Below are 100,475 nucleotides of genomic sequence, written 5' to 3'. Positions count from 1 at the left end.
GGACAACGATCTAAAATAAGTGCCATTCGGCTAGCGCCACGCGGCTCACCCAAAGTGGCGCTGTCCACCTAGGCTGTTTGCGGGACGACAGGAGATTCGTCGCGACCAACTCAGTACCGGTGAGAAGACAACGCCGCCCGGGCTTCTCGAAGTGCACAACGGGGTGCCTGTCGGCGTCGGTCGCTGCCGCCCATCCGAACATCCGCGGCGTGTCGGATAAGATTTGGAGGCACGAGCCGGCGGGGTTCGCGCGCAGGCGGGATAGCTGGCAAAAAAAAAGCCCTTTGCATGTTGTCATGCAAAGGGCTTTATAAAAAATGGCGATACCTACTTTCACGCTGGTGGGCACTATCATCGGCTCGGAAAGCTTGACTTCTGTGTTCGGGATGGAAACAGGTAGGACCTTTCCGATATGGTCGCCAAAAAGACCGTGCGAGGGATGTTTCACCCAGCACACGGCCGGTTGTCTGGTAATCAGCAGTTCTTTGGATCAGCGTCGATCGTAGCAACGCATGACAGGATCATGAGTGCGGGATATCGATGGCCAACCCTTCGCCCGTTAGTACTGGTAAGCTGAACACGTTACCGTGCTTACACATCCAGCCTATCAACCTGGTCGTCTTCCAGGGGGCTTTCGACAGTTGTCTACGAATCCTAATCTTGGGGAGGGCTTCACGCTTAGATGCTTTCAGCGTTTATCCTTTCCGAAGTTAGCTATCCAGCCGTGCCGCTAGCGCGACAACTGGTACACCAGAGCTTCGTCCAACTAAATCCTCTCGTACTAAAGTTGAATCCCCTCAAGATTCGAACGCCCACGGCAGATAGGGACCGACCTGTCTCACGACGGTCTGAACCCAGCTCACGTACCACTTTCATTGGCGAACAGCCAAACCCTTGGGAGCTTCTACACCCCCAGGATGTGATGAGCCGACATCGAGGTGCCAAACCGCATCGCCGCTGTGGACGCTCGGATGCGATAAGCCTGTTATCCCCGGAGTACCTTTTATCTGATGAGCGATAACCCTTCCATTCGGGATTACCGGATCACTAAGGCCAACTTTCGTTCCTGCTCGACTTATGGGTCTCGCAGTCAAGCACACTTCTACCTTTACGCTCTTCGCCTGATTGCCGACCAGGCTGAGTGTACCTTTGCACTCCTCCGTTACTCTTTGGGAGGAGACCGCCCCAGTCAAACTGCCCGACTGACACTGTCCTTTGCCTGGATTCACAGGATCAAAGTTAGAATTAAAATATGACCAGGCTGGTATTTCAACAACGGCTCCTCCGACACTGGCGTGCCGGTCTCAAAGCCTCCCAGCTATCCTACACAGAACATATCTCAACCCAATATCAGCCTACAGTAAAGGTTCACGGGGTCTTTCCGTCTAACCGCGGGTACGTGGCATCTTCACCACGACTACAATTTCACCGGGTCGGTGGTTGAGACAGTGCTGAAATCGTTACGCCTTTCATGCAGGTCGGAACTTACCCGACAAGGAACTTCGCTACCTTAGGACCCTCATAGTTAGGGCCGCCGTTTACTGGGGCTTCGGTCGCGTGCTTCGTATAAACTAACACTCTTCCTTAACCTACCAGCACCGGGCAGGCGTCAGTCTCTATACATCCACTTGCGTGTTAGCAGAGACCTGTGTTTTTGATAAACAGTCGTTACAGCCGATTTTCTGTGGCCTCCAACAGCGTGAACCGCCGGAGGCGCCCCTTATCGCGAACTTACGGGGCCATTTTGCAGAGTTCCTTAACCACCGTTCTCCCGAGCGCCTTAGAATACTCATCTCGCCTACCTGTGTCAGTTTTAGTACGGTCAGTTGCTTAACCTAGCAGCTTTTCTTGGACGTCCTTCCAATGACTTCGAGAACTTAAGTGCTCTCGAGCTATGCCTTGGATTATTCGGGTCATTTAACCCCCGACTCCTTGGCGTTCGCTACGGACATTTCTATTCGTACCGCTCACTTTCTGGACGCCGTCCCTGCATCGAATACACAACCGGCGCAGGAATGTTGACCTGCTGTCCATCGTCTACGCCTTTCGGCCTCGACTAAGGTACCGGCTAACCCTGGGCGGATTTACCTTCCCCAGGAAACCTTAGGCTTTCGGCGAACAGGATTCTCACCTGTTTTATCGTTACTCATTCCGGCATAATCACTCGATGACCCCGACACCACTCGTTACCGTATGGCTCGTATCTGGTCATCGACGCTCTCCTACCGCTCTAGCAAGCTAGAGCCCGCTGCTTCGGTGTAGTACTTACTCCCGTTCATTATCGGCGCAGAAATGCTCGACTGGTAAGCTGTTACGCACTTTTTAAATGGTGGCTGCTTCTAAGCCAACATCCCAGCTGTCACGGCACTTCAACTTCCTTAGTGACTGAGTACTACTTAGGGACCTTAGCAGGCGATCTGGGTTGTTTCCCTCTCGACCCTGGAGCTTATCCCCCAGGGACTGACTGCCGAGATAGTTTTACCGGTATTCGGAGTTTGGTTCGGTGAGGTACCCCGGGAAGGGCCCCCATCCGATTCAGTCTCTCTACCCCCGGTAAATAGTGGCTCGACGCTATCCCTCAAGATATTTCGGAGAGAACGAGCTATCTGCTGGTTTGATTACACTTTCAGTCCTCCCCACAGGTCATCCCCTCAGTTTTCAACCTAAGTGGGTTCGGTCCTCCACGCAGTTTAACCCACGCTTCAACCTGCCCATGGGTAGATCACACAGCTTTCGCGTCTGCAGCATACGACAATTTCGCCCTATTCAGACTCGGTTTCCCTTGGGCTTCGCTCCGAAGGAGCTTAACCAAGCCGCATACCACAACTCGCCGGATCATTATGCAAAAGGCACGCCGTCACCCGTTCAAATCGGGCTCCGACCGCTTGTAGGCACATGGTTTCAGGTTCACTGTCCTCCCCTTGCAGGGGTTCTTCTCACCATTCACTCACGCTACTGGTCTACTATCGGTCGTTGAGGAGTATTTAGCCTTGCGGGATGGTCCCCGCGGATTCAGTCCAGGTTTCACGTGACTGGACCTACTCAGGTGCTCCTACGGTGTGTGCTTATTTTCGTGTACGGGACTGTCACCCTCTGTGGCGGAACTTTCCTGAACCTTCCACTAACAACACACAATCCGATGTTGGAGTCCTACAACCCCGAGAGGGAAACCCTCTCGGTTTGGGCTATTCCGATTTCGCTCGCCGCTACTGACGGAATCGATTTTTCTTTCTCTTCCTCTGGTTACTTAGATGTTTCAGTTCACCAGGTTGGATTGGGAATCCCGGGATCATCGCTTGTTTGTCAACTCCCCCAGGCATTTCGCAGACTTCCACGCCCACACTCTCAACGCCAAGGCATCCCCCATGTGCCCTTGGTAGATTGGCCAACGAAATCCCGAACTCAACGCCTTCAACTGCCGCTGCCGAAGCAACGCCAAACCGAAGGGCCAAGGTCGCGATGCCGTTGTGGCTAATCACCATAACGATATCACATGGCTGGGTTGAACGACCGCTTGCACGGTTCGCTCAATCAGCACTTGCACAGAATCCTGTCAGATTTGCTTCTACTGCCAACTGCAAGCCCGAAGGCCCACCGCTGGCAAACGCTAATTCCGAAGAACTTTGTAGTCGCCAACCGATCCGCCGGAATCGCTCCCGACTTCTCAATTGGCAGATTACTGATGCCAATTACCAAACAACCAAATTGTCAAAAATCAGTTCCTCAAGTCCCGCTCTTGTCGAGCTTCGCTGAGGGACGCTGATGAACAGCCGTCCGACGCAGCCTTGTGCGGCGGGCGGTCGCTCACGAGCGAGGCGGGAAGATAGAGGCGTCTCAGCGAGCCGTCAACCGATCTTCACGAGAAAACCAAAGAAACTTTTTCGGTGGTTCCCGCCGCGGCCTTCCGCGGGTTTTCGCCGCGGTTTCCCGTGGCGAGGGAGCGGAAAGATACAGGCTTCTCCGTGAGGGTCAACCGGTATCGGCCGGGTTTTCCAAAATTACTTTGGCGGGCCCGGTCCGCCCGGTACAGCATTTGCCTAAGGCATCTGCCAACCGGGCTTTCCCCCGTTTCCGAAGTGGAGGTAGACGGACTTGAACCGACGACCTCCTGCGTGCAAAGCAGGCGCTCTCCCAACTGAGCTATACCCCCTTCGGAGTGCATCACTCGGATGCGTTTGCCCGGCCGGCGGATGCCGATCCAGGCGTTGCAGCCGCTTCCCGAGGAAGCGGCATGGGCGTGCCAGAACTCGAATCTGGGACCTCGTCGTTATCAGCGACGCGCTCTAACCAACTGAGCTACACGCCCGTGTCATCCAGCTCTCGCGGGTGGTTTTTCGGTCCAGAATTCAATCGGACCCGGGAAAAACGCCCAGAGCTTGGACTGTCCCACACGGCAAGTTCCGGCAGGCGAGCGAGAAGTGTACGCAAACGAGTTGGCCTGTCAAAGGCACATTGGCCAAGTCTTCGCAAAAACCTCTCGGGATCCTTTTGCCGCTTCTCTCGCGATCGTTTCCGCCCGCGTGGACCAGTTTTTTCGGCACAAAGCCCCATCCACTTAAATCGACATTCCGCTCCGCCGCCAGGTTCAGGCAAAATAGCGTCGTCAATCCATCGATTCGGACGCCGCAGCGGAACTCCCGGACCGGCCCCACGGCTCGCCCCCGACCCTTTCCGCCGCGTCCTTATTCCTTCCACCTTGGACACTTTCCACGATGACGGATCGCTTTCTTTCCTCGCTCTCGGCCCACGCCGCCCCTCTCCGCCACCGCTCCTCCGCCCGGGGCCCGCTGCGAATGCTGGCCGCCGGGGCCCTGGCCCTGGCGGCCCCGTTGGCCGGCACCTCCGCCCACGCCAAAACCCCGTCGCCCGCCGCCGCGCTGTCGCTCAAGCCGGTCCAGCAGGACGCCACCTACGAGACCGTCCCGGAGGAGTTGGTCGACAAGTGCACCGTCGCCGACATCGAACGCGCCGGAATGAATGGCTGGGAAGTGACCGGTCCCGACGGCGTCCTGCTCCGCCGCTTTGCCGACACCAACGGTGACAAACGCATCGACCTGTGGAGCTACTTCAACTACGGCGTGGAGGCTTACCGGGATGTTGACTCGGATTTCAACGGCAAGGCCGACCAGTATCGCTGGCTGGGCAACGCCGGAACCCGCTGGGGAATCGACCAGAACGAGGACGGCCGGATCGATCAATGGAAACGGATTTCGCCCGAGGAGGTTTCCGCGGAAGTCGTCGCCGCGGTGCGGGAAGGCGACACTCGCCGCTTCGTGACGCTGTTGGCGACGCCCGATGAGCTCCGCTCGCTGGAGCTCGGGAAGGCCAAAACAGAGGAGCTTGCCGTGAAAACCAAACGCGCCGCATCCGAATTCGCCGACCTGGCCCAGCGGCAGACCGCCGTCAGCCCGCGTGCGAGCTGGGTCCAGTTCGCCGCGCCCAAACCCGGCCTGGTGCCCGAAGGCACCGACGGCTCCGGCCGCGACGTGGTGGTCTACGAAAACGTCGTGGCAATGTTCGAGGACGAGGGGCAAAGTGGACAGCTGATGGTCGGCACCCTGGTGCAAGTCGGCGACGCCTGGCGGATGATCGATCTGCCAGGCATCAGCAACGATGGAACTGCGATGGCCCAGTCGACCGGGGTGTTCTTCACCTCTGGATCCGCTTCCATGAACGCGCTGGGAGGAAACGTCTCGGACGAACTGCAGACCCTGGTCACACAGTTGGAATCGATCGACAAGCAGCTGGCCGCCGGGAATGACAGCCAGGCTGCGAAGCTGCACGCTGCCCGGGCCGACGTGGTGGAAAAGCTGATCGAGGGGTCGCAAACTGCCGAAGATCGGGCCACCTGGACCCGCCAGCTGATCGATACCGTCAGCGTCGCCGTGCAAAGCCGCGCCTACCCGGACGGCCTGTCACGACTCAAACGCGTCGCCGGACAGTTTGCCGCCGACGATGCCGCCATGGCCGCCTACGCCGACTACCAGACCATCCAGGCCGAGTACGTCGTCCGTCAAACGCCGGATGCCGATTTCGAAAAGGTGCAGAACTGGTACCTGGATTCGCTGGCGGAATTCGTGGACCGTCACCCGGGCACCATTCAGGCCGCGCAGGCGATGTTGCAACTCGCTCTGAGCAAGGAATTTGAAGACAATGAAGACGAAGCGTTGGCCTACTACAAGAAAGTGCGCGACGGCTTCAAAGGCACCGAGCCCGGCGAGAAGGCCGCCGGAGCCGTCCGCCGCTTGGAGTCGGTCGGGCGCCGGATCGAATTGGAAGGCACGACGATCGAAGGAAAGTCGTTTCAGCTTTCTCAGCTTCGCGGCCGACCGGTGATCGTGCACTACTGGGCCACCTGGTGCGAACCCTGCAAACAGGACATGAAGTTGCTCAGTCGCCTGCAGGCACGTTACGGCCGCGCCGGATTGCAGCTGGTCGGCGTCAACGTCGACGCGCGCCGGGCCGACGCCGAAGCCTACTTGCAACAGAACCGCTTGCCCTGGGTCCAGCTGTTTGAAGAAGGCGGCTTGGAATCAAGCCCGCTCTCGAAGGCCTTCGGCGTGCAAACCTTGCCGACGATGATGTTGATCGATCGCGAAGGCAAAGTTGTCCGCCACAACATCCGCAAGGAAGAGTTGGATGCGGAATTGGACGAGCTGTTGAGTGCCAAGTAGTTGGTGATCAAATAGCGGGTTGGCCTGTTCCAGTTTGAGGGTCGACGGTCGCCAACGAAAAACAGCCGCCGGCCTGACGCCGACGGCTGTGTGTGGATCGTGAATTGAGCGTTCGGACTCAGGCTTTGCTGAACTGCAGCCCGCTGTTGTTGGCACCGTCCAACTTGAAGGTGAAGCCGTTTTTGCCCTCGGTCCAGCTGCCCGCCATCTTCTGCAGGTCGTTGCTGCGGACCAACGTCAAGCGACCGTCGGTGATCCGGTACTGTCCGGAGAAGCTCGTGGTCTTTCCATCCTTTTGGACCACCCAGGCGAAGGTGCCACCGGCGGCCAGCTCCAGCGAAACGGTGACGTCGCTGGGAAGTTTGGCCTGCCAACGACCGACGTGCATTGCGGCATCGGCACTGGTCTCGACGGGCGTTGTGACCGGTTGGGCCGACGTCGCTTGCGGTTCCGCCGATTGAGTCGTGCTCGGCTGCGACGCGTTGGACTGCGCCGCGAGCGATGCCAGGGCCGCCAAAGCCGACGTTTCCGCATCGACGCTGGTGTTCGTGGCCAAGCCCGAAGCGGTCGCCGCGGTCTTGGTCGGCCCAGGCTTTGATGCGGGGGCGGTCGTTTGCGACTGAATCTGGGTGGTCGGATTCACGTTGGCGGACCTTGCGATTCCAGCGGCGGCCGGCTGCGGTTGCCGCGTGGGCGCCGGGGCCGATCGGACGACGCCGGGCTGCGTCTGGCTGGGCTGCCCCAATGTCGGTTGGCCGTAGTTCGGTTGAGCGTAGGCGGGCTGGCTGTAGGAAGGCTGGCTGTAGGTCGGTTGCACGTAACGGGCCGGTTGGCTGTAAACCGGGGCTCGATAGCCATACCCGGAGCTGCGGACGACCCGGCCACCACGACCGCAGGCATCGGCTTGGGGGACGGCTTGGACCGAAACTGCGGCGACGGTGGCGAAGGCGACAACGCGTTTGAAGTGGCGGTTCATGATTGGGTTTCCTGACTTGGCAAGTGCGATTGAGTGTTGACGGGTGGCGGACGATTGCGTCCTGTGAACTGCCAAGCGAACGGACCGGACGGATGTTACGCGGCAATTCGAATTTGGCTTCTGGGCGGTTGCCCGGGCGGAAACGTCGGGCGGGAACATCGGACTGACAAAGTCGAATCGGGATCGCCGTTCGGTCGCGGCCGGTGGAAGGAGGTCGTGCCGCATTGCTTCACCCTTCCGGAGGGAGGGTGGATTTCAGAAAAGCACGTCTTTTCCCGTCTCGGACAGCTGCACGACCTCCGTGGTGCGGAGGCGCGCGAGACGCTTTGCAGGTCGAGGGACCTGGCTCTTCGAGGGACCTCGCGGAGGCCTCACTCGGACAGCCAAGCCGCCAGGGTCGCCTGGGCGGTCTTTTCGGTTTCTTTCGGTTTGAGATCCGTTGCCATGGCGGCGGCGAGCCGGGCCACGTAGTCGATCGTGCTCGAAAGCGTCTCGTCGCTGGCGGTCGCGTCGAGCTTGGCGACGAAGAAGACCACATACCCCTCGTCGGTCTTTTCGATCGCCCAGGATCCGATTTTTGTCGCCGTGTTTTGACGGAGCAGCCGCATCATCAGCACGGCATCGGGAGCCTCCGTGGTGGTCTGGACGGTCGACCAGATTCGCCGGATGTCGGCCCGCCCGTGGTACTCGGTGTTCTTAGCGACGAACACGGATTGAGTTTCTTTGCCGACCTGTTGGTCGATCTGGTAATGCCCGCTGGAGTGCTTGGTGTACTTGATCTCGGCTTCGTCCAGCAGCACCTTGCTGGCCAGCGGGGCGCTTCGCCAGGGGCTCTGCAACAGCCGCCGAATCTCCGTGACGTCCACGCAAAAGCTGATCAGGGGACTCTGGGGCGAGAACGATTGCGCCAGGCCGACCAATTTGCCGCTCTCGTCGACGATCGGACCGCCGCTGTCACCGGGTTTGATCGGACTTTGTGTTTCGACGGCCATGAAGTCATGTTCGCCGTGCGTCGATTTGAACTTCTTCTGGTACACCGAGCGGACGGTCCCCGAGGTGTAGACCCACAGGATGTCGCTGTCGCCGGGGTTGCCGATCAGATCGACCTGCGAACCCGGGGTGGTGCTGTCCTCGGCCAATTCGACGGCGGTCACGTCGCCGGGAACTTTGGGCAGCTGGATCAGTGCCAAGTCACGTTTGCGATCGACCGCGACGACGTCTCCCTGGATGCCCAGCTTGAGGATGTTGGTCAGGTAGTGTTTGCGTCGCACCACCAGTTTTCCGTTTTCTCTCGCGGGAAAGAAAATCACGGCCTTGCGGCTGTCGCCGACGACGTGGGCGTTGGTCAGCAGCAGTTTTTTCTCGCTGTCGATGTAGACCCCCGTCCCGGTCGATGTTTCGTTGTCGGCGTTGCTGGTGATCACCCAGGCCGTGCTTTTGAGCGTGGTTTGGTAGGTGGACGAATCCGCATGGACGTCCAGCACTGGCCCGGCCGAAAGCAGGAAGGCGAAAAAAACGGGTAAATACAGGCGTTTCGAGTGGGTGGTCGGCATTGTGGCACCTCAGACAGGTAGCGGGCATCGTGCGAGAAGGCTCGCATTCGTTGGGCAGGTCTGTACCGCCAAGCGACTACCCGGCCGATTTGTTACACGGCGATTCCACCACGCCTTGAGATCGGTCGCCCGCTGCCGTCCGGTCAGGCGGTTGCCGCCGAGGACGTGCCTCGTTTTGCCACCCAGATCAGGCCCACGATTGAGATCCCAAACACGACCAGGCTGACCCATTGGGAAATGGACAGCGTCGTGTTGAATTGACCCGCCTCGTCGACGCGGACGATTTCCAGCACGAATCGCAGGACGGCGTAAGAAGCGAATCCCAGGAACATCAACGCGCCTTCCCGGCGGATGAACAGGGATGCGAAACACAGGGCCAGACACAGGATCAACGAGCTGACGCTGCTGATCGGTTGGGCGGCCCTGACCGGCAGGGCGGCAGCTGGCAACTGTTCAGGCGAGAGGACGTGGGTTTTGCCGGAGACGCGCATGATCCAACCACGCTGGACGTCTTCGGCCGGCACGGTTTCCGGAGCCGTTTCCAGGGGACGCCGATCGAATTCACCGCCCTGGTACAGGTCGCCAGGCTGGATGCCCAGTTCCGCCGCCGTGCTCTCCGGTGCGACCGATTCGATGATTCCTGTCGACGGATCGATCGTCATCCCCAGCAGTTCCCCACTGCTCAGCTGCTCCTGATAGACCTTGGTGATCGGGGGGAATCGCAGCGACGCCCAGTCGGGTTCGCAGCGGCCGCCGTAGCAGCACCCATTGAGCAGGCAGCCGATGCGGCCGAAGAAAACTCCCAGGAACAAGGCCGGCACGATCACATCGCCAAACCGCAGGATCGGCAGATGTCGCCGAACGGTGAACAGGGCAAAGGCAAGGAAACCTCCAATGAAGGATCCGTACACCACCAGTCCGCCTTCGGTGAATGCCAGCATGTTCTTGACCGTTTCCCAGGTCGTCGCGCCGACGAAGTGGTCGTAGTACTGGATGACGTAAAACAGCCGGGCGCCCGCGATTCCACCCACAAACACCCAGGGGGCCAATTCAAAGATCAGGTCCGGATTCATCCCGGCTCGCTTGGCGCGATAGGCTGCCAGAAGGACCGCACTGACGACGCCCAGCAACAGCATCACGCCGTATCCCCGGATCGCCATACCCACCGGCTGGCCGTCGGCGTTCTCCAGTTCCACGCCGGGTAACACGGCCACGATGATCGCCGCGGCGCTGGCCCAAATGAATCCTTCGTGGACAAAAACCTGGGCAACCGTCGGCGGCTGATGCGGGGCAGGCTGTGTTCCCGGCCGGCTTGCCGACGCCGATTCAAAAACGCTGCGCTGGCGGGCAGCCCAGGCTAGCCGCATCACGAACACCAGGCCCAGCAACCCCAACGCGAGGCCAAATCCAAAGACCGGAATGCCAGCGACTTCGTGGGGGATGAAAAAAAGTGTTCGACGCATCGTTGGGCGCGTGAGAGAGGGGGAAGGGGCGGAACGCGAAGGAGGGCTGAAAGCGACTCGATCGCGTGTCGTCCGTGGCGGCTGAACGCCTGGAGTGTCGCTGGCGGCGGGAAAGACAGATTGCACTGGACCGTCCAGATTGCACTGGACCGTCGCAGGGCTCCTTTTCTACGCTCGCCGGCACAAGAAAGTCCAGGCCGCTCGGGTCGGTTCAAGGCTTTCACGCGGTATCGATCGCCAAACCCTTTTGCCCCCCTTCCGCAGCTGACCGATGATCCGACGGAGTTCTCGCGTGTCGAATCGAATCCCCAGCCCCGTGGAGACCCTTGCCGGCTGTTCGTGGTCTTGGCACGCCCCGGCCGCGTGGCTGATGGTCGCGCTGATGGTTGCTGGGAACGCGGCTGCCGCCGAACCGGCGGTCGAATCGGCCGCGGCCTCGAATGCGACCGCGTTTCGCGTGCGGATTCAGATCCTGGATGCCGATACGGACCGGCCGCTCGACCAGCACCTGGTGCTGACCGACGGCGTTCGATTCTATGACTTCGCGCTGAACGATCCGCATGACGTGACCGTGATCGACCCCGCTTCGGGAGTGGTCACGCTGCTGTCACGCGAAAACCAGGTCAAAGCGACGGTTGCGACTCAAGCCATCCTGGCGACGACCGCCCAAGTTCGCGCCCAGGCGACCGAACGGGACCTGGAAAGTCGCTTGGGTATCACCGTCCAGCCGACCAAAAAAGACAACACCTATTCGCTGGCGTTCGCCGGCTACCGGTACGAAGCAACCGCGGCCGTTCCATCCGATCCGATGCTTTCACCGCAATTTGCAGAGTTCACGCAGTGGGCAGCTCGCGTGAATCTGGTTCGCGAACTGGGGCCTCCGCCGTTCGCCAGGATGACCCTGGGGCAGCAAATCGCCGCCGACAGTTTGTTGCCCGAAACGGTGACCCTGAGTTGCACCTCGGAGACGGTGCATCGGAAATTCCTGTCCCGCTACAACTACGAGGTCGGGTTGAGTCAGGCCGATCAAAAGCGGATCGCCGAGGTCGGCGAGATGATCACGCTGTATCGTGAAGTCCCGCTGAAGTCGTTTCCCCGCTGATCTCACCCTCCAGAGCGAAGGTCATGCAGATTCGCTTCACCCTTCCTCCGGGAGGTGCGCGGAGGAGCTTGCGACGACGCGGGGAGGGAGTAGCCAGCGCGTCGGCGGTCCAAATCATTTCTGAAGATGCTCTCGACGGACCAAGCGGTCCTGCTGAAGCAAATTGCAACGATCAGACCGATCAGGCGGCCAAACGTCGGTTCGATGGTTGAACGCCCGCAGCCGAAGGCAGCTTCAGGATCTTGGCATCGGCGTCAAAGGTCGCGACCCGCTCGGCGTCAATTCCGCGTTGCACCCGCGGCAACAGCGATCGGTAGCGGACGCTCCCCAGCACCTCGCCCATCGAACCGTTGCCGACCAAGGCTTCGAACAGCGATTTGCTCAGCCGCAGCGGCGACGTGTCTCCCAGAATGGCTTGCCGCACCGCCGAGAGTGTCTGTCCCCGCAGCCCATCGGACTCGTCTTCCAACAAGGAATTGGCAGTCGCGCCCAACTGACAGGCCTTTACCGGCACCGTGGACCAGCCGGCATGATGCAGCAGGCAGCCAAACGCGTACCCCACCGCGATCGGGTCGTTCATCGCGGGTGCGACGGCGTCCAGCAGACTGCCGAGCACGGAACGACGCAGCAAGCAGGCGTTCAGAAAGCTTCCGTTGACAGCCTGAGGCGATTCCCAGCGAGAATCGGCGACGCTTTCGCACAGCCGACCCGGTGATTCCGTCCAGCCGAGTTGCAGGACGCGTTTGACGCTGCGGTCGATGATTGCCGGCGTGACCGACGCCACATTCGGATTCTCAAACGGTTGCAGCCCCTCGGACAGCCAACCCGGCGATGCCGTCAGCCCGGATCCGATCACGTGCACGAATTGCGCCGAGCACGCCTGGAAACCGTCGCGAATCAGATCGACCAGGTTGGAGGACCGCGCGACGACGAATTTGACTTCGTCCGCCAGATCAAACGGGTCATGGTAGCCGCCGTTGTGGGCAACGATGACCTCGCACCCACCGGGTTGGTTTTCCAAAACGCTGATCAACGTTTCCTCGAACGCGACCTCATCCCGCTGAAACGGTACCAGGATCGAAGCTCGCGGGACGCGTGGAAAATTCGGCACTGGACGACTCCAGGTGGAAGAGGCCGCAATCCGTGCGGCGAACGCGAGAGCCGACGGTTTCCCTCGCACGTGGTGTCACGTCGCGAGGGCCGCCAACCCTCAAAAATACCGTGTCCGTGTAGCTGCTCACCCCGGGGTCCTGTCTTGCGATCCGCGACCCGGATGCGGCGAGAGCCATGCTGGAAAAATCGGAACTCCGATCGGCAATATTCAGTCGATCAGCGCCGAACCGGCAGGGATTCGCCCCGGGTGGTGACGCCCCGCACCGAATCACACGCAAAATCGGAAAAGTCTTTTTGCCAGCAATAGTGCCTCGCCAGGCCCTGACCGAAACCTGTCCTCAACCGTCGCCGCCGTCGCCAGAGTCGAAAACCCCGCACGCTTGCAGGCCCAGTTCGTCTGGGCAGCGGCCGTTTGACTTTGCCAGAGCGTGGAGAATCCGGAGCTGGACGGGAGATAGCTCCGGGCCGATTGAAGGCCGCGACTCAGTCCCCGTGCAGTTGACGCAGGCGACCGGAAAGTCGCAGCATCCACTGGATGCGTTCGAATTCGTCCAGCCAGTCCTGAGTGACGTCCGCCAGCAAACTTTCGTTGACGTCGCCGAACCCCGTCGGGCAGGACGGTCCCAACTGGGTTTCTGCCAGATGCCGGTAGGTGGACAACGTGCGGTCGCCGTAGCGCCCACAGACGTGGTCGTCTTCGCTTAGAAACACCACCGATGGAACCCGCTCGCCGCCACAGGTTGAAATCGCTTGAGCCAGATCCGGGTGCCGATCGCGGTCAAAGAAACGCACCAGCAGACGACCGTTGTGCGACGCAAAATGGTCGAAGATCGGGCATTGATTGACGCAATCGCCACACCAGGCTCCCGCGGAAACCAGTACCTTCATCGTCCGAGAGAATCCGGACAGCAGCGTTCGCTGTGGCGGCGTCAATTCCACCTTGTCGTGGACGGCCTGCCAACGGTTGCGTTGGGACTCGGTGCCGTGGGTCTGCAGGAAATCGTGGTAGGACAGCCCCTGCGGAAACAGGGCGGCATAATCAAAGCTCATCATTCACTCGGCAGGGGAGACAGTTAGCGGCCCCGGGGGGGGATTAGCAGGGAAGGCACGGCGCGAACGGTGTCGTTGGAACACCTGGCTCGACCCACCAAGGACGTCCGGGAGCATCCGAAAGCACGCGACAACGCTGACGGTCGGCAGTGGGCGGGCTTCAGCCGGCGTGCAACGGCGGCCAGACAGCCTGGGGCCGGCGGACTCATGCAGCCGGAGTACCGTGCTGGGCCGTCGTGCTGTGCGGGATCTGAGCCCGGCAATCCGAGTCGCTGCCCGTCGGCAGGCGACGAATCCCTACGCTCTGGCGAGCGTGACTGCAAGATTTCGGACAGCGCCTAACCGCGTTTCTCGATCGGGATCACCTTGCGTTCGGTCGCGCCGGTGTAGATCTGACGCGGGCGATAAATGCGCTTACCCGGATTGGCGTGCAGTTCCTTCCAGTGGGCAATCCATCCTGGCAAACGTCCGATCGCGAACAGCACCGTAAACATCTGCACCGGAATACCGATGGCCCGATAGATCACGCCAGAATAGAAGTCGACGTTGGGATACAGCTTCCGCTCGACGAAGTACTCGTCCTCCAAGGCGACGTCTTGCAGCTTTTGCGCGACTTCGAACAGCGGGTCATCGATATTCATCTTGGCCAGCAGTTTGTCGCAGCAGGCGCGGATGATTTTTGCCCGCGGGTCAAAGTTCTTGTAAACGCGGTGTCCGAAACCCATCAGTCGGAAGCTGCTGTTTTTATCCTTCGCCATGTCGACGTACTTTTTGACGTTTCCGCCATCGGCTGCGATCGTTTCCAGCATGTTGACGCATGCCTCGTTGGCACCGCCGTGCAGCGGTCCCCAAAGCGCGCCGATGCCGGCCGAGATGGATGCAAACAGGTTGGCGTTGCTGCTACCGACCATGCGAACCGTCGACGTGCTGCAGTTCTGCTCGTGGTCGGCGTGGACGATCAACAGCAAGTTGAGCGCTTCAGCAAAATCCGGATCGATGATGTGTTCGTGCGCCGGGGTGGCGAACATCATGTGTAAAAAGTTTTCGCAGTAATCCAAGTCGTTGCTGGGATACATGAACGGCTGGCCCATCGACTTCTTGTAGCTGTAGGCCGCAATCGTCGGCAACTTGGCCAGCAGTCGATAGATCGAGATCTCCACCTGGTCCGGATCGTCGACCTGCATCGAATCCTGGTAGAAGGTCGACAGGGCGCCGACGACACTGCTGAGAATGGCCATCGGGTGGGCGTCACGAGGGAACCCGTTGTAAAACGAGCGCATGTCCTCGTGGATCATGGTGTGATGGCGGATTCCGCTACGAAACTCCGCCGCCTCTTCAGCGGTCGGCAATTCTCCGTTGATCAGCAGGTAGGCGACTTCAACGAAATCGCAATGCGCCGCCAAGTCCTCGATCGGATAGCCGCGATAACGCAGCACACCTTTTTCCCCGTCCAGAAAAGTGATCGCGCTGCGGGTGCTGCCGGTGTTGACGAACCCTTCGTCCAACGTGACCAGGCCGGTCTTCTTCCGCAACGCGGAAATGTCGATGCCCCGTTCCGATTCGCTTCCCTCGACAACTGGAAGTTCGACTTCTTGGTCCCCGTAGATCAATCGCGCCGTGCCGACGTCTTCAACTTCCAGATTTACTTTTGCACTCATGAGGCAGTCCGGGCGAGATTCTTTCTGGGCGAGGCATGTGAGAGCGAGATTCGACCGACTTCGTCGGTCGCGTGCCGCTAGAGGACCCAACATCAAGGATAGGCAGCAGCAACTGCGAAGCGGCTGAGAAAGTCCACGTGGTCCGCTGTGGCGGAACGCTGACCGCCCAGTCCGGCTGGCACGGGTTGCGGCACCCGATCGGCGAAGTTCGGCGTCCGAAGTGTAACGCTACGGTGCCGGTGCGACAATTACGGGGACGCCCGGGAGTGTCAATCTTGGCGTCCGTGCGGCGGCATAATCGGCGCGAGTTTCCCAACATCTTGCCTGCCCGGCGAAGTTCGCAGACGCCGCCGCGGCCGCGCCCCGGATTGCGGTTGTTTGACGCGTCAGTTCCCCAGCGTTTGCGCGGGTGTCAGCAGCTGAACTTCCACGGAAACGATTCGACCGTGAAGATTCCGTTGCACCAACAGCGACGTTGTTGGTGCGACGATTTGATCGACCGCCTCGCGGAGCGAGACCAACCGTTGGCCGACCCAGCCGACCTGGCGGCCGTCGACCGCCAGGATGCGATCGCCGACATCGAGACCCGCGATTTCAGCTCCCGTGCCCGGCACGATCTCCGCGACCAGGCAACCGGTCGAGGTCGCTTCGGCACGAACGCCCAACAGCCGACGTTGCGACAGGGGGTCCGATTCGGGATTAATCCATACCGCAGCGTGCAAATCGTTACCAAGCGGTGCTCGGTCGGCCGATTCGGCAGCGGGCCGGGACGCGGCCACCTGGCGGGGCAACGCTTGGCCAAACACCGTGGCCGACAACATTCCGACGATCAGGGCGACCGCGATGACCACGTAGCCGAGAACGGGGTTTTCCAGCTGTGTTTCGTCCATCGTCGGTTTCTCCGGTTGGCAGTGTCTGGGCGCCCGGTCAGGGTCCTGAGTTGGGCCCTGACTGGGCCGGGGTGAAGGGGGACGCTTCGAATCAGCCAAGCGGAAAACCGACGGCAGTGTTACGCCCGACAGCCGTGGCCGTGGATGCCGAAATCGAAACAGGCCTCACGGAGATTCCGGGCAATCGGTACCATTCGGCGGACGTGCCGTCCCCACCCACGCACGCAATTGCACCCAGTTCGCGCCCCAATCGAGAAGTTCGCACCGCCGATGTCTGGGAAGGAAACCCCCAAAGGAGGAGTCATTCGATTCCTGATTGACAACTCACTGCTGCTGGTGATTGGTGCTTCGGCGGCGTTGATTTGGGCCAACCTCGCCGACCGCAGCGGCAGCTCCAGTTACGAAGATTTCGTCCATTACGACGTTCGCCAGTTGTGGGGCGGCGGTGAAAGTCATCCGGCCGAGAGCCACGGCGGCGCCGAAAACCACGGGGACGAAGCCAGCCCAGCAGAAATCAGCGCTGACGAAACCGGCCCTGACGAACAGGGGCAAGCCGCGTCACCGACGGGCACCCCGCCCGTGTCATCCGAGGGCGGCGAACCTTCGCATGCGGGGCCTGCCGACGCGGCGCACGCCCAGACGGAACATCATTGGTACCAGGTGATGTTTCTGGTCAACGATCTGTTGATGGCGTTTTTCTTCGCGATCGCGGCCAAGGAGGTTTGGGAGTCGCTGTTGCCCGGCGGGCCGCTCTCCAATCCCCGCAAAGCGGCCACGCCCCTGTTGGCGACCCTTGGCGGCATCCTCGGTCCAACGGTGTTCTACCTGGGCGGCGCCTACGTGACGGGAACCTCTGCCGAATTGGGCAGGGGTTGGGCGGTCCCGTGTGCCACCGACATCGCTTTCAGCTACCTGGTGGCCCGTTTTATTTTTGGCCCGGGGCATCCGGCGATTGCGTTCTTGCTGTTGTTGGCCATCGCCGACGACGCTGCCGGTCTGATCATCCTGGCGGTTTTCTATCCGTCTGCGCCGATTGAACCGATTTGGTTTCTGTTGACCGCAGCGGCGATGGCGTTGGCCTATGTGCTGGGCAAGTTTCGCGTGCACTCTCACTGGTTCTACGTGCTCGGGCCCGGGGCACTCTGCTGGTTTTCCTTCTACCAGGCTCACCTCCACCCGGCCCTCGGATTGGTCCCAATCATTCCGTTTCTTCCGAGTGCGACATCCGACCTGGGAATCTTCGCCCGCGAAGAGCTGAATCGACATGACACGCTGAACGAATTCGAGCATTTTTGGAAGACGCCCGTCGAGCTCATTCTCGGCCTGTTCGGACTGGTCAACGCCGGGGTCGTGCTCAGCAGCCTGGGGACGGGTACCTGGTTGGTGCTGGTCGGTTTGCTGGTGGGCAAGCCCCTCGGAATCACGCTGATGACGCTTTTGGCCGAAAAAGGTTTCCGCTTGCAAAAGCCGGTGGGGATGGACTACCGGCATGTATTCACACTTGCCATGATTGCCGGGATCGGCTTCACCGTCGCCCTGTTTGTTTCCGTTGCGGCGTTTCGGTCGCCCGGGGCGGTCCGGGATTCGGTGAAGATGGGAGCTTTGCTGAGCTTCGTGGCCGGACCGGTGGCCTTCTTGATCGCGAAAATGCTGTCGATCAAGCCGGGAGAATTGGCACAACATGACTCGGAGACCGACTCAGATAATTGATCATGGAATCGAAGCAAATGGATCAGGACAAGCTACCCCCGGAAGCGATCGGGGAGAGCGAACTGGAGCGTCCGCAGCCCGCCGACGAACCGATCACTCGGGACCGTGTCGGCGAGAGCGCGGACATCTATGCGGAAATGCAATCGACGATCGAGAAACTGCAGCGGGATGAAACGTCGCGCGGCGATCTGAAGATTCTCTCACGCACCTTGCGTGAACTTCGTTACGCCTTCAAAGTCTTTCGTCCCTATCGCCGGCGCCGCAAAGTCACCATCTTTGGTTCGGCCAGAACGCAGCCAGATCACCCCGACTACAAGTCGGCGGTGCAGTTGGGACAGAAGATGGCGGCCCACGGATGGATGGTCATCACCGGAGCGGGCGGCGGCATCATGGAAGCCGGACACGTCGGCGCCGGACGCGACGCGTCGATGGGGTTGAACATCATGTTGCCCTTCGAACAGGGCGCCAACGATGTCATCGAAGGTGATCCGAAACTGGTCACGATGAAGTACTTCTTCACACGCAAGTTGATGTTCGTGAAGGAATGCAGTGCCGTGGTCTGCGCTCCGGGCGGGTTCGGCACACTGGACGAAGCGTTGGAGACGCTGACGTTGATGCAAACCGGCAAGCAAACCATGTTGCCGCTGGTCCTGCTGGACCATCCCCGCGGCAGTTACTGGTCCGACCTGGGCGAATTTATCCAAAAGCAGTTGTTGGCCGGCGGGATGATCAGCCCCGAGGACGTGGCCCTCTACAAGATCACGAACGACGTGGATGAAGCCGTGCAGGAAATCCTGTCGTTCTATCGGCGCTACCACAGCATGCGTTACGTCCGCGACCAACTCGTGTTTCGACTCACCGAACGCTTGACGGATGAGAAGCTGGATGAGATCCAGAGTTCTTACGCCGACATCCTGGTCGACGGGCGGTTTCGGCAGACGAACGCCTTGGATGATGAATCGGGAGAACCCGATTTGGCGGGGCTGCCCCGATTGGTGTTCCACTTCAATCGTCGCGCCCTGGGGCGACTTCGCTGCTTGATCAACACCATCAACGAAGATTGATCGCTCTCGGGCGACTTTTGAACGGGCAAAAAAAGAGCGGGCCGCCTCCGTCGCCCAAGCGTGGAGGTCGTGCAGCTTTAATATCACCCTCCCTCCGGGAGGGTCGCGGAGGAGCTTGCGACGACGCGGGGAGGGTACGTCCGGCGCGATTGATGTCAGCTGGTTCGTGAATCTCCCCCTCCCCAAAGGCTCGTGCCTCGCCTTTGACCCTTCCGGAGGGAGGGTGGATTCGAAAAAACACCTCATCTCCTGGTTCGGAAACGCGGGGCCGGTTTCGCCGGCCATCTTGACGTCGTCGGCATTCTGTGGCGGCATTTCTCACGCAATGCGGGACAAGCGGGGGGGCGGCAATTAGACTCGCCGTGCCTAAATCATTTGATCCGTCATCTGTGGAGTCTCAACATGTCCCAACACCGTCGCATTTCTCTACTTCTGGTCCTGGCCTTGCTGACATCGGCCTCGCTGCCCAGCCACGCCGTCGCTGGTCCCTTCGGGATCTTCGGTCGCTGTCACAAGAAGACGACCTGCTACGTGCCCGCACGTCCCGCCTGCGGTCCTGCCGCCGTGGTGCCGACCGAGGTGCCCGCTGCACCCCTGCCACCGGCGGCCGCGCCGTCTGAAGCACCCGCCGACGTGCCTTCGATCCAAACGCTCAGTACCACACGCTCGGTGACCGGCGAAGTCTGCTTCATGTACACCGGCTACCCCGGCTACGTCTTCAGCCAGGTGGGAATGGAGAAGGTGAGCGATACAAAGTCTTGCGCCACTTTGTTGCAGGAATCCATTGCTTCGATCACGCTCTCATCCGGTCAGACGAAAGTTGGCGAAGGGTGTCATGGCGCGACGGGATGCGATCCCGGCTTCTGCGTGACCTGCAATGCCAACGCAACCGCCGCGTTGCAGAAGGCCGAAGCGAAGCCGCTGTGGAAGGTGCAGTGGTTCGGCCGGTGCTGCAACGGTCGCTGCATTCAGGGGCCGCAGATCATTGGACCGAACCGTGACGCGGTGATCGATGTCGCCAAGCAACTGTTCTGCGAGCAAGCACGTCGCGAATGCTGCCCGCGTGTCGTCTGCTGCTATTTCACCGTCGATCCGGCGCCCTAGCCAGGGACGTTGGGTCGTCATGTTGACGCCTGGTTGCTGTCGCCGCTTCGCGACTCACTCCGGAGCTTCCAACAGGAATTGCTTTTCCTCTTTTGGCGTCAATTCTCGCGTGGCGAGCCCGCCTTCGTTCTCCGGGTGCAGTGGCAGCGTGAACAACGTTTTGCTTTTGGCGACCAGGATTCGATCGAAGTGGTTCGATACAAAGGGGTCAAATCGGTCCAAGATCATGGCGTCACGCGGATCGGCCGGTGGAGGATCGGGAAGCGGCAACGCCCCCGTGTCGACGTGATACCATTCGCGATTGTCTTCCAGTCGCCAGATCGACATGCTGTTTCCGTGATGCGCCGCCAGCCAGTCGCCGGACGGATCCACCACCGCGGCGAAAGGCTCGCCGTCGGGCAACTTGATTGTGTTCAGGGTGTCACCGCTGGCCAGATCGGTCATCGTGATCGTCCCGTCGCCGGTCAACGTGACGATGCCCTTCCCGTCGGGCAGAAAATGAGACGTCTTGACCGGCGAGGCGAATTGGAACTGGTCGACCGCCTGGTCGCCTTCCAGCGGAGCGATCAGCACGTGGTAGGGATTCTTCTCCGGCGTGTTGTCCGGTTCCTGCCCGCCGCGATCCGACTTGCCGTCGGGAGCCGAGTCACGACGTGCTGCCGCGGGGATCACCAGCAGTCGCGATTGGTTGGGAGAAAATTCCGCCCAGGCCACTTGGGGGTCATTCAGCGGCAGGCTGATCGCTTGGGCAGCTTCAAGATCGTAGCAATGAAGGGTGTTTGTTCGAGAGACCGCGATGACGAACCGATGGCTGACATCCAAATCCAGCTGCTTCAATGGCTGATCGCCCATTGAAAACCGTTGCAACACTTCTCCGGTCGCCAGGGATTGAAGCACACACTTTCCTTTGTCATCGGCCGTCAGCAATCTCTGCTGGTCCAGCAGGGCGGACTGTTCGATCGGACGTTGGTGCTCATTGAACGTTCGCTGCAAGCTGCCATCGGAGACACGCCACACTCGGGCTCGTCCATCACGTCCAGCGCTGATCAGGGTCTGGCCCCCCTCGGCAAAATGGATGGACGTGATCGGCGCCAAATGTCCGTACAAGCGTTGGTGCAGCTTTGTCGTCGCGACGTCTCGAATCTCCAGTCCGTGCTGATGAAAAGCGTTCAACAAAACCTTGCCGTCGCCGCTGAGCACCATTCCGCGGGGAGTGCCGAAGGGCAATTGAATTTCCCAATCGGGCTGGAGCGACTCCCGCGACCACCGCTGCAAGACACACGGAACGTAGTCCAACACTTCGCCGGCCGGCAACGGTTTGCCCCAGGGGATTTCGGAGCAGGTGAAGAAACGTGTCCCGTCCGGCGTGTAGGCCCCATAGACACGAGGATCGCCCGTTAACGGCAGCCGTCGGTTCTCGTCGTACAGCCAGATTGCTGCCCCTTGTTCATTGGAACAGATCAAGACTTCGTTGTTGGCGGGATGCGAGGTGACGTCGCACCGTCCCGGAACGGCGATGCGGCCAACCGCATCGCCGGTTTCGATGTCCCAGGCAACGACTTCCCGACATTCGACACGATCAAAAGAGATCACCCGCGTCCCGTCAAAGTTGAACTTCACGTCGCTAAGCGGTGTGCCCGGCGCGCCGATCTCCACTTTCTTTTCGTAGGTCTGGAAATCCCAAACCACGGCCCGTGACTGGTCGGTCACGGCGGCAAGCCATTTCGCGCCCGGGGAAAATGCCGTTTCGGTGACCCGGGCGTCATGGGCAAGCTTGGCCAGTTCTTCGCCGGAGTCGGCGTCCCAGACTCGAACGACACCGTCTTCGCTGGCGGCGACCACTCGATTGCCGTCCGGACTGAACTCCAACGCGAGCACCGCTGCCTCGCCGGTTTCTAAAGCCAGGCGGCGATCCTGGTCTGGAAACCACAGCGTCACCGCCCCGTCACCGGCGTCAGCCGCTACCCGGTCACCGCTGCCATTGATTGCTGCCAGCTGATAGGGACCGAACAGGCTGGAAATGGATTTCAATGGCTCTCCCGAATCGATGTCGTGCACCGCCAAGCGGTTTCCATCGATCTTGACGAACCGAGTCGAGGATCCTACCGGCATGTTGACTGTGCCCGTCACGCTGGCAATCGGTTGCTCCTGTCCCGGTTCGAAAACCGTTCCGGTGAAGAAGTCTCCAATGATCGGGTACGCGACGTGGTTCTCCTGAGGATCCACCACAGCCGCGGTGTACCTTTCTTCGACCTTGTCCGAGAAGGTTGCACGCTGGCGTCCGTTTTGGATGTGCCACAGTTTGACCGTTCCGTCGTTCGACCCCGTGGCCAAGATTTGAGAGCTTGGATCAAAGCAGTACGAGTTGATGTCGGCCTGATGTCCGGGCAACGATGCCGAAGGGTGGGGCTGGTGAGTTGACCACAAGTTGATGCGATTGGGGCCCAACAACCGCAACGAGAGCCAGGACGCATCGGGGCTGAGTGTCGCGTTGACGATCGGACCGGACGCTTGAAATTCTCTGCGCGGTTGGGCATTGGAACCGAGAAGCACTTGAACATGGTTGCCGTACCGGTTCCAAACCGCCAGGTGCAGGTTGTCGGGCAAGTAGGCGCAATGGGTGCCGGTGAGGTGGTCCGTCGGGATTCGAACGCCTTCGGTCAAATCCCACAGGTGAACTCCGAATTGTTGCGAACCGGTCGCCAAATGTTTTCCGTCGGGCCGAATACTGATGGAGTCGATGACGCAGCGGGTGTCATCGGTCGTCTTTTGTTTCCAGAGATCAAAAACGAACAGGGACTCTCCGGTTTTCGCATCCCAGACGCGCACGGTGTTGTCGTCCGACGCCGTCACGATCCGGTCGCCGGCAGGCACGAAGGCCGTGAATACGACGCGTTCCTGATGGCCGGTGAGGGTCAAGAGGGACTGCCCGCCGACACAATCAAACACCGTGGCGGAATTCCCCATCGTTGGTAACACGACCCGGCGACCGTCGTGGTCAAACAAGGCCGGATGGGTCTCGAAAAGAAAGGCGTCTTCAAAGATCACCAATGGCCGAAAGGCGACATCTTCCCACAACCGTGGCGGACGACTGGTGTGCTGTCCGTCGATGTCATCCTGAGACTGGGCAGCCGGAGGAGACGCGGTGGTCAGGATGCGGGCGTTGTCGGGGCTGTACATCGCCGACGTGATCGGGCCCGTCGTGCGGTCGTCCATGAATTCGTGAATCCGCCGACCCTGAGCAACGTCCCACAGTTGCGCCCCGCGGGGCGGGCCGTCAAAATCTTCTTGGCGGGCGGTGACCAGCAGACGTGTCCCGTCGCCGTTGAATGCGACGTGGCCGACTTCCATGTCGCATTGCAGTGTCTGTTGCTCGTGCAGCGCCGCTAAAGCCGCCAAAATCATGTTGTTCGCGTCGGCACCGGGATGTTTTTCGGCGGAAATCAGTGCCAGACGGAGCGCCAGGGCGGGATCCGTCTGCATGTACAAGGCCGCTTCTTTGGCCAATCGCTGCGAATCGCTGAATCGCAGCAGGGACTCCACATGCTGACGTTCTTTCTGTTCCGACTGCAAGGCGTTCGAGGTCGTCGACCAGGCGCTCCATCCGATCGCCGCAATCACGATGGATCCGATCAGCGCGACGAAGGCGGAGGAGGCGGCGGCAGCCGCCAGGTGACGATTGGCGCGTCCCCACTGGATCAGACGTTGGGACAGTGTCGGCTGCTGCGCTTTGATTGGCCGGTGGTCGCGGAACAAGGCCAGGTCTTCGGCCAGTTCGGCCGCCGTCTGGTAGCGGTCGTCAGGATTCTTGGCCATTGCCGTCATCAGAATCGTTTCCAATGCCGCCGGGATGTGGGGATCCAGCCGACGAGGCGACATGGGATTTTCCAACATCACCTTGCGCAACGTGTCTTCCCGCGTCTCTCCGGAGAAGGCGCGACGGAGCGTCAGCAACTCGTACAACGTCGCTCCCAGGGAGAAAATGTCGGATCGCTGGTCCACGCCCGCGCGATTCTTTCCGATCGCCTGTTCGGGGCTCATGTAGCAGTAGGTGCCGACCAGCGCGCCGGTGATCGTTGCGCCCCGGTCATCGCCGAACTGCGCCAGGCCAAAATCGGCAATGTGTGCGTCGCCATCCAAGTCCAAAAGCAAGTTCGAAGGTTTGATGTCGCGGTGCACGATCCCCACTTCATGGGCGTAGTGCAGCCCTTCGGCGACTTGGATCCCTAGTTTGACGAAAGACTCGATGAATTTGGGATGCGACGTCGTGCCCCGTTGCGCCACCCGACGCAACAATTCGTGCGAAGCCAACGTGTCCTTTTTTGAAATGCCGGACGTTCGGGTGGACGAGTGTCCCGGAAATCCGGATTCTTTGTCTCGTCCCGACTTCTTCTGTGTGGTGTGACCCTCCACGTTGGTTGCCGGCGGATGCTCGCCCGATTCGGCAGCCTCTTTCAACATCTTGATCACATGGGCCAAATCACCGCCTGGGATGTACGGCATCACGTAGTAGTGGATGCCGTTCTCTTCGCCCACTTGTTGGACGGGAACGATGTGCCGGTGATCCAGCTGCGCTGCCGCCCAGGCTTCATTCTGGAACCGGACCAAGGCGCGGTGGTCAAAGGCGCCCGAGAACGGCAGAACCTTCAGGGCGACACGCCGATTGAGCGACCGTTGCGTTGCCTGGAAAACGACTCCCATCCCGCCGCGACCGATTTCTCGCACGATTTCATAGTCGCCGATGCATCGTCCGGCGGCGAAGACCGGGTGGGAAACATCGACGGTGTCGGCAGGCTTGGTTTTCGGTTTGGAAGATGGCGGCCCGCTCGACCGGTTGGCGATCGGCGCCACCTGCGGTGTCCAATCGAAATCGACCGTGGCCGAATCACTGTCACCCTGCGGATTGGAATGGTCGGCCATGGAGGAATCTCACTATCCGAAGGGACGGAACCGATTGCAGGAGAACAGGAATCAGGCCCTATACCATAGGCGGTTTCCGGGGCACCCGTCCAATCCGTTGTCCGCTGCAAGCCGGTCTGGACGCGAATCCCGGCACCGCGCCGGTTGGCTCGAATGCCCCGGCGTCCGCGACGATTCGAGAAATCGAATTCTTTTCGCGAGTGATTCCACGTCGCGATGCGACTTCGTTGTGGGCGGATCTCGGTGTGGCGAACGACCGTGTCTCAATTAGGTCGGCTTTCTTGATCGGGGGGCGCACGGGGCAAGCGTCCGCCCGGTCCAGACAGCTCTTTCCGTCCACCTGTTAGAATCGCCGACGGTCTCTGCCTGTCGCTTGCTTCGGCGTGAGCTGACTGCGGGCGACTTTCACCTACCGACTTCCGGACCGGGGCTCATGGAGCACAGTCGATTCAACCGATTTCAATGGTTCTTCTTGCCGGCGCTTTTGGTAGGGCACGCCCTGGGACAACTTCATGTTCTGGAGCAACCGTCGTACGGCGCCCCGCCGACCAACGCGGAGCCAAAACCCAAGCGCCAAGTCGCGGAATCGACTCGACCGGCGGCGTCGGATTCGGGATCGCTGCAAAGGATTTTTGGCCGACACGTTCTGGCCGAGAACGTCGACCGATTACGGGCGGATTCGGCAGGACTGCCGCCTGCGGAGCGCTATCGGAAGTTGGCGGCATGGGTTCTGCCTGGCGATTCACAGTTGGGGTTTCGGATGACGGGGCGCTTCATCCAAACCGATCCGTCGCCGCTTGCCCTCCAACGGCATCCCGTTCGATTTCAGGGGACCTCTCGTGGCGGTACGCTGGTCTCGCCAGTGTTTGACCTTCTGGACGCGGCCGAAGCGACGGGCAAGTTGGCGGAGTTGCGTGCGACCGTGGCAGATCGTTCCGCCGAAGGATCGTTTCAGCAGCGGTCTCGTTGGGCGCTGTTGTTCATGATCGACTTGAAGCTCGGCGATGAAGAAGCCGCGTCGATTGCCGCCGACAAGCTGTTTCAAAGCTTGAAGGACACTCGCCCGAAAAACCTGGCCGACATGTGGCCGGAAACGCTCGCGGTTTATTGGGCCGATCGGCGATTCCCAAACAATCGACTCAGCACACCACTCATCGAACATTTGTTTCTACAACGAAGAAACGTCAAGGAACTCGGACGTTATCCCGTTTGGCATGAACACTTGGCCGCTTTGGTGGGACACAAGCGGATCCTGATGCTGGCCGGGGAAGATGCCGCGGCGATCGAGGGGATGGAACTTGAGCATTGGATTCCGATTGAGCGAGCGACGGCATGGACACGCGGCGCGGGAACGCCGCCTTCGCAATGGCAATTCGCCGGAAAGGAGTTGTTTCATGTCAGCGGTCACAACGATGACTATCTGGTTTTCCAAAGTCCGCTTCGAGGCGAGTTTGCATTCGAGGGCGAAATCGGTTCTCGGACAACGACTCAGTTTCTCGCGGCCGGACAGTACTTCGGGCCTCGGCAAACGCAGGAAATCGAAGTCGGGACCTTTCGCGACGGATCTTCGGTGCAGTCGATTTCTCAAACACCGTTGACGCGACAGGACGAGACGTTCCATTTTCGGGCCAGCTTCGAAGGCGGCCGGCGAACGATCTCCATCAATGGCCAGGAAGTACATTCGCAGTCGCTTGCGAAGAATCATGATCCGTGGGTCGGATTCCGCTCCTGGGGCCGCAACACGGCGCAGGTCGTTCACGCTCAGGTCAGTGGCGATCCCCAGGTCCCAGACCGAGTGTCGCTGGCAACGTCGCGCGAACTGAGCGGCTGGGTTTCTTATCAGTCCGAACCGGTCGGTGCGGAGGATGCCATCTGGCGGTTGGTTGATTCCGCGGGCGGGACGTCGGAAATTCACGGTCGCCGATGGGTTGAAAATGCAGGAAGTTGGTATGAAAGCCAACTGCGTTATTTCAGACCGTTGGTTGAAGATGGCCGAATCGAATACGAATTCTTCTACCAGCCCGGGCAGGTGGAGGTGCACCCGTCGTTCGATCGGCAAGTGTTCATACTGCGTCCCGACGGTGTGCGTCTTCACTGGATGACCGATGGGAAGCATGACCGCACCGACGTCCGGCCGGATCATTTGCTTGACGCGGTGGGAATGCAACCGGGAGCGACTCCGCTGCCGCTGCTTGCCAACGATTGGAATCGGATGTCGGTCGCCGTATCCAGTGGCTCCCTGACGTTGACGCTTAACGGCCAGCCCGTCTTTCAGTGCGAAGCGCCCCGACCGAGCCGGCGCAGCTTCGGTTTGTTTCACTATGCCGATCAGACCGAAGTCCGTGTCCGAAACGTCACGCTGGAGGCCGACTGGCCCAAGCGGGTGCCCGACGCATCCGGGCAAGCATTGGCCGATCCATTTGTGGCAGCTCTGGACGAACAATCCGAAGAGTTGAAGTCGGTTTTCACTCATGACTTCACCAAGGACGGATTACCAGAGGAGTTCTTTACGACGCGTGATTCCGATGGGGGCGGCGTGATGGCCGCGTCGGGTGATGGGGTTGCGGTCACCCGACCGGGGTCCGGCAGGTGGGCCGGATTCGATTTGATTACAAGGTTTTCGCTCGAAGGTGACTTCGACATTGAGGCCGGGTTTGAAGCTTTGAACGTCCAATCGGATGTCTTCGCCGCAATCCAATTGGTTGCTCGACTGGATGATCAGCGACAGAGCCATTGTCGGCTGACTCGGACCCGTCTTCATGACGTGGGGCATCGGTTGAACGTTTCGGTGTCCCAACTGCATCCAGACGGCAGCCGGACGTACCCGGTCAGCATGCATAAAACCTGTGACGCAGCCGCCGGCCGAATGCGACTGTCGCGCCGTGGCGATGTGGTCCACTATTTATTCGCGGAACAGGATTCCGAGGTGTTTCAGTACTTGGCAAGTGAAACGGTCAGCGATCGACCGACACATTCGGACGGCGTTTTGTTGTCGGCGATGTGCAACGGCAACGGATCGTGCCGCGTCGTCTGGAAATCGTTGACGTTGCGAGCCGAGCAGTTGATGTACCTGGCGCCGAAACCTGAGCAGGAGCAGCAGAAGCTGTGGATCATGAACCACGACGGCAGCGACGTGCGGATGGTGGCTTCCCCCGCACCGGGGTTCACCCATCTCGGGTCGGCGGAGTTCTCGCCGGACGGTCGTCACATCGTGTGCGACATGTCCACCGGCAGCACGAGATCGTCCCACATCTTCCGCATGAATCTGGACGGTAGCGGGCTGCGGGATCTTGGCGAAGGCTGCATGCCAAGCTATTCGCCGGATGGCAAACGGTTGGTGCTGTCGCTTCCCGGCAGCGGTGTGGTCGTGATGGACGCAGATGGTTCCAATCGACGCATCGTGGATCAACGTGCCTGGGGTGCGGAGTGGTCGCCGGTCGACAACCGCATTGTGTACGCAAAGTCAGGCAATCTCATCGTCCTGGATGTCGCAACGGGGCAAACGCATGAGTTGCTGACGGCGAAAGCCACCGGCCGCTTCAGCACGATCTACTGGAATATGGGTTGGTCTCCGGACGGTCAATCCATCGGCTTCAAGGGGCGGAATCGACAGACGGGAGACTTTGAAATCGGTGTCGTCCGTGTCACGCCGCCTCCACATTATCGCAGCCTGTTGTCGCGTCCCGACGGTCCGGGGGCCAATTGCAGTTGGACTCCGGACGGTCGCCACGTCGTGGTTTCGATGTACAGCGCACCGCATGGCGGAGCGAGGCTGTTCCGGTTGGCGCGAGACGAAACGGGGAAGCCCGAACTGCTGCCCGATCAGCCCGTGGGCAAAAAGATTCTCGATTGCGAATGGTCACCCGATGGGACACGGATGCTCTTCTCGGGAGTCGACAACCCGGTTCCGGTCCCATGGACCGGAAAGTGAAAGTCCGAAAGCAGCATGGCTGGAAAGGTGCGCTCGGTCACGCCGGAGATTTTTTCGACGCCGCGATGGATCAGCCCTCCGGGCCTGGATGTTGAGACATTCAGGCTTGTCTGTCGCCCCTTCGGGGCTGGGTGTTTGTGGCATCAGGCATCCGGTGGGCAAGCCCGGGCTTGCCCGCCGGGGTTGGTGGGGAAGTCATGCCAAGTCCCGAAGGGACGACAGACTTCAGCGGATCCTGGACTGCCCACTAGTTTCTCAGTCAGCGTCTAGGGTAGGTGCTTTGAATAAAGATCGCTAAGTTCTCGGTCCCGGGCAGTTCACCGGTTTCCTTGAGTACTTCGGATTTGGCAGTTTCTAGCTTTGCATAGAGCGCTTTCGCCGTAATGATCCTCCCACCATACTCTGGGCGTATATTAAGTCGTTCGCTTAGTCTTTGAGCACACTCAACAAACTGGCCTGCAAAGTCAAATGGAAGAAACGCGAGCAAGTATTTGAGTTGTAGGCAATCCCAAACCCCCTCCGAGTAATCGTAAACTTCATCTTGTTGATCGATTACTGACGTTTCGATGATGGACGGGTGTTGCCATGGAGGAACCTTGTCGGTTCGGTCGACGCAGAATAAATCGTCATGAAGCGTGAAACCTTCGCGCAACAGGCATTGCGCCAAAGACTGACGTGACCGAGGGATCTTTGTTTTGAATTCGATGAATTCAATTTCGTGCAAATAGCTATAATCGATCAACGTATTCCCCGATTGGGCATTATTCCCGGAACTCTTCTGAACGGATCAACCTCTGCGTGCCAGTCACGAGTCAGCTCGCGAAGATTTAAAGGCGAATTGTCTGTCAAATGTCTTCGAGCATTTACGTGATGGAGCTCACGCCGTTCCCAGCGTCCTGTGCGAGGATTGAAATCATAGGGTGCATTCCCCTTTCGCATTTCCGCAAGCTGTGTAGGCGAAAACTCTCCGGTGTTTCTAGATGCTTCGTAGCGGTTTTTCCAGTAACGAGACTGGACCGTCCCCCAATCAGGTGCGGCCCCATCGGGAAGTGGCTTGTCAATCGAATCACCTCGTTTCCAGCGTTTGAATCGAATGCTGCCATCTGCCTGTGTCCCACCCTCCGCCCCGCACTTTGCCACGGCGTTGTGGACCAGCAGGCCGGTTCCGACGTGGTAGGTGTGGGTGCCGGCGACTTCGAGGTTGCAAACTCGCGTGGGTTGCCGTGGCAGTTGCTCAATGCCGACAACACTTGTCTTCCGGCCTCCGAGCAGGCGTAGCTGTTCCCCCACTGACAGGCTGGCCGCCGCCACGAATTCGTCTCGGTCTTCGCTCCAGATCGGGTGCCCGGTGGTGCAGGTGATCGGCTCGTTGGAGCCGGCCACACGCAACCGCACGAGGTCCGCGCAGACGTGCCGAAAGGTTCCGGTGACCAGCCGCCCTGGACCGGATTGGATGTGGGGGCAGGGGCCGATGTCCAGAACCGCCGCCTGGCCGCGGATCCCCAGTTCCTCCAATTGAACCGGGAAGGATCCGTTGGTGACTGCACCGGCACGACGGAGCCATTGCAAGGGACGCAGCAGGGTGACTTCAACCGCTTGTCCGTTTTCCTTGATCAATTCCAGCTTGATCAGCCGCCACGCATCCGGATCCGGCTGCAGTGTCGGTGGACTCACCTCGCTCGCTGGCAATTCCGCCGGGATTCGGTCGCCGCACCGCAGTTGTTCGATGGGACGCGTGATCCACTTCGATCGACGGGCGGGGGTGGTGCTGGCGATCGGGTGTGCCGAGGCGCTTTGCAGGTTTTCGCTGGTGGACAGACCGGTGGGCGGGCTCGGCAGCAGGGCGGCCAGTCGCGGCTGGAAACAGCAGACCGCCAGAATCAGGCAGGCCAAAGTGCCAAGGTTCCGTGCGGCACCGGCGATTCGGTTTTCAACGCCTGGTGTGGATTCAGAGCATGGTTGTCGCATTTGATTGAGCCCCGTCGATATCTTCAGTTCGCTGTCGCCCCTTCGGGGCTTGGTATTTGTGACATCAAGCATCCGGCGGGCGAGCCCACCGGCAGGGAGCTGTCGGCCCTCCGGGCCTGTCGGAGCGTGGGAAGTTGGAATGTCGATCGGTTACTGGCCCGCGACATTGGCCGAGTCTGAAGCGGACATCAACACAGTCCCGAAGGGACGACAGAAAATGAAGCTTTAGAACTACAAGATGAGTTGTTGCATCACTGCTGCCGATGCCCCGCTTCATCGTTGGCTTGGTTCTTCCGGAGTTGCTTGATGTAGTGATTCCAGTAGTTCACTGCTTGAATGTGTTCCTGCCTAGTCAAAGCAGTTTTGTTGTCCGGGTCTGTTGGGCTACCGCCCAGAATTACTGGCTGGATCTCAAATATCTCACGCCCTTTGAGCTGCAGGCGGTTCGCTTTGCGGAATTCACTGAGCATTTGCTAAATGTCTCCGGCCCTTGCATTTTTCAAAAACTCTGAAAAGGACTTCCCACATGTCTCAATCAAAGAATCGTCCATGCCGACGAATGGTACTTTTACTATTGACCATGGTTTCGAAGCGGTGGCGAATCCGATTGCTTCACCGCCACCGTTTGATCCGATAAGCAATAGGTTAGAGCAATATTGGGCAACCTCGTATTCGTAGTTTAGTTCGATTAGTTCTTCCGCTTTCCAGAGGAAAAGATAAGTTTCGCCGATATAGCCTTCTCCACCGTTGAACTGAATCAAGAATTCTCGGTAGTCGTTTGGAAACGTTGAACCGATCGCTGCTTCCACTTCAGCTATTTCTTTGGTTGTAGCACCAGTGTTGTTCTCAAATACCTCGTGGCTCCCTTCGTTCATTCGATTCTCTACTACTGATTGAGTTGTCGAAGCAACCGATTCCACCACGGTGTGACTTCTTTTCTATGAAAGTCTCTCGATATAATGACTTTGTTCTTTGGGTCGGCAGGGTCTCCGCCAAACTTGACAGGCTGTATTTCGTGTATCTCCATTCCCTTTGTACCCGACGGGTCATTTCGCCTGATTCTCTGATTAGCTTTATTCGCCTCTTTTCTTGCCGCGGTGTATTCATCGCCACTGAGTAGTCGCAAAGGGCCGGAGGGTTTCGGTAAACTGTCAGGATATCCCTTTAGGCCTTCCGGTGTGAGCGAGAAACTACCCTCGGTTTGCGTCTCCTGTGTCCCACCCTCCGCCCCGCACTTTGCCACGGCGTTGTGGACCAGCAGGCCGGTTCCGACGTGGTAGGTGTGGGTGCCGGCGACTTCGAGGTTGCAAACTCGCGTGGGTTGCCGTGGCAGTTGCTCAATGCCGACAACACTTGTCTTCCGGCCTCCGAGCAGGCGTAGCTGTTCCCCCACCGACAGCCTAGCCGCCGCCACGAATTCGCCCCGGTCTTCGCTCCAGATCGGGTGCCCTGTGGTGCAGGTGATCGGATCGCTGGAGCCGGCCACACGCAACCGCACGAGGTCCTCGCAGACGTGCCGAAAGGTTCCGGTGACCAGCCGCCCTGGACCGGATTGGATGTGGGGGCAGGGGCCGATGTCCAGAACCGCCGCCTGGCCGCGGATCCCCAGTTCCTCCAATTGAACCGGGAAGGATCCGTTGGTCACTGCACCGGCACGACGGAGCCATTGCAAGGGACGCAGCAGGGTGACTTCAACCGCTTGTCCGTTTTCCTTGATCAATTCCAGCTTGATCAGCCGCCACGCATCCGGATCCGGCTGCAGTGTCGGTGGACTCACCTCGCTCGCTGGCAATTCCGCCGGGATTCGGTCGCCGCACCGCAGTTGTTCGATGGGACGCGTGATCCACTTCGATCGACGGGCGGGGGTGGTGCTGGCGATCGGGTGTGCCGAGGCGCTTTGCAGGTTTTCGCTGGTGGACAGACCGGTGGGCGGGCTCGGCAGCAGGGCGGCCAGTCGCGGCTGGAAAAAGCAGACCGCCAGAATCAGGCAGGCCAAAGTGCCAAGGTTCCGCGCGGCACCGGCGATTCGGTTTTTAACGCCGGGTATGGTTTGAGAGGAAGGTTGTCGCATTTGATTGAGCCCCATCGATCTCAGTTCGCTGTCGCCCCTTCGGGGCTTGGTATTTGTGGCATCAGGCATCCGATGGGCGAGCCCACCGGCAGGGAGCTGTCGGCCCTCCGGGCCTGGGTGTTCAGTTTTTCGAGCTTCGCTGTCGCCCCTTCGGGGCTTGATATTTGTGGCATCTGGCATCCGATGGGCTCGCCCGTCGGGTGAAAGTAGCAGGCCCGCCAAGTCCCGAAGGGACGACAGCCTGCAACGGATCCTGCATTGACATGGCACACCCCTCGCGCGCAATCGTCTCTCGCTCGGGGGCATTGGAGGACTGCTTCGATTGCCGCGTTGTTTCGCTAGCCATTTGTGACTTTCCTCCACTTCCCAAGTTGGGAACGTTCAGCGCGAAGCTTGGCAATGGCGATCTGATGCAACAGGTCGTCGGCGGGAGAAACGTCATTCAACTGCCCGCTACGGCCTGCGTGATCCGACCAACGAGGCGGAATCGGTTCTGCTTTGTGCGGCGCCGTTGGTATTCGATGGTGGATGGCGGGTGCCCGATTTCGGCGTGACTGGCTGCGTGGGCGATAGCGCATCAGCGCGGCACCGCCAAGCATTGCCGCGCCTCCCAAAACGTCCATCACCGTGACGGCACCGTCGACAAGTTTCGTTTGCCGGGAGGGTGCCGACGCAGTTTGGTGGGTGACGTCGGGCGGCAGCGCACTGACAACGATTGGTGTTCCTTCCACGAAGCAGCGGGAGCGTGCGCTGAACACCATCAACGCCATTTGGGCGGTTCCGCAAACAAGTTCTGACCATTGCAACGCGTCCATGCTGCGGGCGTGCGCTTTGGTTGCTTCGATTGCGTCGACAAACGAAGCTGCTGGATCTTTGGCTAGAGCGTAGGCGCCACGAATCCACGTTTCCGCCAAGCCCATGATGGTGAACAGATTTGGATTGGCCAGCGTGGTTGCAAGCGACTGAGCCGTTGTCGCCATCGTCACCGACTGCAGCGTCAGTTGCATTGCCAGCCCCGCCCCGCCGGGTAGCAGCGTCGACGCGACATTCATGAAGTGGGTGGTGCGTTCAATGGACTGCGCCAACATCTCGTCCTGAGTCAGCGGAACCCGTTGACCAAGTTCATTGGTGTGGCTCATCGCGAAGTCTCCACCGAAGAGCGCTTGGGAGGCGGTCAGGCTCCCGGCTTCGGACCAGCTCTTTCCGTCAAACTCTCCCTTGAGGTACATCTGGAGGGCGGGACAAAGTGTGTCCACCGCCAGGGAGGCGCCGCGAACCAAAGCACATTCGGTGACGGCCAGATTGCCGGAGGGATCCACATAATCCAGCGGGTTGTTGCCGACGTACCGATACAGATTCGTATCGCCCGACGAAAACCCGAGAGGATCTTGGCTGAGAAAGCGTCCCGTGGCGGGGTCATAAAAGCGGGCGCGATAGTAGTAGAACCCAAGTTCTTGGTCCCATTCACGGCCGGTGTACCGGAATCGGTCCGCGGCCGCGGGGTTGCTGATGGTCAGGATGCGACCGAAGCTGTCGTAGTCGAATTCATTGATGACGCTTCCCGTCGTATCGATCAAATCGCGAACGGTGCCCAATCGATCAGTCAGGTACCATGCGGTGCCTTCGCCTGGCCGCCAGCGTGCCGCGATTTGGTCGACTCCGTCGCTGTATAGATAACGTGCAAGCGTGTTTCCGGAGCCGTCGTAGTCCGCCCAGGCATGAACGCCGTCGTAGACGGTGTGCCGGACATCGGGTGCTGTCGGTCCCGCGGCGTCGGGGTCGCTGGTCCGGGTGATCATTCGATCGAAGACGTCGTAGACCATTTGCACGGTGGACCGGGGGACGCCATCGGCGCCGGCCCGCTCCGCCAGTACCAACCGGTTGCGATGGTCATACAGGTATCGGGTGGATCCGCTTCCGTCTTTGCGCGTCCGGACGATCAGATTCCCCTCGGCGTCATACGTGTACCGATAGTCGGCGTCTTCTCTCAGCCGGTTGTCGGCGTCCTGAACGGTCTGGATCGAAAGCCGATTGCCGTTCAGATCGTATTGATAGTCTTCGCTGGCCAGGCCGTTGATGCTGGCGGTCAACAACTGGCCCGAGCTGTCCCGGGTGTATTGGTGGACTTGATCGTGGTGGGTTTCTTCCGTCAGTTGGTTGGCCAGGTCGCGTGCGTATTGGTAGTCCGCTTGTAGCGCATGGCCGGAGTCCAAGTGAGTCAGACGAGATAATTGCCCTTTGGCGTCAAAGAGGAATTCCGAAGACGAAACGGGGATTGAATCGCCGAGACCGGAATGACGTTCGATCCGTTGCAGAAGAGCCCGATCGTCATAGAAATATTTCAGCAACGCACCATCCAATTCTCCGCCGAACCATTGTCGCTGCGCCAGCAGGTTTCGCTGGTCGTATTGGTTTTCGATCCAGATGCCCTGGTCGTCGTGAATACCAATTCGGTTGCCTTCGGCGTCAAAGGTTTGCGTCAGCGTGACGTGGGGCACTTCGGGCGTGCCGGCGTTGTCGACTGCGATCAGCCGGTCCAGGTCGTCGTAGGTGTTGGCGTAGACGCTGAACCGATCGGCAGCGGTAAGCACGTTCCCGACGGCATCGTACGAGAACTGAATCGAATTGACCGCTGAACCCTCGGCCCACCAGGTTTCCAGGTTCAATCGGTTCAGTTGGTCGTATTCAAACGTTCTGCGGCGTCCGTTTCGGTCGGTCAGCGAAACCAGATTGCCAACGGCGTCATAGACCGATGTGGAGGAGTGACCCAGTGGTCCGGTGACGCGAGTCACGCGGTCGAAGGCGTCGAACTCAAAAATCGTGCGATTGCCCAGCGGGTCGGTCAGGGCCGTCAGGTTTCCGTTCGCGTCGTACTCGAATCTGGTGGTGGCGCCCGTCGGATCCGTCGTCGATACCCTGCGATTCAACGGGTCGTACTCAGCCGTTGTCGTGCGTTCCAGCGGATCAGTGAAACGCGTGGCATTGCCGTTGGCATCGTAGGTCCAGGCCCAAACACCTCCCAGCGGATCCGTTTGCAAAATCAAACGTCCCAATCCGTCGTATTGAAACTCGGTCGCCGCCCCGCTGGCGTCGATGGCACGGGTCACATGGCCTTTCCCGTCGTATTCCATCTCCGTTTTGGCACCGCTGGGATCTGTCCAGACGACCGGTCGGTTCAGCGCATCGTACTGAACTGTGTTGGTAAAGCCGCGTCGATCCGTCGTGCTCACTCGATTCCCGATCGCGTCGTAGCCGAAGGAGGTGGCGTTCCCCAGCGGATCGGTGGACCGCGCCAATCGGTTCAGGTCATCGTATTCGTAGGTTCGAAGGCGACCCAAAAGATCGGTTTCCGAGATCAGGTTCCCCTGCCAGTCATACTCAAAACGCATTTCATTGCCGGCCGGGTCGATGATCTTGGTCGGCAATTGAAGGGCGCCAAAGACATACTGCGTGACGCGGCCAAACGCATCGGTCTCGCGCACCAGATTGCCCATCGCATCGTATTGGAATTCCGTCCGGTTTCCTTCGGGATCGATCACCGCGGTGGATGATCCGATGGCATTGAACTCCCACCTCCACCGATTGCCATTTGCGTCGGTCACCGCCGTTTGGTTGCCGGCGGCATCGTACTCATAGGTAGTCACCCCACCGAGCGCGTCGGTTTGTGATTGCAAACGGCCATCCGCGCGGTAGCTGTACTCGGTGACGTTTCCGTTCTGATCGGTGACGGTCGAGGTGCGGCCGTTGGCGTCGTATTCAATCTCGATCACGCCACCTTCGGGATCAGTGATCCGAATCGGACGGTGATTGCCGTCGTAGAGATAGCGGGTGCGTTCTCCGACTTGATCGGTGGTCGACTCCAGTTGGGCGCCGTCGAATGTGTAGGTGACCTGTCCTCCCAACGCGTCGGTAAATACCTGGGGTCGGCCCCGACGATCCAATAAAAAGGATCGGGTGTTGCCGTTGGGGTCGGTCTGAGTGGTCAATTTGCCACGAGAGTCGTACGTCATCAGGATGACGCTTCCGTCACGCTCGATGACTCGTGTCGGATAGGGAAGCTCGTCGTATTCCAGTCGTTTGACCCGGCCGTCAATGTCGGTGATGCGAATCAGGCGACCGGCTTCGTCGTACGCCATGCTGGAATCGGTTCCACCGGGCATGCGAATTCGTAGCAGATTGCCTTCGGCATCCATGTCGTAGCGGTGGACGCCGCCGTCCGCCTGGACGAGCGACGTGCGATCGTTGAACTCGTTGTAGGTAAACCCGGTGACATTTCCCAACGCATCGGTGACGCGAGTGATGTTGTTTCGGTCGTCGTAGTCGATGACGGTTGCAAACCCGAGTTCATCGACGATTCGGACCAGATTGTCCTGGTCGTCGTACTGATATCGGGCGATGTTGCCGTTGGGCGATGTTTCTTGTAGCAAGTTGCCGCGATCATCGTAGGTGATCTTTGTCGCTGCCCCCAAAGCGTCGTAGGTAATCCGGGTGTGATCATCCAGTTGGTACTCGTGGCGGTTCGTATTCCCCAAGGCGTCGGTCGCGGTGATCAAGCGACCGGCAACGTCGTACTCAAATCCCAGGGTGATCATTTCCTGTTCTGGGAGATCTTCGGGATTCACCGCTGCCAGATAGTTCTGTGCGGTGTAGCGGTAGGAGTTTGACAACCCGTTGGGGTAGCCGACTTTCGTCAGGTTGCCTTGGTCGTCGTACTCGTAGTCGATTCGATTCCCATCGGGATCCAGGACCGCAACAATTCGTCCCGATTGGTCTCTCTGAAATTGGACGCGCTGACCAGAAGAGCTGAGGATCTGGTCATCGGTGAAAGTCAGCGTGTTCCCGTGCCGGTCGGTCACGTCCGTCAGGCCGCTGTCCTGGTCGTAGTGATATCGGATGCCCTGCTTGTCGACCAATTGATATCCGAGCGGATTGTAGGACGCGAACACGGCTGCCAGGATGTATTCGCCGTCGGCGGTCCTTGTCAGCGGCAAGGGCAGGCCATTGAGGTCAAACTCGCCGCTGGACAGACTGGTGATCGACGTCCAGTCGGATTCACCATAAAGCCTCCAGTTGACTCCCGGGTCGGGAATCCAGCGGGGGTCGTAGTAGTCGTCACCGAGTGTTGTCCACAGTCCCGTGTGGGGAACGGGGCGGAACGTGAATCCCACGCGTTGGCAGTCCGGCGTCGTCAAGTACACCTTGTCGCCGTCGTGAAAGGCAAGCGAAGCAAACTGCCCAAGTTCGTCTTCGTAGGGCGTGCGAGCGACGGACTCGCGGAGGTTCGGTTCGGCGGCGCAGAACTGCCACCCGTTTCCAAAGTCGCCACCCTGATCCGCCGTCAATTGGCTGTGCTGGCGGTGAATCGTGATGGCGGGACCGCCGGCGACGGGAATTTTCAAATCGACGACGGATTGCCGATTGATACCGATTTTGGCTCGCCCTTCGACCGACACGGTGACGATGTCCGTGGCAACGTTGCCGGAGACGTCCCTGGCCGTCAGCCGCAGGTCGTACTGGTTCTGCAACCGCATTGTGGGATCAAAGACGGCCAAAGTTTCGCGGTCCTTGTCAATTCGACCTGCGGCGTCGATCACGCTGGCCGAAGCGAGCAGTTCCCACTGGTTGGTCTGATGCGGCGAAACTTCCAGACGGTAAGAAGCCAACGAAGCGTCGGTCACCGTGCCCAGCACCTGGGTCAGGTATTCGACCGCTTGCCCGCTGACGGGAGAATGAATGACGGCAACCGGAGGCGTCGTGTCATCGGGGCTCGACACGAGAAGGCCATCGACTGCCTGCGACGAATTCTCACTGGTGTCGGTGCCGACAGCGACCAGGCGGACCAGCCCGGACGATTGCGGCGTCAAGATCGCTTGGCCGCTGGCGTCCAGCGGCGTGGGGATGCCGTCGACGAACAGCTCGACCGTTTGGACCCCGACGTCGTCGGATGCGAAGACTTGAACCACGACGCTGGCACCCACGTCGATCGAAGAATCGGAGATTGCGATCGACACCTCCGGTGGTTGGACATCCGGGAGTACCGACAGCACATAGCTCTGCTGCGTCGAAAGGCCCCGGCTATCCAGCGCGGTGATTTCGATTTGATGATCACCAACGACCACGTCTGGGCCAGGCCAGGTGACGTGCCCGGAGAATGGATCGATTGAGACTCCTTCGGGTCCGACGACCGAGTAGGTCACGTCGTCGTCCGCATCGGTGGCTAGCGACGCGTAGTCGTAACGCCGCCCAAGTTGCGTTTGACGTTTCGGTTCGGTAACGAACTCCGGGGAAGAATTGACGGGAAGGACAATCACCGGAAACGTCTGCCGTCCGACTCCGCCGTCCGCGTCAGAAGCCAGCACCGTGACCAAATGTTCGCCCAATTGATCGAATCCGGGAGTCCAGCGAAGTTGTTGGCCTGCGATTGTCGAACCCTCGGGAGCCGAATCGGCAAGCGATAGACGAACCTGGTCATTCTCCGGATCCGCAGTGACCAGATCGTACCGAAAGTCTTCGCCAACGGTTGCGAATCGGTCAGGCGAACTCAAGATCAGCGGCGGAAGGTTTTCCAGCCCCGTCGGGACCAGCAGCGTGAAGCGTTGGGTCGCCGTTCCACCGCGTCCATCCTCCAAGCCGATGACGATTTGGTGCGTTCCCACGTCCGCTGTCGTTGGCGTCCAGCGGATTGCACCATCGATGCACGACATCGAGCGTGGTCCTTCGATCAATTCCCATGACAACGGATCGCCATCAATGTCCACTCCACCGGCCTGGTAGCTGTAGGTTTGGTCGATGCGAGCTTCCAGCAGCGGCACGCCGGTGAATGCGGGCGCGGAGTTCCGTGGGATCTCGAAAAGTGTTTCGAATTCGAATCGAGTCCGTAGAGGATTGTCGAAAAAGATCTCGGTTGACGGGCCAGTCCGGTTCGGCGGGAGCGGTTCTGCAAAAGTGAATTGCACCGAATTAGGAAGTTGGTCAATGGTCGTGGGGTGGGGCGACTCGCCGGTCGACGTGATGACCACCGATGGGGAAGTGAAATCTGGGAAGGATGCCCACAACGGCGATGGGATTGGCGATGTCGAACCGTTGTGCGGTGCGACCGCGGCATGCAAGCGATTGGTCGTCCGGTTGAAGGTGGTCCCGGTGAAGCTGGCTTTCAGGCCGGTCGGCGCGGGGACGGTGTCGGCGAACAATTCGGCGTCTTCTCCTGAAATGCCGTGAAGCGTGATGGTTCGTTGTGTCGTCCGTCCGGCTGCCGTGGTCGCGGCGACCGTCAACGGGTTGGCGCCTTCGGCGACAGTGATCTCGGTGAAAAAGCGTCCGGTGGGATCCAGGGCATCGACCTGTTGACCATTGACCGTGACGGACTGAACCTGCACCGTTGTCAGCAGGGACGCGGCAAGTTGTTCGGGATTGGCGACCGAGAGGGCGAGCCCGCTGGAAGTCGGGTCCGCGTCGATCGACGTGGCCAACTCATCCAATTGCGGAGTGACGGATTCACTGCCGATTTGGAACGCGTAGAACTCAATCGCGGCGTCGGCGACACCTTGCACGTCCACCGGCATTTCGTCGAATGCTTCTCCATCGGTCAGCAGGTACACAAGCGTCCGATCCGCGGGTGGGGCCGAGGCGAGAAGGTGCTGCAGGTCTCGAATGGGCGGTTCAAAGTTCGTCCCTTGCGCGACCTCGATTGGCCGGAAACTTTCCGCGCCTTGGTAGCCCAGAAAGCCGAGGTCCTGGTTCCACAGCGAACGGATCGCCGTCTCGAAATCAGACCGGTCCTCTCGGTAGGTGCTGTCGACCGTGGGATCGACGAAGAATTGGTTGAAAAGCTCTGGAGCGGCGTCCAGTGGTTGGCTGTCACCGGCAAAAAGAACGGAAGCCACGCGGACATCATTTGATTGCGACAACAACTGGTCGGTCAGCCGCAGCGCGGCCGCAATTTCCGCGTCCAAGACGTCGCCGACGTTGTCAAAGCGGTTGAAGTCGTCGTCCGAGTTCACCACGCCGTCGCCATTGAGGTCCAGCCCGCTGGGTTCCAAAGTGCTGGTCGAGACATCCACCAGGAAGACCGCGTTCACCGATCGGTCCCCGGCGTTCACGCTGCCGCCGAGCGCCAGGGTGGTGTCGGTCGCGTACCGACTTCCATCTGTCGGCGAAAGCGCGATCGTCGGAGCATTCCCGGAATCACGTTGCCCGCGATAGACCGTCGAGAAAGGTTCGCTGCGGGCGACGCGCCCGGGTGCCGACCCCGTCTGAAAGACGTGGTTCAAACGATCCGTCGCGACCTCCACCCAAAACGCGCCCTCGAAGCCGGCGGGAAGTGGCACGGGCACGGTCCGCCGGTAAGACTGTCCCGGAGCAAGTTCGAGGGGAGAATCCACTTCGACCATTGCACGTTCATGCAATTCGGACTCGGTTTCGCTTGCGGAGAAAAGGACCTGGTCCGCCCAGGGCGAAGCCTTCCAGGATCGTGCCGTTGCGTTCCCCGTGTTGGTGACGGTCCAAGACACCGTCACCGAGGCCGGATCACCGACGTGAACCAAATCGGCATGGACGTCCGAAACGACCAGTGCGGCCGCAGGTAAAAGTGGCGTCTCGGGATCAACCAGCAGACGAAAGCTGTAGCGACCGCGGAGGTCGGATTCACGTGCGAAGCCTCGGTCATCGACCCGCAACTGATACTCGCCCGTTTCCGGAATCGTGAACGTGGCGTCGGCATCGGTGTTGTTTAGAAGGGAGACGCCGTCGGATGTCCGAACCGTGAAGCCGGCGGTGGCGCGGCCCAGCGGATCCAACACTTCGTTGAACAACACGTCCAGTTGCACTTCATCGCCGGCGGTCGCCATAAAGCGGTAATCGTGGGTGCGTCCGCCAATCTCGATCGCGTCGGAGATCACCTGTCCGATTGAGATGGTTGAAGGCGGCGCCGGCGTCACGTCGTCGACACGCAGTTGATATCCCGGTATGTCATCCCCGACTCCGGCCAGACGCAGCGAATAGGTGCCGGATTGCGACAGTTGCAGCGGTCCCAGGTCGTGAGCCTGGTGTAAGAAATCGCGTCGGGAACAGAGTCGAGTTCCGTCTGGAGCGAACAGTTCGACATTCAACTGGTCCTGCGCGTCGCGGTAAGGCTGCCAGATTTGCTGCATGTCCAAGAAGATCGCTGAGCCTGCTTGGGCATCAAACTCCAGCGTGTCCGTGCTGCCCGGAGTCTCGATTTCACCACGCACGACCTGGCCCAGTGGTAGCGACGTCGTTTGGTGGGGCGCGACTTGCCAAACGCGGAACGCGTATTCGGGTGTCCCGCCGGCAGGATCAAAGAACTGCAAGGAATAGGTGCCAGCCTCGGGAACCACATAGGGACCGAAGTCCAGTTGTGACGCGACGTGATTGTTGCGTTGAAAGGCCACACTGCCATCCGGCGCGATCAGTTGCACGGTCAACGTGCCGCTGGATTTTGAAATCATGTCAAAATACAGCTCTTGTCCGGCGACGGCCTCGAACGTCCAGTGATCTTCCGCGCCGACCGCATCGATTCGTCCTGCGTCAGGTTGATCGATGGTCAGCGGGGCGACATCAGGCGGAGGCACTTCGAGAACCCGAAACGAATAGCTTGGGGTGCCCGACTGGATTCCTTGCCAAACAAAGGTGTACGTACCTGATTGGTCCAAACGGATGGGACCATGGTCCGCACCCAACGGAGACGAATGGGTCGTTGAGAACACGGAGGTGCCATCGGGAGCGGTGAAAGTCGTCCGCACCCATCCGCCGCTGAACGACAGCACGTCCACAAAGACGATCGTTCCCGCTTCGACATCAATCGTGTACCGGTCCTCGGCACCCGGAGTGGAGATGTCACCGGTGACGACGGTTTCGAACGAAAGACTCGCGGTTTCGGGTGGATCGACGTCCCACACGGTGAAGGCGTAGTCGGGCGTATTGGTGGCACCACCTTCCAGCCGGTACGTGTAGGTTCCACTCTGTTCCAACAGCAAAGGCCCCCGGTCAAGATTGCTGGCGGCATAGCCTGTGGCGGAAACGATCGGCTGACCGTCGGGGGCGATCAGCGTGCCGGTCAGCGGGCCGCCGGAAAGCTGCCAAACGTCGACGTACAACTGCTGGTCGGTCGTCGCGTCAAACAGGTATTCATCGACTTCTCCGGGCGAATCAATCTGGTCGTCGACTGATTCTCGCAGCAGGATGGAACGAAACGGATCGGCGATGCCTTCGGGATGATCGTTTTCAGGTGCCAGTGCGATCGTCGTGTCGGCACGTTGTCGACCCTGGTGATTCAGCGTCCGCTTGGAATATTGGTAGATCGCATCGTCTTTGGCATCGACCACCCAGATGCCGTCATCGCCGGACGGGTTGATTGTGATCCCTGTCGGGTCCGAGTTCTCCGAATCGAGATCCCACCAGTTGATCGACCGTCCCCAGCGATCGTAGACGTAGACTCGATCGCCCCGGCCATCGACGATCCACAGGAAGTTGCCGTCCGTCGTGATTCCGCTCGGGTCCGTATTGCCGTAGGCCAGTCGGAAAGTGTCGTCGGGGGCCAAGGTCCCGTCTCGTTGGGCCGCCGCACCCGCGTAGCGGTAGACCTGATCGTGGGCGGGATCGACAATCCAAACGTCGTCGCCATCGGTTGCAATGCCCTGGGGGTTTTGCGGCCCGTCGGCCAGCCAGCTTGCCGGCGTGGTTTCCCCGTCGGAATCGTAGACGTGAATGCGAGCGTTGGAGCCGACGACCCACACCGGGTTTCCTTCGGCAACGGTTGCCACACCTCGCGGGCTGCTGTCATTTGCGGTGTCGAAAGGATCCATCACCTGTCCCGCCGATCCGTAACGGTAGACCAATTTGTCACTGCGGTCGGCCACAAAGAATCGGGCGTTGCCGCCCTTGGCGCCGCCGTCGCCGTTGCCGATTTGGACGGTGATCGGAAGAGACGTCGTCGCCGAAGCACCGTCGTCATCGGACAACGTTATTTGAACTTCATATTCTCCGGCCGATTGGTAGACGTGTTCCCCGGCAACGTTGCCGGTGGTTGCCACGCCAGCGGCGCCATTGGTGACCTCGCTCACCGCGTCGGTTTGGATCGGTGTTCCGTCTCCCCAGTCAATCCAGGCCCAGAACGTTTCTTGGGTGTTGGCGGCCGCGCTGGTGAACCCGCGGTCTTCAAAGGTGGCCAGGATGTAGCGGAATGATTCGCCGACCGACAAGGTCAGTGGTTCGGACGGTTTCAGAATCGGCGTCGCATTGGCAATCGTCACCGGCACCGCGGTCGAAAGGCTCTCGCCCCGGGCATCGGTCAACGTCATTGCGGCGAGATAGGTCCCGTCGTCGGCGTACACATGGTTTCCGCGAATCGCCCCCGGGTTTCCGTTCTGACCGGGAACCACGGTCAGAGTGTCCCGCGAGCCGTCGCCCCAATGCACTTCGGCGACGTAAGGGCCGGCGCTTCCAGGATCCAGAAAGTTTGCCAACAACTCGACGCTGTCTCCCTCGTGGGCCGCTAATTCTGTTGGCGGAATCCACGAAAGCGGCGCATCAAGTGTCACTTCGAAAGTCAGGTCGCTGCCTCCTCCGAGAACATTGCCGGAGAGATCTCGGATCGCAAGGGTCGAATCTGATCCGATCAGGGTCAACGCATATCGATCATCGGCAAGCGGCAATTGCAAGGGATCCAGGATCACCAAGGCCGACTGGCTTGTTGAATCGTACGAAATGCTTTTGATCGAAACCTCCGTGTCATCGGCCGATCCAATGATCCCATCAGCTCCGAGTCCGACGAATCGGTAGGCTTCCAGGTTCGACGCCGATCCCGAACCGGAGTCTCGGACAGGCTCGGTGAATTGCAAGCGAACCGTGCCATCGAAGTCGGTGACAATTTCGCCCGGCGCCGGTTGGATCAGCCTGGCCGACGGTGGAGTTTGATCCGCGGCAATCGACGACAACGCATTGCTGGTTTCGAAGAAAGTAAGGATCGCATCATCGACCGCATCGCCGCCGGTCAGCGGGGCGACCGCAAGGCTTGTTGCGACGGTGCCGAATGCCGAAAGTTCACGATCTTCACGACCGAAGGACCGCGTGCCTCCGCTGGTGAAGACGGTCAGCGTGTTTTCCGTGACGTCGGTGACCAAGATTTCCTGTCGACCGTCTCCGTCAACGTCGCCGATCTCCGTGTCTGCGGCAGCGGCGAAACCGCCCGGGAGATCGACCCGCTCCCATCGATCCGAAAACAACCTTGCCGGAGCGATGGAAACATTGTCGATGCGTGCGGTTGATCCTTGTCCCGGAGGATTGCCGATCAAATCGAACGTCAGTGTTGCCGCTGTCTGGAGATCGATCCCGGAAAGGTCCAGCGTGACACGCTGCCCGTCGAACGTGACGTCGGGCGACAGCGAGACTTCGGAACCCGAAGAAAGATTGAAGAACGCGGTTGATTCGGAATGGTGGGTGGCAACCAACGACCGTTGTTGCGCGTCCAGCAACGAAACTTCAAAAGCATCGGGCAATCCGCCTTCGACCGCATCCAACGACGCTGAAACCAGATCAAACTGCAGCGTTTGAGCGTCCAGCGGTACATCAAACGTTTGTTGCAAGCTGGTCAGGAAAGACGCATGTTCCTCCAGACGGACCATGCCGCCGGAAGCGAGGACACGGCCCGCCAACGCTGTTCGATCGTGTCCGCGAACGTCGACGTCCCAGCCCGTCAACGCATCGGAAAAGTCTCCGTTTGCGAGGGGCGCATCCGGCCGAGGATCCGATGTTCCGAAGAGCAGAAACGAAGAAGTGTTCGTGGTCACGACCAGGTCGTCGTTTCCATCCAAATCCAGGTCCGATGACTCCAGGTCCCGGATCGGGGCTGATTCATGCAGCGTCAAATCGTCTCGGCGGACGAACGGGATCGTGTCGGGCACGCCTTGAAAGAATACCAGCGATCCGTCGTCATGTCCGACAGCCAGGTCCAGGTGATTGTCACCGATGATGTCCGTCACGACGATGCTGGTTGGTCGCGAGGCACCCGTCGGCAATCGTCTGGGCGATCCGAAGGTGCCCCCGGCCAGTCCCGCAAAGATTCGTACCGCATCGTCCGCCGAAGCGACGATCAAATCTCGATAACGATCCGAATCCAGAAACGCGGTGACAACCGGCTCGGAGTATTCCGGCGGAAGGAAGCTCGAGACGGGTGAGGGAAAGGATTGGGCCAGCGAAAACCCGCGTTGACCGTCGCTGTGCCAAACCGTGATCGTGTCGTTGGACGCCAACACCAGGTCGGTCAACGGATCGTCGTCAAGCCGTTCGGCGATCAGTGTTTGCTGTTGCCCCAGATCGGTTTCGAAGGTCTCGATCGTTTCCCAGCGATCCTCCGCGGCGCGTGTTGCCAACGTCAGATCGCCGCCGCGTCCCAGGATGACCGTATCGGGAGTTCCATTGAGATCGAATGTCCCGATGGCCACCGCCACGGGATCGCTGACGGTCGGAAAGATCTCGGTCAAAGGAGGGGAAGCGGCAAGCAACCGCCGATCCTCCAAACGCTGAAACCGGGCGGTGCGTTTTCGCCGCCGCCGACGCGCGACCGGACCGCTGTTGGAAACGGCATGCCGCTTCCGCGTGATGCGGTTCATCATGTGCCCCAATCAATGCTGCCGATTCTGTTATGCCCATTCAGAGATCGACTGCCCGGCCTGCCCATCGGTTCGATCACCGTGGCTGGCCGGACAGTTCGATTCGGTTGCATGCCCGTCGACCGACGCTGCCGCAAGCGAATCAACCACGAAGGCTACGGTCGCTGTGGTGCGGAAACAACACCCCCAAAGCGAAGGAGTGAGTGAAAAAGTCAAATTTGCATTCCGGCCGCTCCGAGTTCACGTGTGCGGGAACGCCGTGAGGACCATTTTTGCGAGCCACAAACCGTCGCCGGGAAAAGGAGATAGAATGTCTTCCGGTCTCGCCGGCACTCCACCGCTCCGCCCCCATCATCGGTCACTGGTCACTGTTTGCTGGCCACTAATCTTGAATCGATGCGTGGCAACGGTTGATGATCACCGCGGCGGGCCAGCGGCCTTGAAAGACCGCTTCCAATTTTTCGCCTCCCTGATTCTTGCCTCCCACCCCAGCACACAGATGAGTCAATACACACGTCGAAAGTTTCTCGGGACGACCGCAGCCGCGATGGCTGTCACGAGCGCCCTGCCAGGACGATCCCTGCGAGCGGCCAACGCCAACGAGGAAATCAATCTTGGGTTCATCAGCTGCGGCGGTCGCGCCGGCGGATTGATGGGCCAGTTCAGCAAGATCGATGGCGTGAACATCGCCGGACTTTGCGACGTGGACGAACAACGTTTGGGGGCGGCCAAGAAGCGATATCCCAAGGCGCAGGGCTGGACCGATTTGCGCGAGTTGATTTCCGCTCCCGGCATCGACGCGGTCGTGATTGCGACCTGCAACCACTGGCACTGCCTGGCAGCGATTTGGGCGATGGAAGCCGGTAAAGATGTGTACGTCGAAAAGCCGCTCTCGCACAGCCAGTGGGAAGGCCGACAGACCGTGGCCGCCGCTCGCAAGTACGACCGGATCTGCCAATTGGGAACCCAGCAACGTTCCGATCCGATGCAGGCCGAGATCAAAGAATTCCTTCATGGTGAAAAAGGGCTCGGCGAAATCAAAGCCGCCCGCGTCAATCGTTACGGCGTGCGTCCGCCGATCGGACGTCGCGAAACTCCGTTGGAGATCGACAAGAACGTGGCCTACGACCTGTGGTTGGGGCCGGCCGCCGACGAGCCGATTTATCGCGAGAAGTTGCATTACGACTGGCACTGGGACTGGAACACCGGCAGCGGCGAAATGGGCAACTGGGGCGTTCACGTTCTGGACGACTGCCGAAACAACGTCTTCCAAGACCAGGTCGCGCTGCCCCGGCGGGTGCTGGGCGGTGGAGGACGCGTGGTATTCAACGACGCCGGCGAAACTCCCAACGTGCACTTCGCTTATTTCGATACCGGATCCATTCCCGTCGTGATCGGATTGAGCAATCTGCCCGCGCAGCCGGGCGGAAAACGCAGTCCCGCCCACCCCGGTCCCAGCAGCGGCTACATCGCTTACTGCGAGGGAGGCCATTTTGAAGGCCAGCGGGGACGTGCGGCCGCCTTCGATTCGGACGGGAAAAAGATCAAAGAGTTCAGGGGCAACGGTGACGTCAAGCACCAGGCCAACTTCATCGATGCGGTCCGGGCTCACGACCGATCGATCTTGAATGCCGAGGTTGAGGTCGGCAACGACAGCACCGGTTGGTGCAACCTGGCCAATGTCGCGTTTCAAGCCGGCGAAGCGTTTTCGCGCGACACCGTGCACGAGGTCAAGCTGGATCAATGGGAGACGTTGATCGACGAAATGGATCAGCATCTGGCCGCGCACGACCTCAAATTGGACGATCAACAAATCAAGCTGAGTCCGATGTTGCAGCTGGATTCCGAGACCGAGCAGTTTGTAGGCGAAGGATCGGCGAAAGCCAACTCGTTGCTCAAACGCGAATACCGAAAGGGATACGAGGTCCCCGAAATCGCTTGATCCGTCCGCCGCGACGGAATCGCATTGTCCATCGCCGCCCTGCCGCCAGGGCGCGCGGGGACTTATCCCAGTTGCTCTTCCAGAACCCGCGTCGGCGTGGCGATCCGACGCGGCCGGGTGGTGCGCCACGCGGCGAACAGTCCGATCAGGGACAAACCGATGGCCGCGCCCACCACGTTCTTCACCGGCCCCGGCGGCAAATCATTCTGCAACGCCGTCGTCAACGTGAAGGCCCAATTGCTGACTTGCCAGTTGGGATCGTATTCCAACGTCTGGTAATCGTTGTAATGCAATTGCATCGAGTACGGAACCAATGCGGCCATCAGGGCCACGACGATTAGCGCGGCCAATCCCACCTCGACGCGAGGATTGTTGCGCAGCCGGACCACCGCCATGATCAATCGAACCACGGTCAGGAAACAGATCAGGTAAGCGGGGAATAAGATCCCCGGCACGCTGCAAATGTTGCGTAGCAATCCGCGGGTGGGGCCGTTGCCGAATCCCGATTGAATGATCCAAGCCAGTCCGAACTGTTGGATGACCGCCAACGTGGCGATGCAGATGATTCCGAACACCAGCCCCGTGCTGGGGCCCGGCGTCAACCAGGTCAGCATCAGGCGACTGAGGAAGCTGCTGGGCAGTTCGCGGCGGATCCGCGGCGTGATCGTCGGGTTTTCGCCAACCATCAGAGCCGCGCAGACCGTCCACAGGGTTGCCAACAGCACGACGCCGCACAAATACACCACGGTTCCGGTCGGGCCGTTCAGGATGCGAACCGCCAGAGCCAACGTGACGACCGCCACGGTCGTCAGCATCAGCAGGGAAAGCCGAATTCCCGTCGATCGGTTTTCGGTCTCCGGGGTCAACTGCGCGGCCGCGGCGGTCAACAGCAGATGACCGAACGTGAAGGCAATCGCCAGGGAGGCCAGGACGGTGAATAGCAGTTCGGGACCCGACAACGGATTGCCGTACCAGATCAGGCTGACGACCATCATCGCCAACCCGTATTCCGCCAAAACGAGCAGCAAGATCAAACTCAACATCGTCATGATGCGTCCCCCGCGTCCCCGGGCCAGGGGAGCGAAAAACAACGCGACCACGGTCAGCAAGGTTCCGGAGACGGCCAGGGCGGCGACGATCAGCAACGTGGTCGGCAGGTCGACCCCGCGCAACGTGTAGGCGAAGGCCAGGCAGGGGCAAAGCGTCACGAAGTACAGCAGCATCTGAAGCGACGCACTGGCCAGCTTTCCCAGGATGATCTGCCACGGCGACAGCGTGGTGATCGTCAACATCTCCAATGTTCCGTCGTCGATCTCCCCTTCGAGCGATCGGTAGGCCGCCAGCGGAACGACCAGCAACATCGGCAGGGCCAGCACCGCGTAGTAACCGATCATCATCCTGGGCGCGGACGGTGACGTGTAGATTCGCGGCATCATCGACAAGCTGCCCGCGACCGTCCAAGCCAACGCGGCGAACAGCAACAGCGAAAAGGTGACAACGAATTGTCGGCTCTTGAGAGCCTGACGCATCTCTTTGACCAGGATCGGATTGATGGCGTCGCCAAACCGTTCACACCAGTCATCCAGCCGATCCAGCCAGCCGCCGCTCAGCGGTGAAGTACCGGTGGTCGCTTCGCCGGTTGATTGAATGGTGGTTGCCATGTGGTTCTTCAAACGAGTCGTCGCCGGGGCGAGCTGTTGGAGGGGCGGATTACTGGACCAGCCCCTCGGTGATTTGCAGGAAGACGTCTTCCAGACTCTTCTTCCGCGCCGAAACTTCCGCCACCTCGAATCCTGCGTGCACCAGACTGCTGACAACGCCGGCCTGGGCTTTGGCGTCGCCGCTGAATCCGAAACGGACCAGTTGGCCGTCGACGACGACTTGATCGATCTTGGCGGCCTGGGGGACTTGCTGCAGTGCCTCGGCGACCTCGTCGTTCCGATTCAGAATGCGGAGACAGAGTTCCAACTGATTCTGTTTGCTGGCCTGGATGTCTTCGACGCTGCCGGTTGCCAACAGTTGCCCCTGTTCGATGATGCCCACGGCGTCGCACATCTCATCCAGTTCCGTCAGGATATGGCTGCTGATCAGAATCGTCTTGCCGCGATCGGCCAGTTCTCGAATCATCCGTCGCAATTCAATCCGGGCTCGCGGGTCCAATCCTGCGGCGGGTTCGTCCAGGATCAGCACCGACGGATCGTGGATCAACGCCCTGCCCAAACACAGCCGCTGCTTCATTCCTTTGCTGAGTCCACGGATCGGTTTGAAGGCCATTCCTTCCGTGCCGGTGAAGCCCAGGACCCAGTTCAGACGCTGGCGCCGTTGCGCCCCGGTCAGACCGTAGGCGCGGGCGAAGAAGTCCAGGTACTCTCGGCAGTTCACGTCGCGATACGTCCCGAAGGCATCCGGCATGAAACCCAATCGGCGGCGCACCAATTCGGGGTCGTTGACGGCGGAAAACCCGTCGACCAACGCATCGCCATAGGTCGGCAGATCCAGGGTGGCCAGGATCCGCATGGACGTCGTCTTGCCGGCACCGTTGGGACCGATGTATCCGAACACATGCCCCCGTTGGACCGAGAACGTGATGTCGCTGACGGCACGCGTTTCGCCGAAAAAACGGTGCAGCCGACGGAGCTCGATGCAGTCGTCGACCCCCGAGTGGACGGCGGGAGTGACGGTGGGGGCGAATGCGGGGCCGTTCGGCTCCGTCGGGACGGTGGCGCTGAAAGGGGCCACGGCGGGCTGCTCTTCGGAACTCGGTTCACTGGTTGTCATGGCAGAGTCCCAATCACGTACCGCACGCTTTCGACCACGTCGGCGTCGCCGATCGCCAGCACGTCCTGGCTGGGCGTTGCGATCCCGACATAAGTTCCCTCGGGCAACTCGCCACGCACGAACAGGTACTCGTTCAGCCAGTCCTCCAGCGTCCCCGTCAGCACTGGAGGACGCGATCGACTGATCCGGCGGTTGTGGAACAGAATCAGGTCCCTGACTTCACTGCTGTTGCCCGAGTTTCTGGATTCGTAAACGGCCCCGATCGGACGAAATCGGTTGTAGAGTGAACCAAGCTGTTTGGAGGCCAACCGGCGGTCGGCGACCCATCGCGCGCTCGTCGTGCCCTCTGCGGGGATCGAATCGGCAATCCAGTAGCGTCCGTCGGACGACCTCGCAATCAAGTCGCGAACGGGAAACGGAAGTGAACTGACGAACGTCACCTCCGCATTGCTGGGAATCTTTGACTCGGCGTCCGTGGCATCACTGTCGGTGAGATCGGTCTCAAGTTCATTTGGTGGGGCTTCGGCGCCCGGCGAGTCCACTGGGACGTCGGCCTGAGAATCGACTTTCTCGGGCAACGGCTCCGGAGCCTTGCCCCAGGCGATGCGTCCTAGTTGATGCCGCAGCCGATGGGCCACGAATTGAGTCTGCGTGCGGGACGGCAACAGCGATCGATCGAATGACTGCCGTTGGTCATCGACCCGCACCCTCGCACGCACCTCGGAAACGGCGTTGGGCAAGTTCCCCCAGTGGCGACGGGGATCGTCCGGATACGACATGACCTCAGCAGCGGCATCAAAGGAAACGCCTTCGTTGGGGCTGATCCCGGCGAACAGTGTCGATCGTGTCCGTTCAAACGCGTCGCCGCTGGCACCGTCGATCCACGTCAATTGTCGGATGCGGGCGGTGGTGCGGAAGCCGTCGGCGACGATGCTGTAGGTGAACATCGCGACGGTGGTCAGCAACGCCAGGATGGGGGCGATCAAAAACATCAGGTGCGATCGATGACCGCGTGTCGTCCAGCGGTAGCTGACCGGTCCGACCAGCAACACGAACAAGGTCAGAATTCCGATGAAGGTGTAGACCGGAGGTTCCGCCACGCCAGGGATCAGCCAGCGCTGGGTGCGCCGGTCGCCCAGGATCGGGTCGACGCCGCGCTTGAGCATCGCCGAGCGGCGGTACCCGGCCAGTTCCCCCAACAGTTCCAAGTCGAAATCAGAATTCATTCCCGTCTCACCCAGCCCCACGACGGAGCCGGCTCCCACGGTGCACCAGAATCCTTGACCCCAGCTGTTGGCAAAATCAACGTTCTCTTGATCCATGACCGCGACCAGCTTTTTCGCCTGCCTGATTTGCTGCGTCGATGGCGTCAGCCCGTACAGCCCGACCGACCGGCCGGACATCGACGTTCCGCTCATGTTCGCCATCGCGTTTCCCTCCAGTTGACCCGCGATCGATCGGGGAAGCCCCGAGTTGGTCGCGTTCGAGCTCATTTGTCGTTCGGCCGACCGAATCCAGTCTCGATATCGCGTCAAGCGTTCGTCGGTCTGGTCATGCTTTGCTTGGATAATGTTTTGCAGTGACACCTCGGTGGACACGGCGGTGGTCAGCGAGAATTGAAGCGTTTCGCCCAACTGGTCGGCGTTTTCAACGCCGACGACCACCAAGGTTCCCCCGGAAAGCACCCAATCGCGGAGCGTCGATCGCAACCGGCTTCGTTCACCCTCGGAACCGGTTTGGGGGGACACGGGGTTGGCGGAGGCGGTTTGCTCCGACGAGTCCGGGGCCGAGTCGTCGCGCCGCGCGGTTTCCGAGACCAGGTCCGCGTGGTTGATCACGATGGAGTCGATTTCACGAAGGAGCCGCCAATCGGTCGGCAGCGCTTCGGGGCGAACTTGGCTCCAAAACCGCTGCTGGGGTTCACCCAAAAACGCCTCCTCCAGCGGATCGGAACGCATTTGCGGTGCGGTCCCGACGTACAGAACTTTGTGGATCACCTCCTGGGCCAACAGGGAGACGGGCGACTGCGTGGCAAATGCCGGCAGCGGCGTGCCGATTTCCGTTTCGTAACCCGCCAACGGGCTGCCGTTCTCCAAGATCTCGATCCGGTAGGTATCGCCGACCGTCCATTTTGGAAATTGACGTTCCAAGAGGGCGCGGGTTTGTCCTTGATGAAAAACGATAGGCAGCGTCGCGACCATGCAGCGGTCCGCCGGAATGTGCCTTTCGGTCGGAGTGAATCGGATCACCAGGGGGCGTTCGGCAGCCAGGGGCCCCGTGGTTGAATCCAGCTGGATCCGCACGCCGACGTATCCCACGTTGAACGGGCAGGTGACGTTCAACGTGGCGCGAAAACCGGCGTTGATTGGCCGCGCGTTGCCACCGAGGGTTTCTGGCAGGCGGACTTGCTGAGTCTCAAGCGGCTGGGGTGGCACGAATCGAGCGGCACAGGCGGTGGGCCAGGTGGTCGGCCAGGCAGTGGGAGCGAGCAGCAGCAGCATCGCCAGCCCTGCGGCGGCAGCCAGGCTTCGGCGCTGACGAGCTTGTTCCACTGCTGCGCCCGCCTTGAATGCGTTCCGTCGATCGGTCTGCCTTCGCATCACTCCACCGGTTCTCGCGGGGCCAGGATCTGGGGCGGCAACTGGCCTTCGGCAAAGGGGTTTTCGCCCTTTGGTTCGGTCGGGCTGCCGATCGGCGCCCACAGCAAGAAGAAGCCGATCAGTTCGAAGTTCAGCAACGCGATTGGTTCGGTCAAGAACGACAGGGTACCCAGAGGAATCCCGATCAGGCCGGCAAGCAGCATCACGACGCCCAAGCCGATCAAGAAAACGCCCGACATCCGGGGCAGCAGGGACACCGACCAGCAGAGCAGAAACAGCAATGCCGAAACCACGGCGATCGTCAGCAAGAATCCCAGGCCGATCGTTGCCCCGGCCGCGTAAATCCCACCCTGTTCGGCCGCGTAGGTGACCGCGATGGCGATCGCCGAGACGGCCGTCAGCAGCAACAGCGACCGAAACGTGACGCGGGGGAGCAGTCGGCTCTCCACGACCGATTCGACGTCGTCCGCGCGGGTCGCAGCAGAAATCTGGCTGACCATCGGAGAAAACCACCGTGGGGACGGAATGGACGGATCGAACAATCAAGGCGACGGCCGCCACTGGGAATCCGGTCGGCACCGCAAATTCGTCGCCTCCGCGGGACCGCCGCTGGGCACGGTCGCCGGGAAAGGACGGGCTGGCTGTGGTTGCAGTTTAGCCGTTGTCGAACCCGGTTCGCCCGCCTCCCAACGGCCAGGGCCGATTGGAATTGCAAAATTCGGACCGGTTTTCTTTGCCCTCGACGAACTGGACCCTCGCTAGCTAAACTTTCCGGCTTCGACAAATATTCCCCGACCGCCCCCGTTCCTACTTCCACCCGTCTGCCGTGATTCTGATCCTGAAAAGCGGTGCGACCGACGACCAAATCGACCACGTGATCGAGCGTGTCGAAGCCCTCGGTTTGCAAGCTCATCTAAGCCGCGGAACTTTTCGAACCATTTTGGGGATCATCGGCGACGAGTCAAAGATCGACGCCGAGGCGATTCGCGCGATTCCCGGTGTGGCCAGCGTCGTTCCCGTTCTTCCCCCCTACAAGCTGGCTTCCCGCGAGGCGCACCCCGATTTCAGCATCGTCGATGTCGGCGGCGTCAAAATCGGCGGCGGCAACCTGGCGATGATCGCCGGCCCCTGCAGTGTCGAGGAGGAAGATCGGATGTATCGGATCGCCGAACAGGTTTCGGCAGCCGGTGCCAATATCTTCCGCGGAGGGGCGTTCAAGCCACGCACCAGCCCCTATGCGTTTCAGGGCCTGGGCGAAGAGGGATTGAAGCGTTTGCGTGACGCCGGTCACGCCCACGGGATGCCGGTGGTGACCGAGGTCACCGACCCGCGATTGGTCGAGGTTGTCTGCAAGTACGCCGACATGCTTCAGATCGGCGCCCGCAACATGCAGAACTTCGCCCTGTTGAATGAAGTCGGCGCCTGCAATCACCCGGTGTTGCTCAAACGTGGCATGTCAGCAACCGTCAACGATCTGCTGATGTGTGCCGAGTACATCCTGTCGCAAGGTAACGCCAACGTCGTGTTGTGCGAGCGGGGAATCAAGGGATTCGACACCGCGACGCGAAACCTGTTCGACGTGTCCGCGGTTCCGTTGGTGCACCAGCTGAGTCACCTGCCGATCATCGTCGATCCGTCGCACGCCACCGGAAAACCGGAATTGATCCCCGCCTGTGCGATGGCCGGAATCGCCGCCGGGGCGGACGGTGTGCACATTGAAGTTCATGACTGTCCCGAGGTCGCCAAGAGTGACGGCCCGCAGGCCTTGCTGCCAGAACAGTACGCCGAAGTGGCCAGCCAAATGAAAGCGCTGGCTGAATTGCTTGGAAAAACCATTTCACCGACACCGGAGAAGACTGCGTGACGCGCCGAACGATCATTGCCGGAAACTGGAAGATGAACACGCGAGCCGGTGAGGCCGCGGAACTGGCCAAGGGCGTCGCCGGTGCGGTCGGGGAAAACCCGGCTGTGGAGGTCGCAGTCTGTCCGCCCGCCGTCTATCTGAGCGTGGTTGCGGATGTGCTGGCCGGATCCGCCGTGGGACTGGGAGCGCAGAATCTGTATCCCGCCGAAGACGGCGCCTTCACCGGGGAAGTCAACGCGTCGATGCTCCGCGACGTCGGTTGCCGCTACGTCATCCTGGGGCACAGTGAACGACGGGCCCTGTTGGGGGAAACCGACGCGGAAGTGAGCGAGAAACTGTCCGCCGCACTGGCCGGCAACCTGGTCCCGATCGTCTGCGTCGGAGAAACCCTGGACGACCGCGAGGGTGGCAAGACCGAGTCGGTGGTTGAAACCCAACTGAAAGGTTCCTTGAAGGGTTTGGACGAGGCTCGCGCTGCGGGCGTCGTGATCGCCTACGAACCGGTTTGGGCGATCGGCACCGGAAAGACCGCCAGCCCCGAACAAGCCGAAGAAGTTCACGCCTTCATCCGCAAACTGCTCGGCGAACTGTTCGGCAGCGAGGTCGCCGAACAAATTCGCATCCAGTACGGTGGCAGTGTGAAACCCGGCAACGCAAAGGATTTGTTGGGGCAACCGAATATTGATGGTGCCCTGGTCGGCGGTGCGAGCCTGAAGGTCGATGATTTCGTCGCGATCATTCAAGCCGGCTGTTAACCACCACCCCCACCTGATTGCGGCATCCCGCACCAAAACACAATCAAACGGAGTTTGTCATGACCCTTCTCGTATTCGCCACGCTGGGCAGTGCCGTCCTGGGATGGCTGATGTTTCTGCTGTCCGTGTTTCTGATCCTGTTGATCCTGGTTCAACGCGGCAAGGGCGGCGGCTTGACGGGAGCCCTCGGCGGTCCCGGCGGCCAGAGTGCGTTCGGCAGCAAGGCCGGCGACACGTTCACGCTGATCACGGCCGTCTCGGCCATCATCTGGGGTCTGGTCTGCGGCATCGCGATGTACTCGTTGGGTGTGCCGCCGATGACGGCTGCCGAGGTGGACTTCCAAGCCGATGAGCCGCCGCCGACGGTCGAGTCGCTTCCGGGCGAGGACTCGCAGATGAGCGGTTTGAGCGGATTGTTGTCGGACGATTTGGACGCCGAAGGCGATGAGTCCGCCGTCGAGTCTGACAATGCCGATCAGGGGACGACCGGGACGCCTTCGGCCGAACTGACTCCCGCCGAGCCGGCGGAGACCACGGACGAGTCGGCGACGGAAGATTCGGCAAGCGATGAAGAGATGAGCTTGGAACCGGCCCAGTCGTCCGAGACGGAAACGGACCAACCCGTCGCCAGCGACGAGCCGGCCGCGACCGATGCCGACTCGGACGCTTCGGAATCCGATCCTTCGAATGCTGATACCGACACCGATCAGTAGTCGGTGCGCACGATGTCGACCATGACCAAGCCCAGCGTTTCCAACGTCCGCAGCATGACCGGCCAGGGCCATGCGGTGGGGCCGTGTGAGCTGGGGCAGGTGCATGTGGAACTGCGAACGGTCAATCACCGCGGCTTCAAGTGTTCGATCCGTTGTTCGGACGCCTTGGGCGGCAAAGAGGCGGCGATCGAATCGGTCGTCAAGGCGTCGGTGCGGCGCGGCTCGGTGCACGTGTCGGTCAGTCTGGAACGCTCCGACGACGACCCACCGGCACGGATCAACTCCGGCGTGTTGGCCAGTTACGTGCGGCAATGCCAGGACATCATCGCTTCCGTCCAGGAACAGGGACGCGACGCCGGGCCGACGTTGTCGTTGGAAATCTCGGGTTTGACGTCGTTGCCGGGGGTGCTCTCCAGCACCACTGCCACCGTCTCGGATCCCGACCGATGGTGGCCGGACGTACGCAACGTGCTGTCCGTGGCCCTGGAGAAGCTTGTCTCCATGCGTCAGCAGGAAGGCGCCAACATGGCGCAGACGCTGCAGGCCGAGTGCGACTTGATCGCCGCCGAGTTGCAGACGGTTCGCACCCTCGCTCCGCGTGCCAACGAAAACTACCGGGCGCGATTGCAGGGCAAGGTCCAACGGACCCTGGCGGAACATGATCTGAAGGTCGACAGGGTCGATCTGTTACGCGAAGTCCAAATCTACGCCGACCGATCCGATGTCAGCGAGGAGATCACTCGTCTGGAGAGTCATCTGCAGCTGTTCGCGTCGGTATTGACGTCGCCCGGAGGCGATTCGGGTGACGAGCCCACCGGACGCAAATTGGATTTCATCACGCAAGAAATGTTCCGCGAAACCAACACGATCGGCTCCAAAGCCGGTGACCCGGAGGTCTCCGCTCGGGTGGTCGAGATCAAATGTGCGATTGAACGAATGCGTGAGCTGGTCCAGAATCTAGAGTGAGCCCAGGAAGTGAGCCTGGCAAGTGCGCTCTGAGGCCCGACAGGGGGCTTCGAGAGTGAACTCAGGGCGAGCAGCACGCCGAATCGAAAATGAATTCATCTCCCCAGCCACGACTGATCATCTTGTCCGGCCCCAGCGGTGCCGGAAAGTCGACGGTGGTGCGCCGGCTGCTGTCCGAGTGTTCGTTACCTTTGCGATTGAGCGTGTCGGCGACGACGCGTCCGGCACGCCCGGGCGAACGCGACGGCCGTGAGTATCATTTTCTGTCGGCCGAACGATTCAACCAGTTGCGAAGCGAGAACGCTTTTTTGGAATGCAAAGAGGTGTTCGGTCGAGGGCATTGGTACGGAACGCTTCGCAGCGAAGTGCGGCAAGGACTGGAAGCTGGTGATTGGGTGATTCTGGAAATCGACGTGCAGGGCGCCATCGACGTGATGGATGATTTGGATTTGGACGCGATCTCCTTGTTCATCCATCCGGGCGGCATGGACGAATTGGAGCGACGTCTGCGTGCCCGAGGGACGGAAACCGAAGACGGAATCACTCGCCGTTTGGAAACGGCCGCCGACGAGATGCGTTTTCTGCATCGATATCAATACGAAATCATCAACGGCTCGGTCGACCGTGCCGTTGGGCAAATCTGCCAAATCTTGAACGACCAAATGGAGAGCCAAGCATGCTCGAAGAACTGAAAGATGAAGAAACGGTCAACAAAGTTGGCGGCCGATTCAAGCTCAGCACTCTGATTCAAAAACGTCTGGTGCAGCTGAACCAGGGCTCGCGCGCGCTGGTCAACGTGGACACCCACGACAAGATGTCGATCGTTCTGCAAGAAATCATGCAGGACAAGATCATCTTGAACATGGACAACGAAGTCGAACAGGTGCAGGAAATGGACCTGGACGCGACGATCGCCGCGGCGGAATCGGAAACCCCCGACTTGGACGCCTCCGACCTGTAACGCGTCGCGATGCGGATTCGTTCGGTCGCGACGTTGTGATCGGGCACAGGCAGTTTCTCACGGCGGTGACGTTGTGGTTCGCCCAGCAGCGTCGCCGGTGCTGCCTTTTCGCTGATTCTCTGTGACGGCAAGTTCATGGCCCATTCCAAACCTGCACGCCGCATCCTGCTCGCGGTCGGCGGCGGGATCGCAGCGTACAAATCGGCGACCGTGTGCAGCCGACTGGCGCAGGCCGGTCACGATGTTCAAACGGTGATGACCCGTTCGGCGACGGAGTTTTTGGGGTCGGCGACGTTGGCGGCGCTGTCCGGCAAGCCGGTCGCCATGGATTCTTTCGACGCCGCCGCCCACCCCCTGGGATCTCACATCGAGCTGGCGCTCCGGCTGGACCTGATGATCATCGCCCCGGCGACGGCAAACCTGTTGGCCAAACTGGCCGTGGGCATCGCCGACGATCTGCTCAGCACGCTCTACTTGCAGACCGAAGCTCCCGTCTTGCTAGCGCCCGCGATGAGTGATCCGATGTGGCGCAAAGCCGCGGTCCAACGCAACCTGGACCAGCTCCGCAGCGACGGTTGTCACATTGTGGGACCGGAATCGGGATGGCTGTCCTGTCGCGTTCGCGGGATGGGAAGGATGAGCGAACCAGAAACGATTCTGGAGTCGGCGATGCGGATCCTGGATGCATCCGATGAAGACTAGTGGTTTCTTGAGCCGTATGATGGTGCATCATCGGAATCAACACGGGACATTCGGTGCGCCCCTCGACATTCAGCGCCGTTTGGCGGGGGGGCCCACAATGATTCGTGATCCAGACGTTTTCCGCTTCCAAGTCATGTTTCCATCCAAGCAAGTGTTGACCCGGCAGGCGGGAGCCTGCCCAGCGGTGGGTTGCGAGGCGGAGCCCCGCGATCAGCGTGTTTTTCGTTTCCCTCGTTCCCAGGCTCCCGCCTGGGATCGCACTGTCTTCGCGGCTCCGCCGCGCGTGATCTCGTCCAGGCCGCCGACGCAACGCATTGCGATCCACCCAGTCAGTTGATTCAAACGGAATTCTCCCATGCCCCTGCTGGTTTTTGGTCACCGAAATCCCGACACGGACGCGATTTGCGCGGCGATCGCCTACGCCAATTTCCTTCGCCAAACCACGCGGCCCGATGCCATCGCCGCCTGCTGTGGGGCACCGAACCAACGGACCGAGTACGCATTGCGAGTCGCCGGGCTGGCGCCCCCGCGAATCGTGATGGATGTCCGCCCCGTGGTCGAGGACGTCTGTGAAACGGATGTCACTTTGGCTACCTGTGACGAGGTGTTTTACGAAGTCTACGAGCGGATGGACGACCGCGGGCTGCGAAGCATTCCTGTGGTCGACGGCGACGGAAAGCTGGCGGGAATCGTCTCGCTGCTTCCGCTGTTGGAATTGGTACTCAACAGCGGTGTCAATCCGTTGCAGTCGCGTCAGGTCCGCACGAACCTGGCCAAGATCGTCGCGGTGCTGGGCGGCGAATTTCAACACGAGGTGCATCCGCAGCGAGACGAGGACTTGATTCTGAGCGTCGGTGCGATGAGCGCCGCAGGGTTCACCGAGCATATCCAGCAGTTTCCTGCCGAGAAATTGATCGTGGTCAGCGGGGACCGTCCAACGATTCAACTGCCCGCCTTGGAACTTGGCGTGCGTGCTTTGGTGGTGACCGGAGGGTTCGCGCTCTCGGAGGGATTGCTGCAACTTGCCAAAGCGCGGGGAATTGCGGTCCTGCGAAGTCCCTTCGATACCGCAACGACCACCATGCGGATCAAGGCCGCCCAATTGATTTCCAACGTGGTTGATCGCGAGTTCATCTCGTTGCAAGCACGCATGACGGTCGCCGACGCGAGGAAGGAGATCTTTCGGTCACCCCAAACGGTGTTCCCCGTCATCGAAGACGGCGAATTGGTTGGCGTGCTCAGCAAGAGCGATCTGGTCAATCCGCCCAAAACCGAGCTGGTTCTGGTCGACCACAACGAATTGGCCCAGGCCGTCCCGGGGGCCGATGAGGCCACCATCGTTGAAGTCCTGGATCACCACCGGCTGGGAGGTTCGCTGAAATCGACCGAACCGATCCGACTGACGATGGAGCCGGTGGGATCGACTTGCACGCTGGTGGCCAAGATGTTCCGGTCGCACAACATCGCTCCCTCACCGGGGATCGCCCTGTGCATGGCGTCCGGGATGATTAGCGACACGCTGTACCTGCGGTCGCCAACGACCACGGATACCGATCGAGAAATGTTGTCCTGGCTGCAGCAGTTCTGCGAGGTTCGCCTGGAGCAGTTTGCCGAGGACTTTTTCCAAGTCGGGTCGGCGTTGCGGACTTGCACGCCCGAACAAGTGGTGCGTGAAGACTGCAAGGAATTCGAAGAGTCCGGTCAAAGATTCTCCATCTCGCAGATTGAAGAGATCGGGTTCGATCTGTTCTGGCAGCGTAAGAAAGAATTATTCCAGGCCTTGGAAGGTTTGGCCGCCGAGCACGGGCTGGAATTCAGTGCCCTGCTGGTCACGGACATCGTCAGCAACGGCAGCTTGCTGATGATGAGCAGCGAACCGGAAGGATGGGAAGACATCAACTATCCGGAACTGGAAGATCGCCTGTACCAGTTGGACGGTGTGGTCAGCCGGAAGAAGCAGCTGTTGCCCTTGATCACCAGCCTGTTGGACATGACCGTCCGGTAGCGTCCGCGCTTCCCTGGCTCCAGTCGCGAAGCAGCGAAAGCTCCCTGCCGTCGGCACAAGCCGACGGAATGGGCGCGCGGTGTTCGTCGGGGCGTTACAATTCTTCCACCCCCGACAGAATTTTTCCACTCTCCCGCCGGTGTCAATGACCAGGCGTCGCTGGAAGCCCGGATGGCGCCTGCCGCTGGAGAGTCAATTGTCGGCACACCGGATCCCCCCTCTGAAAGGCCTGGGCACATGAAATTCATCCCACTTCTGGCAACCCTGACACTCTCACTCGTGGCGGTTCCCGCCGCCGCGCCGCTCGGGGCTGCGGAGACCTCCAATCACGTTGGTGTCGGTGCCGAACCGGTCGAAGGGGCTGAAGTCATCCTGGACGGCACGCGGGACATGTTGGATGAGAAATGGACGTATTGGGAAGGGCCCCGGTTCGGATCGTCCTTGCCCATCAAGTGGAAAATCGTTCCCGACCCGGTGGACGGCGGGACCTGTTTGATGACCGATGACCGCGCCGCCGATGGTGGCAAGTACGGGGCCGCGGACATCGTGACCAAGAAACCGTACCGCGATTTCAGACTTCACATCGAATTCCTGATTTCGAAACCCGGCGGCAACAGTGGCGTGTACCTGCAGAATCGGTACGAGATTCAGGTGCTCGATGGCGACAAGACCAAGCACGGCATGGCCGCCGTCATTAACGAGACCGAGTCACCGTACGATGCCTACAACGGTGTCGGAAAATGGAATGCCTACGACCTGGTCTTCCGTGCCGCGCGGTTCAAGGATGGTGAATTGGTTGAAAAGCCGGAGGTGACGATGTACTTCAATGGTCAGAAAGTGCATGTGCGTCAAAAAATCAACAAGGTCTGGGGTGGACCGAACTCCGGCGTCGACGGCGGCAACGACAACGGCTTCGGCATTACCGATACGCCCCAAGGGCTGAAGCTGCAATGCGAAGGCCACGACGTGCGCTACCGCAACGCCTGGATCAAAGAGCTGGACCTGGACGACGGCAACACCAACTTTTGATGTTTGCATGGTCCGGCATGCAAACGAAAGGCGTCAGCGTCGGACCCGCCCGGTCGCATCACCATTCATCAGCGACTCGATCTCCGCGCGGGATCCGAAATGGAAGTCGCCTTCGACGGAATGCGACAGGCAGCCGGCCGCGGTGGCAAACCGGATGGCGGTTTGCGGCGTCTCCAGGCCGGGCGTTGTGAGCGCGAACAGCAGTCCCGCCGCAAACGCATCGCCGGTCCCGATGCGATCGACAATGTGCGATATCAGATAGCCTTCGTGCTGTTCCGGGGCTTCATACAGTTGGTCGCAGTTCTGGTCATAGAGCAGGCCGCCAAATCGGTTCTGGGACGCAGAACTGTCCTCTCGACGCGTCATCGCGACGCGACGAATCTGAGGGTACTTGGACGTCAGTTCCCGGGCGAGTTCAATCGGACCGAGCGAGTCTTCGGTTCCCAAAATGGATGCCGCGTCTTGGTGTCCCCCGATGAACAGTTGGACCATCGGCATCAATTGACGCATGACGCGGTTGGCAAGTTGCCTGGGTTCGGTGGACGGCTCCCAACGCCAGAGTTTGCCGCGATAGTTCGCGTCGCAGGCGATGCGGACGTTTCGCGAAGCCGCTTCGCTTGCCGCACGCATCGTGACCTCCATCGCATTGCGCGAGAGGGCCGGTGTGATACCGGAAAGCACCAACCACTCGGCATCCTGCAGGATCGCATCCCAATCGTAGGCGTCGGGCGGTGTGATCGCGATCGACGAATTCTCACGATCGTAAATGATGTTCGATGGACGCTGGTTGGCACCCTGTTCCAGAAAGTACAGCCCCAACCGTCCCTGCGGCGTGCGGAGAATCTGACTTGTGTCCAGTCCCAGCGAACGCAAATCAGCGATGCAGGCATCGGCAATCGGATGGGGCGGCAGGGCGGTCACGAAAATCGCATCGCCTCCCAGGTAGGCGATCGATGCCGCAATCGAAGCTTCGGCACCGGCGAAGGTCACATTCAAAGTTCCTGGCATGGCTTGCTGGAACCGTTTGTATCCTGGACAAGCCATCCTCGCCATGATTTCCCCAAACGTGACGACACGAGTCATCGGTTCGCCTCGACGTGGTCGCGAAGATCGTTGCGAACGCGTTGGACAATGGTCGATGCTCGGGCGGCCAATCGCGAGATCGACTTCCAATCCTGCTCCGCGAGGCAACTGGGTGGCGTCACCCAGGACCCACCGACCGCGTGCACGAGCGGGTGCCGCAAATAGGCTTCCATGTTTTCCGCATCAATGCCTCCCAGCGGAATGAAGCGAATCCCCAAATGACGCAGTGGGGCCGCAATGCTTTTTAGATAATGAAGTCCGCCGATGGGCTCGGCGGGAAAAAACTTCAGCGTCTGGCAGCCTTGTTCGTAGGCCAGCTCCAATTCGCTGGGAGTGCAGATGCCGGGAGCGAACGGCAGAGACGCTTCGGCAGCGGCGGCGACGACGCGAGGATTCATTCCCGGTGCCACTGCGAACTCGGCTCCCGCCGCGCGGACTTGCCGGATCTGATCCGGCGTCAAAACGGTCCCGGCGCCAGCGATCATTTCCGGAACCTGATCGCGGATCGCTTCAAGGGCCTGGACGGCAACGGGCGTCCGCAATGTCAGTTCCATCGCATGCACGCCGCCGTCCATCAATGCTTCGGCCAGCGGGACGGCGTCCGCGAGGTTCTCGATGGTCAGCACGGCGACGAAACCGGCGTCGTACAGACGTTGTAGCAGCGCGGCGGGAAACATTTCGGTCCTTCGTGATTAGTCGACCACGTGGTCGGTCCCGTTCAGTTCGTTCAAAGCCCGGTTGATCACTCGCACGCGATACTTGCCGTCCGAGTTGAAACCGGGTTGGTACTGTAGCCCGGCCGCCATCTGTTTGGCCACCGGGGCGGCCTGCTGGTCCATTTCATCCAGCACGATTGCCGCGTGAAGTCGTTCCCATTGGGCCCCCGTCGTCAGTTCGTCAATCAACACCGGCAAAGCGGCCTCGGGAAGTCCCATCCGTCCGAGTGCCCGGGCCGCGGCGGTCCGTACGGCCGACGATTCGTCCTGCAACATCGACGTCATCAACGCTGAGGCTTCTGATCGGGCCGCCGGTCCGATGTTGCCGATTCCGACCGCGGCCCAATAGCGAATCGCGTTGTCGTGGTCCGCGGCTGCCTGGATCAATTCCGGCAGCACGCTCGGACCGGACGAGGCCAATTCGGCGGTGCGGCCCAGATCCGCGGCGGCCGTGTCCTGATCGGAGTGATGCAAGATGGCGTACTCGGATCCCGCTTCTCCAACGCGTTCGGCAAGGATCGGTTCGGGGATCAGGCCCAGGTCAGCGGTTTGACGGACCCAGTCGCGGTGGGCCGATCGCATCCGTTGCAGGACGTCCGCATAGGCCTGGTCGTCGGCCAGGTTGTTGATTTCATGCGGGTCGGCGTCACAGTCGTAAAGTTCTTCGACGGGTTTTGAGGGAGCAAAGTAGGCATCGGCGACTTCGGTCAGCTTACCCGCCTCATGGCCGCGTCGAAGCTCTTGCATCGTCGCTCCTTTCTCGGCCGTATTGATGTACTGGTAGTAGCTCTTCAGCGGTTCATAGTTACGGAGGTACTTGAAACGTTTGTCGCGAACCATCCGGATGATGTCGTAACGTTCGTCCATCCGATCGCGAGCACCGTAGACGTAGTCCCTCGGCTCCGCGGCGTCGGTGCCCAGGAATGGCCGACCCTGCATGATTTCGGGGACATCGACACCGGCCAGATTCAAAACCGTGGGACCAAAATCGATGGAGCTGACAAGGCGGTCGCTGACCGTTCCCGGCGTGCCCTGATCGTCGACGCGAAATCGCTCCGGGATACGAACGATCAGCGGAATGTGCGTCCCCGAGTCGTACAACCAACGCTTGGCTCGGGGTAACCCGACACCGTGGTCGGACCAGAACATGATGATGGTCTGTTCGTAAAGCCCGTCATCGATCAACTGTTGGACCAATTCTCCGGCCCAATGATCCATGGCTGTGATCAACTCGTAATTGCGTTTCCAGTCCTCGCGAACAACCGGAGTGTCCGGGTAATAGGGCGGCAAATCGAGCGTCAAAGGATCCTGACGCTGATCGTCGGACAATACCTCGGTCACCTTTTCATACTTCGCTTTGTTGGCAATCCCGGATTCGTGGCAACCGGTGAAATTAAAAACCGCAAAGAAGGGAGTTTGGGCGTTGGGGCGGTTTCGCCAGTGAGCGTTCTTGGAGGATGCGTCCCACGTGCCCGAGGGCGTCTTGAACTGGTAATCCTGCTTCGATTGGTTCGTGCAGTAGTAACCTGCTTCGCGCAGCAGCATCGGGAAAGGGCGAATCTGGTCGGGCAACGTCGCCGTGCACCGCATGTGATGGGTGCCCAAGGTGGTTTGATACATGCCGGTGATGATTCCACTGCGACACGGGGCACAAACCCCGGCCGTCGTGAACGCGTGCGAATAGCGAACCCCTTCACCGGCCAACTGATCCAGGTTCGGCGTGATCGCGTGTGGATCCCCGTAGCAACCCAGGTGCGGACTGATGTCTTCGCAGGAAATCCACAGGATGTTGGGGAGCCGTTGTTCGGCCACGGCGAATGTTGCCAGCGGCCACAGGGTGATCAGCCAAGCCACGACATGGAGACGGAACGGAAGCATGGGAATTGCCGAGAGGGGTTGTGGTGACGGGGCAAACGAGGCAGATCGGGCGCGGCCGCCGAAGGTCACGCCGAGGGCAGGACACGCTTAGCGCAGGCCAAGCGGAGGACGGGGCGGCCAAGGCGGGGAATCATACAGGATGGCGTCGGACGGCGGGACATCCGCAGCCGGCGTGGCGTCGGTTCCGACGGTTGGACCGTCGTGTTGGTACCTGCGCCGAGTCGTGGCAGCGACCTCTCACCCTCAGAAGTTGATGGGCTCTCCACCCGCGCGTGTCAGCATCGCTTTGAATAAAGCCGGATCGATCGAATCGGCAATGAATCGGACGGCGCCGTCCCCCATCAACACGTGAAAGCCACCGGGATGCGAGCCGCCCATTTCGGCCATCGGCTGTTGCATGTCGATGGACAGGTCTTCCGGCTTGGTCCAGGGGACCGCGGCGTCGGCGGAAGATTCCACCGCCATGATGGTCATTGACGTGCCATCGGTGATGTCTCTGATGGTCCGCTCCCCCGGTTGCTCTTCGAACATCAGTCCCGGACCGATCGGCAATTGGAACACCGTCTGACCGGCGGGCACGACTGCGCTCGGGTCTTGGTAGACGGTCGGCATCTTTTCGATCAGCGCGCGGTTGTGGGGACTGTCCCAAGGTTCATCCAGATGAAACTGTTCGTACAAAGCCTGCTGGTCCAAGAAGGGAAGCAACTTGACCCTCCAACTCAGCAGCGGCTTCCCCTCTTCATCGCGGATGGCCCGGTCCGGAAAGTGCTTGTACGCGGAGTGGTGATTGTGCATGGCCAGGCCGATTTGTTTCAAACCGTTGCTGGCGGTCATCCGTCGGGCCGCTTCCCGAGCGGCTTGAACGGCTGGGAGCAACAGTCCGACCATCACCCCGGTCATCGCGACGTTGCTCTTCCCCGTATCCACATCGATCCGCACCACACGGTCGTTTCGTTGCGGACGCACAAACTCACTGAGTTTTTTGCTGATGCGATCGACGTATTGAACGGTTGCGTCGAAGACGGGGCCCTCGTCATTGGCGTTTTGGATCAGTTGGTCTTTGAACGATTGGACCCCATAGTCGATGGCGGCATTCAAGTCGGCTTCCAAGTTTTCTGCGGCGCCGGCATCGCGTGCGAGGGCGGAAACGGAAATGGCCCCCGTCATCATGCCGTAGTTCACGTTGACCATCAGGGCGTCGGTCATTTCGGCAATTTCGGTCAGCGGTTGAATCGGAGGCGGGATCCGCGGGGCCAGTTGTCGCAATCCGCCGGTCACCATTGGGCGGATCTGGTCCATGGCGACAACCACGGTCAAACCTGAGCGGCGTGAGATTTGGGGAACCAGGGTTACGAGTTGTCCCTGGCCGGTCCCGTCGGCATTCAGCACGGGAAGCAGGTAGTCACCACCGGCGATCAGCAGGCTGCGCGGATTGGGCTGATGGATCTGGATCAGCGGCGGGGAAGGGCTTTGATAAACCGACAGGCCGTCCACGTCCTGACGCTGGAATTCCTTCAACAACTCCGGATTCAGTTGGTCGATCGGATAGTCCTGCGTGAAGGAAAGTAACGCACCGAATTGGGGGCCGCCCGGGCCCGGCAGTCCCACAACGACTTTGACATCCTGGATGTGCAGGGGGTCGATGCCGACAGATTCTTTGGCCGCGGCTTGCAGGATTTCCACCGGCATCAACTCCCATTCGGGCGACGTCAGCACTTCGCGGGGCGAAAGGTAGGCCGCCGCGACGGCGCTGTCGGGAATATGCTTTGCCGACAGCTTGACGCTCTCCTGCGCGTCGGCGGCGGAACCGACAAGTCCGAGAACGACAATCGGAAGGATCAGATAGCGGGGAATCATCGGCGTCTCCGGTGGGTGGCGAGCGGGGCCCTCGTTCAGTTCACCTCGTCAGTTTATCCAATGGGGCGGTTGCGTGCCCGCGACGGGCGTCAATTCGGAGAAGGCTCTGCTTGTCTTTCGTTGAAGATCGATCATCCCGTGCATGAGATTGATCGATAGACGGGCCAGCAGGACGGGCCGTGGCTGACGACGGATCTACGGCAGATTGATCCGCATCCACTCTTCGGCGGACTCGGCGGGAGTGTTACCGACCGCTTGGGCCGTGATTTTCTTTTGGGCGTCGCGAATTCTCCGCCCGACCATTCGGCTTTCAATCGCTTCGTCTTCCCGCATGCCCATCGATCGCAGCAGATCGATGATGGATTGTCCGGAGAAACGCTGCATCAGCGGATCTTCCAACGACTGGTGGACGTGCACACGGCATCGGCAATTCAATTGTTTTCCAAAGTCTTCCATCAACCGGTCATCGACAGAGACCAACGGATGGCGTTCGGCAGCGATCACGTCGATGATTGCGTCGGGGCCGATCTGCAAGTCTCGGGCGATACGCGACGTCAATTCGTTCGCCAGAACCGCCATCACGGGAACCTCTCCGGCGGATTGCTTCGCCAATTTGGCCAACTCAGATTGCGTGTCCGGAAAGTGGGCCATCAAGAGGATTGCCAGGGGAGGCGGACTGGCCGGATGCTGCAGTTGCCGAGCGATGCCAGCGAATTTTGCCTCGCGCGTCAGCCAGAGCGATTCTTTCTCAAGCTGGATATTCTCCGGCGTTCGACGTCCGAACAGGAGTTTGAAGAGCGACATGGTCGGTCTCATTGATTGGGACGGGGCACCCGGCTCTCAAATCGTCTTGTCGACGTCATCAACACACTACTTGGATGCCTTGATCTCAGCTGCTTCCGCCTCGAGCTTCGCGATCTGGTTCTCCAAGTCTTTCAACTCATCAAGATCGTCCGCCTGTTCGCGCGAACCGGCAAGCTGTTGACGGAGGCTTCCGAGTTTTTTGTTGATCACATCCAAACGTTTTTTTTGCTTTTTGTCCACGTGAATCCTTTGAAGCATCAAGAGAAGAAGCATCGGCGACAATCGGTTCTTCGTCCGTGGTCGCAGAATCGCCGTTGATCGTTCGGCGCCATCCACTTGCAACGGTCAATCAACATTGGCGCGCCGCATGGCGTCGGGGACCGCCGGACCTCGATCCGACGGCTGGCAACACAATAGAACGGCGACTGTTGGCTGGTGGCAAGTGTGCCAACAAAAAAGCCGCGAGAACCTGGTTCCCGCGGCGTCGCACCGCATTGATTCGACCGAGCGCGTGGCCGCCGGTCGAATCGCGTTGAGTTCGGATGCAGCAGATCCGATTGAAGGACGGAACTAGAATCCGATACCGATCGAAATCCCGCTGCCGCGATACGGACCGAATCCGCTGTAGCCGTAGCCGGGATAACCGAATCCGTAACGCCCGGATCCGTAGCCGTAACGGTAGGACGAATAGGGACGGTAGGACGGTCGGTACACCGAGATGGGTGCCCGACGCATGCTGTACGCGTACGGCGAAACCGAAACCGGAGCCCGATAGGCATACCCGTAGGAGCCGTAGGAAGACCCGTAGCGGTGCCCGTAGTGGCACCCGCCGGCTTCGCTGCTGGTGGCGGTCAACGCGGTTGCACCAAGGCAAACCACCGCCGCGAGCACGAGTTTCTTCAACATTTGACCTTTCCTTGCTTGGGAGGCGCTGGAAGGAATTCGCCCGCCGAACCATTCGTCGAACGAGGCCTTCTGGAGAACACCGATTCAATCTGCATGCGGTGCGCCAATCGAGCGTTTTCCCGTCAATTTCCTGGCTGCACGACCATTCTTTTGACCGTCGTCTGCTCGCGCAGGAAAAGCCGTCTTCCGCTGCACGAAAAATCGGGATTCAAGCATGGTTCGGAACGCTGACCGGACGTTCGGACCAGCAATTCGTTGCAGGTCGCTGTCGGCAGTTGGAAGCGGTGTCGTCAATTCGACTTCGCGGCGCGTCTAAAAATGAGGCCGGGAGAGATGGCTTCACCAACCTTTGGCGTCGCCTTCCTTGATGATCTCGTAGATGTCTTCTTCCGTGATGTGGTGGATGAGCGCCAGCCCCGTGATCTCCCGCTGCACGGTTTTGCCCAACATGTCTCGCAAGGCGGTCCCGGCTTGCCCGCTGGCAGGGATGCGTTTGGCTTTTCCGAACGACGAATCGATCATTCGCTGGTAGTCCTGGTAGATCTTTTTGCGAGTGGAATCGGGCAGATCCACCACGCGGTAGGAAGCCGTCTCGGGATCGTCATCCGAGGGGGAGGGATCGCCGTCCGTCGTCGCGACGGGGGCCGCGGGGGCAGCCGGGGAATCGTCGGCACCGGGCGCGGCCGGCGCTTGGTTGGCGGTGGCGAAGTAGTAGCCGACCGGAGCGGCCACGAGCAAAACGACGGCGGCCACGACGGTGCCGATCAGCCACAGCGGTGGGCTCGAGTTCGCTTTGGGAGCTGACGTCGCCCCACCGGGCGGAGTCGCCGTGGCGGGCTGTTCGCCCGGTTTGAAGACGCCCGAACAGTGCTGGCATTTGACCGACGCCATGGACGCAGCCACGTTCATCGACGTGCGGCAATACGGACAGGTCACTCGTTTGACAGACATCAATGCCTCAAAGGGTCAGGATGATTCTTGCTGGCGCGCATGGGCTTGGTGATACAACTGGCGGATTTCGTCCAGGTCGACATCGACCGGCGGCAGTTGAGGCGCCATGTCACGCAGTGTTTTGGCGACGATCGAAGAAACGACCGCGTTGCGATACCATTTGCGGTCGGCCGGTACCACGTACCAGGGAGCGTCTTCCGTACTGCACTTCTGAAAAACCTCCTCGTAGGCTCGGTGAAAAGCGTCCCAGTGTCGTCGGGACTCGTAGTCACCCGCATTCAACTTCCAGTGCTTGTCCGGATTGTCCAGTCGTTCTTTGAAACGTTCCAGCTGTTCCTCGGGACTGATGTGCAGGTAGAACTTCAGCACGCGAGTTCCGTTGGCAGTCAGAATCCGTTCGAAGTCGTTGATCAGCTCGAATCGCTTGCTCCACACGGACTTTGGCACCAGGTTCTCCACTCGCACGACCAGTACGTCTTCGTAGTGCGAACGATTGAAGATCGCGACCTTTCCCTTGCTGGGAGTGCAGTGGTGAATCCTCCACAGGAAATCGTGAGCGAGTTCGGTTTCGTTGGGGACCTTGAAGGGATACGTCCGACAACCCTGGGGATTCATTTTGCCAAGCACTTTTCGAATCAGCCCGTCTTTACCGGCGGCGTCGGGAGCCTGAAGCACGATCAACAAAGACTGCTCGCGTTCGACAAACATCCGATACTGCAAGTCCCGAATCACTTTGACATTCTCTTCGGTGACGGCTTTTCCGTCAGACTTGCGTTCGAAGGGACCTCGCGTGCGGGTTTCGATGGTGTCCAGCGACACCTGCTGGTTGGGCCGGATTCGGTATTCACTTTCAAAATTCATCGCTGCTTCTCTTGGTCGTGTCGCTTGTCGTCCGCCGCTCGCCGCAGCACGCAGTGCTTAGCGTTCCGTGCTCAGCCTTCAGTCCGCGGTGGCATTGCTGAGTGTTCAGTGCGCTGTGTTCAGCACACTGTATTCAGCACCCGATGTTCAGCACGCAGTGCGGCAGGCGGGAAAACGGCAGGCCGGCCCCGTATGAGTCCCGGGCCGCCGTTCCCATTCACGCGTTCCATTGGTCGCGGTGGTCGGCTCCAGTCTAACAGACCGTCGGAACTTCCAATGGCGTCGCACCCTTCAGGCGGGGCTGCGTCGGTCCTGGCTGACTGCGGTCTCACGAAACAGCCCGGCGATGACGTCCTCCAGCGGAGGATCTTCCACGACCACGTCCTCAATGGGGTGTTCCGTCAGGACGCGTGAAAGGATCCGGGGGACGTCCGCGCGGGCAACCTTCAGTCGCACTTTTGGCCAGGTTTCCGAAAGCACTTCACCCAGCGATGCCAGGTTCGGCTCGTGCCCTTCGGCCAATTGCAACGTGATGATTTTGTCACCGGAAAACTTATCGATGATGCCGGAAAGGGATCCGTCATATTCGATCCTTCCACCGGCGATCACGACGACCCGTTTGCACAGCGCCGCGACATCCTTCATGTAGTGGCTTGTCAGCAGGATCGTGATCTTTCGTTTCTCTTGGTAGTAGCGGAGGAACTGCTGGATGTTGTGTTGGGCGATGACATCCAGGCCGATCGTCGGTTCATCGAGAAACAGGACGTCGGGGCTGTGCAGCAGGGCGGCGATCAACTCCATCTTCATCCGCTCACCCAGGGATAGCTCTCGGACCGGCTGGCCGAGCAGCGGACGAACCTCCAGCAGCTCCGTCAATTCATCCAATGTCGACCGGAACTGGTCTTGGGGGACCGCATAAATCTGTTGTTGAAGCCGATAGGATTCTTGCGCCGGAAGGTCCCACCAGAGCTGGTTCTTTTGGCCCATGACCAGCGCGAAACGTCGCCGGTAAGCATCTTTGCGTTCCCAGGGCACGTAGCCCATCACGGTCGCTTGACCGCTGGTCGGATCGATCACGCCGGAGAGCAATTTCAGCGTGGTCGTTTTGCCGGCGCCGTTGGGCCCCAGGAATGCGACAAATTCGCCGGCCTCCACCTGCAGGTCGATCCCGCGCACCGCGTGGACTTCGCTGTATTCGCGGCGAAACAATCCACGAACGCTTTCCTTCAGACCTTCGCCCTTGCGATAGACCCGATATGACTTCGTCAGATTTCGAACTTCGATGATCGACATGAATCCGCAGGACGGCTAGGGAAAGGACGCGGCGGCGGCTATTGTAGTGGTCGCGGTCGCCAGCCAAAGGCCACATCCGTCGACCGCCTGGCGACCACCGGCGCTGCCGACCCGGTGGCCTGCTTGTGTCGTTCCTCCCGGCTACGCGTCATGTCGAGCTCCTCCTCTTTATCCGGCCCCGCCTTCCGAGTCGGTTTGGGATACGATTCGCACCGCTTGGGGCCCGGGGGGCCCTTGAGAATCGGTGGGGTCGATGTGCCATCGGACTTTCACGCCATCGGTCACAGCGACGCTGACGTGTTGCTGCACGCGATCACGGACGCGCTGCTCGGCGCTGTTTGCGCGAAGGACATTGGACGCCTGTTTCCCGACGATGCTGCCGAAAACGCCGGTCGAGACAGCGGCGAATTCCTTTCCGCCGCTGTCGACGCGGTGCGCCAGGCCGGGATGCAGGTGGGGAATCTTGATTGCGTCATCCTGGCCCAACGACCGAAAATGGCGCCGCACATCGACTTGATGCGGGAACGCATCGCGTCACAGTTGGGCGTGCCCACGACGGACGTCAGCATCAAGGCCAAGACGGGTGAAGGAGTGGGGGAAATCGGAACCAGCCAGGCAATCGCCGCGCGCGTGGTCGTGCTGGTGATCAGCGAAGGCACGGGGACGCCGCCCACGCCGCGGCAGGCGGACGAATCATAGTCCGTTGGCGTCATCGTCGGTCCGGGCGACCCTTGCGCCACAGCCGCATTTCATTCGGGCCGATGAACATCAAGAGCAACGCGCCCGGGGCGGCGTAGGCGTCGAACACGTCTTCGTGGAATTCGTCTTCCCCCGGCCAGGGATACGAATACACCAACGCAAAGTCATCCAGGTCCAGGTCCCAGGCTTCGTACGGCGATGGGCCGCCGTGGCCCAACGACGGCAGCGTCGGGTCGGCCGCCAGCGACTCCGCCTGGTGGGGCAGAAAGTTGCCGGCGAACAGCTCGACCCGAGCCGGCCACTGGCGAATCGTTTTCTCCGCTTGAGGGACCAGGTCCGGATGAGCTTCGACCGCGTGGGCATTCCAACCCAACTGGTCGGCCAGACAGGAGACGACGGCGAAGCCACATCCCCATTCCAGGAATCGGCGACCGATCATCGGTTGGCATTCACCCAGCCAACGCAACGCCTGAAAAACCAATTCGTAATCGGCCGCAACGAACTGTTCGGCGCGGTGCTGGTCCCAGCAATCCTGAAAGTGTTCGATCCGCAGACGTAGCGACGCGAGACGCTCGGCAATCTCGGCGGGAAGCCGTTCGCTATTGACCAGCGAAGGCAATTCGATCGCTTGCAACATGGTTTTCGCGATTCACCGAAAGGACGGTGATCTCAAGACCCCGTGGCGGTTTGATCCAGGTCTGGATTCACCGCCTGGGACCATCCCAACGATTGGATCTGTTGATTGTCGGCCCAGACACTGTTGCCCCATAAATCCCCATGGCAGATCGGACACTCCGGTGATTCGGACGAAGGATAGTGGTGCGCCGTCGTCACGTCCGGGGACATCCAGATCGCTTCACACTCGTCACACAGCAGGAACCCGCCTCGAGGAGCCGGCACCAGCGGGTCGTCACCGGTGCAGATTCGGATGCCGCACAATCCGGCCTGGCAAATCGGACACATCGCGACCGAATGCATCGGGCCGCGAACGGAAATTGGGCCGCTGGAGGAACGTCGATCCGAATTCATGAGTTGTCTTTGATGGGAGAGGCGGGCGGTGGCCCTGCCGATATCGGTCCATTGAAATCTCGATGACACGCGAGGTCACAGCGGATAGGCGGTGATCACACGCGCATCCTCCAAGACCAGTCGCACGCGGCGGGCCATCGGATGTCGTCTCCGCTGACCCTCGCGTCCGCCGACGAATCCGACACGGTGTCCAAGGTCGACGGTGTAAATGGTGCGTCCTTGATCGGTCCGCTTGGTCGTTTGAATCCCGCGTTTGCTCTTGGCATACGCTGAGTCGATCGTTTGCAGGGCACCCAGCATGCCGCCGTCGAACACTCCGTGCGGCCCGGGGCGTTCCGGCTGGTCGATGGTGTGACGCCGCAGATGCTCCAGCCGATGACCTTCAGCACTGCCGGGTGTGTACAGCAAACCTTCGGGCGATCGGTAGCGATCCGCACCGATGGACTTCAGGTAGTCCTGCCAGCGATCGGGATCCGACGTGGTGGGGCCGCTCCCCGGATCGGAACGCGGATTGTTCCGTTGATTTCGAACGTCACCCGGTGGGTTCTTGGCGGAATTCCCAGAGTCCGCTTCCACCGCATCCGCGTCGTGTCCGTCGGGACGGACGGTTGCCTTGGCAGTTGGCTGGTTCGCGGCCGGCTGGTTGTTTCGGGCACGTGGTGCGAGGACGCCGCCGTTATCCGGTGACCGGGACCCCGGTTCCACCTGGGAGGTTCCGTCGGGCAAGCCGGGAAGGTTCCAACCGAAGCGGGAATTCAATTCCGGTTGCAGCAGGGCGTAGGCGGCCAGCAGGCACACCAGCACCAGCGAGGCCAGGCTTTTTCCGCGGTGCCGGCCGCCGCCGGAGCCACGCACGCCGCTGCGCCGACTTTGGTTCCCGGGAGATTCCGATGCGCTATTCATTCGTTTCAATGTTCGGTAATTTAGCCGCGGAGGACATCCCCGAAGGGCGACGGCTCGGCCCGATCGGACGCGGCCTGGTGAGGATAGGTGACCGACGAGGCTTCAAAAAGTCACTCCACGTCTCTCTCTCGACGCTTTTTTGGGTTATTTTTTCTCTCAAGCGACCGCCGGAGGAGCGTCCATGCGGCCCGCAACCGGTGGCCGACCCGACCCCCGACGGTCCCAATGAACCCCCTTTCGACAGCACCGCCACCTGAGATTTACGGCATGACGGACGATTCTGGCGTCCCGGTTCGCGATCCATCGATGACCTTGCCGCGCTGGATTGAGTTGCGGGCTCAATTGCATCCGCAGCGACCGGCGGTGACGTTCCTGTCCGACGAGTATTTTGCCGAGGACGACCGTCCGGTGTCCCTGACGTACCGACAGTTGTGGCAGCGAGCGGTGCAGGCGGCCGGTCAGGTGCAGAGATTCGCATTGGAGCATGGCCTGTCGGCCGACGCGTCTGAACCGGACGCGGCGCCCCGGGCTCTGCTGCTGTATCCGCCCGGCCTGGATTTTCTGATCGGATTTCTGGGCGCGCAGTTGGCGGGGTTTGCGCCGGTGCCGACTTGTTACCCCAAGCCGCATCGTTTCGTCGAACGGCTGAATTCGGCAGCGGCCGATTGTGCCCCCTCGGTGTTATTGGCCGATCACGACACGTTGCAAACCTTTGCCGCGGAAAAGCAGCTTCCCTGCGTCCAGTCGATTCCCGCGTTGGCCATTGACCATGATCGTTCGCCCGAGGACGGGGCCGGTCCGGCGACCTTTCAGTCGTCAGAGTTGGCCGGTTCGCCCGAGGCGATCGCGTTTCTGCAATACACCAGCGGCAGTACCAGCGAGCCGAAAGGGGTGGTCGTTCGGCACCGCAACGTGATGGCGAACTTGGAATCGATCCGACAGGGGTTTGGTATTTCCTGGCCTGCGTCAGAGCAGGGGACGGATCCGGCGGAAATCGACACGGCCGTTTTCTGGTTGCCGTTTTATCATGACATGGGGTTGATCGGCGGGATCTTGGCGCCGTTGTACATCGGCGGTCATACCGTCTTGCTCAGTCCGCGGGCCTTCCTGCAGCGTCCACTGCGCTGGCTGCAAGTGATCAGCGACTACCAAGCATCGATCACGGGAGCTCCCAACTTTGCGTACCAGTTGTGCGTGGATCGTATTCCGCCGGATCAGACCGACGGCATTTCGCTGAAACAGTTGCAAATCACTTTTTGTGGCGCCGAACCGATTGCGGCGCGCACGCTACGCGACTTCCAACGCCGGTTCTCAACCAACGGATTGGGAAGTGAGACCTTTTATCCGTGTTATGGTCTGGCCGAAGCGACGTTGTTGGTGGCCGGCGGCGATGGCCCCGGGGCGCCGCGATCATTGTCGATTGATCGGTCGGCGTTCGAGTGTGGCCGGATTCAGGTGCTGGATCCCAACGAAGCCAAGCGGATCGGCAAGCGACACAAACAGGAATTGGTCTCCTGCGGCAAAGCGGTCAACGACACGGAGATCGAAATCGTTGATCCCGCCACCGGTCAGCCGCTGGGCGAGGGAGCCATTGGCGAGATCTGGATCCGTGGCGGAGGCGTTGCGACCGGGTATTGGAGCCAGACCGATGCGGAAGAATCGGACGAGGAAAGCGAAGGTCCACTGGCCAAGCGACAATTTGATGCCACCCTGTCGGATGGCCGGTCGGGGTTTTTCCGTAGCGGTGATCTGGGCTTTTTCCATGAAGGCGAATTGTTCATCAGTGGCCGATTGAAGGACATCATCATCCTTCGCGGACGCAACTTGTTTCCGCAGGACATCGAATCAACGGTGGTGGACTTCGTCCGGACGGTCACGCAGGCGGGCAGCGGTGACGGGCAAACCGCACGTCACTCTGGAATCGCTGCCGCATTCTCCGTTGCCGGAGGACGCTCCGAAGCGTTGGCGATCATCGCCGAATTACCTCGCTCCCGCGAACATTTGGATTTGCCCGACCTGGCACGCCAGATTCGCCGCAACGTGATTGAAGTTCACGAGGTGGACCCGCAGCATATCTGGCTGGTCCGTGCCGCATCGATTCCTGTCACCACCAGTGGCAAGGTCCGCCGATCCAGCTGTCGCGACCAGTTTCTAAACGATTCCGTGCGGACGTCGTATCGGTACGATCGATCCAGTTTTTCCGAACAGGCTCCCATCGCCTTTCCCGGCCTGCCCGAACGTCCGCGGGAGAGCGATCGGTCGGAAGTGCGGCAAGCGGTGGAAAATTGGATGAGCAACTGGCTGATCGCGCGGGGTGGTGTGGCCCCGACCGAATTGAGCCTGGAGAAGCCGTTTACCGATTACGGCCTGGACAGCATGGCGGCGGTCGAACTGAGCGGAGAAGCGGAGGATTGGACCGGCGTCGCGTTGACCCCCGAGGTGGCCTGGAACAATCCGACGGTGGCTTCGCTCAGCGAGTACATCGCGTCGACGTACATCTCCGACCGTGCGTGCGGAGCGTAGTTCGTTCCCGCTGCAGCTGCACGGCGGAAGCAACTTCAAACCGTCGCCAGCCCGTGGTTCAGACCCCTCATGCACGCCCCGGCGAGCTGGCGGAACGTCGTGCCGTCCAGTTAGTGGTGGGTGGGCGTCGAATGACGCTCGGTCAGCACCGGTGGTGCCAACGGGGCTGGTCCCCGTGATGCTTGAACGGGATCACCGGCGACGGTGGAGGCGACCGGTTTTCCATTCCGGGCGGGACGCCGAACCTCCGCCGGTTCCGACGCAACCTTGCCCTTCACCACGTAGGTGTCCTGGACCTTTGCCTCCTGTTGGTATCGGCGTCGGTACTTGTCGCCGTATCCGTATCCGATCGACTGGTAGCTGCCACTGGCGCTGCTCTTGTAGGAGGCACCACCGCTGATCTCGTCCATCTTGTTGACGACGACACCCATCACCCGGGCGCCGGCCGAACGCAACATCGCGACGGCTTCCTTGGCGTTCGGTTTGCACCGGCGCCGAATCCGAAGAACCAGCATCGCGGCGTCGACGTAGCTCGTCACGACCGCAGGGTCACTGACCATCAGCAACGGCGGTGTGTCCACAATCACAAAGTCGTAGTGCTTTCGCGCCCAGGCGAGCACTTCACCCAGTTCGGCCAGAGTCAGCGCTTCGGCCGGGTTGGCCGGCAGCGGGCCACAGGGGAGGATGTCCAGGTTTTCGATCGGCGTGGTGTGGATCGCTTCGGTCACGTCCATTTCGCCGTTCAGGACGTTTGTCAATCCTTTGCCGGATTCCAGGTTGAATCGCAGCGACATCCGGGGACTTCGCAAATCCAGGTCCAGCAGCAATGTCTTCTTACCGGACTGAGCGATCGAGCATCCCACGTTCGCGGCGAGCGTGCTCTTTCCGTCGCCCGGAAGTGGGCTGGTGACCTGGAATACGCGGCTGTCGTATTGCCGGTGATCGAACAGCATCGCGGTCCGCACCGCCCGAACAGCCTCCGACGCCGGCGAGTACGGCCGGTGCACCACCGAAAGTTGCGGATCCAATTCGGCGATCTCCGGTGCAACGGTTCCCGCAGCCGGACGAACTGGGCCTTCGTCCAGCGGGATGTGCGTCAAAACGGGAAGTCGGAGTTCACGCTGGATCTCTTCGGCGCTGCGGAACATTTTCGCGCTCGCTTCGAACAGCAACGCCAGCAAGCCGCTGGCACCGAGTCCGAGCATGCCGTAAAGAATCAGGTCCCGCTTCAGGTCCGGTCCGGTGACATAGGCTTGGCCGGTGCTGAGCAACGGTTCGACAATGATTCCGCCGTTGACATCGACCAACTTCAGCGCCGACATCTGCTGTTCCAACTGAATGGTCATCCCCCGGATGCTCTCGATCCGACGGCGATACGAGGCGTCGTTTTGCTCCTGTTCCTTCAACTCGTCAGCGGCTCGCTTTTCAACGGCAATTTGATCGTCCAACTGGCTTAAATCGTCCTGCATCACCAGCAACCGTTCTTGCAGACCACGGATGTGAGCCTCCACGATTTCACGGGCGTGTTCGGTGCGTGCCTTTTGCGCTTCGGCACCCAGGTCCGTCCGGCTACTCTGTGCGTTCAATTCCGCCCGCCGCTGCGAAATCCGCTCGGAAAGTTCGTTCAGCTTTTTTTGCGAGCTGTCGATCTGCATCGTGATCGATTTGACTTCCGGGTGGGATTCGCCGTACGCGAGTTCCAATTGCTCGCGTTTGATTTCCAGCGGGATCAGTGATCGTTCGATTTCGATCTTCTGCAGTTCCAAGTCGCCCGGCACGGGATTGGGGGATTGGTCGACGCGGCTGACGAAGTCAAACCCGTCGTTGTCGCTTCCCATCTGACCAATGATTTGCGCGACCAGCACGGGGTCGTCATGTCGTTTGAACGTGCTGGTTGCGAATCGCAACTCGCTATTGATTTGCCGCATCCGTTGCTGCAGCTCGGTCCGATGCGCCTGCAGTCGGAATTGTTGTTCGCGATGGGGATTGATGGCCTGGCCTTCCAGGTTCCACTCCAAGCGGGCATTTTCGCGGAACGACTTGTATTCTTCCTCGAGCATGCGTTGTTGCGGCAGCAGCTTTTGCTGCGCGTCATCGATCAGACGCGAGAACTCATTGATGGTGGATTCCCGTTCGGCTTCGAAGTGTTCTCCGATGGCTTCGCTGGCAGCATTCACCACGGCCACGCAAACTTGCGGGTCGGGGCCGTCGAAATGCAGGGCCGCAATCATCCGGTCACGCGAATCGGAGACGTCCGTCAGCGTTTGGAACTTGATTCCCTTGCGGATCATTGACGCAACCGACTTTGCATCCTTGCCTTGCATGGAAGGAATTGATTTCAGTTCGTGATGCGACGCAACCCGGCTGACGATCCCATCGGAGGTGATCAGTGATTGCATCAGGTTACCACTGGGGATGCCGCCACGGATGGAGCCGGATGCGGCGTCCAGCGTCAGCGGCGTATCGCTCTTGAACATCAGTTGGGTCGTGGCCCGATACGTGGTCGGCTTCTGTTTGTAGATCCAATAGCCGACGCCGGTTCCGGCCGCCAGGAACACACCCAGCAGCCATTTGAATCGCCACAGCACGGTCAGAATCGATTCGCCCTGGACATCTTGGACCGAGTCAATCGCACCGCTGATTTCGTGCGTCTGTTGCGAGGGGGAGGTCTGGTCGAGCATCGACAGTTTCACGTGCAAAAAGAATGGGCTTGGACAATCAATGATTGTGGTGAAGCGAACACGGATCGGAGCCAACGAACGGGTTGACGTGGGGACTCCACAAGAAACCTACAGGCATCAATTGGATCGCGCCCGAACTGTCTCTCTTTACCGCAGTCAAAAAACTGACCCGAGACACTAGAACCGCGACAATGGTTACCGAACGTTCAATGCGATCGTCGCAAAGTCGTCAGATTCGTTATCAACACCGTTTCGGCGAAAAAATTAAAGGTCCCGGCGGGATCAAGATTTGCCCGATCGGAAAACCTTTGGTTTGGCCACCCGGCCAACGCAGAGGATCTCAACCGCTCCTCGCCGGGCCCCAGTCGCAAAGCGCCGACAGCGCCCTGCCGTCGGCGTCAGCCGACGGGATGTGTGCTTGGCCGCTGAACCAGCCGCGAAGCACCACAGGGCAGCGGCGCTTTAATCAAAAACACCGTGATTTGCCGTGCAATGAGCGGCAAGACGCTAGCCGCCGGTGGATGCGAGAAAACCCGCGGATAGCGGCGGCTCGCGCAAGGTGGCGCTGTCCAATTAGAGGGCGGGCGAGCCGCCGTAGCGTTTGGCCAAGATTTGATTGCGTCGGGCCAGTTCCTTGTTGCCAAGCGCCCCGTACGCTTCGGCCAGCCCGGCGTGGGCCGTCGGTCGCATCGCCGGATTGGCAAGCGTCTTTTCCAAATCGACGATTGCTTCTTCGTAGCGTTGCAGACGCAATAAAATTTGCCCTCTCGTTTCCAGCAGCGAGGGATGCCCCGGCAATTGTCGCAACGCTTCGTTGGACAGATCCAGGGCCTGCGGAAGGAATCGCTTGTCGGAAAGACTGAGCGCGACGGCCAGGTTGTTGAGCAATCCCGGCATTTCGCTGCCTTCGCTGGCGGCCAGTTCCAGGGTTTCCTGCGCGGCATCGGTTTTCCCGGCCATCAAAAGTGCCGTTCCTTCGACGAAGTAGGCAACGGCGGGCGTCACCTGCGACAGCAACGATTCTCGGACTCGGCGGATGCCGTCTTCGTCCGCCCCGGCACAGTCGATCGCGAACTGAACGATCGACTCCATCACCAGCGGGCTTTCCGGAGCCAGTTCCAACGCTTCACTTAGCAGGTTGGCCCGCAATCCCAAGGTTTCGGTTTCGCCAACGTTCCGTTTCAGGCGTTCGGATTTGAAAATCAACGCTTCGCCGGCCGCCTGGGTTAGCGTCGGGTCGGGGGTCAAGGCAAGGCCATCGAGCAGCAGGTTGTAGGCGTCGTCGTCACGTTCGGTCAGCACGAGCGCTTGAGCAAGTTGGAGTCGAGCCGGCACCGACGTGGGATTGGCCATCATCTTCGGTTCCAGATGACGGACGGCGATCTGAGCAAAGCGATCGGCGGAGGAGTAGTCACCCGTCTTCGCGGCCAATTGCGCCGCGATCAGGGCCACACCGGGATCGGATTCCGCCACCATGCGATATTGGCGTAGGGCGCTGCCGGTGAACCCGTTGGCGGACAGGAAGCCGGCGTACATCTTTCGTGCAAAGGCTGCCCGTTCCGATGGCAGCTTCTCCATCGCGACGGCCGCCGACCGGTGACAAAGTTCCACTTCCTGATCGGACCAAGAATCACGGCGGACAAGTTGTTCCGCTGCAAGTTGTGAATCGCTGTCGGAAGACTGGTAGATCAGCGACTTCAGCATCCACAGTGCCGCCGGGCCATATTCATTTTGCATGGCCAATCGAAAAATGGCCGATCGGGCTGATTCGGTGTGCCCGAGTTCGTGATCCAGAATCGCCACCTGGTATTGATGTTCCAGGTTGTCGGGATCAATCTCCAGCAGACGCTGCGCCGCCACGGAAGCAACTTGGGTGTTGTCCGATGCCAGCGCGGTTTTCAGCGTATCCAGATAGATGGTTTGCGTCTGGGTGGGGTCGCGGCGAAGGACCGCGATCACCGTTCCGGTCAGAGCGATCGCGAATAGCACCGCGGGGACGGCCGGTGCCAGGGTCATGTACGGACGCGTGGTGATCCAGCGGTAGGCAAACCGCGACAGCCAGGCGATCCAGTAGATCGGATTGATCCATTGCGTCCAACTGACGGGAACGTCGTCTTGGGAAACATCGCGCCGGAGCCGTCGTGCCCATTCGTGTTGTGGGAACGAAAAAGCGTGAATCACCAGATCCATCAGGTTAAGTCGGGACGGCAACGTCACCAAAAAGCGAACGGTTGCGATCAGGCGTCTTTGCCAGCGACGCAGCAGGTTCATCGGGTTCACGGCGTCGACCTCCGTGCGCCATCGTGGGCGGAGACTGCGGTCAGGTGGGTGTCCAGGTCGGACGGCGATGTGTTGGGTCCGGCATTCACGGGAAGCCGGTCATGCACGGTGAGTCGAAACGCTTCGAACAGTTGACGCAATCTGGTCATTTGCTCCGGGACGATGGGTGTTTGCGTCTCGGTCCAAAGTTGCAACATGATGACGTTCGGCCGCAGCGACGATCGGTCCTTGACGCGATTTCCGAACATCGAAAGCAAGCCGGCCATCGGCGGGGAAAGCAATTCGCGGTCGTAGGTCAACCCGCAAAACATCAGGGTCCCGTAGTCGCCGCTCTCGCGGACCAGTTCCGCGTGCGAAACCGGCCAGCCGTCAGTCGGGGTCTCGGCGATCGCCGATGGATCTTTTGAATTCGTTTCCGGCGGCGGCAAAACGGCGTTCCAGTCATTGATTTGCCATCCGTTTCCCGTGTAGCAGCGACGCATGTCGTGCCACTCCGGATAGGGCTGGCTGATCGCGATCCGAACCGGCAGGCCGTCCATCATGACCGTCCAGACATCGGCATGATTTCCCAGTTGTTTGCTATCGGCTTCGCGAAGTGATTGATGGTCGGTAATCAAGGACGCGTAGGAGGTCGTGTTCAGAAGCGCGGCGTCGGGATCCCACAGCAACGGTCGTTGGTCCGGCCGAACGACTTGGGCAATCCGCGATTCCATCATCCGCGCCCCGAATGCGATGCTGGTCAGGAAGAACAACACGGATGCGACGAGTAGCGAACGCGTCATCCAGGGGATTGGCCGAGACGGTTGCGGGGCAGGACGCGACGACCGGAATTCGTCGTCGGTCGGCTCCGGCATTCCCAACAGCAAAGCTGCGTTCCAAATTCTCGCGACCGGGTTGCCAAGGTTCCCGGACTCATCCGGCGGCACCGGATAGAACGCGACGCGAAGCAGTCGATCGGTGGACAGCATCATCAACGCGGCGACGAGCAAGCAGACCCATCCCAGGATCTCGTGGGCGGTACCGGTCGACCAGTTATAACCGTACCATTCTTGCGCCAGCGCAATCGACGTGATCCGAACCACGTTCATGACCATCGCCCAAATCACACCCGCGAGAAGATAAGCAGGTGTGGCGATCAACGGACGACGAACAAGCACCATCCACAAACAAACCAAGAACAGGATGGTGAACAACGATTGCACCCCACTGCAAGCTTCTTCAACAAACAGCGTGCCGCCCGGAAGTTCAAGGACGTTGCCTCGCAGGTAATGCGTCACCGCGGCGGCATCCAGCAGATGGCTGCTCACTTTTGAAGTGAATGTTTGCAACGCGGACGAGAGTTGCAAGTCCAAATTCAGCGGCAACCGGATCAGCATCACCAGCAGCAACGCCAGATACGTCAGGCGGTGCCCACCGTCGTCGGCACTCCGGTGCACGCGAAGCCAGGCGGCGGCAGCCAAAGCAAAACCGATCGCGGAGAACCACGGAGAGTTTCGGTAGGCGCCCACAACGGTCACCGTCGTGGACAGGCCCACCAGAGCCAGCGAGGAAGCGTCGCCTGGCATCCGGATTACATGATCCCAGCGGAACAGGATCAGTGCGATCAAAGCCAGAAACAGCGGTAGCAGATAGCCGTACTGCTCCAGTTCACTGATCCACGCCAGGTACACCGACAGGCCCGGCAAGGGGGCCAGCAGGATCAAAGCCCAGAAACCCCAGGCCGTGTAAGTCGATTGCGATGATCGTCCATTCATCCGGAAAAGAAATCCCCCGTGGTCCCGTTTGCCAAACCGTGCTTGTTGGCTTGCTACAACCGAACCAAGTCCGAAGAACTTCGCAGGACGCAAGGTCGGTTGCTCAATCGTGGCACACGGAGAACCTTGTCGACGCCGGCGACCCCAACAATTGCCAATAAAAAACGGCAGGAATCTCGCATTGCGAGAATCCTGCCGTTGATTCGTATTTGAGGGACCGGTAGCGGAGCGATTATTCGCTGATCGCTTCGGAATCTTCGCTGCGAGATTGTTTGCGACGGCGGTAACCGATGCCGCATCCGCCAACCACCAATCCGGTCAACGCGATCATCGTGCTTGGTTCCGGCGCGCCACGAATGACACCCTGCCCGCTGAAGCCGCCGGTACCGCCCGAGAACGCAACGGAGGTTTGACCGCTGACGAGCGTTGCAATTGCTTCCGGTGTCAGCTCGTTGGAGTCCAGCGTGTCACCGGGCTTGGTGAAGGTGAAAGAGAAATTCACCTGGTTCGGCCCGAGCATCCCCGTGGGGACGTTGCCGTTAAAGCTGAAAAAGTCGGTGCCGCCAGCACCCGTGTTGTTGCCAATTGCGACCTGACCGATGGTCATGACCGACACGGCCGGATTGGGATCGGTGTTCGAGGTGTTCGAATTGGGCGTTGCCGGAAAACTCAACGTCCCCGTGGTGTTGCTGGATCCGCCCGGGCTGGGCGTGTAATCCAAAACCAGGACAAAGTTTCGCGGCAGGGATCCGAGCACGGGCCCGGGTCGTCCCGAATCGACGGAGCCGAGAAACGAGACAACTGCAGCCTGAGCTTGGCAGCAAGTCATCAGAGCCGCCATCGTTGCGGCGCAAATCACACGTTTATTATTCATCATGAACAGTCCAATATCGCTGTTGTTCCGCAGGGGGGAATACTGTCTGCCACACACTAGTGCCCATTCGAACAGATTCAACGACGATCTAGCTAAATTGGGCTGGCTGAGTTTCATGCGAGTGTCGGTGGTGATAACCCTGATGGGTGGGGGCTTGTTTCGGAGGCCCTTCCTGCCCGATGGGCAAGGGGTGATCGGCCGTTGGCGGTCTCGTCACGGTCGCGGCGGCCGATCGGCTGACCGGACGTTCCGAAAGGGCCAGAGTTCCGATAAAGATCCCGCAAAACAACAGCACCCACAGCGCGTTGGCCGGATCGCCGCTGAAGTGTTGGTGCGAAGCGACGAACGAGGCCAGGTTCGCCATGATCAGCGCGAACGCGAACGCTTGGATCTCGATCAGCGGCAGGTAGCGTTGCCGCCGTACTTCGGTTCGGCAGTTTCGTAACATCAGCAGACCGCTAACTGCAATCAGCATGACCCCCGGAACGCCAAGCTCTTTGAACAGGCGACTGACTCCGTCTTCCTGCCACACGCCGTGTCGCGCCTCGACCGCAAAGTGCTGGGCACCCTGCGTTGCCACGCCCAGACCGGATCCCATCAGTCCCGACTGCCGGAGTGTCCCGACGACGCCACCGGCGACGTTGTCTTTCAACCGCGGCGCCACGTCGCTCAGCGTGGTTGCGTAATAGGCTTGGTGATCCTCAAAACTCGCCTCGTCACGGTAGACGGCCAGGGGAACTGCGCCGATCGCAATGATCAGGACCAGGTAGCCGATCACGCGTGTTGCGCTCTGTTTGGCGGCCAATTGGATGTAAAGCAGATAGGCTGCAATGAAAATGATCGGCATGATCAGCATTTTGCGGCGGCCACACAGCATCAAAGGCACCGCGCTCCAAATCGCCGTGCTCAGCCAGAGGGGATGGATCTTGCGCCGCAGTCCGGGTTGGTCACCTCGGTTGAGCAACAAGATCACGGAGACCATCATCGCATTGGCCGCATGGAATCCGGCGATGTCCGGGCTTCGGAAGAACCCGGAGATCAGCCGTACGATCACACCCGGCATGTGGCGAATCCACTCGAATCCCTTCAGTCCACCCAAACCGGGCCAGTCCCACATCTGCCATTCGGCGATCGCACCGATGAAGGCGATGCTGTTGATCAGCACGTACGCTTGCAGAATTCGCTTGAGGTATTTGAGTTCGAAGGCGAAGGCGGCACCGAGGGCAATTCCCAGCAGGGGCGCCGCGTAGGAAGCGAAGCCCAATCCCGCCAGCACGACGCCGTTCTGGTAGAGCGCCAGCGAAAGCACTGCTCCGGGAATCAGCCCCAGCACGTACCACGTCAGCGATTTCTCCAGCCAAGGAAAGCGGGCGCGCACCTTCCGCAGGCCCGGGTTCCCACCGAAGAACAGATTGACGAAGGCGGCACCCCAGACGGCGCACACGCAGTAGGTGACCAGAGTCGGCTCACCCTCGGAAACCTTGCGAATCGGATCGCGAAAGCAGTCCAGAATGATGGCAATCATCACACCGGCTCGCCAATCGGTGATGGCGAAAAGTGCTCCGACCGCCACGGTGATGTAAAAGAAGGATTCCACCGACGCCTCTACTTTGCTTCGACCAAACGTGGCGGCCTGGCAGGTCGATCCAGCTTGCGAATCGAAATCATCGATTCGTAGCAAGCCATCATCCGGCAGAACAAGAACCCTTGTCGGCCGTCCAAAAAGCCGCCGCGCAGCACATATTGGTAAATGAATCGCAGCGGACCCCGGCCAGGAATCTGCCTCGCGATCGCGCGCAGTCCCCGCCGCCGTTCTCCGGCGTCCAAGCTCAGGAAGGCCAAGGGAGATGCATCCCGAAGCCGATCCCCTTCTCGTTCCGCCTCTCGTGCGGCATAGCGGACATGCCGCATCCACCAATCGTCCATGCCACGGCTGAAGGCATGATGGATGAACGGCGACCGAATGGTACCGACGGTTCCCTTCACCTTCGGCAGCGGAATTTCACCGTGTCCACTGTTTTCAAACCAGGCATGACCTCGACGGACCAAACGCATGATCCAGACCGGAAAACCGTCGGAATAGCGCAACCAGACTCCGTTGAGGATCGTTTTCCGGCAGGTACGAAACGCGACGACGCTGTCATCGGCCGAGGCCACCTTTTCGCGGATCTCTCGGGCGAATTCTTCGGTCGACACTTCGTCCGCGTCAAGCATCAACACCCAGGGGTGGCTCACTCCGGCATGTTGGAGTGCCCAATTTCGCTGCTCGGCAAAGGACCGAAATGAATGATTCACAACGCGCGCGCCGTTGGCACGCGCCAGCGCGGCGGTCTCGTCGGTCGATGAATCGTCGACGACGACCACTTCATCCGCCCAGGACAGAGCCTGGACGCACCGCACGATGTTGTCTTGCTCGTTCTTGGCAAGCACAACGACGCAGATTCCCGCAACGTCGCGGTTCAGTTGCGAACTGGATTCAGGTGTCTGACTCATGCTTGGATCTCCCGCTCGCGAATGAACCGCGCCGGATTGCCGGCCACAACCGTCCAGGCGGAGACGTCTTTCACCGCGACGCCGCAAGCGCCAACTACGGAGCCAGTCGCGACATGCACGCCGGGACCGACGAAGGCGCGGGCGCAGATCCAGGCCGACGCATCCAAGCGGATCGGGGCGGCCGTCAATCGCATCGTCGGGTCCGCGATGTCGTGGGACGCGGAACACAGGTAGCTGTACTGGGATACGGTGCACCGATCGCCGATCAGAATTGGTGCCACGTTGTACACGTCGACGTGGTGACCGATCGAACTGTCCGAACCGATGGTCAGGTTCCAGGGCGCCCAGATGCGAACGGTCGGGTCCACCCGCGACTTCGATGTGACCTTGGCACCGAACAGGCGTAACAGCAGTGCGCGCCATCGGAAGCAGATCCTCGGCGAGGGGCGAAACAGCGTCCACCAACAGACGCCCCACAGCACGCGGGCAACCTTGTTGAGTGTCGAATGAGGCGACGGGCACTCCCTGCGTGACGTCCGCACGAGCGGCTGTTGGGGCGCGACTTCCATCGGCAGCGGCTCAAGCTGAATCATGGCTGGCTGCCTCCACCGTTTCCTTGTAGATCTGCAACATCCGTTCGGCCAGTCGCAGACGGCTGAATTGTTTCGCCCGCTCTGTACCCGCGGCGACATAACGTTGTCGGTAATTCTGGTCGGTCAGTAGTCGTTCGCAGGCGCGGGCCATCGCATCGTAGTCGCCCGCCGGCGTGACGATTCCCGCCTGGCCGACCACTTCCGGAAGAGACCCCGCGTCGCTGCTGACGACCGGGCACCCCACGCACATGGCTTCCAGCGGTGGCCAACCGAAGCCTTCGTAAACACTAGGGAAGATAAAGGCACCCGCCTCGCGATACATTTCGGACAATTTCGCCTGATCGGGGTCGACCACGAATGAGATGCGGTCGGCGACTCCGCTTTGTGTGTGGACGTTCCGAACCGTTTGGTCAGGTTCCGGGCCGGCCATCAACAGCTCAATCTGCAACCGGGGGTCAATCCGCCGGAACACTTCGATCGCGCCGACGCGATTCTTGTAAAAACCGTTGTTCCCCAGGTGGAAGAGCTTTTGGGTCGAAGATCCCTTCGCAGGATGCGATCCGCCGGCCTGGGGAAATAACTCCGGCTCAATTGCCATCGGGACGACGTCGATGTCGCTGGCGGGTTCGCAACCGTAGCGCCGCATGTCCTTTGCCGTGCTTTGGCTTACGGCACAAACGCGATCGGCTTTGCGGATCCCGGCCAGGGATCGCTGGATCAGCCAGCGGGCGGCACGACCGACCGCGGGGGCTCCGGGGAAGTTGCCGTCCATCTGCAACCGTGGGATCAAATCGTGAACCGTCACAACGATCCGGCAGGCTGGGAGCGCGGACACCAGATACGCAAAACTTCCGTCCAACACGTGCAGCACATCGTAACGAGACACGTCCAGACGTCGCGCCGCGTTCCAGATATGAAAGTGCTGGCGGTACATTCGCAACCGGGGCGGAGTGCGACTGAGCGACTCCCGTTCGCAGCCCAGGAATTCGACGGTCGCCTGGACCGATTCGGGGGCCGATTCCCGAAGTGACGTGAGCAGCTGGTCGCGATAGCGCGCCATGCTTCCCGGAGCACCCCGAACCGTCGTGTCCAGCAATCCGATCCTAAGCATGGCTGGCTCCCCGGCTGGTGGCGAAACGTGCTGCCTCCAGAATCCCTTCGGCGGCAGCGCGTGGGCTGTAACGTTGCACCAGATCGTTCGCATTCCGGCCCATCGTTGCCAAACGAGAGCGGTCGCTGGCGGCAACGCACAGCTGTTCGGCCAATGCTTGCCATCGACCAAAGGGGTGCACCCAGCCGGTGACGCCTTCCTGGATCAGGTCGGGGTGGCAGCCGACCTGGTCACTGACCAAGGCCGGCAAGCCTGCCGCAAAAGCCTCGTTGACGACCAGGCCCCAGGTCTCGCCGGTGTCCGACGGGAGGACCAACGCGTCACTGGCGCTGTAGGCGGCACCAATTTCCGATTGATTCAGAAACCCTGCGAACTTGACATCCAGCGACCGCTCGGCCGCGATGCGCTCGCATGCTTCCCGCTGGGCGCCGTCGCCAACGATCAGAACTTCGAAGTCGGCTCCGAGCGCCCGTGCCCGGCCCACGGCTTCCAGCAGTCCGATCGGCTGCTTCTTTTCAATCAGCTTTCCGCAAAACAAGAAGCAGGTCTTTTCCGGCGCGATTCCGAAACGCTGGCGTGCTTTCCGCACCGATTCCGCATCGCGAGGGCTGGTCGAAGCGATCCGTTCGTTCTCAATGCAATACGGGGCCAGGAACATGCGTCGGTCGTCGATTCCCAATTGGCGGTAGAAAGCGGCGCTGGCTTTACCGATCGGGCAGAAAGCGTCGTACAGCCGCATCAATCGACGATGGATCATCCTTTTCCACCAGGCACGCCGGCGCAAGTTGTTCGCTTCGCCACGAACAATGCAAGGAATGCCAAGCCGCTTGCACGCGCGTGCCGTTTGGAGACAGCTCTTAACCACCCAACCGTTGATCACCACGGCGTCAAACGCCTGGGTCCGCAGATAGTCTGCCACACCGGGCGTATCGCATCCACGAAAGTGCATCAGCCCGGGGTTGGAAGAGACGTTTTCCAGAACGTGGTGATCGTACCCTTCCAACAAAGGAATGTCCCATTGGAACTTGATGCCAAATTCCGCGCCCTGCTGTTCCGGCGTCGGCAGCGAACAGAACAGGGCCTTGAAATCCATCTGGTCGGATTCTGCCAGATGCCGGAAGACCGGGACCTGGTACTGAATCGGGTGAGTCGTGAGGAAGGCAAGCTTCATCATTGGCAACCATTTCCTCCCAAGGTCTGCAACGGATGTTCGGGAGCGTGGTCCAATTTGGCCGTCCCGGAGAGAATGCGGTCGGGGATCCGTGCGTCACCGGAAAAGCGGTTTCGCACCAGCAATTTCGCCAAACGATAGGCGCGGATTTCCCCAACCAACTTGACGGGGATCCACCAGGGATGCGTCAGGTGAAAGCGGGTGCGAACTTCGCGAACGATTCGCCGAAAACAGTAGGAACGGGCTTCGGAACGCGTTGCGGCATGTAGCATCGCGTAGTAGTGATCCCCCACGCCGTGCAATGGGGACGCGCTGGTCAGATGACTCCCGGCGGTGCGGGTTCCTCCCTTGGCGACGCGGAGATGATCGATCCCGGCATCACCAAGGAACCGAATCTCGCCTCCGGCTTTTTCGAGCCGTCGGGCAAACTCGGTTTCAAACCGAAAGGCCGCACCCTGAAACTGTTCGTCGAAGCCGCCAAGGGCCAGTGCACGGTCGCGATTGACGCAAAGATTACCCGCCATCACGTTGTGCACAGGCATTTCTCGCGTGGAATGAAACGGGAAGTCTTCATCCAATCGTAAACCCGTCCGTTTGCGCGGCGGATCAAGACACTCAGCACGCTGCCAAGGCTGGATGACCTGTCCCACCGTCGCCCACAACTGCCGTGATTGGCAGTGGGCACGCCGGTGCGACGCCACCAGGTTCGGGTGCGGGCGGATGTCGTCGTCCAGAAACAGGACCAACGGCGACCTGGCTTGTCGTAAGCCATGGTTCATCGCACGCGTGATTGAAGGCGGCGTCAATCGAATCCAGCGGATGCTGCCCGACGCGTGCCACGCCGACAGCCGTTCATCCGTCTCCGCATCATGAGCTGCGGACTGATCGATCACCAGCAGTTCGTCGGCAGCGGAGGCCAACCGCAGCAGACTTTGCAGCGTTTCGACCAGAACGCGTTCGCGACCCAACGTTGGAATCACAATCGACACGTCGACTTGTGATTCACGCTCACACCGCACTGTCGATGCAACGGCGGAAGGATCCATGCAGTTGGTTGCGGAGGTATCGGTCATCGTGGCGAAAGCCCCGCCGGTGCAAGAGAACCGTTGTCTTTCGGACGGGGCTTCAGAAAAGACAGGCAGTATTTCGCCCAGGGCCGCAACCACAGCGGGCGATGGCCAATCGCGCGGCGGAGATACTCGCGGCAACGCTGGTCGCCCAGAGCGTACAGCTGGCTTCCGATGAAGAATTCCGCATTGGCGCGCGCCATCCGCGGCGTGATACCGGGTGCATCGGGGACATCGCCCCAACTCACTTGCCCCGCCTGCTTCAGCACCGACGCGTCTGATCCAGATCGTTCCGACGCGAGGTAGCAATCTTTGGCCAGCTGCGCCAACCGAAACTGTCGGTCCCGGTTGGTGGGAGAGATCCCATCCACGTCGATTCGCATGTCAAGCAGCGGCTCCGGAACCTCACCGAGCATTCCGATCCGGGAAAGTCGGTACCACAGGTCCGCGTCTTGGGCGAAGCGGAATTCGGCGCGGTAGCCACCAACCTGCTGGTAGGCTTGTCGCCGGAACATTGCCAGCGGATGCGGGATGCAGATTCCCTGTCGGAGCAGCGCCTCGGTGACCGACTCAGGCGAGCCTTCGCGAAGGCTTTCTCCCAGGAACTCCCCTTCCGGTCCGACTCGGTGAAAACCCGCGCCGACGGCGACCACCCGATCATGGCGTTTTAGATAGTCGACCTGACGTTCAAGCCGTCGCGGCCACGCGCGGTCTCCGACGTCCTGGCGGGCGATGAACGTTCCCCGTGCTTGGGCGCAGCCGGCGATCAGAGCTCGGGTAAGTCCCTCGTTGGATTGTTGCAAAACTCGCACGCGAGAATCTTGGTTCGCGTAACGCCACAGCACTTGCGCGGACGGATCCGTCGATCCGTCATCGACAAGGATCAATTCGAATGCTTCAAACGATTGCGCCAGCAGGCTTTCAATCGTTGTTGCGAGCTTATCGCTGCCGTTGTAGACCGCCATCACCACCGAAACGATGGGTTGTGGTCGCGCTCCGATCGACGAGTTCACGTTGCGCACCCCGCCAGCAGGTCGGTGCGCTGCCTTTCGATCACATCAAACATTTTCAACAGGGGCCGACTGCACATGTCCCAGCGATATTTTTGGGAGTTTGCCGCTGCCCGACGGCTCAGTTGCTGCCACAAGGCGTCGTCGGTCATGACATTCACCAGGTGATCCGCTGCGGATTGCGGATCGTCGACTGGGCCGTAAAGCCCGCCATCACCGCCGATCTCGGGAATCGCGCACGCGTCCGTGCCAACCGTCGGCGTCCCAAAGCTTTGCGCCTCGACGGCGGGGATGCCAAATGATTCGCATCGGCTCAGGAGACAAAAGACGTGACATCGGGAGTACAGTTCATGAAGCTCCTCGTCGGAGATCCAGCCGCAGAATGTCACCGCTTCACGCAAGCCCAGTTGATCAACCAGCGATTCGACGCGGCGTCGATACTCCGCGTCCGGCCATCCTCCCGCGAAGGTCAGCTTGGCGTCCACGCCCCGATCGCGGACACACCGAAGGGCTTGGACAAGGATGTCGGCTCCCTTGTGGGGTGCCATGGCGGAGACGCTGAGGATGTGGTTGCGTTCCATCGCACGTTTGCCCATGCGTTCCGCCGCGCGCCAGGTGCTATCGCTGATTGCCTGATAGACGACCATCGAGTCTGACTCGCGATTTCCGGCGTTCTTCCGGTAGGCTTCACGCATGTAGCGGCTGTTGAAGACCATCAGTGTCGCGTCACGAACGGTACGCCGATATTCCTTTCGTTGCAGGGCAGCTTTGGCGCGGTCCTTGAGATTCTGGTGCAGTTCGGGGACCAGGCACCACGGGTTCTGGCAGAAGACGACCTGCGGCGCACGGATTCCTGGGACGCTGACGCCGGCGGGCGTGAACAGGAAATCGGATTCGGTTTCGTCCACAATCCGATTCAAGTTTCGGAACTCCCAAAAGGCTCGCCCTGACCAGTTGGCCGTGGATTCGGGGCATTCCAGCCACTCGTATTCGTCCGCCTTGACGACGATGTCGCGATTCCCTCGGTGGTGAAGGATCACAAACTGATGGAGGCCTTGGGTCAATTCCCGCAATTGATTCAAGTGTCCCATCAGCACGTGACGTCCGCTCTGATTGGTCACCGACAAAGCGTTGATCAGGACTTTCATACCGATGCTCATTCACCAGCGGTGCGGTTCAGGGAGTGGATTCAAACGACTGTTGCATCGTGGCGGATCCGGGACGCTTGCGAATGGCTCCGGCCATCTTTTCGACGCGAGCCGTTGCGGTTGGGCCGAGGGTGCGTAGCAGCAGTCGGTAAGTCGCAATTCCCTTTCGCCCCTGGCCGAACTGTCCTGCCGAAGCGTCGGCAAGTTGGAAACATTGATCCGCGTCGGACACCATTCCTTGAGCGGCACATTGTCTGCCGATCATGAACGACCACCGGGCGAAGTGCTGACGCTCGGGTGCGGATTCATTGACGCCGGCTTGGATCGCCGCATTCCAAAGTTTTTGCAGCAGCTCAACTCGGTTGGCCAGGCGGATCGGATCGGTCGTCCAGGCGGCCGAAGAGGTTTGTCGCACGCCGTCGTGGTGCACATGGTCGCTGACATGGGTTCCGCACGACACTAGGTTGACGTTCAACGCGCCGATCCTGGAATCGTATTCCCAGTCCTGGCTCCATCGCATTTTGCACCAGGGCCCAATCCGATCGGTCACACGGCGACGGTACAGGGGCGTGTGGGTGCACCACCAGCGGTCGACCAACAGCCCCGGGAAAAGGTTGTTGATCGAACGGCCTGTCCATTTGAACGGGTCGGCAAGGATGTCGCCGCGTTCATTCACCAGCCGCGTGATTCCATAGGCGATGTCGCAGTCGGGGGCTTTTCGAAGCGAGGCAACCTGATCGGTGAACTTGTTCCTCGTCAATCGGTCATCGCTGTCCAGGTACTGCAAGAATTCGCCCCGAGCCAGTTGGCGACCGGCTTCGCGCGCCGGTCCCGGGCCCGAATTGGACTGTCGCGTGAACCGAACAACGCCTTCGTGCCGACGTTGAAGGTCTTCTGCGACCGAAGGCGTCTCGTCGGTGGATCCGTCATCAACGATGATGATTTCGATCGGCCGATACGTTTGCTGCAGGACGCTCTGGACGGCGCCGCGAAGCATTTCAGGCCGGTTGAAGACCGGGATGATCGTGCTGACCAGGCCCGGTTCGAGACTCATCGATTCGCCCCGGTGGACGATGTTGTTCATTGGTATCCCAGTTGTCGTGCAAGGTCTCCGGCAACGCTGTCGTAATAGCGCATTCTGCGGGGAGACCAATCCGACCAGCGGCGCGTCGGATCAAAACCGTCAGCCGGCTTTTCGATTCCGCACGCAAAGTCATGTCCGCCATCTCGGGAGCGTAGAAACGATGATCCACGAACCGGCATGCTGGAAAAGCCTTCCCAATCAAACCGATCGGCATCCAGCGACAACCACTCCATGATCTTCGGGATCCATTGCTGGGGGTCACGGAGCAAGTCCTCGTATTTCACGAGTAAGTAGCGCGACCGGAATGTCCGTCCCTCGTCGCTCCCCAGGAACTGCATCAAATTCTCGGCCGCATCGCGGTAGCGACGGCAGTGAATCCGAAAGGCTTCGTCGGGAAGCATGCGTCGCCAGTGCGACCGCTTCCACCACTGGAATTGCGGCAATCCGAATTCGGCTTTCAGGGCACTGGAGACGATGTCGCGTCCGTCACGCTGGATGATCAGCGCTCGCGAACCGGAAAACATCTGGAACATTGACGACAGCCGATCAATCGACGGTTCTTTGTAAACGGCCCATTGGTCCGCCTGGATCCGACCGGCCAGATAGCTCAGCCAAGCATCACCCAGGTGCGGTAAGAAGGACTCGGCAGAGAACTGATCGGCGTGTTTTGATCTTTCGATGCAATGCAGATAGTTGTCCAGCTGTTCTTGAAACCGAAACGGTGCGAACTCCCAGAATCGGCCCGGCGACCGGACGATCTGGGGATGATGATTGAGCGCATCAGCCAAAAAGTTCGTACCGCTGCGCGGCAGGATGCCCCGGATGAACAGCACTTGCCCCGTGGAGCAGCCGTGATTTGCCGTTTCGGTGGCCTCAGGTTTCCGAAGGGTGACTGCGTTCATTTAGTGTCCTGAAGATTCACCGGCGGCGACTGGGATTCGGAACTCGTGCGCGGGCGAAGGGTGGGTTTTGTGGGCCCCAGCCGGGTCGATCCTGGTTGGTGCATCCAGCGAGACCGCCGGTCGGATCGACGCGTTGAATTCACCAAGGAATCCGGCCCACCGGTTGGCCCATCGATACGCCCATTCGGCGATCCACTGTGTCGAAGTTCTCGCGGGTTTTGAGTCAGCTCCCACAGCATGGATGCCCGGACGCCAGGGGAGTTTCCGCAACTGTTGAATTGCCGGCCGAACGCCACAGGGTTGACCGGAGTGTCTTCGCTGGCCTTTGCGAATGCGATAGGTCCGACGGAGGTAGTCCCAGTTGGAAAGATCGCACTGATGCCGGACCACGGCGTCTTCGGCAAAGAAGCTGGGGAAACCCGCCTGAGAAAGCCGCTTGGAAAGTTCGATGTCGGAGCCCGACTCGATGACGCGAAACAATCCCAATTGTTCGAAGGCCTCGCGCCGGACGAACAGGTTTCCTCCGGCGACGCAATGGTGCGTTTCGATTGTCTGTCGCAATTGCGACGGTTGATGGGTCTCGCACAGCAACCGATTGCCGAGGTTGTCGCACCGGATGTCATACTTCGTCAGGCCCCCCACAATCCAGGCGTTGTTGCGCTTGGCACATTGGTGGAGGTTCGACAACCAATGGGGATCCGGAAAGCAATCGGCGTCGGTGAATGCCAGCCAGGTGCTGTCGGAGTTCTCGATGGCACGGTTTCTGGCCCAGTAGGCCGAGCGGCGCGATTCGTGCAGAAGTCGCGCCCCGGCCTGTGTCACGATCTCACAGGTGCGGTCGACCGATCCGTTGTCAACGACGATGACCTGATACTGCTCGCGGGGAAAAGTTTGGTCGAACAGGGCTGCCAGGCATTGACCGATGTGATCCTGCTCGTTCAGAGCGGGGATTACCACCGTGATCAGTGGGCGACTATTGGAGGGTGGGTTCATGGATTCGTGCTTGCAGCAGTGCTTGTTTCACAGACGAAAGCTTGGATCGCAACGGCATCCAGCCAGGAATCAGCAATGGCGAATCGCGATAGTTCGGCCACAGCGAAGGAGCGGCAAGTAACGCGGACCACAGGTGCATGGATGCTTTCCATGCGGAGCCGCTGGCGTTGTACCGAATGGAATGGATGTGGGTGCCAGCCTTCGCAGCGCGACGTAGGTCGGCGCCGGCACGTTGCAGATCCGGCGAGTCCTGAACCATCCGTCGGTAGGCGTCCGCGATCGTCGCAGCCTGGTGATTGCGCTGCTCATCATGGAGTCGACGTTGAGCGATGACTTTGTCGATCTTTTCCACTTGGGTACGAAATACCATCCGCATCCACAATTCCGTGTCGGCGCTAAAGTAGCGATCGTCCCAACCGCCACAGACGTCAAGCAGGGTGCGGCGGAAGAACGCCGTCGGCTGTGGGACCCAGGTCTGCTTGCTCAGGAAATCTCGCACGCTGAACGGGCGGATGTTGCTTCGGAAAAGAAAACCGCCGTTCGCGTCGACCGTTTCCATGTCGGCGTAAACCAATCCATGCCGGGGGCGTTGACGCAGCGCGTCGACCATGGTGCTGATCGCGCCTGGCAAGTACATGTCGTCGGAACTCTGGATGGCGATGATTTCGCCTTCGGTTCTGGCGAACCCCTTGTTGACCGCCTCCACGACGCCACGGTCGCGTTCGGAGAGCCAATCCAACTCGTCCAAGTCACCAAAACTTTTCAGCACGTCGACGGTTTCGTCCGTGGAGCCGCCGTCGATGACGTGGATCCGCAACGGTCGATAGTCCTGCTCCAGGATCGAGCGGAGGGTGTCGCCGATGAATCGACCTTGATTGAAGCTGGGGACCACGACTGACACCAACGGTCGTGACGACAGTGACGGAAGTGTCACTTGTTCCGCGGGCGCGGATTTCGGCAAAAGAAGTGGAACGCTCAAGGTCGTATCCTTGGGGCGGAGAATTGAAACAAGGGACAGAACGCTTACTCGATAGCAGCAAGCGAAGGCTTAGCGATCGGATCAAGCCGGCTCGGCGGGAACGTCGGATAGCCAGGCGTCGATCAGTTGCATTTCCTTTTCGGGGAAAATGTCGCGGTCAATCAGGGCGGCGTAGCAGGCGCGAAGGTTCGGCCCGACGGCTTCGGGACCCTGTTGCAGCGAGACGTCCTCGAGGATTTGGACCAGTTCGTGATTGCGCAGGTACCCCGGAACTTCGTCCTCGAAGTCACGCATCAAGTTGTGCGGGTTCCGCTCCTGAACCACTTCCGGTGCGTGAAAGACCACGCCGGTACCGAGTTCCCACAGGCAACGCTGTGCCACAAAGCTTTTCCAGATGTCACACATCCGGAACGAGCAGTAGCTGGGGACGTACAGCAGCGGGAAAACGGCCGGCCACCACCATGTGGTTTGCGTGTTGAACGGGCACCACTGTCCGGGGGCCAACATCACGCTGGCTCGATCCTCAAAATCGAATTCGCGGTCCAGCACCAACCGCCAGACCGCGTCGACGTCGGGAGCTCCGTTGGCCAGCCCCTGCTGAATCGGGGCCCAGTACTTTCCGGTTTCGTCGGCAGCGGTCGATAGCGATGTCTCCGGCGCATCACCCATCGTCAAAGCATCGCCGATGCGATCAAGCGGCAATCCACGCGGCCAAATCAAACCATCCGAAAAGCACTTGTAGACGTTTACCCATCGGGGCTGATCATCGACCGCCGCCGTGACAAACCGCAGCCCATTGATCCATTGTTCACGGGGCTTCCAGTTTTCAATCGGGGCGTTGTCGTCGTCGGTTTCATAGATGCACGTCGCCCCCAATCGCATCGCGTGCAGGTAACCCAGGTTCTTGCGGCAATAGTGCTTCGTCGGCAAATGCGGTGTCAGGGAAAAGTCAGATGCCAGTTGGTCATCAATCGAAAGGAATGACAACTGTTCGGGCGAGAACTGCTGCACCGTTGAAAGGTCAAATTCCGTTGGACCCTTCGTGTCGCCCGCGATGACCAGGCCCGCCTCGGTACCGGCGAGGGCGCTGGCCAACCGCAGGACGCAATCCGTAGGCTGCTGAATGGTGGTGATAACTGCTTGCAACATGGTAGGACCAGCAGAAAGGACTGGGGGGACCCTCGGGAAAGGGTCTTGAGGGCGATATAGTTTCGAAAAGGCAAAAGGCCACGCCGACGTTGGCCGGCCAGCGTCGGATCTAACCGGCCGGCGCCGGATCCAACCGGCCCGGCTCAAGCAGCCGGCACGCGTGTGCTTGAATGCAACGCTCGTAGACGTCGGCGGTGCCGCGAGTGTGGCCGCTGACGTGGAACAGTCGGCGGATTCGTTCGGCCGCGGCGTGGGACATTGTTCGCCGCAGTTGGCGGTCCGCTGCCAACGCATCGATTTCGGCTGCCATGGCGGACGTGTCGCGGGAGGTCACGACGACCCCGGTGTCTCGGTCGCCGATGACCTCCGGCAAGGCGCCGGCGTCGAAAGCAATCACGGGCGTGCCGCAGGCCATCGCTTCGGCGGCGACCAACCCGAAGGTTTCACATCGCGACGGCATCAGCAGCAAGTCGGCGACACGGTAGTACTCGGC

At 60.3% G+C, this 100,475-nt stretch carries 67 protein-coding genes, 2 tRNA genes and 2 rRNA genes (1 of these 71 only partly in view); 18 read left to right on the top strand and 53 right to left on the bottom strand.

Going from position 1 to position 100,475, the window contains the following annotated elements; translation table 11 throughout:
* Window positions 1-315 precede the first annotated feature (315 nt).
* From rrf to FYK55_RS12005, 4 genes are all read right to left on the bottom strand, one after another.
* Window positions 316-424: ribosomal RNA gene (rrf, locus tag FYK55_RS12020) — 5S ribosomal RNA — on the bottom strand.
* A 116-nt stretch (window positions 425-540) separates the two neighbouring features.
* Window positions 541-3,387: ribosomal RNA gene (locus FYK55_RS12015) — 23S ribosomal RNA — on the bottom strand.
* A gap of 690 nt (window positions 3,388-4,077) precedes the next feature.
* Window positions 4,078-4,150 (bottom strand) — tRNA-Ala (locus tag FYK55_RS12010).
* Between the two features lie 82 nt (window positions 4,151-4,232).
* Window positions 4,233-4,306, bottom strand: a tRNA-Ile gene (locus tag FYK55_RS12005).
* Between the two features lie 406 nt (window positions 4,307-4,712).
* Here FYK55_RS12005 and FYK55_RS12000 point away from each other — a divergent pair.
* On the top strand, window positions 4,713-6,674 hold the full coding sequence (locus FYK55_RS12000) for a TlpA disulfide reductase family protein (protein WP_150076630.1): 1,962 nt from the start codon (window positions 4,713-4,715) through the stop codon (window positions 6,672-6,674).
* Between the two features lie 118 nt (window positions 6,675-6,792).
* On the opposite strand, the gene FYK55_RS11995 is transcribed toward FYK55_RS12000, so the two are convergent.
* The 3 genes from FYK55_RS11995 to FYK55_RS11985 form a co-directional block, all read right to left on the bottom strand.
* Window positions 6,793-7,650 (bottom strand): hypothetical protein, encoded by an 858-nt coding sequence (locus tag FYK55_RS11995; RefSeq protein WP_150076629.1) that lies wholly within the window; start codon window positions 7,648-7,650, stop codon window positions 6,793-6,795.
* A 371-nt stretch (window positions 7,651-8,021) separates the two neighbouring features.
* On the bottom strand, window positions 8,022-9,203 hold the full coding sequence (locus FYK55_RS11990) for a S1 family peptidase (protein ID WP_150076628.1): 1,182 nt from the start codon (window positions 9,201-9,203) through the stop codon (window positions 8,022-8,024).
* Window positions 9,204-9,346: 143 nt separating this feature from the next.
* Window positions 9,347-10,666 (bottom strand): prolipoprotein diacylglyceryl transferase family protein, encoded by a 1,320-nt coding sequence (locus FYK55_RS11985; RefSeq protein WP_150076627.1) that lies wholly within the window; start codon window positions 10,664-10,666, stop codon window positions 9,347-9,349.
* A 292-nt stretch (window positions 10,667-10,958) separates the two neighbouring features.
* Between FYK55_RS11985 and FYK55_RS11980 the strand changes: the two genes are divergently transcribed.
* A complete protein-coding gene (locus tag FYK55_RS11980) occupies window positions 10,959-11,768 on the top strand; it encodes a hypothetical protein (protein WP_150076626.1) in 810 nt (269 codons plus the stop codon).
* 181 nt (window positions 11,769-11,949) lie between these two features.
* Here the strand turns inward: FYK55_RS11980 and FYK55_RS11975 are convergent, their stop codons facing one another.
* From FYK55_RS11975 to FYK55_RS11960, 4 genes are all read right to left on the bottom strand, one after another.
* On the bottom strand, window positions 11,950-12,879 hold the full coding sequence (locus tag FYK55_RS11975; protein WP_150076625.1) for a hypothetical protein: 930 nt from the start codon (window positions 12,877-12,879) through the stop codon (window positions 11,950-11,952).
* Window positions 12,880-13,364: 485 nt separating this feature from the next.
* Window positions 13,365-13,934 (bottom strand): thioredoxin family protein, encoded by a 570-nt coding sequence (locus tag FYK55_RS11970; RefSeq protein ID WP_201743691.1) that lies wholly within the window; start codon window positions 13,932-13,934, stop codon window positions 13,365-13,367.
* A 335-nt stretch (window positions 13,935-14,269) separates the two neighbouring features.
* Window positions 14,270-15,589 (bottom strand): citrate synthase, encoded by a 1,320-nt coding sequence (locus FYK55_RS11965; RefSeq protein WP_150076623.1) that lies wholly within the window; start codon window positions 15,587-15,589, stop codon window positions 14,270-14,272.
* Between the two features lie 386 nt (window positions 15,590-15,975).
* The gene (locus tag FYK55_RS11960; protein ID WP_150076622.1) at window positions 15,976-16,479 is read right to left on the bottom strand and encodes a PDZ domain-containing protein; all 504 of its coding nucleotides are present in this window, start codon (window positions 16,477-16,479) and stop codon (window positions 15,976-15,978) included.
* 270 nt (window positions 16,480-16,749) lie between these two features.
* Between FYK55_RS11960 and FYK55_RS11955 the strand changes: the two genes are divergently transcribed.
* The 3 genes from FYK55_RS11955 to FYK55_RS11945 all read left to right on the top strand — a co-directional run bounded on the left by FYK55_RS11955 (window position 16,750) and on the right by FYK55_RS11945 (window position 20,357).
* The gene (locus FYK55_RS11955) at window positions 16,750-18,189 is read left to right on the top strand and encodes a Na+/H+ antiporter NhaA (RefSeq protein WP_161604460.1); all 1,440 of its coding nucleotides are present in this window, start codon (window positions 16,750-16,752) and stop codon (window positions 18,187-18,189) included.
* A 2-nt stretch (window positions 18,190-18,191) separates the two neighbouring features.
* Window positions 18,192-19,253, top strand: a complete 1,062-nt coding sequence (locus tag FYK55_RS11950) for an LOG family protein (RefSeq protein ID WP_235908628.1) — start codon at window positions 18,192-18,194, stop codon at window positions 19,251-19,253.
* A gap of 402 nt (window positions 19,254-19,655) precedes the next feature.
* On the top strand, window positions 19,656-20,357 hold the full coding sequence (locus FYK55_RS11945; RefSeq protein ID WP_150076620.1) for a hypothetical protein: 702 nt from the start codon (window positions 19,656-19,658) through the stop codon (window positions 20,355-20,357).
* Between the two features lie 54 nt (window positions 20,358-20,411).
* On the opposite strand, the gene FYK55_RS11940 is transcribed toward FYK55_RS11945, so the two are convergent.
* Entirely contained in the window at window positions 20,412-25,277 is a 4,866-nt protein-coding gene (locus FYK55_RS11940; protein ID WP_150076619.1) for a WD40 repeat domain-containing serine/threonine protein kinase, read from the bottom strand.
* A 433-nt stretch (window positions 25,278-25,710) separates the two neighbouring features.
* Between FYK55_RS11940 and FYK55_RS11935 the strand changes: the two genes are divergently transcribed.
* Window positions 25,711-29,208 carry a DUF1583 domain-containing protein gene (locus FYK55_RS11935; RefSeq protein WP_150076618.1) on the top strand — a complete coding sequence of 1,166 codons (3,498 nt, stop codon included), beginning with the start codon at window positions 25,711-25,713 and terminating at the stop codon, window positions 29,206-29,208.
* 259 nt (window positions 29,209-29,467) lie between these two features.
* Here the strand turns inward: FYK55_RS11935 and FYK55_RS11930 are convergent, their stop codons facing one another.
* The 6 genes from FYK55_RS11930 to FYK55_RS11905 form a co-directional block, all read right to left on the bottom strand.
* A complete protein-coding gene (locus FYK55_RS11930; protein WP_150076617.1) occupies window positions 29,468-29,950 on the bottom strand; it encodes a hypothetical protein in 483 nt (160 codons plus the stop codon).
* On the bottom strand, window positions 29,947-31,176 hold the full coding sequence (locus FYK55_RS11925; protein ID WP_161604459.1) for a polymorphic toxin-type HINT domain-containing protein: 1,230 nt from the start codon (window positions 31,174-31,176) through the stop codon (window positions 29,947-29,949). The genes FYK55_RS11930 and FYK55_RS11925 overlap by 4 nt, the downstream gene beginning before the upstream one ends.
* Window positions 31,177-31,427: 251 nt before the next feature.
* The gene (locus FYK55_RS11920; protein WP_150076615.1) at window positions 31,428-31,646 is read right to left on the bottom strand and encodes a hypothetical protein; all 219 of its coding nucleotides are present in this window, start codon (window positions 31,644-31,646) and stop codon (window positions 31,428-31,430) included.
* Window positions 31,647-31,649: 3 nt separating this feature from the next.
* The gene (locus tag FYK55_RS11915; protein WP_150076614.1) at window positions 31,650-32,051 is read right to left on the bottom strand and encodes an SMI1/KNR4 family protein; all 402 of its coding nucleotides are present in this window, start codon (window positions 32,049-32,051) and stop codon (window positions 31,650-31,652) included.
* Window positions 32,052-32,062: 11 nt separating this feature from the next.
* The gene (locus tag FYK55_RS11910) at window positions 32,063-33,247 is read right to left on the bottom strand and encodes a polymorphic toxin-type HINT domain-containing protein (protein WP_161604458.1); all 1,185 of its coding nucleotides are present in this window, start codon (window positions 33,245-33,247) and stop codon (window positions 32,063-32,065) included.
* Window positions 33,248-33,585: 338 nt separating this feature from the next.
* Window positions 33,586-46,878 (bottom strand): RHS repeat-associated core domain-containing protein, encoded by a 13,293-nt coding sequence (locus FYK55_RS11905; RefSeq protein WP_150076612.1) that lies wholly within the window; start codon window positions 46,876-46,878, stop codon window positions 33,586-33,588.
* Window positions 46,879-47,374: 496 nt separating this feature from the next.
* Here FYK55_RS11905 and FYK55_RS11900 point away from each other — a divergent pair, with 496 nt between their 5' ends.
* Entirely contained in the window at window positions 47,375-48,817 is a 1,443-nt protein-coding gene (locus tag FYK55_RS11900) for a Gfo/Idh/MocA family protein (RefSeq protein ID WP_150076611.1), read from the top strand.
* A 62-nt stretch (window positions 48,818-48,879) separates the two neighbouring features.
* On the opposite strand, the gene FYK55_RS11895 is transcribed toward FYK55_RS11900, so the two are convergent.
* The 4 genes from FYK55_RS11895 to FYK55_RS11880 are packed head-to-tail and all read right to left on the bottom strand — an operon-like array spanning window position 48,880 to window position 54,695.
* Window positions 48,880-50,478: an ABC transporter permease gene (locus tag FYK55_RS11895; protein ID WP_235908627.1), complete on the bottom strand. Its 1,599-nt coding sequence runs from the start codon at window positions 50,476-50,478 to the stop codon at window positions 48,880-48,882.
* Window positions 50,479-50,527: 49 nt separating this feature from the next.
* Entirely contained in the window at window positions 50,528-51,595 is a 1,068-nt protein-coding gene (locus FYK55_RS11890; protein WP_150076610.1) for an ABC transporter ATP-binding protein, read from the bottom strand.
* Window positions 51,592-54,195: a hypothetical protein gene (locus FYK55_RS11885; RefSeq protein WP_161604457.1), complete on the bottom strand. Its 2,604-nt coding sequence runs from the start codon at window positions 54,193-54,195 to the stop codon at window positions 51,592-51,594. The genes FYK55_RS11890 and FYK55_RS11885 overlap by 4 nt, the downstream gene beginning before the upstream one ends.
* Window positions 54,195-54,695: a hypothetical protein gene (locus tag FYK55_RS11880; protein ID WP_150076608.1), complete on the bottom strand. Its 501-nt coding sequence runs from the start codon at window positions 54,693-54,695 to the stop codon at window positions 54,195-54,197. The genes FYK55_RS11885 and FYK55_RS11880 overlap by 1 nt, the downstream gene beginning before the upstream one ends.
* 326 nt (window positions 54,696-55,021) lie before the next feature.
* Between FYK55_RS11880 and aroF the strand changes: the two genes are divergently transcribed.
* The 9 genes from aroF to FYK55_RS11835 all read left to right on the top strand — a co-directional run bounded on the left by aroF (window position 55,022) and on the right by FYK55_RS11835 (window position 63,190).
* Complete coding sequence (gene aroF, locus FYK55_RS11875; protein WP_150076607.1) at window positions 55,022-56,059, top strand: 3-deoxy-7-phosphoheptulonate synthase; 1,038 nt, start codon at window positions 55,022-55,024, stop codon at window positions 56,057-56,059.
* Window positions 56,056-56,814 carry a triose-phosphate isomerase gene (tpiA, locus tag FYK55_RS11870; protein WP_150076606.1) on the top strand — a complete coding sequence of 253 codons (759 nt, stop codon included), beginning with the start codon at window positions 56,056-56,058 and terminating at the stop codon, window positions 56,812-56,814. Before aroF ends, tpiA begins: the two co-directional genes overlap by 4 nt.
* A 59-nt stretch (window positions 56,815-56,873) precedes the next feature.
* The gene (secG, locus tag FYK55_RS11865) at window positions 56,874-57,527 is read left to right on the top strand and encodes a preprotein translocase subunit SecG (RefSeq protein ID WP_150076605.1); all 654 of its coding nucleotides are present in this window, start codon (window positions 56,874-56,876) and stop codon (window positions 57,525-57,527) included.
* Between the two features lie 21 nt (window positions 57,528-57,548).
* Window positions 57,549-58,493, top strand: coding sequence for a YicC/YloC family endoribonuclease (locus tag FYK55_RS11860; RefSeq protein ID WP_161604456.1), 945 nt, complete (start codon window positions 57,549-57,551; stop codon window positions 58,491-58,493).
* An 89-nt stretch (window positions 58,494-58,582) separates the two neighbouring features.
* On the top strand, window positions 58,583-59,185 hold the full coding sequence (gmk, locus tag FYK55_RS11855) for a guanylate kinase (RefSeq protein WP_150076603.1): 603 nt from the start codon (window positions 58,583-58,585) through the stop codon (window positions 59,183-59,185).
* Complete coding sequence (locus FYK55_RS11850; RefSeq protein WP_150076602.1) at window positions 59,170-59,454, top strand: DNA-directed RNA polymerase subunit omega; 285 nt, start codon at window positions 59,170-59,172, stop codon at window positions 59,452-59,454. The genes gmk and FYK55_RS11850 overlap by 16 nt, the downstream gene beginning before the upstream one ends.
* 135 nt (window positions 59,455-59,589) lie before the next feature.
* The gene (locus tag FYK55_RS11845) at window positions 59,590-60,156 is read left to right on the top strand and encodes a flavoprotein (RefSeq protein WP_150076601.1); all 567 of its coding nucleotides are present in this window, start codon (window positions 59,590-59,592) and stop codon (window positions 60,154-60,156) included.
* 355 nt (window positions 60,157-60,511) lie between these two features.
* Window positions 60,512-62,161, top strand: a complete 1,650-nt coding sequence (locus FYK55_RS11840; protein ID WP_150076600.1) for a putative manganese-dependent inorganic diphosphatase — start codon at window positions 60,512-60,514, stop codon at window positions 62,159-62,161.
* A gap of 237 nt (window positions 62,162-62,398) precedes the next feature.
* Window positions 62,399-63,190, top strand: coding sequence for a 3-keto-disaccharide hydrolase (locus FYK55_RS11835; RefSeq protein ID WP_150076599.1), 792 nt, complete (start codon window positions 62,399-62,401; stop codon window positions 63,188-63,190).
* 33 nt (window positions 63,191-63,223) lie between these two features.
* Here the strand turns inward: FYK55_RS11835 and FYK55_RS11830 are convergent, their stop codons facing one another.
* From FYK55_RS11830 to FYK55_RS11785, 10 genes are all read right to left on the bottom strand, one after another.
* Entirely contained in the window at window positions 63,224-64,273 is a 1,050-nt protein-coding gene (locus FYK55_RS11830; RefSeq protein WP_150076598.1) for a sugar kinase, read from the bottom strand.
* The gene (locus FYK55_RS11825; protein WP_150076597.1) at window positions 64,270-64,950 is read right to left on the bottom strand and encodes a bifunctional 4-hydroxy-2-oxoglutarate aldolase/2-dehydro-3-deoxy-phosphogluconate aldolase; all 681 of its coding nucleotides are present in this window, start codon (window positions 64,948-64,950) and stop codon (window positions 64,270-64,272) included. Before FYK55_RS11825 ends, FYK55_RS11830 begins: the two co-directional genes overlap by 4 nt.
* A 15-nt stretch (window positions 64,951-64,965) precedes the next feature.
* A complete protein-coding gene (locus FYK55_RS11820; protein ID WP_150076596.1) occupies window positions 64,966-66,867 on the bottom strand; it encodes a sulfatase-like hydrolase/transferase in 1,902 nt (633 codons plus the stop codon).
* Between the two features lie 243 nt (window positions 66,868-67,110).
* A complete protein-coding gene (locus FYK55_RS11815; protein WP_150076595.1) occupies window positions 67,111-68,724 on the bottom strand; it encodes a DUF1559 domain-containing protein in 1,614 nt (537 codons plus the stop codon).
* Between the two features lie 195 nt (window positions 68,725-68,919).
* Window positions 68,920-69,528: a preprotein translocase subunit SecA gene (locus tag FYK55_RS11810; protein WP_150076594.1), complete on the bottom strand. Its 609-nt coding sequence runs from the start codon at window positions 69,526-69,528 to the stop codon at window positions 68,920-68,922.
* A gap of 66 nt (window positions 69,529-69,594) precedes the next feature.
* Window positions 69,595-69,801, bottom strand: coding sequence for a hypothetical protein (locus tag FYK55_RS11805; RefSeq protein ID WP_150076593.1), 207 nt, complete (start codon window positions 69,799-69,801; stop codon window positions 69,595-69,597).
* Between the two features lie 297 nt (window positions 69,802-70,098).
* Window positions 70,099-70,434, bottom strand: coding sequence for a hypothetical protein (locus FYK55_RS11800; RefSeq protein WP_150076592.1), 336 nt, complete (start codon window positions 70,432-70,434; stop codon window positions 70,099-70,101).
* A 339-nt stretch (window positions 70,435-70,773) separates the two neighbouring features.
* The gene (locus FYK55_RS11795; RefSeq protein WP_150076591.1) at window positions 70,774-71,385 is read right to left on the bottom strand and encodes a hypothetical protein; all 612 of its coding nucleotides are present in this window, start codon (window positions 71,383-71,385) and stop codon (window positions 70,774-70,776) included.
* Between the two features lie 15 nt (window positions 71,386-71,400).
* Window positions 71,401-72,246, bottom strand: coding sequence for a polyphosphate kinase 2 family protein (locus FYK55_RS11790; protein ID WP_150076590.1), 846 nt, complete (start codon window positions 72,244-72,246; stop codon window positions 71,401-71,403).
* Between the two features lie 291 nt (window positions 72,247-72,537).
* On the bottom strand, window positions 72,538-73,539 hold the full coding sequence (locus tag FYK55_RS11785; RefSeq protein ID WP_150076589.1) for an ABC transporter ATP-binding protein: 1,002 nt from the start codon (window positions 73,537-73,539) through the stop codon (window positions 72,538-72,540).
* 150 nt (window positions 73,540-73,689) lie between these two features.
* On the opposite strand from FYK55_RS11785, the gene ispF reads away from it, so the two are divergent.
* Entirely contained in the window at window positions 73,690-74,238 is a 549-nt protein-coding gene (gene ispF, locus FYK55_RS11780) for a 2-C-methyl-D-erythritol 2,4-cyclodiphosphate synthase (protein WP_150076588.1), read from the top strand.
* Between the two features lie 10 nt (window positions 74,239-74,248).
* On the opposite strand, the gene FYK55_RS11775 is transcribed toward ispF, so the two are convergent.
* From FYK55_RS11775 to FYK55_RS11765, 3 genes are all read right to left on the bottom strand, one after another.
* Window positions 74,249-74,875, bottom strand: a complete 627-nt coding sequence (locus FYK55_RS11775; protein WP_150076587.1) for a class I SAM-dependent methyltransferase — start codon at window positions 74,873-74,875, stop codon at window positions 74,249-74,251.
* Between the two features lie 32 nt (window positions 74,876-74,907).
* Entirely contained in the window at window positions 74,908-75,267 is a 360-nt protein-coding gene (locus FYK55_RS11770) for a hypothetical protein (RefSeq protein ID WP_150076586.1), read from the bottom strand.
* A gap of 75 nt (window positions 75,268-75,342) precedes the next feature.
* Complete coding sequence (locus FYK55_RS11765; RefSeq protein ID WP_150076585.1) at window positions 75,343-76,170, bottom strand: hypothetical protein; 828 nt, start codon at window positions 76,168-76,170, stop codon at window positions 75,343-75,345.
* A 267-nt stretch (window positions 76,171-76,437) separates the two neighbouring features.
* On the opposite strand from FYK55_RS11765, the gene FYK55_RS11760 reads away from it, so the two are divergent.
* Window positions 76,438-78,693 carry an AMP-binding protein gene (locus FYK55_RS11760; protein ID WP_235908626.1) on the top strand — a complete coding sequence of 752 codons (2,256 nt, stop codon included), beginning with the start codon at window positions 76,438-76,440 and terminating at the stop codon, window positions 78,691-78,693.
* Between the two features lie 110 nt (window positions 78,694-78,803).
* Here FYK55_RS11760 and FYK55_RS11755 read toward each other — a convergent pair whose 3' ends face one another.
* The 18 genes from FYK55_RS11755 to FYK55_RS11670 all read right to left on the bottom strand — a co-directional run.
* A complete protein-coding gene (locus FYK55_RS11755) occupies window positions 78,804-81,374 on the bottom strand; it encodes a polysaccharide biosynthesis tyrosine autokinase (RefSeq protein ID WP_150076583.1) in 2,571 nt (856 codons plus the stop codon).
* Between the two features lie 573 nt (window positions 81,375-81,947).
* Window positions 81,948-83,654 (bottom strand): tetratricopeptide repeat protein, encoded by a 1,707-nt coding sequence (locus FYK55_RS11750; RefSeq protein ID WP_150076582.1) that lies wholly within the window; start codon window positions 83,652-83,654, stop codon window positions 81,948-81,950.
* Window positions 83,651-85,408: an exosortase U gene (gene xrtU / locus FYK55_RS11745; RefSeq protein WP_150076581.1), complete on the bottom strand. Its 1,758-nt coding sequence runs from the start codon at window positions 85,406-85,408 to the stop codon at window positions 83,651-83,653. The genes FYK55_RS11750 and xrtU overlap by 4 nt, the downstream gene beginning before the upstream one ends.
* 232 nt (window positions 85,409-85,640) lie before the next feature.
* Window positions 85,641-86,285, bottom strand: coding sequence for a PEP-CTERM sorting domain-containing protein (locus tag FYK55_RS11740; protein ID WP_161604455.1), 645 nt, complete (start codon window positions 86,283-86,285; stop codon window positions 85,641-85,643).
* A gap of 85 nt (window positions 86,286-86,370) precedes the next feature.
* Window positions 86,371-87,963 (bottom strand): hypothetical protein, encoded by a 1,593-nt coding sequence (locus tag FYK55_RS11735; RefSeq protein ID WP_161604454.1) that lies wholly within the window; start codon window positions 87,961-87,963, stop codon window positions 86,371-86,373.
* A complete protein-coding gene (locus FYK55_RS11730) occupies window positions 87,888-88,775 on the bottom strand; it encodes a glycosyltransferase family 2 protein (RefSeq protein ID WP_150076578.1) in 888 nt (295 codons plus the stop codon). The genes FYK55_RS11735 and FYK55_RS11730 overlap by 76 nt, the downstream gene beginning before the upstream one ends.
* Window positions 88,772-89,368, bottom strand: coding sequence for a hypothetical protein (locus FYK55_RS29680; protein WP_235908625.1), 597 nt, complete (start codon window positions 89,366-89,368; stop codon window positions 88,772-88,774). Before FYK55_RS29680 ends, FYK55_RS11730 begins: the two co-directional genes overlap by 4 nt.
* Window positions 89,355-90,479 carry a glycosyltransferase family 4 protein gene (locus FYK55_RS11720; RefSeq protein ID WP_161604453.1) on the bottom strand — a complete coding sequence of 375 codons (1,125 nt, stop codon included), beginning with the start codon at window positions 90,477-90,479 and terminating at the stop codon, window positions 89,355-89,357. Before FYK55_RS11720 ends, FYK55_RS29680 begins: the two co-directional genes overlap by 14 nt.
* Window positions 90,472-91,653 carry a glycosyltransferase family 4 protein gene (locus FYK55_RS11715; protein ID WP_150076576.1) on the bottom strand — a complete coding sequence of 394 codons (1,182 nt, stop codon included), beginning with the start codon at window positions 91,651-91,653 and terminating at the stop codon, window positions 90,472-90,474. The genes FYK55_RS11720 and FYK55_RS11715 overlap by 8 nt, the downstream gene beginning before the upstream one ends.
* A complete protein-coding gene (locus FYK55_RS11710; protein ID WP_150076575.1) occupies window positions 91,650-92,723 on the bottom strand; it encodes a glycosyltransferase family 2 protein in 1,074 nt (357 codons plus the stop codon). The genes FYK55_RS11715 and FYK55_RS11710 overlap by 4 nt, the downstream gene beginning before the upstream one ends.
* A complete protein-coding gene (locus FYK55_RS11705) occupies window positions 92,720-93,730 on the bottom strand; it encodes a glycosyltransferase family 2 protein (protein ID WP_150076574.1) in 1,011 nt (336 codons plus the stop codon). Before FYK55_RS11705 ends, FYK55_RS11710 begins: the two co-directional genes overlap by 4 nt.
* The gene (locus FYK55_RS11700; RefSeq protein ID WP_161604452.1) at window positions 93,727-94,875 is read right to left on the bottom strand and encodes a glycosyltransferase family 4 protein; all 1,149 of its coding nucleotides are present in this window, start codon (window positions 94,873-94,875) and stop codon (window positions 93,727-93,729) included. Before FYK55_RS11700 ends, FYK55_RS11705 begins: the two co-directional genes overlap by 4 nt.
* 28 nt (window positions 94,876-94,903) lie before the next feature.
* On the bottom strand, window positions 94,904-95,959 hold the full coding sequence (locus FYK55_RS11695) for a glycosyltransferase family 2 protein (RefSeq protein WP_150076572.1): 1,056 nt from the start codon (window positions 95,957-95,959) through the stop codon (window positions 94,904-94,906).
* Complete coding sequence (locus FYK55_RS11690; protein ID WP_150076571.1) at window positions 95,956-96,861, bottom strand: sulfotransferase family protein; 906 nt, start codon at window positions 96,859-96,861, stop codon at window positions 95,956-95,958. Before FYK55_RS11690 ends, FYK55_RS11695 begins: the two co-directional genes overlap by 4 nt.
* Window positions 96,862-97,854, bottom strand: coding sequence for a glycosyltransferase (locus FYK55_RS11685; protein ID WP_150076570.1), 993 nt, complete (start codon window positions 97,852-97,854; stop codon window positions 96,862-96,864).
* Window positions 97,835-98,833, bottom strand: coding sequence for a glycosyltransferase family 2 protein (locus tag FYK55_RS11680; protein ID WP_161604451.1), 999 nt, complete (start codon window positions 98,831-98,833; stop codon window positions 97,835-97,837). Before FYK55_RS11680 ends, FYK55_RS11685 begins: the two co-directional genes overlap by 20 nt.
* An 81-nt stretch (window positions 98,834-98,914) precedes the next feature.
* Window positions 98,915-99,982: an STELLO glycosyltransferase family protein gene (locus FYK55_RS11675; RefSeq protein WP_161604450.1), complete on the bottom strand. Its 1,068-nt coding sequence runs from the start codon at window positions 99,980-99,982 to the stop codon at window positions 98,915-98,917.
* A gap of 109 nt (window positions 99,983-100,091) precedes the next feature.
* Window positions 100,092-100,475 carry the 3' end of a glycosyltransferase gene (locus FYK55_RS11670; RefSeq protein ID WP_161604449.1) on the bottom strand. 894 nt of this gene lie beyond the right edge of the window, so the window shows 384 of its 1,278 coding nt (coding positions 895-1,278); the start codon falls outside the window, past its right edge; the stop codon is at window positions 100,092-100,094.

Source organism: Roseiconus nitratireducens, from assembly GCF_008629675.1.
In the GTDB taxonomy this organism is placed as follows: Bacteria; Planctomycetota; Planctomycetia; order Pirellulales; family Pirellulaceae; genus Stieleria; species Stieleria nitratireducens.
Note: the sequence above shows the minus strand (reverse complement) of the source record. Positions and strands in the feature narration are given on the sequence as shown.

What these genes read in the sequence shown, in the direction of transcription:
- FYK55_RS12000 (WP_150076630.1), top strand. Translation starts at nt 4,713, where the DNA reads ATGACGGATCGCTTTCTTTCCTCGCTCTCGGCCCACGCCGCCCCTCTC.
- FYK55_RS11995 (WP_150076629.1), bottom strand. Translation starts at nt 7,650, where the DNA reads ATGAACCGCCACTTCAAACGCGTTGTCGCCTTCGCCACCGTCGCCGCA.
- FYK55_RS11990 (WP_150076628.1), bottom strand. Translation starts at nt 9,203, where the DNA reads ATGCCGACCACCCACTCGAAACGCCTGTATTTACCCGTTTTTTTCGCC.
- FYK55_RS11985 (WP_150076627.1), bottom strand. Translation starts at nt 10,666, where the DNA reads ATGCGTCGAACACTTTTTTTCATCCCCCACGAAGTCGCTGGCATTCCG.
- FYK55_RS11970 (WP_201743691.1), bottom strand. Translation starts at nt 13,934, where the DNA reads ATGATGAGCTTTGATTATGCCGCCCTGTTTCCGCAGGGGCTGTCCTAC.
- FYK55_RS11965 (WP_150076623.1), bottom strand. Translation starts at nt 15,589, where the DNA reads ATGAGTGCAAAAGTAAATCTGGAAGTTGAAGACGTCGGCACGGCGCGA.
- FYK55_RS11960 (WP_150076622.1), bottom strand. Translation starts at nt 16,479, where the DNA reads ATGGACGAAACACAGCTGGAAAACCCCGTTCTCGGCTACGTGGTCATC.
- FYK55_RS11955 (WP_161604460.1), top strand. Translation starts at nt 16,750, where the DNA reads ATGTCTGGGAAGGAAACCCCCAAAGGAGGAGTCATTCGATTCCTGATT.
- FYK55_RS11950 (WP_235908628.1), top strand. Translation starts at nt 18,192, where the DNA reads ATGGAATCGAAGCAAATGGATCAGGACAAGCTACCCCCGGAAGCGATC.
- FYK55_RS11945 (WP_150076620.1), top strand. Translation starts at nt 19,656, where the DNA reads ATGTCCCAACACCGTCGCATTTCTCTACTTCTGGTCCTGGCCTTGCTG.
- FYK55_RS11940 (WP_150076619.1), bottom strand. Translation starts at nt 25,277, where the DNA reads ATGGCCGACCATTCCAATCCGCAGGGTGACAGTGATTCGGCCACGGTC.
- FYK55_RS11935 (WP_150076618.1), top strand. Translation starts at nt 25,711, where the DNA reads ATGGAGCACAGTCGATTCAACCGATTTCAATGGTTCTTCTTGCCGGCG.
- FYK55_RS11925 (WP_161604459.1), bottom strand. Translation starts at nt 31,176, where the DNA reads ATGCGACAACCATGCTCTGAATCCACACCAGGCGTTGAAAACCGAATC.
- FYK55_RS11920 (WP_150076615.1), bottom strand. Translation starts at nt 31,646, where the DNA reads ATGCTCAGTGAATTCCGCAAAGCGAACCGCCTGCAGCTCAAAGGGCGT.
- FYK55_RS11915 (WP_150076614.1), bottom strand. Translation starts at nt 32,051, where the DNA reads ATGAACGAAGGGAGCCACGAGGTATTTGAGAACAACACTGGTGCTACA.
- FYK55_RS11910 (WP_161604458.1), bottom strand. Translation starts at nt 33,247, where the DNA reads ATGCGACAACCTTCCTCTCAAACCATACCCGGCGTTAAAAACCGAATC.
- FYK55_RS11905 (WP_150076612.1), bottom strand. Translation starts at nt 46,878, where the DNA reads ATGATGAACCGCATCACGCGGAAGCGGCATGCCGTTTCCAACAGCGGT.
- FYK55_RS11900 (WP_150076611.1), top strand. Translation starts at nt 47,375, where the DNA reads ATGAGTCAATACACACGTCGAAAGTTTCTCGGGACGACCGCAGCCGCG.
- FYK55_RS11895 (WP_235908627.1), bottom strand. Translation starts at nt 50,478, where the DNA reads ATGGCAACCACCATTCAATCAACCGGCGAAGCGACCACCGGTACTTCA.
- FYK55_RS11890 (WP_150076610.1), bottom strand. Translation starts at nt 51,595, where the DNA reads ATGACAACCAGTGAACCGAGTTCCGAAGAGCAGCCCGCCGTGGCCCCT.
- FYK55_RS11885 (WP_161604457.1), bottom strand. Translation starts at nt 54,195, where the DNA reads ATGCGAAGGCAGACCGATCGACGGAACGCATTCAAGGCGGGCGCAGCA.
- FYK55_RS11880 (WP_150076608.1), bottom strand. Translation starts at nt 54,695, where the DNA reads ATGGTCAGCCAGATTTCTGCTGCGACCCGCGCGGACGACGTCGAATCG.
- secG (WP_150076605.1), top strand. Translation starts at nt 56,874, where the DNA reads ATGACCCTTCTCGTATTCGCCACGCTGGGCAGTGCCGTCCTGGGATGG.
- FYK55_RS11860 (WP_161604456.1), top strand. Translation starts at nt 57,549, where the DNA reads ATGACCAAGCCCAGCGTTTCCAACGTCCGCAGCATGACCGGCCAGGGC.
- gmk (WP_150076603.1), top strand. Translation starts at nt 58,583, where the DNA reads ATGAATTCATCTCCCCAGCCACGACTGATCATCTTGTCCGGCCCCAGC.
- FYK55_RS11850 (WP_150076602.1), top strand. Translation starts at nt 59,170, where the DNA reads ATGCTCGAAGAACTGAAAGATGAAGAAACGGTCAACAAAGTTGGCGGC.
- FYK55_RS11845 (WP_150076601.1), top strand. Translation starts at nt 59,590, where the DNA reads ATGGCCCATTCCAAACCTGCACGCCGCATCCTGCTCGCGGTCGGCGGC.
- FYK55_RS11840 (WP_150076600.1), top strand. Translation starts at nt 60,512, where the DNA reads ATGCCCCTGCTGGTTTTTGGTCACCGAAATCCCGACACGGACGCGATT.
- FYK55_RS11835 (WP_150076599.1), top strand. Translation starts at nt 62,399, where the DNA reads ATGAAATTCATCCCACTTCTGGCAACCCTGACACTCTCACTCGTGGCG.
- FYK55_RS11830 (WP_150076598.1), bottom strand. Translation starts at nt 64,273, where the DNA reads ATGACTCGTGTCGTCACGTTTGGGGAAATCATGGCGAGGATGGCTTGT.
- FYK55_RS11825 (WP_150076597.1), bottom strand. Translation starts at nt 64,950, where the DNA reads ATGTTTCCCGCCGCGCTGCTACAACGTCTGTACGACGCCGGTTTCGTC.
- FYK55_RS11820 (WP_150076596.1), bottom strand. Translation starts at nt 66,867, where the DNA reads ATGCTTCCGTTCCGTCTCCATGTCGTGGCTTGGCTGATCACCCTGTGG.
- FYK55_RS11815 (WP_150076595.1), bottom strand. Translation starts at nt 68,724, where the DNA reads ATGATTCCCCGCTATCTGATCCTTCCGATTGTCGTTCTCGGACTTGTC.
- FYK55_RS11810 (WP_150076594.1), bottom strand. Translation starts at nt 69,528, where the DNA reads ATGTCGCTCTTCAAACTCCTGTTCGGACGTCGAACGCCGGAGAATATC.
- FYK55_RS11805 (WP_150076593.1), bottom strand. Translation starts at nt 69,801, where the DNA reads ATGCTTCTTCTCTTGATGCTTCAAAGGATTCACGTGGACAAAAAGCAA.
- FYK55_RS11800 (WP_150076592.1), bottom strand. Translation starts at nt 70,434, where the DNA reads ATGTTGAAGAAACTCGTGCTCGCGGCGGTGGTTTGCCTTGGTGCAACC.
- FYK55_RS11795 (WP_150076591.1), bottom strand. Translation starts at nt 71,385, where the DNA reads ATGTCTGTCAAACGAGTGACCTGTCCGTATTGCCGCACGTCGATGAAC.
- FYK55_RS11790 (WP_150076590.1), bottom strand. Translation starts at nt 72,246, where the DNA reads ATGAATTTTGAAAGTGAATACCGAATCCGGCCCAACCAGCAGGTGTCG.
- FYK55_RS11785 (WP_150076589.1), bottom strand. Translation starts at nt 73,539, where the DNA reads ATGTCGATCATCGAAGTTCGAAATCTGACGAAGTCATATCGGGTCTAT.
- ispF (WP_150076588.1), top strand. Translation starts at nt 73,690, where the DNA reads ATGTCGAGCTCCTCCTCTTTATCCGGCCCCGCCTTCCGAGTCGGTTTG.
- FYK55_RS11775 (WP_150076587.1), bottom strand. Translation starts at nt 74,875, where the DNA reads ATGTTGCAAGCGATCGAATTGCCTTCGCTGGTCAATAGCGAACGGCTT.
- FYK55_RS11770 (WP_150076586.1), bottom strand. Translation starts at nt 75,267, where the DNA reads ATGAATTCGGATCGACGTTCCTCCAGCGGCCCAATTTCCGTTCGCGGC.
- FYK55_RS11765 (WP_150076585.1), bottom strand. Translation starts at nt 76,170, where the DNA reads ATGAATAGCGCATCGGAATCTCCCGGGAACCAAAGTCGGCGCAGCGGC.
- FYK55_RS11760 (WP_235908626.1), top strand. Translation starts at nt 76,438, where the DNA reads ATGACGGACGATTCTGGCGTCCCGGTTCGCGATCCATCGATGACCTTG.
- FYK55_RS11755 (WP_150076583.1), bottom strand. Translation starts at nt 81,374, where the DNA reads ATGCTCGACCAGACCTCCCCCTCGCAACAGACGCACGAAATCAGCGGT.
- xrtU (WP_150076581.1), bottom strand. Translation starts at nt 85,408, where the DNA reads ATGAATGGACGATCATCGCAATCGACTTACACGGCCTGGGGTTTCTGG.
- FYK55_RS11740 (WP_161604455.1), bottom strand. Translation starts at nt 86,285, where the DNA reads ATGATGAATAATAAACGTGTGATTTGCGCCGCAACGATGGCGGCTCTG.
- FYK55_RS11730 (WP_150076578.1), bottom strand. Translation starts at nt 88,775, where the DNA reads ATGAGTCAGACACCTGAATCCAGTTCGCAACTGAACCGCGACGTTGCG.
- FYK55_RS29680 (WP_235908625.1), bottom strand. Translation starts at nt 89,368, where the DNA reads ATGATTCAGCTTGAGCCGCTGCCGATGGAAGTCGCGCCCCAACAGCCG.
- FYK55_RS11720 (WP_161604453.1), bottom strand. Translation starts at nt 90,479, where the DNA reads ATGCTTAGGATCGGATTGCTGGACACGACGGTTCGGGGTGCTCCGGGA.
- FYK55_RS11715 (WP_150076576.1), bottom strand. Translation starts at nt 91,653, where the DNA reads ATGATGAAGCTTGCCTTCCTCACGACTCACCCGATTCAGTACCAGGTC.
- FYK55_RS11710 (WP_150076575.1), bottom strand. Translation starts at nt 92,723, where the DNA reads ATGACCGATACCTCCGCAACCAACTGCATGGATCCTTCCGCCGTTGCA.
- FYK55_RS11700 (WP_161604452.1), bottom strand. Translation starts at nt 94,875, where the DNA reads ATGAAAGTCCTGATCAACGCTTTGTCGGTGACCAATCAGAGCGGACGT.
- FYK55_RS11695 (WP_150076572.1), bottom strand. Translation starts at nt 95,959, where the DNA reads ATGAACAACATCGTCCACCGGGGCGAATCGATGAGTCTCGAACCGGGC.
- FYK55_RS11690 (WP_150076571.1), bottom strand. Translation starts at nt 96,861, where the DNA reads ATGAACGCAGTCACCCTTCGGAAACCTGAGGCCACCGAAACGGCAAAT.
- FYK55_RS11685 (WP_150076570.1), bottom strand. Translation starts at nt 97,854, where the DNA reads ATGAACCCACCCTCCAATAGTCGCCCACTGATCACGGTGGTAATCCCC.
- FYK55_RS11675 (WP_161604450.1), bottom strand. Translation starts at nt 99,982, where the DNA reads ATGTTGCAAGCAGTTATCACCACCATTCAGCAGCCTACGGATTGCGTC.